Annotated in this window: 71 protein-coding genes; 29 read left to right on the forward strand and 42 right to left on the reverse strand. The window is 69.8% G+C overall.

Annotated elements, in window-relative coordinates; genetic code table 11:
- On the forward strand, window positions 1–747 hold a 747-nt coding region (locus AC0699_RS30075; protein ID WP_478666550.1), incomplete at its 5' end, for an IS110 family RNA-guided transposase.
- A gap of 819 nt (window positions 748–1,566) precedes the next feature.
- On the opposite strand, the gene AC0699_RS30080 is transcribed toward AC0699_RS30075, so the two are convergent.
- The 4 genes from AC0699_RS30080 to AC0699_RS30095 form a co-directional block, all read right to left on the reverse strand.
- Window positions 1,567–1,722 (reverse strand): hypothetical protein, encoded by a 156-nt coding sequence (locus AC0699_RS30080; RefSeq protein ID WP_478666553.1) that lies wholly within the window; start codon window positions 1,720–1,722, stop codon window positions 1,567–1,569.
- Entirely contained in the window at window positions 1,722–2,264 is a 543-nt protein-coding gene (locus tag AC0699_RS30085; RefSeq protein ID WP_478666556.1) for a hypothetical protein, read from the reverse strand. The genes AC0699_RS30080 and AC0699_RS30085 overlap by 1 nt, the downstream gene beginning before the upstream one ends.
- A gap of 258 nt (window positions 2,265–2,522) precedes the next feature.
- The gene (locus tag AC0699_RS30090) at window positions 2,523–2,663 is read right to left on the reverse strand and encodes a hypothetical protein (protein WP_478666559.1); all 141 of its coding nucleotides are present in this window, start codon (window positions 2,661–2,663) and stop codon (window positions 2,523–2,525) included.
- Between the two features lie 238 nt (window positions 2,664–2,901).
- Window positions 2,902–4,674, reverse strand: coding sequence for a serine/threonine-protein kinase (locus AC0699_RS30095; protein ID WP_478666563.1), 1,773 nt, complete (start codon window positions 4,672–4,674; stop codon window positions 2,902–2,904).
- Window positions 4,675–5,062: 388 nt separating this feature from the next.
- On the opposite strand from AC0699_RS30095, the gene AC0699_RS30100 reads away from it, so the two are divergent.
- On the forward strand, window positions 5,063–6,712 hold the full coding sequence (locus AC0699_RS30100; RefSeq protein ID WP_478666567.1) for a protein kinase domain-containing protein: 1,650 nt from the start codon (window positions 5,063–5,065) through the stop codon (window positions 6,710–6,712).
- Between the two features lie 63 nt (window positions 6,713–6,775).
- On the opposite strand, the gene AC0699_RS30105 is transcribed toward AC0699_RS30100, so the two are convergent.
- Window positions 6,776–7,537: an SDR family NAD(P)-dependent oxidoreductase gene (locus AC0699_RS30105; RefSeq protein WP_478666569.1), complete on the reverse strand. Its 762-nt coding sequence runs from the start codon at window positions 7,535–7,537 to the stop codon at window positions 6,776–6,778.
- 127 nt (window positions 7,538–7,664) lie between these two features.
- Here AC0699_RS30105 and AC0699_RS30110 point away from each other — a divergent pair, with 127 nt between their 5' ends.
- Window positions 7,665–8,273, forward strand: a complete 609-nt coding sequence (locus AC0699_RS30110; RefSeq protein WP_478666572.1) for a TetR/AcrR family transcriptional regulator — start codon at window positions 7,665–7,667, stop codon at window positions 8,271–8,273.
- 327 nt (window positions 8,274–8,600) lie between these two features.
- On the opposite strand, the gene AC0699_RS30115 is transcribed toward AC0699_RS30110, so the two are convergent.
- Window positions 8,601–9,176 (reverse strand): hypothetical protein, encoded by a 576-nt coding sequence (locus tag AC0699_RS30115; RefSeq protein ID WP_478666574.1) that lies wholly within the window; start codon window positions 9,174–9,176, stop codon window positions 8,601–8,603.
- Between the two features lie 504 nt (window positions 9,177–9,680).
- Between AC0699_RS30115 and AC0699_RS30120 the strand changes: the two genes are divergently transcribed.
- A complete protein-coding gene (locus AC0699_RS30120) occupies window positions 9,681–10,295 on the forward strand; it encodes a hypothetical protein (RefSeq protein ID WP_478666577.1) in 615 nt (204 codons plus the stop codon).
- A gap of 312 nt (window positions 10,296–10,607) precedes the next feature.
- Window positions 10,608–11,303 carry a L,D-transpeptidase gene (locus AC0699_RS30125; protein WP_478666580.1) on the forward strand — a complete coding sequence of 232 codons (696 nt, stop codon included), beginning with the start codon at window positions 10,608–10,610 and terminating at the stop codon, window positions 11,301–11,303.
- Window positions 11,304–11,375: 72 nt separating this feature from the next.
- Here AC0699_RS30125 and AC0699_RS30130 read toward each other — a convergent pair whose 3' ends face one another.
- The 15 genes from AC0699_RS30130 to lxmK all read right to left on the reverse strand — a co-directional run bounded on the left by AC0699_RS30130 (window position 11,376) and on the right by lxmK (window position 24,849).
- A complete protein-coding gene (locus AC0699_RS30130) occupies window positions 11,376–13,304 on the reverse strand; it encodes an ABC transporter ATP-binding protein (protein WP_478666581.1) in 1,929 nt (642 codons plus the stop codon).
- An 84-nt stretch (window positions 13,305–13,388) separates the two neighbouring features.
- The gene (locus tag AC0699_RS30135) at window positions 13,389–13,586 is read right to left on the reverse strand and encodes an LxmA leader domain family RiPP (protein WP_478666584.1); all 198 of its coding nucleotides are present in this window, start codon (window positions 13,584–13,586) and stop codon (window positions 13,389–13,391) included.
- A 260-nt stretch (window positions 13,587–13,846) separates the two neighbouring features.
- Window positions 13,847–15,241 (reverse strand): M16 family metallopeptidase, encoded by a 1,395-nt coding sequence (locus tag AC0699_RS30140; protein WP_478666588.1) that lies wholly within the window; start codon window positions 15,239–15,241, stop codon window positions 13,847–13,849.
- Window positions 15,238–16,509, reverse strand: coding sequence for a M16 family metallopeptidase (locus AC0699_RS30145; RefSeq protein ID WP_478666592.1), 1,272 nt, complete (start codon window positions 16,507–16,509; stop codon window positions 15,238–15,240). Before AC0699_RS30145 ends, AC0699_RS30140 begins: the two co-directional genes overlap by 4 nt.
- Before the next feature lie 104 nt (window positions 16,510–16,613).
- The gene (locus AC0699_RS30150) at window positions 16,614–16,811 is read right to left on the reverse strand and encodes an LxmA leader domain family RiPP (RefSeq protein ID WP_478666597.1); all 198 of its coding nucleotides are present in this window, start codon (window positions 16,809–16,811) and stop codon (window positions 16,614–16,616) included.
- A gap of 212 nt (window positions 16,812–17,023) precedes the next feature.
- Window positions 17,024–17,287 carry a hypothetical protein gene (locus AC0699_RS30155; RefSeq protein WP_478666599.1) on the reverse strand — a complete coding sequence of 88 codons (264 nt, stop codon included), beginning with the start codon at window positions 17,285–17,287 and terminating at the stop codon, window positions 17,024–17,026.
- A gap of 42 nt (window positions 17,288–17,329) precedes the next feature.
- Window positions 17,330–18,073 (reverse strand): class I SAM-dependent methyltransferase, encoded by a 744-nt coding sequence (locus tag AC0699_RS30160; protein WP_478666602.1) that lies wholly within the window; start codon window positions 18,071–18,073, stop codon window positions 17,330–17,332.
- On the reverse strand, window positions 18,070–19,062 hold the full coding sequence (locus AC0699_RS30165) for a hypothetical protein (RefSeq protein WP_478666604.1): 993 nt from the start codon (window positions 19,060–19,062) through the stop codon (window positions 18,070–18,072). Before AC0699_RS30165 ends, AC0699_RS30160 begins: the two co-directional genes overlap by 4 nt.
- Window positions 19,059–19,673: a flavoprotein gene (locus AC0699_RS30170; RefSeq protein ID WP_478666607.1), complete on the reverse strand. Its 615-nt coding sequence runs from the start codon at window positions 19,671–19,673 to the stop codon at window positions 19,059–19,061. The genes AC0699_RS30165 and AC0699_RS30170 overlap by 4 nt, the downstream gene beginning before the upstream one ends.
- Window positions 19,666–20,649, reverse strand: coding sequence for an LLM class flavin-dependent oxidoreductase (locus tag AC0699_RS30175; RefSeq protein WP_478666609.1), 984 nt, complete (start codon window positions 20,647–20,649; stop codon window positions 19,666–19,668). The genes AC0699_RS30170 and AC0699_RS30175 overlap by 8 nt, the downstream gene beginning before the upstream one ends.
- Window positions 20,646–21,473, reverse strand: a complete 828-nt coding sequence (locus AC0699_RS30180) for an ABC transporter permease (protein WP_478666612.1) — start codon at window positions 21,471–21,473, stop codon at window positions 20,646–20,648. Before AC0699_RS30180 ends, AC0699_RS30175 begins: the two co-directional genes overlap by 4 nt.
- Before the next feature lie 2 nt (window positions 21,474–21,475).
- Window positions 21,476–22,285 carry an ABC transporter ATP-binding protein gene (locus tag AC0699_RS30185; RefSeq protein WP_478666751.1) on the reverse strand — a complete coding sequence of 270 codons (810 nt, stop codon included), beginning with the start codon at window positions 22,283–22,285 and terminating at the stop codon, window positions 21,476–21,478.
- A gap of 177 nt (window positions 22,286–22,462) precedes the next feature.
- Entirely contained in the window at window positions 22,463–22,786 is a 324-nt protein-coding gene (locus AC0699_RS30190) for a transposase (RefSeq protein ID WP_478666616.1), read from the reverse strand.
- Window positions 22,787–22,789: 3 nt separating this feature from the next.
- The gene (locus AC0699_RS30195) at window positions 22,790–23,785 is read right to left on the reverse strand and encodes a T3SS effector HopA1 family protein (RefSeq protein WP_478666620.1); all 996 of its coding nucleotides are present in this window, start codon (window positions 23,783–23,785) and stop codon (window positions 22,790–22,792) included.
- The gene (lxmK, locus tag AC0699_RS30200) at window positions 23,782–24,849 is read right to left on the reverse strand and encodes a class V lanthionine synthetase subunit LxmK (protein WP_478666624.1); all 1,068 of its coding nucleotides are present in this window, start codon (window positions 24,847–24,849) and stop codon (window positions 23,782–23,784) included. The genes AC0699_RS30195 and lxmK overlap by 4 nt, the downstream gene beginning before the upstream one ends.
- A gap of 415 nt (window positions 24,850–25,264) precedes the next feature.
- On the opposite strand from lxmK, the gene AC0699_RS30205 reads away from it, so the two are divergent.
- A complete protein-coding gene (locus AC0699_RS30205; RefSeq protein ID WP_478666627.1) occupies window positions 25,265–25,930 on the forward strand; it encodes a response regulator transcription factor in 666 nt (221 codons plus the stop codon).
- Window positions 25,931–26,004: 74 nt separating this feature from the next.
- On the opposite strand, the gene AC0699_RS30210 is transcribed toward AC0699_RS30205, so the two are convergent.
- Window positions 26,005–26,856, reverse strand: coding sequence for an adhesin (locus tag AC0699_RS30210; protein WP_478666631.1), 852 nt, complete (start codon window positions 26,854–26,856; stop codon window positions 26,005–26,007).
- Window positions 26,857–26,952: 96 nt separating this feature from the next.
- Entirely contained in the window at window positions 26,953–27,879 is a 927-nt protein-coding gene (locus AC0699_RS30215; protein ID WP_478666634.1) for an adhesin, read from the reverse strand.
- A 122-nt stretch (window positions 27,880–28,001) separates the two neighbouring features.
- On the opposite strand from AC0699_RS30215, the gene AC0699_RS30220 reads away from it, so the two are divergent.
- A complete protein-coding gene (locus AC0699_RS30220; protein WP_478666637.1) occupies window positions 28,002–28,889 on the forward strand; it encodes a MerR family transcriptional regulator in 888 nt (295 codons plus the stop codon).
- A gap of 332 nt (window positions 28,890–29,221) precedes the next feature.
- Here the strand turns inward: AC0699_RS30220 and AC0699_RS30225 are convergent, their stop codons facing one another.
- Window positions 29,222–31,171: an MFS transporter gene (locus AC0699_RS30225; protein ID WP_478666639.1), complete on the reverse strand. Its 1,950-nt coding sequence runs from the start codon at window positions 31,169–31,171 to the stop codon at window positions 29,222–29,224.
- A gap of 147 nt (window positions 31,172–31,318) precedes the next feature.
- Window positions 31,319–33,814, reverse strand: coding sequence for a hypothetical protein (locus AC0699_RS30230; protein WP_478666643.1), 2,496 nt, complete (start codon window positions 33,812–33,814; stop codon window positions 31,319–31,321).
- Between the two features lie 354 nt (window positions 33,815–34,168).
- Between AC0699_RS30230 and AC0699_RS30235 the strand changes: the two genes are divergently transcribed.
- From AC0699_RS30235 to AC0699_RS30245, 3 genes are all read left to right on the forward strand, one after another.
- Entirely contained in the window at window positions 34,169–34,888 is a 720-nt protein-coding gene (locus AC0699_RS30235; RefSeq protein ID WP_469767120.1) for a GOLPH3/VPS74 family protein, read from the forward strand.
- A 245-nt stretch (window positions 34,889–35,133) separates the two neighbouring features.
- Window positions 35,134–35,991 carry a helix-turn-helix domain-containing protein gene (locus AC0699_RS30240; protein ID WP_453668696.1) on the forward strand — a complete coding sequence of 286 codons (858 nt, stop codon included), beginning with the start codon at window positions 35,134–35,136 and terminating at the stop codon, window positions 35,989–35,991.
- A gap of 214 nt (window positions 35,992–36,205) precedes the next feature.
- A complete protein-coding gene (locus AC0699_RS30245) occupies window positions 36,206–36,406 on the forward strand; it encodes a DUF397 domain-containing protein (protein WP_453668697.1) in 201 nt (66 codons plus the stop codon).
- Window positions 36,407–36,631: 225 nt separating this feature from the next.
- Here AC0699_RS30245 and AC0699_RS30250 read toward each other — a convergent pair whose 3' ends face one another.
- A complete protein-coding gene (locus AC0699_RS30250) occupies window positions 36,632–37,459 on the reverse strand; it encodes a hypothetical protein (RefSeq protein WP_478666652.1) in 828 nt (275 codons plus the stop codon).
- An 81-nt stretch (window positions 37,460–37,540) separates the two neighbouring features.
- Between AC0699_RS30250 and AC0699_RS30255 the strand changes: the two genes are divergently transcribed.
- Entirely contained in the window at window positions 37,541–38,323 is a 783-nt protein-coding gene (locus AC0699_RS30255; protein ID WP_478666655.1) for an SDR family oxidoreductase, read from the forward strand.
- A 213-nt stretch (window positions 38,324–38,536) separates the two neighbouring features.
- On the forward strand, window positions 38,537–40,111 hold the full coding sequence (locus AC0699_RS30260) for a sodium:solute symporter family protein (protein WP_478666656.1): 1,575 nt from the start codon (window positions 38,537–38,539) through the stop codon (window positions 40,109–40,111).
- Between the two features lie 119 nt (window positions 40,112–40,230).
- Here AC0699_RS30260 and AC0699_RS30265 read toward each other — a convergent pair whose 3' ends face one another.
- Complete coding sequence (locus tag AC0699_RS30265; RefSeq protein ID WP_478666659.1) at window positions 40,231–41,346, reverse strand: ADP-ribosylglycohydrolase family protein; 1,116 nt, start codon at window positions 41,344–41,346, stop codon at window positions 40,231–40,233.
- A 317-nt stretch (window positions 41,347–41,663) separates the two neighbouring features.
- Here AC0699_RS30265 and AC0699_RS30270 point away from each other — a divergent pair, with 317 nt between their 5' ends.
- Window positions 41,664–43,265: a glycosyltransferase family 39 protein gene (locus tag AC0699_RS30270; protein ID WP_478666663.1), complete on the forward strand. Its 1,602-nt coding sequence runs from the start codon at window positions 41,664–41,666 to the stop codon at window positions 43,263–43,265.
- A gap of 239 nt (window positions 43,266–43,504) precedes the next feature.
- On the opposite strand, the gene AC0699_RS30275 is transcribed toward AC0699_RS30270, so the two are convergent.
- Window positions 43,505–46,063: a bifunctional FO biosynthesis protein CofGH gene (locus AC0699_RS30275; RefSeq protein ID WP_478666755.1), complete on the reverse strand. Its 2,559-nt coding sequence runs from the start codon at window positions 46,061–46,063 to the stop codon at window positions 43,505–43,507.
- 395 nt (window positions 46,064–46,458) lie between these two features.
- Here AC0699_RS30275 and AC0699_RS30280 point away from each other — a divergent pair, with 395 nt between their 5' ends.
- From AC0699_RS30280 to AC0699_RS30315, 8 genes are all read left to right on the forward strand, one after another.
- Complete coding sequence (locus AC0699_RS30280; protein WP_478666666.1) at window positions 46,459–46,995, forward strand: SseB family protein; 537 nt, start codon at window positions 46,459–46,461, stop codon at window positions 46,993–46,995.
- The gene (locus AC0699_RS30285) at window positions 46,992–47,642 is read left to right on the forward strand and encodes a hypothetical protein (RefSeq protein WP_478666670.1); all 651 of its coding nucleotides are present in this window, start codon (window positions 46,992–46,994) and stop codon (window positions 47,640–47,642) included. The genes AC0699_RS30280 and AC0699_RS30285 overlap by 4 nt, the downstream gene beginning before the upstream one ends.
- Window positions 47,642–52,357, forward strand: coding sequence for a putative T7SS-secreted protein (locus AC0699_RS30290; RefSeq protein WP_478666672.1), 4,716 nt, complete (start codon window positions 47,642–47,644; stop codon window positions 52,355–52,357). The genes AC0699_RS30285 and AC0699_RS30290 overlap by 1 nt, the downstream gene beginning before the upstream one ends.
- 3 nt (window positions 52,358–52,360) lie before the next feature.
- Window positions 52,361–52,798, forward strand: coding sequence for a hypothetical protein (locus tag AC0699_RS30295; protein ID WP_478666674.1), 438 nt, complete (start codon window positions 52,361–52,363; stop codon window positions 52,796–52,798).
- A gap of 228 nt (window positions 52,799–53,026) precedes the next feature.
- Complete coding sequence (locus AC0699_RS30300; protein WP_478666678.1) at window positions 53,027–53,275, forward strand: DUF397 domain-containing protein; 249 nt, start codon at window positions 53,027–53,029, stop codon at window positions 53,273–53,275.
- A 122-nt stretch (window positions 53,276–53,397) separates the two neighbouring features.
- Window positions 53,398–53,607, forward strand: coding sequence for a hypothetical protein (locus AC0699_RS30305; RefSeq protein ID WP_478666681.1), 210 nt, complete (start codon window positions 53,398–53,400; stop codon window positions 53,605–53,607).
- 16 nt (window positions 53,608–53,623) lie between these two features.
- Window positions 53,624–54,373 carry a nucleotidyltransferase domain-containing protein gene (locus AC0699_RS30310; protein ID WP_478666684.1) on the forward strand — a complete coding sequence of 250 codons (750 nt, stop codon included), beginning with the start codon at window positions 53,624–53,626 and terminating at the stop codon, window positions 54,371–54,373.
- Window positions 54,374–54,807: 434 nt separating this feature from the next.
- Window positions 54,808–55,620, forward strand: a complete 813-nt coding sequence (locus tag AC0699_RS30315) for a helix-turn-helix domain-containing protein (protein WP_478666687.1) — start codon at window positions 54,808–54,810, stop codon at window positions 55,618–55,620.
- Between the two features lie 87 nt (window positions 55,621–55,707).
- Here the strand turns inward: AC0699_RS30315 and AC0699_RS30320 are convergent, their stop codons facing one another.
- Window positions 55,708–56,265 carry a hypothetical protein gene (locus AC0699_RS30320; protein ID WP_478666691.1) on the reverse strand — a complete coding sequence of 186 codons (558 nt, stop codon included), beginning with the start codon at window positions 56,263–56,265 and terminating at the stop codon, window positions 55,708–55,710.
- Window positions 56,266–56,475: 210 nt separating this feature from the next.
- Entirely contained in the window at window positions 56,476–57,303 is an 828-nt protein-coding gene (locus AC0699_RS30325; RefSeq protein ID WP_478666695.1) for an LLM class F420-dependent oxidoreductase, read from the reverse strand.
- A 193-nt stretch (window positions 57,304–57,496) separates the two neighbouring features.
- Between AC0699_RS30325 and AC0699_RS30330 the strand changes: the two genes are divergently transcribed.
- Complete coding sequence (locus AC0699_RS30330) at window positions 57,497–58,999, forward strand: CehA/McbA family metallohydrolase (protein WP_478666697.1); 1,503 nt, start codon at window positions 57,497–57,499, stop codon at window positions 58,997–58,999.
- 180 nt (window positions 59,000–59,179) lie between these two features.
- Complete coding sequence (locus tag AC0699_RS30335) at window positions 59,180–59,674, forward strand: hypothetical protein (protein ID WP_478666701.1); 495 nt, start codon at window positions 59,180–59,182, stop codon at window positions 59,672–59,674.
- A 172-nt stretch (window positions 59,675–59,846) separates the two neighbouring features.
- Here AC0699_RS30335 and AC0699_RS30340 read toward each other — a convergent pair whose 3' ends face one another.
- Window positions 59,847–60,941 (reverse strand): GlxA family transcriptional regulator, encoded by a 1,095-nt coding sequence (locus AC0699_RS30340; RefSeq protein ID WP_478666705.1) that lies wholly within the window; start codon window positions 60,939–60,941, stop codon window positions 59,847–59,849.
- 94 nt (window positions 60,942–61,035) lie between these two features.
- Here AC0699_RS30340 and AC0699_RS30345 point away from each other — a divergent pair, with 94 nt between their 5' ends.
- From AC0699_RS30345 to AC0699_RS30355, 3 genes are all read left to right on the forward strand, one after another.
- Complete coding sequence (locus AC0699_RS30345) at window positions 61,036–61,983, forward strand: NADP-dependent oxidoreductase (protein ID WP_478666708.1); 948 nt, start codon at window positions 61,036–61,038, stop codon at window positions 61,981–61,983.
- Between the two features lie 65 nt (window positions 61,984–62,048).
- Complete coding sequence (locus AC0699_RS30350; RefSeq protein WP_478666709.1) at window positions 62,049–63,383, forward strand: hypothetical protein; 1,335 nt, start codon at window positions 62,049–62,051, stop codon at window positions 63,381–63,383.
- Window positions 63,384–63,501: 118 nt separating this feature from the next.
- Window positions 63,502–64,074, forward strand: a complete 573-nt coding sequence (locus tag AC0699_RS30355; protein ID WP_478666759.1) for a Uma2 family endonuclease — start codon at window positions 63,502–63,504, stop codon at window positions 64,072–64,074.
- 108 nt (window positions 64,075–64,182) lie between these two features.
- On the opposite strand, the gene AC0699_RS30360 is transcribed toward AC0699_RS30355, so the two are convergent.
- The 7 genes from AC0699_RS30360 to AC0699_RS30390 form a co-directional block, all read right to left on the reverse strand.
- A complete protein-coding gene (locus tag AC0699_RS30360) occupies window positions 64,183–65,778 on the reverse strand; it encodes an APC family permease (protein WP_478666711.1) in 1,596 nt (531 codons plus the stop codon).
- A gap of 248 nt (window positions 65,779–66,026) precedes the next feature.
- Complete coding sequence (locus tag AC0699_RS30365; RefSeq protein ID WP_478666713.1) at window positions 66,027–67,517, reverse strand: aldehyde dehydrogenase family protein; 1,491 nt, start codon at window positions 67,515–67,517, stop codon at window positions 66,027–66,029.
- Window positions 67,514–69,253 (reverse strand): N-acyl-D-amino-acid deacylase family protein, encoded by a 1,740-nt coding sequence (locus AC0699_RS30370; RefSeq protein WP_478666716.1) that lies wholly within the window; start codon window positions 69,251–69,253, stop codon window positions 67,514–67,516. Before AC0699_RS30370 ends, AC0699_RS30365 begins: the two co-directional genes overlap by 4 nt.
- Window positions 69,254–69,503: 250 nt before the next feature.
- Entirely contained in the window at window positions 69,504–70,622 is a 1,119-nt protein-coding gene (locus AC0699_RS30375; protein ID WP_478666718.1) for an LLM class flavin-dependent oxidoreductase, read from the reverse strand.
- A 126-nt stretch (window positions 70,623–70,748) separates the two neighbouring features.
- Complete coding sequence (locus tag AC0699_RS30380) at window positions 70,749–71,510, reverse strand: SDR family NAD(P)-dependent oxidoreductase (protein WP_478666719.1); 762 nt, start codon at window positions 71,508–71,510, stop codon at window positions 70,749–70,751.
- Window positions 71,511–71,520: 10 nt separating this feature from the next.
- Window positions 71,521–72,441, reverse strand: coding sequence for an LLM class F420-dependent oxidoreductase (locus AC0699_RS30385; RefSeq protein WP_478666723.1), 921 nt, complete (start codon window positions 72,439–72,441; stop codon window positions 71,521–71,523).
- Between the two features lie 389 nt (window positions 72,442–72,830).
- The gene (locus AC0699_RS30390; RefSeq protein ID WP_478666726.1) at window positions 72,831–73,106 is read right to left on the reverse strand and encodes a hypothetical protein; all 276 of its coding nucleotides are present in this window, start codon (window positions 73,104–73,106) and stop codon (window positions 72,831–72,833) included.
- 360 nt (window positions 73,107–73,466) lie between these two features.
- Between AC0699_RS30390 and AC0699_RS30395 the strand changes: the two genes are divergently transcribed.
- Window positions 73,467–74,672 carry a cytochrome P450 gene (locus tag AC0699_RS30395; RefSeq protein WP_478666728.1) on the forward strand — a complete coding sequence of 402 codons (1,206 nt, stop codon included), beginning with the start codon at window positions 73,467–73,469 and terminating at the stop codon, window positions 74,670–74,672.
- 165 nt (window positions 74,673–74,837) lie between these two features.
- Here AC0699_RS30395 and AC0699_RS30400 read toward each other — a convergent pair whose 3' ends face one another.
- From AC0699_RS30400 to AC0699_RS30415, 4 genes are all read right to left on the reverse strand, one after another.
- Window positions 74,838–75,251, reverse strand: a complete 414-nt coding sequence (locus tag AC0699_RS30400) for a PaaI family thioesterase (RefSeq protein WP_478666730.1) — start codon at window positions 75,249–75,251, stop codon at window positions 74,838–74,840.
- Between the two features lie 225 nt (window positions 75,252–75,476).
- On the reverse strand, window positions 75,477–75,776 hold the full coding sequence (locus tag AC0699_RS30405; protein WP_478666731.1) for a hypothetical protein: 300 nt from the start codon (window positions 75,774–75,776) through the stop codon (window positions 75,477–75,479).
- Window positions 75,773–76,078 (reverse strand): DUF6247 family protein, encoded by a 306-nt coding sequence (locus tag AC0699_RS30410; RefSeq protein WP_478666734.1) that lies wholly within the window; start codon window positions 76,076–76,078, stop codon window positions 75,773–75,775. Before AC0699_RS30410 ends, AC0699_RS30405 begins: the two co-directional genes overlap by 4 nt.
- A 247-nt stretch (window positions 76,079–76,325) precedes the next feature.
- Window positions 76,326–77,546 (reverse strand): amidohydrolase family protein, encoded by a 1,221-nt coding sequence (locus AC0699_RS30415; protein ID WP_478666738.1) that lies wholly within the window; start codon window positions 77,544–77,546, stop codon window positions 76,326–76,328.
- A 202-nt stretch (window positions 77,547–77,748) separates the two neighbouring features.
- Between AC0699_RS30415 and afsR the strand changes: the two genes are divergently transcribed.
- Together afsR and afsS are read left to right on the forward strand one after the other, a co-directional pair.
- On the forward strand, window positions 77,749–80,712 hold the full coding sequence (afsR, locus tag AC0699_RS30420; protein WP_478666742.1) for an SARP-family global regulator AfsR: 2,964 nt from the start codon (window positions 77,749–77,751) through the stop codon (window positions 80,710–80,712).
- Between the two features lie 206 nt (window positions 80,713–80,918).
- Entirely contained in the window at window positions 80,919–81,200 is a 282-nt protein-coding gene (gene afsS, locus AC0699_RS30425; RefSeq protein ID WP_478666747.1) for a regulatory protein AfsS, read from the forward strand.
- The last annotated feature ends 114 nt before the right edge of the window (window positions 81,201–81,314 follow it).

Genomic DNA, 81,314 nt, shown 5'->3' on the forward strand with positions numbered 1-81,314 from the left:
GACTCTGAAGGGCCAGAATCCTTCATCTCTCGCACAGCATCATTTCCAGAAGCTGTCCTACTACCAACTCCTATCCATGTTCAGGACACACCCGGTTACCAGACGCCGGCCGCGATCCGCCGCCGCGGCCGGGCCCGACTGACGGCCTGGCTGGCCAACCGCAATGTCCGAAGCGCCGACGCGGTCGCCGCGACCGCGCTGGAGGCTGCGCAGGCTCAGCAGACCGCGCTGCCTGGGGAGGACGTCGCCGCGCAGATCGTCGCCGACCTCGCGGCGCAGATCCTGGCCCTGGACGACCGGTTGAAACGGATCGACAAGCAGATCCGCGAGACATTCCGCAGCCACCCGCAGGCGGAGATCATCGAGTCCCTGCCCGGCATGGGCCCGATACTCGGGGCCGAATTCGTCGTCGCGGCAGGCGACCTGTCGGCCTACGCCGACGCCGGTCACCTGGCTTCGGCGGCCGGGCTGGTGCCGGTCCCGCGCGACTCCGGCCGCCGCACCGGCAACCTCCACCGCCCCAAGCGCTACAGCCGACGCCTCCGCCGCGTCTTCTATATGTCCGCCCAGACCAGCATCATCCGCGAAGGACCGAACCGGGACTTCTACCTCAAGAAGCGCGGCGAGGGCTGCAAGCACGTCCAGGCCGTCATCGCTCTGGCCCGCCGACGGGCGAGCGTGTTGTGGGCGCTGCTGCGTGACGGACGGGTCTTCACCGCCGCCCCACCGGTCACGCAAGCGGCTTGACTTCGTCATTGAGACTCCTGCCCAAAGCCGCTCCGCCGACCTTGATTCGCCTACACCGCCCTCAAGAGGGCGGCACCGCTGACTGAAGACGCCCCGGGGCGCTTTCCCTGTGGAGCGCAGCGCATGCTCGCGCTAGGGTTGTTACTAGATCATGCCGTGGGGTCCGAACGCCTCTCATCAGCAACCACAAGGGCGCCTGCACGGAAACGGAGAGATCCGGCATGGGTCAGCCGCACAAGAATGAAGAGCGCTTTTATCTCTATCCAGTTCAGCGTGTAGTGGCAGTCTTCCAGAGCGACGAACAGGCAGAGCGGGCCTGCCGAGACCTGGAGGCCGCGGGCGTCGATCTGTCCTGGGTGCACCTTCTGTGCGGGCCGGAGGGAGCACGCCTGTTGGATTCCCAAGGTTCTCGCCATGGGCTAGTTGCGCGACTTACACGTTTTTTGCAGCGTGGCGCCTACGAGGGAAAAGCGCTGAGCGTCCACCATGCTGCATTGCAGCGCGGGGGGTGTGTGTTGTACGTTCCAGCGCGCAACAGAAAGCGGGTACGCAAAGTGGTGGACGTCCTGCGTAAACACGGAGGGCGCGGGATTCTCCACTTCCGCAGGTGGGCTATCGAGGAGTTTCCCAACACTGCCGACGCCCCGTAGGCCATTTCGTAGCAGGCCAAGTCGTAGGCACCAAGACAGCCGTGGTCCTCGCAAGTACACAGTTGCAGCCTGCGAGACGGCCGTCACCAGCTTCCGATTGAACTTACAAGGCAGGTGTCAGCGACGGCCTACGTGCCAGATCCGTGCCAGAACGAGCGCTCAGTCACGGTCAGTCGGGGCCGGGGAGCGCGCAAACACCAGCTGGCAGGTGCAGCACCGCCACAGGATTGCTGACCTGGAACGACCAGTCGAAGGTCAGCGCCAGGCTTACCAAGCAGATGGCCTCGTTTCGAAACCGGCCGCTTTCGAGGGCGGGCAGCGCCACTACGCGATGCCGTCCTGCCAGGCGCGGGGCCAGTTCCCGGATGGCGGCGGCGGGCCCGGAATGCTCAGGTCGCGTCGTGCACAGGCATAGAACTCATCACGGGCTTGGCTCATCTGGCTCTCGGCATGGGTCCAGCCTTCTGAGCCTGTCCGCTGACCTCGCGCGTACAGCTCGTAGTTCCAGACCGTTTCGTGCCACGCGCGTGCAGCCTTCACCGTGTCGGCGTCGCCAATCAGCAGTACTGATTCCCACTCGGCTGCCCGTTTCGACTCGGCGTCTGCGAGCAACCGCATGCCGTCATCCAGATCGATCGGATCCAGAACAGTGCGGAAGCCGCGTGCCGCTCCCAGGCGTTGTGCGATGCGTATTTGAGTTTTGAGCGTGTTGGCGTAACCCGTGTATATCTGGAACCGCTTCTCGTCCCAGCGTTCCGCTCTGGCGCGACGCCACCGGTTGCGCTCGAGCAGGGCCGCCCCCGCGTACGAGCCTACGGAGCCCACCATCACACCGATCAGCACCGGCATCTGATCCAGAAAAGCCATCGGTCCCCCCGACCGCCGCCAACAACAATGCCCGCTCGACTCGCGAAGCATGCACATAGAGGTTGCCAGACGGCCGCGCGTCAGCTGCCGAGGGGGCAGGAGCGACAGTGCCGACCGGGCCGGGTGTCACTCCGGGCCGGCCGTGGCCTGAGACGACACCGCGTATCGCAGCAGCACCACAGCAGCCCAACGAGCACCCGTTTACCAATTGCATGATCATCCAGGGGGTGCCCCCCTCGCTGATGACGTCGTAGACCGTCACGATGTTGGAGTGATCACGAAACCGATGCGCGTGCCGTCGCGGCACAGCCTTGCCACCACGATCCAGTCACGGATCGCGGCTCCCACGCCCAGCGCCCCCGCAAACCCACAGACCAACACGCCCGTGTTCATCTCCACGCTTCCTCCGGAGGCTCACGCGACCTGCGGCGGCCGCCTCGGCACACCTTCCCTCCTCACACGACGCACGCGGCGGCCATTCGGTTCATGCCCCGCACTGCACCCCCCGACCCAGGACGTCCATGACCGCCGCCGGAATGTTCTTGCAGTCGAGGGCGTACGCCAACCCGCCCGGCGTACACCGACCTCTACGCCGAAGAACTCGGCCTCTCCGCGTGAGCAGCGTCGCGCAGCGCACCTAGCAGCGGGACAGGGTGCCGCTCTCCTTGGTGAGTTTGGTGCTGGAGGCCCAGCCTTCGGTGTTCGTCCCTTCGATACGGGCGTAGATCCACTTGTTGCCGTAGGCGTTGGTGATGTAGCAGTGGTAGTAGAGCTTCACCCCGGTCTTGACCACGGTCACGTACTGGCATTCCGCGTACGGCCCGGTGTAGAGGTGGGACGTCTCGGCCAGGTAGCCGTAGCCGTCGCTGCGGTTCTCGTGGGCCCAGCCGGTGCAGGCCGTCGACACCGGGGTGGGCTCCTTCACCGTCGGGCTGGGCTTGGTCTCTGGGGAGGCCGACGGGCTCTCGGCCGGCTTGTCGCCTTCCGCGCCGGGCTTCTTCGTGGGGCCCGGCTCCTCGTCCTCGTGACCGTCCGGCTCCTCCGAGGTCGACGCCTTCGAGGACGCGGTGAGAGAACCGGCGGGCGACGGGGTGCTGTTCCCGGTCGGCGAGGAACTGTCTGCGGGGGAGACGACGCCGGGCGGCGTCGCCTGTGCGCCGTCCGTGGTCCTGCCGCCCTGTTGGGACGTCAGGGCGTAGGTGATGCCGGCGCCTGCGGCGAGGAGCACGACGGCGGCCGCTGCCCCGACGACGGTGCGGTTGCCGCGGCGCCGTGCGCGACGGGCGGCCGTCCGGCTCGTCTCGGGAGCGGGGACTCCGGCGTGGCCCGCGACCGGCGCGCCGTTCTGCGGCAGCGTCGGCGGCAGGTCGGGCTGCGCGTAGCCGGCGTGCGGAGGCTGAGGCTGCGGGGCGGGCTGGGGGAACAGCGGGGGACCGAACCCGGGGGCCGGTGCGGCGGCGGCCGCAGCTTCGGGACCCACCGCGGGAGCGGGAGCGGGAGCGGGTGTCGGCGTCGGCGTCGGCGTCGGAGCGGCGGATGCGAGGTTCACCGTCCCGCCCGAGGCGACGCGCTCCAGCATGCCGCGCGCCTGTTCCGCGGTGGGCCGGTTCTCCGGCTCCTTCGCCATCAGCGCCTGGAGCACCGGCGCGAGCGGTCCCGCCCGGCGGGGCTCCGGCAGGGGCTCGGTGACGATCGCCGCCAACGTGGACCACGCGGACGTCCGGCGGAACGGTGAAGTGCCCTCCACGGCCGCGTACAGCGTCATGCCGAGCGACCAGATGTCCGACGCGGGACCAGGTTCCCTGCCCTGCGCGCGCTCCGGCGGCAAATAGTCGAGAGAGCCGACGAGTTGACCGCTCTGGGTCAGCTTGGCCATGGCGTCGTCGCCGGAAGCCTCCATGCTGGCGATGCCGAAATCGGTGAGCACGACCCGCCCACCGTGCTCCAGCAGCACGTTTCCGGGCTTGACGTCCCGGTGGAGTACACCGGCCCGGTGCGCGGCGTCGAGTGCGTCCATCAGCTTGGCGCCGATCCCCGCGGCCTCGTGCGGCTCCAGTGCGCCGCGCTCCATCAGCACGTCGTCGAGCGAGGGCCCGTCGACGAGTTCCATGACGATGACCGGGAGGCCCTGCTCCTCGGTCACGTCGTGCACGGTGACCACGCCGCTGTGCCGGATACGGGCGGCGGCCTGCGCCTCCCGCTGCATCCGGGTCCGTAGGTCGGCCAGTTCGGTTGCGGAGGCGTCGGTGAAGGCCCGCAGGACCTTGACGGCGACCTCTCGGTTCAGGAGTTCGTCCACCGCCCGGGCGACCACTCCCATGCCGCCGCGCCCGATCATGGAGGTCACCCGGTAACGCCCGCCGAGTACCTTGCCCGTCAGCTCTCCGCCATGCGCTTCCCCCGCGGTCAACGCACGCTCCGTTCCGCCGTTGTTCGTGAACCATCAACCCGAGTCCTCAAGGGTAGAGGCACGGGTGTGAGGGGAATGCGGCGGTCGTGCGCAGGTATGTGACTGCCCATCAGGGTTGTCACCCATGGCGGGCACGGCAGTCCCGGGCCGTGCGTCTCGGCCGCCGTCGGATGTCGGAGCCGGAACCCGAACCCAGCAGTGGAGACCGGCAATCGGTGGGGAGCCGAACCGCTCCTGGATTCGGCGGGTGCTGTCGCTGAGCCGGCCCCTATGTACAACCCCGGGCGCGCTGGTGGTGCATTGAGGCAGAATCTCGGGAGATCGAAGGCCTGACGGCAGGTAACAGTCCCGGCATGGCCACGGAGCACAGCAGGCGTGGGGACGGGGAATGGCCGAACCTGAAGTTCGGGGCTTGGCCGCGGGCCGCTATCAGCTGAACGAGCTGATCGGACGCGGAGCCATGGGGGCGGTATGGGCGGCCCAGGACGTGAAGCTGGGGCGTGCGGTCGCGGTCAAGGAGATCCGGGCACGCGTCGATCTCGACCCCGAAGAGTGGCGTCGACGGGCGGAGCGGGCGTTGCGGGAGGCCAGGGCCGCGGCACTGGTCCAGCACCGGAACGTGGTCGAGATTCACGACGTCGTCATGGACGACGACCGGCCGTGGATCATCATGGAACTCGTGACGGGACGTTCCCTCGCGGAGGAACTGACAATCGGTCGCGTGACGGTCGGCGATGCCGCTCGCATCGCCCGCGAGGCACTGGACGGGCTGATCGCGGCCCACGCGACCGGTGTGGTGCACCGCGATGTGAAACCGTCCAACCTTCTGCTGACCCGGCCTGACGGCCGTACCGTTCTGACCGACTTCGGCATCGCCGCGGTGGCCGGCGCAGACACCCTGACCGTGCCCGGCGCGATGATCGGCACACTCGACTACCTGTCGCCCGAGCGCGTACAGGGTCTGAGAGCCGTCCCCGCATGTGATCTGTGGTCCCTGGGAGCAACCCTCTACGAGATGGTCGAGGGACGCTCTCCGTTCCGCCGCAACAGCGAGTTCGCCACACTCCAGGCCGTGCTCGACGGCACGTACGACCCGCCCCGGAACGCCGGCCGCCTCAGCGAGGTCATCGAGGGCCTGCTCGTCAAGGACCCGGCGCAGCGGATCACGGCATCAATGGCCCGGTCCCTGCTGATTGCCGCCGAGCGCCCCGACGCGCCGTCGCCAGACGGACTCACACTCCGCGCAAAGGCGCCGGCCCATACCGCCACATCCGCTCGTGCCCACGGCGACCGGCGGCGATCCGAGCTCGGGACCGGCATGGCCTCCGAGGAACGCCGGCCCACCGCTCCTCCGGCCGACCGGCGCAGACCCGTCCGGCCCGAAGACACAGACCCGGCACAGGTTCCCGGTCGCGCCTCCCGCCGCTGGATCGCCCGTGCACTCATCGGCTCGACGGTCATCGCTCTCGCCGCCGCGGGTGTCTATGCCGTGCCTCCCCTGCTGGCCGAACGGTCCGCGACTCCCCCCAGCGGCAAAGCCGCACCGCCGGTTTCACCGACAGCCGCCCGCCCCGGGTTCCGCGCGATCAGCGATCCGGCCGGATTCACCGTGGAGATCGGCAAAGACTGGACCGGACCGTATGAGGACAAGCGCCGCATCTTCTACTACTCGGCAGACAAGGCCTATGGGCTCGGCGTCCATCTGAATCCGCCTGACGGCAAGGGGGACCCGTATGCCGAACTCTCGGCACAGGACAACGACGGCACCGGCACCTCGGCGGCCGGCGACTACCCGAAATACCGGCGAGTCCGCCTGGAGCGGCTCAGGCACAACGGCGCACCTGCCGCTGTCTGGGAGTTCACCTGGTACGACGCCACCTCAGGCGTTCGCCGTCGCTCGATCGATCTGCGATACACCAAGAACGGGCGTACTTACGACTTCTGGGTCGCCGGACCCGACAGCGCAGCCCCCAACATCCGAAGACACTTTGACGCGGCTCGGGAGAGTTTCTCCCCCACTCGGATAAAGCACGGATAGACGCGGGTGGTTCAACCGGAGCTGATGATCCCGGCCTGCCACGGAGTTGGACGGGCTTGGTGGTCAGACCTGCTCGGTGGGGCGTACGAGCAGTTCGGCGACGGCCACGTGCCGGGGGCGGGTGACGATGTAGCCGACGGTGTCGGCGATGTCCTGGCTCTGCAGCCGCTCGATGTCGCCGAGGGCGGCGACGATGTGCTGCTGGATGGCGGCCGGGTTGTGCGTGCGCAGTTCGGTGTCGACGCTGCCCGGCTCGATGACGGAGACGCGGACGTGCTGTCGTGCCAGTTCCTGACGCAGTGCCTCACTGAAGGCACCGACGCCGAACTTGGTGGCGCTGTACACGGCGGACATGGCGAAGGCGGTGCGGCCGGCGAGTGAGCCGATGTTGACGATGTCGGCGACCTGACGCGGCCCCTCGGCGGCGGCCTTGACCAGGTGAGGGACGGCCGCGTGGGCGGTGTACATCAGGCCCATGAGGTTGATGTCGATCATGCGCCGCCAGTCGTTCAGGTCCGCACCGGGGGCGGGCCCGAGCAGCATGAGGCCGGCGTTGTTGACCAGCGTGTCCAGGCGGCCCAGGTTCTCGACGGTCCGCTCGACCGCTTCCGCAGCGGCCTGGGATGTGGTGATGTCGGCGGGCACGACCAGGGCCTTGCCGCCGGCACCCGTGATCTCGGCGGCGAGGTCGGTGAGCCGGTCCTCGCGCCGGCCGGCCAGGGCCACGGAGGCGCCCTCGCGGGCCAGGTCCAGGGCGGTGGCGTGGCCGATACCGCTGGAGGCTCCGGTGACCAGGGCGACGGTTCCTTCAAGACGACGATTCATGGGTTCAAGCCTTTCGGTGAACGGCCACGCTGCTGCAGGCCGTACGGGACAGGGGAGGACGGCCCTATGGGTGGGGCCGTACGGGGGTGGAGGCCGCTCGAGGCAGTGCCGAGGGCACAATGGGGAAGTGAGCAGCACTGGGCAGAAGAGCACCGACGCCACGCGTCGAGAGACCAGGACCGAGGGAGAACTACCGCCCCGCGAACGCCTGGTCCGGGCCGCTTCGCGGCTGTTTTACTACGAGGGCGTCCGCGCGATCGGCGTGGAGCGGCTGATCGCCGAGGCCGGGGTGACGAAGGCGACCTTCTACCGGCACTTCGCCTCCAAGGACGACCTGGTCGTGGCCTACCTGCTGACCAAGGACGCCTACTACAAGCAGGTGGCCGAACCGCTGGCCGCCGCGCACCCGCCCGCGGAAGCGATCGACCTCATCTTCGAGGCGATCGCCGAGCACGCCCGCGAGCGCGGATTTCGTGGATCGCCGTTCATGAACGCGGCCGCCGAGTACCCGGACGCCGACCATCCTGTCCGTGGCCTGGTGGCGTCCCACCGGGACTGGATCCGCGCCCTTTTCCAGGATCTGCTCACCCGGCTCGGCCACGCCGACCCGGAGTCGGCCGCCGGTGCGCTGCTGATGCTGTACGACGGCGCGATGGCTGCCGGCTACCTGGACGACTCGACGGCCGCCCACAAGACCCTGCTGAACGCGGTCCGGCTCATCCGATCGGACGGCTGATCCCAGCAGGACCGGGCGAAACAGTGGCCCTCTGCGAGGCCCCGGCCAGGCCGGGGCGCGGGTTGCTTTCATAGAACTTATTGATCTCTCTTCGACGTGCGCCGGGGCCCACCAGCAGTTCTCTGCATGGAGGCGGTCCCGCCCGGAAGGCCGAGAGGCCATTCCACCAGAGGCAGGAAGACCGGTCGTTCTACCTAGCGACGGTAGCCTCGCCGGCGTTCGCGCGCCAGTGGTCGGCCCCGTTTGTGGCATCCCTCACCGGTCCGCAGCCGGCTCACGCCCGGCGGCCTCGTGCTCTCCGAGCGTGAGGAAGACGGCCGGCCCCGGTCACCCCGCGTGTCCTCCAGGGCGCGCCTCGCCGGTGTCCCGGGGCTCGCGGATCAACCGGTACGACTCGCCCGCCAGCCAGATCCGGTCCTCGTCGTCCACGTGGCAGCCGAGGCGTTCGGGCAGACCGCGCAGGTATGCGACGGCGGGACCGGTGAAACGGACCCTGCCGCCGCCGAGGTGGGTGATGCCTTCGGGCTCGTCGAGCGCGGTGAGCCAGGCGGCGTGGTCCCGGTGCAACACGGTGGTGTACGTGGCGTCGGAGCCGACTCCCCGTTCCAGGGCGTACAGGACGTCCCCGTAGCGGGCATGGCCGAGGACGGCGCGTACGGCCGCATCGATGCTCGCCAGGCCGGCGTCCACCTGGTCGCAGGCGAAGACGCGGCCGGGGCGGACCCGGGCGTACGCGAACCAGGCTCCCGCACGGGACGGCATGACGTAGCCGACCGGATAGCCGCCGGGGAGCCCGTCGTCCACGCATACGTACACGATCTCGGCGGCATCGCTCCGCTCCCGTGTGAGGAAGAGCATCCGCTGTTTCAGCAACGCCGTGAGAGACCGGTCGATGACAGTCACGTTCGTGCCCCTTCCTCGGGTCGGGGCGGCGGCCGTTCCCCCTTGGACGGCCGCCGCGTTTGCAAACCATTTCGGAAGGCGCTGCAATGCGGATGTAATTCTGATGATGCGCGGAGCGGGGCGGAGGCTCCGGGGTGGGCGCGGGATCTCGGCGAGGGCTACGGCTCGCGGTTCACAACACCAGTTGCTGTCCCCACTCACCGAACTCAGCTAAGACTGGCTGGAGATGGACATCCGGTTTCGCCTGGGCCGCGCCTACGTGGCGACAGCCGTGTCCGCGAGGCGCGCGAGCAGTTCCGGACCGTGCTCGACGTGCACGGCGCCCGTGCCCACCGCGCTGACGGGGCAACCCTCCCGGCGGCCGGTCAGGCCGCCGGGGTACGGCCCTCTTGCGAGGGCGTTGATCCTTTTCTGGCAGGATCGGCGGGAGATCGACGGTCCGGTCGTGCGGGCGAGCTGCCCCGGCCGGGCAACGGGACATTCAACGGGGAAAGTGAGAACGAGATGCGTACGTGGACTCGCGCCGTACCGGCGGCGGTGGGTGCTCTGGCCCTGACCCTGGCGCTGACCGGCTGCAACGACTCAGGTTCGGGGAAGAAGCGGGGCGGCTCCGGCTCCCAGGCGTCCGCGTCCGGTTCGGGCGCGTCCGACGAGAAGAAGACGTTCCGCCTGGGTGAGGCCAGCCCGGAGCAGGAAAGCGACATGAAGGCATCGTCGGGTGCCAAGTACACGGTCACGCCGACCAAGGTGCAGACCGGCACCAAGGCCGACATGGACAACTCCGGACTGAAGAAGGACAAGGAGGACGGCCCGCAGGTCCCCGTCTACGTCTGGTCGACGCTCACCCACAAGAGCGGCAAGGCCATGGAGATCGGCGACATGGACGGCGACCTGGCCGTCAGGACGAACACGGGCCAGCGCACCCGTGCCCTCATCGTCATCATGGGCGAGGCGAAGTGGCCCAACTGCCCGGCACCGGACTCGGGAAAGAAGCTGGCCGCGGGCCAGTCGGAGAAGATCTGCACCGCCTTCCTCATCCCGGAGGGCCAGAAGGCCGCCGCGGTGGAACTGACCCGGGGCTACTACAAGGAACCGCTGGAGTGGCCGGTCAAGAACTGACCGGCCTTCTCCGGACGCGAGCGAGGACGCGAGCGACAGCGGGGCCCGCCCAGAGAGGGCGGGCCCTGCCCCCGGGACCGCTGTTCGCGCGCGCCGACGGCGATGGCGCCGGCGCGGACGCGTTCGCCGCGGCCGTGACCGCTTCGGAGAAGTTCCGGTCGGGGTCGCTGTCGCTGAGGTGCACGGACAGGACCAGGAAGGTCCGCGCCGGCGCTGTTACAGAACCGTCTTCCTTCCACGTGCAACTCCTACGCCCCCTGCGCTGTCTACCAGGCGGAACTCGCACCACACGCGCATAAGGAGCCGACAGCCGTGGGGGACATTCGCCGACGAGGAGTCGTCGCACTCGGGATCACCGCGCTGGTGGCCCCGCTCACTCTGGCCATGGGGAGCACGACCGCTCAGGCGGCGTCGTGCACGACGCAGACCGGGCCGTACCAGAAGCAGGTCGAGAAGTTCCTCGGCCGCCCGGTGGACGGGAAGCAGTCGGCCGCCGACTGCAAGGCGATCCAGGCATTCCAGACGAAGCACTCGATCAGCCCGAACGCCGGGCTGGCGGGCCCCGTCACCTGGGGCGTCATGGATCTCATGAACAAACAGAAAGCAGTCGGGACGAACCCGAACAAGGCCGGCAAGTGCCCCACCAACAAGGGCCGCATCGCCTGCGTCGACCTGACGCTCCAGCTCAGCTGGATCCAGGACGGCACGAAGCTGGCGTACGGACCGGTCGCGGTACGTACCGGCCGTGACGGACACGAGACCCGCACCGGCCTGAAGAAGATCACTTGGCGCCACATCGACCACGTCTCCAGCCTGTACAACGTGCCGATGCCGTACAGCCAGTTCTTCGACGGCGGCCAGGCGTTCCACTCGGTCGGCATCAGTGTCTGGGCACCGCCCGGCTCGCACGGGTGCGTGAACATGACCAAGACCGACGCCGCCAAGTACTGGAGCCTGCTCCGCAACGGCGACGATGTCTTCGTCTACGGCCGCAAGCCCGGAACCTGAGACACCCCGCGGCCGGACAGGTCCCTTCCGGCGGGAAGGGACCGCGCGACACGGCTCACGCGGGACACGGCATCATGCGGCCGTCGCACGCGCCCACTTCTGGCTCTCGACCAGATCCCGGTAGTGGGCGCTGCTGTCCATCAGGTCGGTATGCGTGCCCATCCCCGCCACGGTCCCGTCCTTCAGCACGATGACGTGGTCCGCGTGCATCACCGTCGACAGACGGTGGGCCACGACGAGAACCGACCGGTCGCGGGCGAGGGTGTCGATCACCTCACGCAGCCGCAGCTCGTTGAGCGCGTCCAGCTGCGAGGTGGGTTCATCGAGCAGGATGACGTCGGCGGGGCTGAGCAGGGTCCGGGCCAGGGCGATGCGCTGCCGCTGACCGCCGGACACGTCGACATCGCGGCCGAGGACCGTGTCGAGCCCGTGCGGCAGTGCGCGCACCGCATCGGCCATGCCCACTCCGGTCAGCGCGGCCATCAGCGAGTCGTCGTCGCAATCCTCGTCCATGCGGCCCAGCAGGAGGTTCTCCCGGATCGTCCCCTCCAGCAGGGTGAAGGACTGGTCGACGTATCCGATCCGGGAGCGCAGTTCGTCGAGCGGCCAGTCGCGGACCTCTTGCCCGAGCACGGTGATGGAGCCGCTCGAAACGTCCACGAACCGTTCGACCAGGGTGAGGAGCGTGGACTTGCCCGCGCCCGAGTGACCCACCACGGCAGTCAGGCCCCGGCGCGGGACACGCAGGGACACCTCGTGCAGCACGGGCTCGGTGTCATGGCTGAAGGAGACCCGGTCGAACACCACGGCGTCGACGGCGGCGGAGGCGGAGGCGGCGTCGGAGGAAGCGGAGGCGGAGGAAGCGGAGGCGTCGGAGGCGGCGAAGGCCTCGGTCACGGCGGGCGCGGCGGTCACGGCGGGCGCGGCGGTCACGGCGGGCGCGGCGGTCACGGCGGGCGCGGCGGTCACGGCGGTCACGGCGGTCACGGCGGTCACGGCGGACGCGGCGGACGAGCCGCCGGCTTCGACAGGGGCGCTGAGCAGGTCCTCGAACCGGCCCTTCGCCGCGAGACCCGTCTGCAGGCGACCCAGCCCCATGACCGTGATCGTGATCGGTGTGACGAGCTGCAGCAGATAGAGCAAGAAGGCGATGAAGTCGGAGAGGCTGAGATCACCGCTCGCGATCCGCGCGCCGCCCGCGATCACGATTCCGGCGAGAGCGACCTCCTGCCCGAGCGACATGACGGGAACGACGGCCGACTGGAGACGCGCCGCGGAGACCATCTCGTCGGTGATGTGCTCGGCGTCGCGGGTCAGGGAGACGCTGGTGAACTTCTCGGCCCGGTGGGCCTTGATCGTCACCAGCGAGGAGAGCGCCATGGTGAAGCGCTGGGCGAGCGCGCCGGTGGCTATCTGGATCGACTCGTACCCCTTGCGGACCCGGCGCAGCAGCAGCCAGATGACGCTTCCCGCGAGAGCGAACACCGCAAGGGTCAACAGGACCAGCACCCAGTCCAGGAACGCCATGAGCGCGATCGTCGCGAGTGCCGTCACGACGGCCACCGGCACCTGCACCACACCTACGTCGATCACCGAACGCAGCAGCACCGCGTCGGAGGTGATCCGGGCCACCAGGTTTCCGGCGCCCGCCGTACGGACGGCCTTCAGGGGCATACGGAGGGTGTGTTCCATGACCCGGCCGCGCAGCCGCAGGATGAACCGCTCGCCCGAGCGCGCGAGAAGGTACCCGGAGGCCGCCGAGGCCAGCGCGCCGGCCAGCGCCAACGGCACCATCCAGGCGAGCCATTCGACGATGCCCTCTCGCCGGGTGAGGGCCTCGATGAGCTCCTTCACCAGCAGGGGCACCGCAAGTGTCGCTCCGGTCGCGGCCAGGCTCAGCACGGCCGCGAGGGAGATCTGCGCGATGTTGCCACGCAACAACTCGCGGATGAGGCTCAGTTGTCGAGGATGGCGCTGAGACGGCTTCCGCCCTGTCGGCACGGGAGACCCCTTCCGGTTCGAGTCGGTGCGGCGTGGCTCCGGTTCGGGGCGCCCCGGGGGAAGGCGCCCCGAACCGGACAGGGGTCAGCAGCCCTTGGCGAGCGTGTAGCCGGCGCTGAACGTGGCGGCGCCGCCGGCCGAAGCCAGGACGCTCTCGACCGACACGATCGTGACGGTGGTGGTCGGGCTGATGGCCGGGGCCTCGGCCGAGGCGGCCGCGCCGATCTCCGCGGAGTCGGTGTAGGCGGTGTAGCCGGAGATCAGCTGGTCGGCGGTGTTCATTATTCCTCCGTGAATATTCGGAACTGACGGGAACATTTCTCTCACGAAACAGGGCGGTCGCCCAGCCCGTTTCTTTGCCGTAAAACGCTCTGAACTGCGGCCGAGGAGCCCAAAAGAATTTTATTGGCTCAACCCTGGAGCGCTGATTCTTTGGCAACCGGAGCCACTCGCAGGCAAGGGCAAGGATCCGTATCCGGCCGCAATGCGAAGCAGCACGCTCTGCCGCTCACTCGGCCACCTATTCTGCACACGGATCGCGGTCATGCCCAGCTTTCCAGGAAATCGTCGCCGACCCCGTCCCCACCCACGATCACCCCGGAAAAGGCAGCCGGACGGTAGTGCCGATGGAGCACATCGGCCACCTGCGCCGGCGTCACGGTGCGAAGCCGTTCGGGGAAGTCCCGCAGCCATTCCGGGGCAAGCCCGTGTCCGAGTACACCGGCCAGGGTGGACGCCAGACCCGACTGGGAGGTCTGAGCTATGCACGTAATGCCGATCACGTATTCACACGCCGCACGGATCTCCTGGGCCGACGGCGGGTCCTCGCCCAGGCGAAGCAATTCGCCGCGTATTTCTCTCATCGTTCGTGATGCCGTCTCGGTGGCGGTGGCCGACTCGATGAAGACGACCTGGCGGCCCAGGAGGTCATCGATGGAGGACTCGATCTGGTACACGAGCCCCATGTCCTCCCGCAGACTGGTCACCAGCCGGGACGAGAAGAAGCCACCGAAGACACAATTGCCCAGGCTCAGAGCCGGAAAGCTGTCGTCGGTACGGGGCGGTGCCGGCGCGGCAAGAGTGATGTGGGCCTGTGTGCCCCGGTCCCGGTGTACGGCGCGCAGCCCCCTGCCCGTCATGGCCGGCGGAGGGCCGACGGAAAGAGGGGGTGCCGAGGCGCGCCAGGCGGCGAGTGTGCCGGCGGTGTCGACCGCGGCCGTCGGGTCGGCCGAGCCGACGATGACGAGAAACGCCTGCTCCGGCCTGACCACCGCGCTGTGCAGGGCGTGCACCTGCGTGGCGGTGACGGAGGCCACCGTGGCTTCGTCGGGCAGCAACGCCACTGCCCGGCCGGGGAAGGAGTGGGTCTGCAGGGCGTCGCGTGCGATGGCCGCGGGTTGTGTACGCATCACGCGGACCTGCTGGGCGACCCGGCGTACGGCGGCGTCGCAGACGGCGTCCGGGTAGGCGGGCATGGTCACCAGCTCGCCGAGCAGCGAGACAAGGCGTGCCAGGTGGCGTTCCGGGACGGAGCAGCTCACGGTGAGCCAGCTCCCCGTCCAGCCCGCTTCGACCGTGGCACCCCAGCGGCCCACGATGTCGTCCAGCCGCTCGGCGGTGTACCGGGCGGTGCTCCGGGCGAAGACGGCCGCCAGTACCGAGGCCGCGGCGGGGTCGGTCGCGTACGCGTGGAGGGGAATGAAGAGCCGGATCTCCGCCATCGGCACGGACGGCGCGTGCACGGTGACCACCCGCAGACCGTTGGCGAGCCGGGTGTCCACGAACGGCGGCAGCGGGAAGCGCTGGTCGCCGTCCAGATCGGGGAGAGTCCGGGCCGGGAGAGTCCGGGCCGGGAGAGTCCGGGCGTTCACCGTCCGGGTGTGGTGAATCGGCACCCTCTCGGTCCCGGCGTTCACCGTCCGGGCGTTGTTCGTCATGACGGGAGTCCGGAATCGGGAAGCAGGGCGAGCACCGCCCTGGAGTCGGAGGTCAGGGCCTTCGCGGCCCGGCTGACCTGATCCGGGTCCACCGCGCCCAGCAGTGCCGGTAGTTCGTCGACCAGTTCGGACCGTCCGTGGAGCAGCTCGAACGCGCCGAGGTGACGGGTCCTGACGAGGAGGTTGTCGTAGCTGCGGGCGACCGCGGTGAAGGAACGGGCCAGCGCGCGCTCCAGTTCGGCCTCGTCCGGCCCGTTCTCGGCAAGCCCGGTGAGTTCGAGCTCCACCTCACCGAGGATGTCGTCGAGGCCGGCTCCGGGCGCGTGGGTCACCACGAGCTGGAAGGTGTCGGGATCCTTGGCCTGGAGCGGCCCGAAGAATCCGCAGCCGGACCGGACCGACGAGGCCGGACCGGCGTCACGGACGAGCCTGCGCCGCAGTCGCGCGGTCTCGGTCCCCGTCAGTAGCACGGACAGCACCATGTGGGCCAGGTAGTCGGCGCGTTGGGACACCGGGTCTGGCATGCGGTACCCGATGGCGACGGCGGGCAGAGTGGCGTGTGCGTCACGGTGGGTGCCCCGGCGTTCCGTGACGGGCGGGGGCTCCCAGAGTTCCGGCGCGGAGGCCACGGGCCGAGCCGGCACCGTGCCGAAGTGACGCTGGATCATTTCCGTCGCCCGATGGGCGTCGAACGCTCCGGAAACGGTGAGAACGGCGTTCCCCGGCGCGTAGTGCCGGTGGTGGAAAGCGGCGCACTCGTCCAGTCCGGCTTTCTCCAGATCGCCGAAGTCGCCGTAGCCGTTGTGCGCGTTGGGAAAGGTCCGGTACAGGACGGAGGGGAGGACGGTCCAGGGGAACCCGCCGTACGGGCGGTTCGTCACATTGGCCCGCACCTCTTCCTTGACGACATTGAGTTGTGTGCGGAGGTGCTTCTCCGTGAGGGACAGAGCATGCATCCGGTCCGCTTCCAGGAACAGCACGCGCTCCAGCGACGCGGTGGGGCAGACCTGGTAGAAGTCGGTGTAGTCGTGATGCGTCGAGGCGCCGGACGTGCCGCCCGATGCCTGGACGTGGCGGAAGTGCTCGTTCGGGCCGACGTTCTCGCTGCCCTGGAACATCATGTGCTCGAAGAGGTGCGCGAAGCCGCTGCGGCCTTCGGGTTCGCTTCGGAACCCGACCCCGTAATGGACGGCCACGCCGACCGCGGGGGACATGGGGCGCGGATCGAGCACCACACGAAGGCCGTTGCCCAGAGTCAGTCTCCGCATGTTCCCCGTCCCCCTGAGAGTCTGCGCGTCGCGAAAGGTTGCCGAATGGGGTGCCGGTCCGACACCGACACGAGGTCGGCGTCGGACCGGAGCCGGGGACTGGTTCAGCAGCCCTTGCCGACCGTCACACCGACGCTCATGCTCACGCCGGCGCTGAGGGCGTAGGAGCCCTCGGTGATGGAGACGGCGATGGAGAGGGTGGCCGGGCTGATCTCCGGCGCCCCGTTCATCTGGCCCGCACCGATCTCCTCGGCGGTGGCGTAGGCGGTGTAACCAGCGATCAGGTGGTCCGCAGTGTTCACGAACAACTCCTTCAATGAGTGAGCAATTCGGCGGATCAACTCCGCCCATGAATATTTCTAACATGCACGGGAGAGCGCGAGCCAGAAATAAAGATTAGTGACTCAGAAATTCGATGGGCAAAGTTTGGATCGCGACGGCCGGCGTATGCCACGGCGCAAAAGAAAAGGGGTGAGGCCTTGGGCCTCACCCCTTCAGACAAACAGCCGCGGTCTCACAGCCCGTCGACGTACCGCTTCGCGATCAGCAGCGAGGTGAGCGGGTAGTCATCCCGGACCTGCTTTATCGCCGCGACGTCCCCGCGAGAACGCTGCACAGCACGGATCTTCTCCTCGTCGACCTGGCTGCAGAATCCCTCATAGGATCCGTACTGGTCCCAGAACGCCTGCTTCCGCTTACGCGTCGCCCGGTCGCCGGTGGCAATTCCGAGAGCGCCGGTAACTCCCGCCGCGATGGCTACGGAGATCCCCTCGATCACGTTGCTCCCTTTCTGTCGAAATAATGGCAGCTGGATGCGCCATCAATTTACCCGCTCATACACCGACACATGCCGAGGACTGATGGCCGTGTACGGCTGCTGGTGCCATCCGCTCCAGCGCTCCACCAGACGCAGGCCGGCCAGCTCGGCGAGAAGGTCGATCTCGAACGGGAAGGCGTACCGCAGCACATGGTGAGTGGTCTGCGGCGGACCGCCGTCAACGATGGTGTGCGTCGCCACCATGAGCTGTTGCGAACGGTCGACCGTCAGCGTATCGAGCATCACCGCGTGCTCGTTGAGGTACCGCATGGAGAAGTCGGGCTTCTGCATGACGTGGTACGGCGACGGATCAAAGGCTTCCAGGACGAACCGCCCGCCGGGCGCCAGCCGTTCGCACGCATTGCGCAGGCATGTGATCTGGCCCTCACGCGAGACGGCGACGAAGAACGTGTTCAGGACCAGGGTGACCAGATCGAACTGCTCGTCCATGCCGGCGATCGGCTGCGTGAAGTCCCCCAGTACGGCGTTGACCGCACCCTTGGGATCGCTCTCCTTGAGCCGCGCGAGCATCGCCTCGGAGCCGTCCACGCCGTGGACCTCATAGCCCCGTTCGGCCAGCGGCAGCGCGATCCGGCCGGTGCCGATGCCCAGTTCCAGCACCTTGGCACCGGGCTTCAGCATCCCGTCGAAGAAGTCCACGGCCGCCGTGGTGTCGAAGTCGATCGGGTACATCTGCTCGTAGACACTGGCCAGTTTCTCGTTGTAGTGGGCGTTCTGCGCGATCATGCTCTCTCCAGCTCGGTCAGCTCGTACACCTCGTCCGCGGCGACCCCCATGGCGGCATCGGGGGTGTCGATCAATTCGGCGAGGAGATCCAGGTATTGGGTCAGTTGCTCGGTCCAGCCGACGTATGCCGCGTAGTCGTGTGCGTGGGTGAACACGCGCAGCACCGCCGCGCGCGCCACGGCGTCCGCGTCCGGAAGGCCCGGACCGTACCCGCGCAGCAACGCGCGGGCAGCCGACGCACAGTGCGCCGCGGGCTCCGTGTGTTCGGGGCCGGCGAAGTGCAGCAGCCGGAACTCGGCCAGCTCCCCGAGCGGCCACCCCAGGTCGTAGGCGACGGGCCCGCGCGCCAGTTCCTCGCCCGCCATCAGGACGGCGCCGTGCGGCGAGCGCGCCGGTACCACCGCGCCCAGGCCGACCCCGCCGAGCAGGAGGACGTCGTCCGGCCGGCCCTGCTCCAGCTCGGCGCACCACTCCCGGACGCGGGCCGTCCGAACCCCGCCCAGCCGGCCGTCGGCCCGCTCGAACAGGATGTCCGCGCCTCCCGGGCCGCCGTGCCGGTCCAGCCAGCGTCCCAGGCGCCGTCCGCCACCCGCCCGCCCGGCCACCGGACCGGCCGGAACGCCCTCGTGCACCGGACGGAGCGCGGAACCGACCCCGTGCAGCAGGCGGGGCAAGGCAGCCCAGTGCTCCGGTGCGCTCGCCCGGGCGCCGAGCACATGGCCGAGGGAGAAGGCCGTGTCCACCGGATACCGGCGCTCCTCGCACCCGCCGCTGCCCAGCTCCACCGTCACTTCGGTGGCGGGCAGCGCGGCGACGGCCGCACGGACCGGTTCCGGTACCGCGGTGAAGGGCTCGCCGCGGTCCGGGCCGGGGCTGCGCGTCCACACGTAACTCTGCCCGCGCCGAAGGATCCTGGTGATCAGGAAGCCGGTACCGAAGTCTGCGACGACCGTGCCCTCCGCATCGGAGGTCCCTGCGGCCGGGGTCATGTGCCGGCCCGCGAGTGCTGCCGCAGCCGCTCCACCGCGGCCATCACGTCCGTGAGCGGAGCGTTCAGCGCGGCGTCGTGCCTGCCCGTGGTGGTGCTCACCCCCATGACGGGCGGAACCACCACCACATTGCGGCGCTCCCCGAGTGCCTCACGGTGCTTGGCGTACGCCACCGAGTCCAGCGCCCCGGGCGGCAGTGACGGCACCACGGCGACCGGCGCACGCGTGCACTGGAGAGCCAGCAGGACGGGGGTGTCCGCCAGGCCGGTGGCGAACCGCGAGACGAAGCTCATGGTGGCCGGGTTCACCACGACCGTGTCCGCCCACTCCGCGAGCTCCACGTGCCGGGCGGTGACGGTCGCCTCCGGCGGCCACTCGTCGACCAGCACCTCTCCGCGGCTGATGGGGGCCAGCGCCTGCTGTGTGACGAACCGTCGGGCGCTCCGGGTGAGGACCACCCGGACCTCCAGGTCCGGGTAGCTCAGGCCCAGCCAGTTCACCCAGAACGGTGTGTGTGCCGCACTGAGCGCACCCGTCACGACGTACAGGAGCCGTCGGCCGTAAAACGGCGGCAGGCCCTTGCCCTCGGGCGCGGCACCGGCGTCAGTCATCCTCCGCGACCGCCTCGAGGATCTCCCGCAGGTCCCGCATGCCGGCCTGCGTCCCCTCCGTCAGATACACGCCGCAGACGTTGATGATCACCTCGTCGACACCGCTCTCCCGGTGTGCGCGGATCACCTTCGCGATGTCCTCCACCGTCCCGGAGGCGAAAACCTGCGTGCGCAGAAGCTCTTCGGCGCCCTTGAGCGGGTCCCGGGGATCGGCCTGCACCCCGGCGCGCCGCAGCATGTCGGTGTAGTGCTCGGATCCGAGATGCGGTCCGGCCGCCGCGAACACGACGCGGCGCAGATTGCGTCCGGGCCGGGCGACCGCGCAGTGCACGACGCTCGCCACGCGCGGTGTGACGGTGCGCTCGGCCCGCCGTACGCCTTCCTCGATAGCCGGGATCAACTGCTCGGCGATGTACCAGTGGGGCGTCAGCCAGGTGATGGCGACATCGGCGACCTCACCCACGGTCCGGGCCATGCCGGGGCGCAGCACGCCCAGACCCACCTCGGCGGCGGGGGCCGGCACATGCAGCAGCCCCGTGGTGGCCGTGAAGTACTCGCCCCGGTGGGAGAGCACCTCGCTGTCGAGCAGTTTGCGCACCAGGGTGGCGTACTCGGCGATCATTCCCAGGGGGCGCTTGTACGGCTCCCCCATGAGGCTGGCCTGGAAGTTCCGTGCGCCCGGCCCGAAGCCGGCGACGTACGGGGCGCCCGACAGCGCACTGATCGAACGGGCCTCGACCGCGGCCTGGTACGGGTGCCGCAGCATCGTGAGTGCGACGCTGGTGCCCAGGGACACGCCGGGCACCCGGGCGGCGAAGGCGGCCAGTGCCTGGTGCGTCTCGATGCGCATGGACTGGCCCAGCCAGATCCGGCGCACTCCCAGGTCGCGCGCGAACGTGCCGAACTCCACCATCGGATCGAGAGTGTCGGGCTGGATCGGGAAGATCGTGGAAATGTGCTTCAGGGCGCTGCTCACTGTGCGGTCTCGCTCTTCTTCAGTCGGCTGCCGGATTCCCGACGGGTCATCCGGTGCAGGATCCGGGGCGCGATCAGGAATCCCATGACCGCCCACACGCCGACGATGAGATACACCTTGGACAGTTCCCAGCTGTTCCCCGGTTCGGCGGCCAGGGCCGAGTCCGGCATGAGCGCGGCCCGTACGCCCTGGGCGATCCACTTCAGCGGGAATCCCTGCACGACGTTCTGGGCGACTTCGGGAAGCACCGTGACCGGAAAGTAGATTCCCGAGAAGATCAGCAGGCCGAGCAGCGGGAGCATCACCATGCCGAGCGCTTCACGCGAGTTCGGCAGGAGGGCGCCGATCACCGCGCCTATGGGTGCGAGGGCCACCAGTCCGAGCGCCAGGACCGACACCAGGGTCAGCCAGTGCGCCGGGTCGCGCGGCAGTGAGGAGCCGAGCACCAGCACCCCGGCGAGCAGCATCAGGGCCGCGCCGCCCAGCGCGGTCACCACCATGACGAAGGTCTTCGCGACCAGGTAGGCGGGGATGCCTCCGGGCAGCGTCTTCATCCGCAGGAGCGTGCCGTCCTCGCGCTCCACGGCCAGGGTCTGTGTCAGGGTCAGCAGCCCGGCCTGCACGACCATCGTCGTGACACCGCCGGCGACCATCAACTCGGCCATCGGAACGGTGCTTCCGGGGATGTCGCCGTCCATGACCGAACCCAGGACGAGGAACATGAGGGGGGTGCTGAGCTGGGTGAACACCTCACGTGGGGTTCGCAGCAGCTGCATGAGCTCCAGGGAGCCCCGGCGCAGGCCGACGGTGAAACCGTGAGACATGATCACTTCACCTCCGCGATCATGCGCAGATAGATGTCCTCGAGAGTGGGCCGGTGCACCTCCAGGTCCGGGACCGGGGCCCCGAACGTGTTGTGCAACTCCCAAGCGAGCCGCGACGGGTCGTCGGTCTGCTGCTCCTGCCGGACGCCGTCCGCCGACCAGACCACCCGGGCCTGGGCGCGCGCCTGCTCGCCGAGCTCCTCCGCCGTGCCGAAGGCGGAGATCCGGCCGTCGATCAGGATGGCGATGCGATCGGCGAGCCGCTCCGCCTCGTGCAGGTCGTGCGTCGTGAGCACCATCGTCATGCCGTCCGTCTTCAACCGCTCCACCAGGTCGTGGAATTCACGCCGCACGACCGGGTCGAAACCCGTCGTCGGCTCGTCGAGGAACAGCAGCTCCGGGTCGCCGATGATCCCCAGGGCGACGTCCAGCCGTCGCCGCTGGCCGCCCGACAGGTTCGAGCACAGTTGGCCGGCCTGCTCGTCGAGCCGCAGGACCTCCAGCACCTCGGTCACATCACGGGGGCGCTCGTAGTACGAGGCGAAGTGGTGCAGGAGCTCACCGACCCGCCAGCGGGCGTGGTCACGCCAGGTCTGCAGGACGATGCCCAGCCGTCCGCGCCACTGTTCGTCCACGTCGTCCGGGTCTCTGCCGAGGACGGCGACCGAGCCGCTGGTGCGCCGCCGGAACCCTTCCAGGACCTCCACTGTGGTCGTCTTGCCGGCACCGTTGGGGCCCAGCAGGGCGAGTACCTCACCATGGTTCACCGTGAGGTCCACACCACGCAGGATCTCCTTCTTCCCGTACCGCATGGTGAGGCCGTCGACGGATATGGCGGGTGCACCCACCTCAGGCGGATTCCGAATCGGTCTCTCCCTTCTGTGCGTTGTCCTGTGCTCTGTGCTTCTGGAGTCTTCGGGTGTATGTACGGCGGGGAATGCCCAAGATGCGGCAGAACCTCGAGATGCTGACTCCTGTTTCGCTCCGAACTACCTCGAGGTCCGGGAAGGGACCCGCCGGTAGTCCCCCGTTCTTCGCCACGTCATCAGTTCCACATACGCTTCGCCCAGCGCTTGCTTGAGCTTTCGCACTTCCTCGCGGAGGAGTTCCTCACGGTGGGAAGCGGTGTGGCCGATCGCCTTGCCGGCCATCGCCGAACTGCCGCCTTCGAGGAACTGCCGGCGCCAGTTCGCGATGGACTGCTCGGAGACCTGGGCCTCTCGGGCCGCTTCGGCGACGGTCCGGTCCTTGGACAGGACGGAGATGACGATCCTTGCCTTCTCCTCGGAAGGGAGCGCGGGGGGACGGGCCATGACTCACACCCCTTCGAAGGCCGGGAACGCGGGAGAGCCGATGTTGCGGGCCGGCTGTCGTGGATCGGCGCCGGATTCCGTCATCGCCGCGGCGACGGCCTCGGCTGCGGAGCGGTGAGCGGGTGCGAGGACATGCCCGAGCAGTCCCTCGGCGACGGCGGCCGCACGGTGCTCACCGAAGCTCATGGCGGACTGACCGGGGCGGGTGCCCGCGGGCTCCCAGGCTGCGCTGAGACCGGGAGCCAGTTCGTACGTGAACGGGGAGGTGTCGCCGCCGAGGCCGTCGGCGGAGCTCACCGCCGCGCGGACCGCGTCGACGGCGTGCAGGGCCTCGGTGCCCAGGTAGACGACCAAGGCGTCCCGCCGGGGATACAGCAAGGGCGAGGAGCTGACCTTCGCCCGGTAGGCGACGCCGGTTCCTTCCAGCGCGGTCAGCACGGTGTTCCATACATCGGGGGCGTACGCGACATCCGTGATGTGGACGTACAGCCGCAGGAGGTTCTTGCCGGCCGGCCGCCCGGACGAGCCGTCGGCGAGGAAGAACCCGGGCGACAGCGCCGGCCGAGCGGCCGGGATCGTCACATCGACGACGGTCGCGTCATGCGGCTCGACGGCCGTGCACGCCTCTTCCGGAAGCCGTACCCGTACGCCCTCGAGCTCCACGACCGGCCCGCCGCCCTCGTGTCCGAGCAGACGGGCCCGGTAGGTCGTCGTCGTGTGCGGAGTGGCCGCCGTCAACCGCTGGTCGAGGTCCGCGTCGCGCAGCGTGCGGGGCATTCCGCCCTCGATCTCGGGGCGTCCGGCGTGCAGGCATTCGTAGATCAGTACCGCGAGCCGTTCCCGCAGGGCCGGCGCGGTCTCGGCCTCGACGCTTCGCGCCCCGATACGGGCGGAGAGACCGTCCGGCGCGATGTGGATGCCTTCGAGCGCGTGCGCCAGTCGGGCGTCGAGGACGTCCACGGTCGCGGCGCCCGGGTTCGTGTCGGCGGCGATGCTCATGCCTTCTCCTCCAGACCCAGCGTCGAGACGTACCGCTCCGGGGCCATCAGTGCGTTGCGGCCGATCCCCATGGCCGCGCGGGAGACGGCGGGCAGCCTGCTGCCCCGCATGGCCGTGGCCATGGCCCGGTCGATCATGTGCCAGCCGGCGTAGGCGGTGGCGCGTACCGCGAGCTCCGGATCGCCGCCCGGGCGGTTGGCGCGGTAGCCGGCCCAGAAGTCGGCGATGAGGGGGCGTATCCGGTCGATCTCGCGTACGCCACGGGAGACGATCTCCGCATGGCTCGGCTCGGCGCCCAGCGCGCTGCCGCCATCCTCCATGCTGCGGCCGGTCATGCCGGTGACGGCGCGGTACAGCCACTCGCCGGCGATCGCCCCCACGTCCCGGGCTCCGTCGGCGAGCCGGAACTCCTCACCGTCGGTGAGGTACAACCCGTCGTCGGCGAGGAGGAACTGATCGAGCCTCAGGTCGCAGTGGGCGGGCACCTTCGGTGCGTCCCGCTCGGTCCGCCGCAGAGCGGCCAGAGCCTCACCGAGAGGCGCGTCCCCCTGCAGGATGTTCCAGAGCGTCACCTCCGCGAACGTCAGGCCCATGAACCCCTGCAAAGGCAGGGCGCGGATCAGTTCGAGGTTCGGGAACGGAAAAGCGGAGTCGTCCGGCGGCGGTGTCGCGCCCTCGGTGGTGAGGCTGTGCAGGGCGCCGGTGGCACGTCCGGCCCGGCCGGCCAGCTCACCGTCGAGTTCGTCGCCTGCGGCCAGCTCGGACAGGGTCCGGCCTTCCTCGACCAGGGCGTGCACCAGAACCCGCGCGTCCTCGTCGTATCCGATGAGCTCCGGAGTCATCAGATCCGCGTGTCCGGCCTGCCCGATCAGCGAGGCGAACGTCCGGGAGCGACGGATACGGTTCAGCGCGTCCTCGGTCCCGCCGTCCGCCGCGACGTGCTTCACGAACACGCCGACTCCGGCCGAAGTCGTGCCCGCCCAGTTCTCGTTGCGCCCGAAGAGCGACTCCACATCCCCGGACCGGAGCTCGCCCAGCCCGAGGCCGGCGAGCAGCCGATTCACCTCCGGGACTGTTCCGAGCTCGACTGGCGCGAAGGCACTGCGTCCCAAGCGCACGGATCCCCCCACTTCATCACGGTCTTCACCGACGTGTTCCGATGCCTTGATCATGAACGATGCCGACGTCCTGACGCATCGGCCGATCGTCGGTTCAAGACCCCCCCAGTCGGCGGGGGTTCACCCCGATCCGGCCACCGGCAGCGATCACAAGCGGCCTTCCCGGTCGAGCCGCACGCCGGCTCGCGACACGGCCTCACCCGACCGAAGCGGAACGCCGGCGCCGGGGGCCCGGACGGAACGTGAGAAGACTCATGACCAGCTCAAATTTCTTGTGCAAAGTTGATCGGGGTCTCGATGAGAGGCAAGCTACGGCGTGAGACCACGCTGACCTCGTGCGTCTCGCTAGCAGGGGGAAAGCATGATCGACGTAGTGATCGCGCACGACCAAGTGCTCTTTCAAGCCGGGCTGCGCAGCGTTTTCGAGCACGAAGACGACATCGAGGTGGTGGGCGCCTGCCAGAGATCCACCGTGACCGAGACAGCTGCGCGGCTTCGCCCGCGGGTGGTCGTACTGGGAGATCATCCCTCCCGGACACGGACCCTGTCCTCGATCGAAGCTCTGCGCAGTCTCAACGACCCACCCGAAGTCGTCCTCCTGGCCGAGCGGCTGGACGACTCCCTCACCGCGGACGCACTCCTGAAGGGCGCCGCGGGAGTCCTGGAGCAGGACATCAGTCCGCAGATGCTCGTGAGCGCCGTACGCGTGGTGGCCACCGGCGGCCGGGTCCTGGCAGCACCGGCGTCCCGGACGGTGGTCGGTCTGCTCAGCCGTGGGGGAATCCCCCCGGCGGTCCGCGAGCGGGCTCGGACACTCACTCCACGCGAGGCCGAGGTCTGCACCCTGCTGGCGGCGGGGCTGTCCAACACCGAGATCGGCCGCCGCCTGCATCTGAGCCCGGCGACGGTGAAGGACCACACCAGTGCCATATATACGAAACTTGGCACGACCAACCGGGTACGCGCGGCGGTCCTGGCCCATCGCCTGGGAATGAGGACTCCGCTCGAGACCGCCGTGGCGAGCTGACGCTCCCGCCGTCGGGGGCACACCACAGCGAAGACCTCCAGCCGGTCACAGCCGGAGGTCTGACACACCGGCCGTCAGGGGCGGCAGTTCAGCCTCATCTGGGCCGCCGCATGGTGTGCTCCCACTCGCGCGGCGGCGCCCCAGTCACGGCCGCGGTCGAGGAGCTGGACCGCGAAGACCTTGTCGCCCTTGACGGGGTAGCTGCCGACCTGGACCAGGCTGCCTCGGTGGGCCGTCTGGACGACGCCGAAACCGGTGTAGCCGGAGGTCACGTCGGCCGGGTCGGCGAGGACGCGGTAGAGCGTCGGGTCGCCGGCCACATCGGTGGCGTGGTCGGTGCTGGGCACGAACACGGCGAGTGAGCACTGCCGGTAGCTCCGGTCGAGGTCCCAGCTCCAGATCGCCGTACCCCCGTGATCCTTGGTGGCGCTGCCCGACATGGGGACCGCGGTGAAGCTGCCGTCGCACGAGGAGTCGCGCTGCCCGCCGGAGCGGACGGTGTACCAGGCCGCGACGCCGTTCTCGAAGCGGCCCACTTCGCGGTAGCGGCCCGTCGTGCAGCCCGGGCCGGCCCACTGCTCGAATCCAGGAGCGGGCGACGTCGGGGACCCGGCCGGTGGCGATGTCGCGGACTCGTCCTCGTCCGGGAGCGACGTCGGGCCGACCCGCGTCGGCACACCCCCGCCCCCGATGGAATCCGCGCCGTCCGCCGAAGAGCGGCCGTCGTCGGCGTCGGAGCCGGTGAGCATCGCGGCCGCCGCGACGAAACAGCCCAGGACGACCACCGCTCCGGCAGCGAGCAGCCCCTTGCGGAACCGGGAGAGCAGGGAGATCCGGCCGACGACCGTCTCACGGGCGACCCACGACGGACCCGCACCCTTACTGCTACTGCCCTGCACCACGAATCCGCAGTCGGGACACCTCATGCCCGGCAGTGGGCTGTGCCTTTCACTGCCGCAACGATCGCACGCCATACCAGCTCACTATGCAGGAACCTCACACGTCACGGGGCGAGAACGCGTTCATGCCGTACAGTCCGCCCGGATCTGGGCGGCGGCGTGATGCGCGCCGTCGAGGTCCCCGGACCCCCAGTCCTGCCCGCGGTCCACGAGCTGGATAGTGAACTCCCCTTCCCGGAGCGGGAGATCGTTCACGATCACGACCCCGCCGCGCATCGACCGCTGGTCGATCTCGAAGGCCGCGAGGATGCTCCCCGAAGCTCCGGGGTCCGCCAGTACGTGGTAGCGCGTCGGATCACCCGCGACGTCCTCGTCGCGGGGGCTCCAGGGAATGTGCACCGCCGCGGAGCACCGCGTGTAGCCGGTGCCCGGGCGCCAGTTCCAGGTGACCGTGTTGCCGCGGTCCCGGTCGCGGTCGCCGGACATGGGGACGGCGATGAAGCGGCCGTCGCACGAATTCCCCTCGTGGCCCCCGGAGTCGACCTCGTACCAGCCGTAGCCGCCGTCCGAGAAGCGACCGTACGTGCGCACGCCGTTCGCGCAGCCGGGTCCTGCCCACTCGCTGAACCAGCGTCTTTCGGGCGACGGCCTGGGCGTACCGGACCGGGAAGGCTTCGGCTTCGGCTTCGGCTTCGGCTTCTGCTCGGACGTGGGCCTCGCCCTGGACGGTGTCGCGCTCGGCGACGGTGAGTCCTGCGGTACGAAGGTGGGGCCGACCCGGTCCGGCAGTCCGCCCAGCGCGACGCCGTCCACGGCCGGGTTCACGTCGTCGTCGACGCGGTCGTCGTCACCGTCCGCGGTCGCGAGGAGTGTGGCGCTCAGCATCAGTACGCAGAGGGAGAGCACAACTCCCGCGCCCATGAGCATCGTTCGTTCGAAGAGCGGTTCCTTGGCCGCCCGGCCGGGTGGCGCGGCATCGACGGTGCAGGTGTCCGACACCATTCCCGGCAGCGCGCCCCTGTGCGTGCCACCGCATTTGTCGCAGACCATGCGGGCCACTATGCAACGAGGTTCATACCGATCGGTAGGCATCAGCCGGTATCAACGCGGTATCAATGCGTGATCGTTCCGCCGAACGCCGTGCGGTTGACCTTGCCCCTGGGGCAGGGCACATGGTCCTCGGTGCCGGACGGAACTGCCGTCCGGTGACGGAGGATGGGCCCGTGCACGACGACTCCCTGCTCACCATCGGGGCCTTCGCCTCACGGGCGCGGCTCTCGCCGAAGGCCCTGCGCCTGTACGACCGGCTCGGTCTGCTCGCCCCCGCGTACGTCGACGAGGCGACGGGCTACCGCTGGTACCGCGAGGACCAGGTGGAGCGCGCCCGGCTCGTCGCGCTGCTGCGGCAGATCGACATGCCGCTGGCGCGCATCGCCGAGGTGGTGGAGCTGCCGGGCGCGGAGGGCGCGACGGCGCTGGCCGCGTACTGGGCCGAGGTGGAGGAGCGCCGGGCCGTACAGGGCGCCCTTGTGGCTCATCTCCGTGAACGGCTTTCGGGCAGGAGACCGATGATGTACGAGATCAAGACGATGGACGTACCCGAGCAGGCGGTGCTCGCGGAGCACAAGCACGTGCGGGAGGACGAGCTGCCGAGCTGGATTCCGGCGGCGCTCGGCCGCCTGGAGAAGGCAGCCGAGGAGTGCGGGGGCATCGCGGGGGCGCCGTACGTGGCGTACCACGCCGACGTGTCCCCGGACAGCGACGGCCCGGCAGAGGCCTGCGTCCCCGTCACCGACGCCCGCGCCGCGGAGGCCTGGGCGTCGGCGAACGGCCTCGGCGCCGTGCTGCGCGTCGAGCCCGCGGGCCGGCTCGCGTACACCCGCATCACCAAGGCGCAGGTGGCGTACCCGCAGATCATCTCGGCGTACGACGCGGTCGAGGCGTGGATCACCCGCGAGGGCCTGACGATCACGGGCCCCTGCCGCGAGGTGTACTTCGCGGACTGGGAGTCGGCGACCGCGACGGACGAGGTCTGCGACATCGCCTTCCCCATCGCCTGAACCCCCCCAACGGCCGGGGGTCCGGGCGCAACCGGCCCCCGGCCACGTGGCGGAGTGCCAACCCGGTCCCCGGGCGCGCCGTCAGCAACGTGCCCCCCCCCGGACAAGCGAGAAGCGGAAGGCCGGGCGCGACAGCGGCGACCAGCGGGACGTCGATCACCGTCTGGAAGGCCACTCCGGGCGGTGGCACCTCTTCTGCCGCCCCGAGGACTGCGATGTCGAGTTCGCCGGCCAGGGCGCACCCGGCTCCTCGGTGGCCGTGTCCCTGCTGTCCACCGGTCTGCTCGCCGGAGCCTTCGGCTACGGCGCCGCGCGGGGGCTGCCCAGCCGCCTCACTCCTCCGCGTCGCGCAGCTCCTCCGGGCACGGTGTCCCGCGCGGGAGCTGATACGGCGCTGCCAGGCGGTAGACGCCCGGGCGCGGGGCGAGGAGTTCCGTCCATTCGTCGCCCGCCGCGTCCTCTTCCGCCTTCATGAGGCAGCCGGACACGTTCACGAACGTCTTCGGCGCGTCGTCCTCCCGCAGCTTCGACGCCTCCGTCTCCTCCGGCTGCTCCACGCTCCGCCCCTCCCCGTCGACGAGGCCGAGCCACGGCGAGTACGGGATGCGGATCAGCACCCGGCCCGCCGTCTTCACATGGATCGTGAGCTCACCGGCGCCGGCCCGGTCCACCGTCGCCGGCGGATCGGCCAGCGGCATCGGGTTCCGGACGGCGAACAGCTGCCAGTTCGCGTCGGACCAGACCCGCTTCAGATACGGCTGGCCCTGTTCGATCAGCTCCGCCTCCTGCCCGCCGCCCGAGTCCGGTTTGCCCGTCGGCAGCACCACGTAGTGCACGGCCCAGCGGTCCAGCCATTCGCGGTAGTTGGCCGCGCTGAGGGTGTCGTCGTAGAAGAGCGGGTTGCGCTCCATGTCCGCCTGCCGGTTCCAGCCGCGGGCGAGATTGACGTACGGCGCGAGCGCCGACGCCTCCCGGTGGCTGCTGGCCGGGACGACCTCGACGCGGCCCTTCTCCGCGCCGACCTCCTGGAGCTCGTTCACCAGCGGCGCGAGTTCACGCGTCCAGGACGCGGCCGGGGCCGTACGGACGATGTCGTCGACGCTCTTGAAACCGATCCAGAAGTTGAGCCCGGCGAAGGTGAGGACCAGCGCGTACCACCTGCGGGAGCGCGGCACGGCGTACGGCAGCGCGGCCAGCAGCACCACGCCGGCGAACAGCATCGCGAGCCGCGAGACGTTCGACCCGATCTGTGAGTCGACGAGGAAGGTGAGGAGGGTACCGAGGGCGTACACCGCCGCGGCGGTGCGGACCGTCCGCCAGTCCTTCGGTACGAGGACGAGCACGAAGACCCCGAAGAGGAACGGCAGCGACGTCGACGCGAACGACATCGGCTGCGTACCCGAGAACGGGAACAGCCACGCCGACAGCGCCACGACCACCACCGGGGCGAGCCCGAGCGCGTACGCACCCGGCCGGCGCCGGTTCAGGAACAGCGCCGCCGCGACAACTCCGAGGAACAGCCCGGCAACCGGACTCGACGCGGTCGCGAGACCCGCGAGCGGCGCGGCGACGGCGGCCTTCGCCCACCGTTTGTAGCGCCACCGGTGCGGCCAGCAGAACACCGCCGCGACCGCCCCCAGCGCGAACATCATCCCCAGACCGAACGTGACCCGCCCGGACAGCGCATTGCACAGGAACGCGAACACCCCGGCCAGCGCGCAGGCCAGCGGGTTACGGACGGCACGGACGCGGGTGAGGATCAGCGCGGTCAGGGCGGCGGAGAGCGTGCCGACGACCATCATCGTCGTCCGCACGCCGAGGAGGGACATCAGATACGGGGACACCACGCTGTACGAGACGGGGTGCATGCCTCCGTACCAGGCGAGGTTGTACGCGGAGTCGGGGTGCCGGCCGACGAACTCGGCCCAGGCGTCCTGCGCGGCGATGTCACCGCCACTGTTGGCGAAGAAGAAGAACCAGAGGAGATGGAGGAACCCGGCGAGGACCGTCGCGACGAGGACAGGATGGCGGCTGAGGCGCGCCCAGAGAGCGGACGGAGCACGCTTGGGCTCCGTCGAGGAGTTCTCGGAGGCCGAGGAGGTCTCAGAGGCCGAGGAGGTCCCGGAAGTCGTGGATGTCTCGGAAGCCGCGGAACTCGTAGAAGTCTCGGAAGCCGAGGAGGCCTCGGAGCGGAATGCGGGCAGCCCTATTCGCGGCCTCGCTGTTCGCGGCCCCCTCGCGGCGATGCTCTCGTCCGCACGTGTCGGCTCGGCGGTGGTCACTGCGGCTCCCGTGGTTCGCTTCCCGTGCTCGAGGACGCCGTCCCGGCTTCCGCAAGTTGCCCCGGGGTCCGGATCCGGGGACGCTAGCACGGTGCCGATGCGGCGGACGGGGGCGCGAAAGATCGTGCCCCCGTCCGGCCGCCGATGTCAGCCCAGGCGGGTCAGCTTGGCGCCGAACCCGGGTTCCACGAGCTCGTCCTGCAGCGCCACCGGCACCGTCACCTGGCTTGCGCCCTGGCCCACGGTCAGCGAACCGACGACCGTGCCGGCCGCTGCGGCGTGCGGCAGCGCCTTGCCGCCGTTCGTCAGCTTCAGCTTCACCGTCAGGCCCGACCAGCCCACCGCCGCCACGTCCTTCGTGGCGACGACCGGCACCGAACCGCCCAGGCCGTCGTCGACCGTGCCGACGACCTGGCCCTTCTTGACGATCGTCGCGGACTTCAGCGCGTCCTGAGTGGCGAGCATGAGGTCCTTGCTCGCCTTGATCGCGGTGCCGAGGATCGGGACGTCGTGCTGAGCGAGCACGGCACCGACGATCAGCTGGTCCGTGTCGCCGACCATCTTGTGGGCGGCGAAGAGGAGGTTGCCGCCCGCCTTGGTGGTGCTGCCGGTCTTGATGCCCAGCGCGCCGTCGAACGGCGGCAGCTCGTTGTAGTTCCGCCATTCCGTGCCGGACGGGTCCGTCCACTTGGGCAGCTTGGTGATGTCCATCAGGGCCGGGATCTCGACCAGCTTCAGGCCGAGCTTGACCTGGTCCTCGGCGGTGCTGACCGTCGTCGCGTTCAGACCGGACGGGTCCGTGTACGTCGTGTTGGTCATGCCGAGCTCCTTGGCGGCGTCGTTCATCTTCTTGACGAACGCCTCCTCGGAGCCCGCGTCCCAGCGGGCCAGCTGGCGCGCGATGTTGTTGGCGGACGGGATCATGATGGCCGACAGTGCGGCCTTCAGGCTGATCTTGTCGCCCTTCTTGACGGTGTTGAGCGTCGACTCGTTGTCCGTCTTGTCGAGCTGTCCCTCGGACTCGCCCTTGGCGTCGATCTCGATCATCGGACCCTCTTCGCCCCGCTTCAGCGGGTGGTTCTTGAGGATCACGTACGCCGTCATCGACTTGGTCACGCTCGCGATGGGCACCGGCGTCTGCTCACCGGAGCTGCCCAGCGCACCGAGCCCGGACGCGGCCACGTAGGCCTGCCCCTTGGCGGGCCAGGGCAGCGTCGGGGCCGCGCCGTCGAAGGTGTACGTCGGCTTCGCCGTCAGCGACAGAGCGGGGGCCGGCAGCGGGCGTACGGCCTGCACGACCGCAAAGACGATCAGGAGCAGCACGACCAGCGGCGTCCAGATCTTGACCCGGCGGACCGCGGTACGGACCGGGGTCTGAGGCGGCGGCGGGGTGTTCGTCAGCTCGGCGAGCAGATCGAGCGGCGGCCTGGGCGGCAGCGGCTGCTGCTTGGTCCGCTCGGCCTCGGTGAGCGACGCGGGGGCGGCGGTCTCGGGGGACGCGGCGGCGGGGGACGCGGCGACGGGCCGTGCGTCGTCCCGGCGGAGCGGCACGAACTGGCTGGTCCGCTCGGCCTCGGGCTCGGGCGTGGACTTGGGCGCGGAGTTGGGCGACTTGGGCTCGGACTCGCGCTCCGGTGCCGGCTTCGGATTCGGCTTCGCGGGCGGCGGGGTGACCCTCAGCGCGGTGGTCTGCTCGGGCGCGGCGTCCGGCTTCGGCGTCGACTTCGCGGGCGGCGGGGTGACCTTCAGGGCGGTGGTCGGCTGATCCACGGCAGGCCGCGGCAGCGCCTTGAACACGGCGGTCGGCTGGTCGACGGGCCGGTCGACCGACTCATCTCCCCCATCGCCCTCGGCCGCCTCCTCAGCGGCCTTCTGCGACGCCTTCAGGGCAGGCTTGTCGTCCTGCTTGTCGTCCTGCTTGGCACCGGCCCAGCTGGGCACCCTGGCGTTGCCCTCGTCGGCGTCGTCGGCTTCGTCGGCGCCGTCATGGGGCTCGTCGGCGTCGTCGACCGCCTTGCGGGACGCGGGAGCCGCGGTCTCCTCCTCGGGACCGTCCGAGTCCGCGGCGTCGTCCTCGGGCTCGGCCGAGTCGTCTTCGGCAGCCTCTTCGGCCGGAGCCGAATCGTCTTCTTCAGCCTCAGCTTCAGCCTCGGGCTCAGGCTCGGCTTCGGCTTCGGCTTCGGCTTCGGCTTCGGCTTCGGCGGGAGCGTCATCGGCCTCGGCCGTCGCACCTTCCGCCTCGTCGGCGGCAGCGTTCGCCTCCGGCCCCTCCGGGCCGTCCGCGTCACCGGTGACAGCGTCGTCGCCGGAAGCGCCCTCACGGGGCGTCGCGTCCTCGGTGGACTCGGCCTTGCCCTCCGCCGTCTCCGCCGTCTCCGCCGCCTTCGTAGCCTCCGTGGAGACCCACGCCGCCACCGCCGCACGGAGCCGGGCATCGCCGGCCGGCGTGTCCTCCGCCGCGTCGCGCTCAGCCGCCGAAGCGGATTCGGAACCGGATTCGGAGCCAGTACCGGATTCGGAACCGGAACCAGTACCGGATTCGGAGCCGGAACCGGATTCGGGCTCCGGGGCGTCCCCGTCGCTGTCCGAAGACGACGGCTCCGCGGCCGACGTCTCCGAAACCGACGGCGGCGTCCTGAACACGGCCGTAGGCTGGTCTACCCGTCCCTCGGTGGGCGCCCCCGCCGAACGGGCCACGGCAAGCCGCGGATCACGTTCGCTCGGAGTCGTCTCCCCCGACGACTTCTGCTGCTCCGACTTGTCGGGGGACTCGCCCGCCACCGTGCCTCCTCCATGCGCCATGCTCGTGCACCGCCGAAGCGATGTCACCGCCGTCATCGCTGTCCGAACCATCTACCAGTGTCCTGTGTGAGCACTTGGCCCCCGTGCTAGACGAGAACGACATACCTGCCGGTTCCCGTACGAAGCACCCAGGCGCTCTCGACAGACCAATGTGAGAGGGGTCACCCTGTCATTCATCCACGCGGGGAGGCATGGATGGGCAGGAGCCGCAGAACTATTCCGGAGGAGCTTCTGCTGCTCGCTCTGGACCCGGCCACGGGTACCACAGCGCAGCCGCAGTCGCTCGACCTCGGCCTGGCCGGAGCACAGCTAGTGGAGCTGGCTCTGGCAGGACGGATAGCCCCAGACGGGGATCGTATCGCCGTGGTGATGCCACGGCCGACAGGAGATCCGACACTGGACTCCGCACTGGAGCTGTTGCGCAGACGCGGCAGCCCGGTTCGGGCCGTCCACTGGATCGGCGGGCCCCGGCTGGGGCTGCGCCAGACCTACCTTTCGCATCTGGAAAGGTGCGGCATGGTGCATGCCGTTGCCGGACAGATGTGCGGGGTGCTGCCGACGACTCGCTATCAGGCGACGGACACGGCGATCAGCCGGGAAATCAGGGCCCGGCTGGACAGTGCGATCCGCACCGGCGTACCGCCGGACCCGCGGACCGCGGCGCTCGCCGCGCTGGCCCACGCGGTCGGTCTCGGCAAGCACCTCTACCCCGGCAACGAGGGGCGGTCCTCCCGCTCCCGGCTCCGGGATCTGATCAGGCACGACCCCATGGGCGGTCTCGTGGCGCACGCCGTGATGGACGTCCAGAACGGTGCGGCCGCACAGCCCCGCCGTAACCCCGCAGCGGGCGGCCGCCAGTCGGCCGTACCGATGCAGCCGCGCCACGGGACCATGGCCCGCGTCGCCGCGCACTGAACAGCACCAAGCACCAAGCAGCACTGAGCAACACGAAGCAACCACACCGCCGCACCGCCGTCGTCCCCAGACCCGGTTCGGGAGCCGCACGAGTGCGCGGGGCAGTCGACACGACTGCCCCGCGCACTCACTTTGTCCCCCGCATTGTGCGCGCGTGTCGTCATTTCCCAGCGCGGCCAGCACCTTTGGTGGCAGTCTGCTGAGACGTAGATACGCACAGCAACAAAGCCGGAGGTGCAGTTCCCGTGGCGTCCAACGTCAACCCCACCGTCAGGCGCCGCCGTTTGGGTCAGGAGCTGCGCCGGCTCCGCGAACTCAAGGGCATGACCGCGGAGGAGGTGGCGGAGCGCCTGCTCGTCTCCCAGTCGAAGATCAGCCGACTGGAGAACGGCCGGCGGTCGATCAGCCAGCGCGATGTGCGCGACCTCTGCGGGGTGTACGAGGTCGAGGACCACCGGGTCGTCGACTCGCTCATGCAGATGGCCAAGGACTCCCGCCAGCAGGGCTGGTGGCATGCCTTCGGCGACATCCCGTACAGCGTCTACATCGGCCTGGAGACGGACGCGGCCAGTCTCCGCGTCTACGAGCCCCAGATCGTGCCCGGACTGCTCCAGACCCGGGAGTACGCGGAGGCGCTCATCACCGGCGCGCTGCCGGAGACCCCGGTCAGCGATGTGGAGAAGCGCGTCCAGGTCAGGATGCGCCGGCAGGAGCGGGTCGCCGCGCCCGAGAGTCCGCTGCGGCTGTGGGCCGTGGTCGACGAGGCCGCGCTGCGCCGGGTGGTGGGCAACAAGGAGCTGATGCGCGAACAGCTCGAGTACCTGGTGGAGCAGTCGCAGCTGCCCCATGTCACGGTCCAGGTGCTGCCGTTCAGCATGGGCGCCCATCCGGGCATCACCGGTCATTACGCCATCCTGGAGTTCCCCGACACCTCGGATTCGAGCGTCGTCTACATCGAGGGCGTCACCAGTGATCTTTACCTGGAGAAGGCGAATGACGTCCACAAATACACCGTGATGTACGAGCATTTGCGGGCCCAGGCACTGAATGTGGACCACACCCGGGAGTTCATCGAGGACATCGCCAAGACGTACGCGAAGTAACGTACGAACGCCCCTCGCGGGCCGTACAAACTCCACATGGGAGGCGCGAGGGCGCACAGTACACCTTCGCGACCTTTTCCCGGAAGAGCACATTGGAATATGCCATCCGGTCGAGTGAACGGACGTTCTCATCCGTCGAGCGTGCCAAGTAGCGTCGTGATCACGCCGTCAAGAACGTCGGCCGCACCGTCGAAACACGGAACCGGAGAAAGACATGGCTATTCACCAGGGCGCCACGGACACTTGGATCAAATCCTCCTATTCCGGCGGAAATGGCGCATGCGTCGAAGTCAAGTCCCCTGTCGTGCAGGCGATCGCCGTACGGGACTCCAAGGCTCCCGAGGGCCCGTCCATCACCTTCGTTCCCGGCTCGTGGACCGCGTTCGTGCACGGAGTGACCAAGGGTTCGCTCTAGAGGTTCCACCGGCAGGACGGATCTCGGTACCCACAGGCCCCCGGTACAGACCGGACCACGGTACTCACGGGATCCCAGGACAGACCGGATCCGGCGAGCAGCCGGATTCAACGAACAGAGCCCTCTCGACTGGTCCGCCGTCCCGGCCGAGGGGGCTCGGCCCTGTTCGGCCCTACTCCACCCACTCCGCCCCCTTCGGCCCCGCTCAGCCCCACGCGGCGCCGCTCAGCGCAGCTCGTCCACATAGCGGTCCGTGCCCGGCACGGTCGGAATGAACGGCGCCACCAGTTCGACCCTCCCGAGCTCCCCCGCGTCGAGATCCGCGAAGTGCTCGTCCCAGCACTCACGCGGATCCCGCTCCAGGAACCAGAGCAGCGTCAGCCGCGTGTCGACGCCCTCCACCTGCTTCACGTACGTCATCCGGTCCAGCGGCAGCGGTGTCGGCCGGAAGACCGTCACCATCGCCGCCGGGGAACCGGCGAGCCGCCTGGGCAACTCCCTCGACCGCAGCCGTACCAGCAGCTCGGCCCGCTGCTCCGGCCCCTCCGCGTCGATCACCTCGACGACCAGCCCCGCGTACGGATGGTCGAGTGCGTGATAGTCGCGAGGCCCCGCCGCCCCGTCCCGGTACACGGTCGCCGCATGGTCCTGGAAAGCGGTGAACACATGCGTACGGGCCTGATGGACGCGGCCGTCGCGGTTCAACCGCTTGTTGATGCCGACGGTCCACTTCATGTGGTCGTCGTAGCGGCCGTCGGTGATCCAGTAGGTGGAGATGTAGCAGCCGGCCGTCACCGGCTGGGCGACCGCCGACTTCTCGGGGTAGCGCAGGAGCTGCAGCTCACGGGTCGCCACCCAGCGCCGGCCGGCGTACATCCACGGCATGGCCATCGCGCCCGCGTAGTAGTGGTCGTCCTCGTACCAGCGGTTGTACGCGTACTCATGGCCGGGATGCGGTTCGACCATGGTGATCAGGGCATGGCCCGGGTGGACTCCATAGGGCCCGACGGCGGCCAGTTCCGCATACACCTCGGACCGGGTGTCCTCACTCACGACGCTCCCCTTCCCTCATCCGGCGGACAGACCTACTCTGACGCACCGTCAGATGAAGAACCAGAGCCGGGAGGCGCCGAGATGCTGCTGCAGGGGAAGACCGTCATCGTGTCCGGCGTCGGCGCCGGGCTCGGACACCAGATCGCCGCAACCGTCGTACGGGACGGGGGAAACGCCGTTCTCGGCGCCCGTACGGAGGCGAACCTCGCCAAGACCGCCGCCGAGATCGACCCCGAGGGCGCCCACACCGCCCACCGACCCACCGACATCACCGACGAGGCACAGTGCGAGGCCCTGGCGGCGCTCGCGGTGGAGAGGTTCGGGGGCATCGACGCGGTGGTCCATGTCGCAGCCTGGGACAGCTACTTCGGCGGCCTCGAAGACGCCGACTTCGCGACCTGGCAGGAGGTCGTCGACGTCAATCTGCTGGGGACACTGCGCATGACCCGCGCCTGCCTGCCCGCACTCAAGGAGCGGGGCGGCTCGGTCGTCATCATCGGCACACAGTCGGCGGTGGCCGCGCCGTCCCAGGTGCGGCAGGCGGCGTACGCGGCATCGAAGGGTGCGCTCACCTCCGCGATGTACTCGCTCGCACGCGAGCTGGGACCGCACCGGATCAGGGTCAACACCGTCCTGCCCGGCTGGATGTGGGGGCCGCCGGTCCAGGCGTACGTACAGTTCACCGCGCACACCGAGGGGGTCCCGGAGTCCGAGGTGCTCGGCCGGCTGACCGAGCGGATGGCGCTGCCGGAGCTGGCGACGGACGGGGACGTCGCGGAGGCCGTGACGTTCCTCGCCTCCGACCGGGCCAGGGCGATCACGGGCCAGTCGCTGCTGGTCAACGCGGGAGAACTGATGCGATAACTGATGCGATAGCGCACAGCGCTCGCCACCCGGGCCGCACCGGCGAACATCGCCGCGTGCGGCCCTTTTTCACTTTCCCGTTGATCACGAGTGTGAACCGAGGTCAATAATCCGAACAGTTTTACTTGCTCTTGACTCTTCGACGCGTTGTCGCAGCCGCTCAAATGGCCACACCATGAACGGCGTTCACAAGGCGGACCCCTGGAGGGGGACATGAACAGTCTCGACTGGACCGTGCTCATCGGCTACTTCGGCGTGATGGTCGCCATCGGTATCTGGTCCCACAAGCGTGTGGACGACGTCAGCGACTTCTTCACGGCCGGCGGCAAGATGCCGTGGTGGCTGTCGGGCATCTCGCACCACATGTCCGGCTACAGCGCTGTCATGTTCACGGGTTACGCAGCCATCGCCTATACGTACGGCGTGACGTCGTACGTCACCTGGTCCTTCCCCATCGCCGTCGGTATCGCCATCGGCTCCCGGCTCTTCGCCCCACGCCTCAACCGGGTCCGTTCACGCCTGCACGTCGCCTCACCGCTCGAATACCTCAAGAGCCGCTACAACCTGCCCACCCAGCAGGCCCTCGCCTGGTCCGGCGTGCTCCTGAAGATCGTCGACGTCGGCGCCAAGTGGGCGGCCATCGCCACCCTGCTCTCCGTCTTCACCGGCGTCTCGCTCAACATGGGCATCCTGATCACCGGTGCGGTCACCGCCGTCTACTGCACAGTCGGCGGCCTGTGGGCGGACGCACTCACCGAACTGGGTCAGTTCATCATCCAGTTCGTGGCCGGCATCGCGATGCTGATCGCCGTCATGGCCGAGCTCGGCGGCTTCAGCAGCCTCTGGAACGTCTGGGACGAGCCGGTGATGTCCGGCCACACCGAGCCGCTGGCGGGCCCGTACATGATGGTCTTCCTGATCGCGTACCTCTTCATCAAGACCTTCGAGTACAACGGCGGGATGTGGAACCAGGCCCAGCGCTACATGGCCACCGATTCGGCCAGGTCCGCCGAGCGCTCCGGACGGCTGTCCGCCCTGCTCTGGCTGATCTGGCCGCTGGTGCTGTTCTTCCCGATGTGGGTGGCGCCGGTGATCCTGGCGGACGAGAAGAACGTCGTCCCGGCCGACTCGTACGCCATCATGGCCGAACAGCTGCTGCCGCACGGCCTGCTGGGCCTGGTCGTCGTGGGCTTTTTCTCCCACACGATGGCAATGTGCTCCTCCGACGCCAACGCGATCGCGGCGGTCGTCACCCGCGACATCATGCCCGCCGTCTCCCGCAAGGTCCGGGAGTGGGACACGCGCGCCGGACTGCTCGCGGCCCGCTGGTCGACGCTCCTCTTCCTCGGCCTGTCGATGGCCATCGCGACCCAGGTCAACTCGGACTTCTTCGGTGACATCATCACCGTCGTCATCAAGTGGGTCGCGGGTCTGATGGGCCCGATCGCGATCCCGCTGATGCTCGGCATGCTCCCGTGGTTCCGCAGGAGCGGCCCGACGGCGGCGCTGCTGAGCTGGGGCCTGGGCCTGGTGACGTTCTGGCTGGTGAACTACCCGATCAGCTGGAACGTCGAGGGCGGCGTCCCGCTGCAGTACCAGGTCTCGATCCCGCTCGCGGTCTCGCTGCTGCTCTTCGTCCTGATCGGCTACGTGAAGCCGGAGGACACCCCGGAGCGGGACGGAATCCTCGCGCAGCTCAACCCGGGCGGGGACGGGGAGGGCGCGGCAGCCGTCCCGCAGCCGGCCACGGCCGGCGACACGGTGACGCAGCCGGCCGCGAAGGAGTAGCCGGCTCGGTGATCAGGGGTGGGCGGGGCCGGTACGGGCCCGCCCACCCTCTCTGTCTTGGTGGCGTTTCTGTCTTTGGTGGCGTTGGTGACGTTCCGTCTTCGGTGACGTTCCGCGGTTCAGCCGCGCGGGTAGCGCTGCAGCCAGCCCTGGGCCGAGACCGCCGGGCCGTGGAGGGCGGGGCCCTGGGTCATCTCCATCGCGAAGTCGTCGGCGAGTTCGAGGATGGTGGGGCGGCCCTCCAGCTCCGCGAGCCAGGCGGGCGGCAGGGCCGTTTCACCGTGGAGGGCTCCCAGGAGGGCGCCGCAGACGGTGCCGGTGGTCTGCGAAGGGCCGTCGTGGTTGACGGCGAGGCGCAGGCCGTGGCGGATGTCCTCGCTGACGAGGGTGGCGTAGACGGCGACGGCGAGGGCGTCCTCGGCGTTGTTCGGGTCGCCGAGGGCGGCGATACGGGCGGGGCTCGGGATGCCCTGGCGTACGGCGCCTAGGGCCTGCTTCAGGGCGTCGGTGACGGGCTGGTGGCCGGGGCGGGGCGTGAGCAGGGCGAGGGCGCGCTGGACCGAGCCGTCGACGGTCTCGCCGCGGGCCAGGCCGTGCACGATGACGGCGAGGGCGCCGGCCGAGAGATACGCGGTGGGGTGGCCGTGGGTCTGCGTCGCGCACTCGACGGCGAGCTGGCAGACCAGCTGCGGCTCCCAGCCCACGAGCAGTCCGAACGGCGCGGAACGGACGAGGGCCCCGGCGTCGCGCGCGGTGGGGTTCTTGGGCTTGTCGAGGGTGCCGAGCGTCTCGTCGCCGAGTCCGGTGAGACAGGCGGGGGCCGGGTCGCGGCGGGCGTACAGCCATTCCTCGCGGGCCAGCCAGCCGTTGTCCTTGCGGCGCTCGTCGGGCCCCCAGTCGCGCTGGGTGGCCGCCCAGCGCAGATGGGCGCGGTGCACATCGGTCGGGGGATGCCAGGCGCCGGTGTCGCGGCGCACCTGGGCGCGTATCAGCCCGTCGACGGTGAAGAGGGTCAGCTGGGTGGCGGCGGTGACGGCGCCGCGGCGGCCGTACGCGGGGACGAAGTCGGTGACACCCTCGGGGCCGTGACCGGTGCGTATCTCCTCGACCGTGAGCTCCGCGATTCCGGCGCCGAGCGCGTCGCCGATGGCCGCACCGAGCAGACAGCCGCGCACCCGGGCGCGGAAGTCCTGCTGTTCGGCACGGCCCCAGACGGCTGTGGCTGCTGTCGTCACGCGGTGTCCCCTCCCCTCTCGTGCGCAGCACTTTAATCGACCGCATGAGATCGGTTCATGGGCGGAATCAAGCCGGAACGGCTTGTGAAACGGTATGTGACCCGTCGCCCTTCAGGCCGGTTTTGATCACTGTTCATGATGGATCTCCCGGTGCGACGTGCGGGCCCGCAGGAACCGCCGGATGAAGACGGGCCGGCCGTGAGCGGTACCCGGGCGGCCATCGGTGCGGCCGTCGGTAGGGGCCGAACGGGGGAAAACGGCCGGGCGAGCAGGTCCTGCGAGGCGCCGGACGAGAAGGGTCCACTAAGGGTTTCGGCATGTCTGTTCTCCCTTCCTCCGCGGCCCAGGGCCTGAAGCCGCGCACCGACCAGGACCCCGACGACGTCGACGGCACACGCGGCACGGAGGTCGCCGACGGCACGGGCGGCACCGGCAGCACCGGCGCGGACCAGGACCGTGCGCCGGAGGCCGCGCAACGCCCGGAGAAGCCGGCCCCGGCCCCGGCGTCGCCCGGCGTATGGATGTGGCCGGCGCTGGCCACCCTCGCCGCGGCGATGTACGGAATCGGCCGGCCGCAGATGTGGGGCGACGAGCTGACCAGCTGGGACGTGGCCTCCCGCAGCACCGGTCAACTTCTGGCGACAGTCCAGCATGTGGACGCGGTGCTCGGTGCGTACTACCTCCTCCTGCACGGGTGGATGGGTGTCTTCGGGGACTCCGCCGCGGCCGTGCGCCTGCCCTCGGCCCTGGCCATGGCCGGTGCCGCCGCCTGCGTGGCACTGATCGGGCAGCGGCTGTTCGGCCGCCTCGCCGGGCTGGCGGGCGGCCTGCTGTTCGCCCTGATCCCCGCGGTCAGCCGGTACGGGCAGGAGGCCCGCCCGTACGCCCTGGTGGTCTGCGCCGTCGCACTGGCCACCCTGCTGCTGCTGCGTGCCCTGGACCGCCCGGCGAACCGGTGGCGCTGGGCGGGCTACGCCCTGTCCCTGGCGGTCGTCGGGCTGCTGCACCTGCTGGCACTGACCGTGGTGGCCGGGCACCTGGCCGCGGTGGCCTGGCGGGCCCGTTCCGAGCGCCGGGTGCTGTTCGGCTTCTCCGCCGCGGCACTGGCCGGGGTGGCCTGTGCGGCACCCGTGCTGCTGCTGGGCAGAGCGCAGGCCGGACGGCAGATCTCGTGGATCCCCGAACCCGACGCCTGGGGTCTGCTCACGGTGTGGCCTCAGCTGTACGTGTCCGGCCTGCTGGCCGGGGCGATGATGATCCCTGCCGTGATCGCGTGGCGGGAGGACCGTGCCGCCGCCCTGTTCGGCACCGCGGTGGCGGTGCTGCCCCCGCTGGTGCTCTGGGCCGTCTCGCACGGGGACGTCTCGTACTTCTACCCCCGGTACCTGCTGTTCGTCCTCCCGGCCTGGGCCGTGCTGGCCGGGGCGGGACTCGCCGCGGCACGATCCCGGAAGCTGATCGCGGCGGCCCTGGTGGTACTCGCGCTGCTCACGCTTCCCGATCAGAAGCCGCTCCGGGAGGCGAACGGGCACTCCTGGCAGGGCCTGGACTACGAGGGAGCGGCACGGACCATCGAGAAGTTCCACGTCGCAGGTGACGCGGTGGTCTACGACCGGGCGGAGGAGCGCATGCTCGGCGTCGGCATCGGCTTCTACCTGTCCCGCGAGCTGAAGATGCGCGATGTCTTCCTCGCCGAATCGGCCGCCGACCGCCATGACCTGTCGTCGGCCGACTGCCCGGTTCCGGCCCGGTGCGTGGGGAACGAACGCCGCGTCTGGGTGGTGGCGCTCGGGACCGCCTGGGATCCGCTGCAGGCGCTGCCCGACGCCCAGGCGCAGGCCCTGCGGGCGCACTACAAGGTGAGCGGAACCGAGCGGCTGAAGGGGCTGACCGTGGCACTTCTGAGGCGCACGGGCTGAGCGAAGGGACCGGTGCGCGTCCCTCGGCGCAGCCCGCGGACCGGTCGGGGTCTTGGGCGAGCGCAGCGACTGACCGGCGTCTCGGCCGAGCGCGCGGACCGGCTCGGCAGACCGGTCCGCGCACCAGCTCGGCCCGCGGGCCGGTCCGGCTCCCGCTCAGCCCGTGGACCGGCTGCGCACCCGCTCAGTACGCGGAAGGCCGCGCACCTGCTCAATACACAGACCGGCCGCGCACCCGCTCAGTCCGTCAGCACCGGCAGCAGTTCCGGCAGGTGTCCGTCGGAAGCGGCCGCGGCCGCCACGCGCTCCTCCGGCACCTCCCCGTACAGCGTCGTACGCGGCTTCGCCGGCCGCCCCGCCGCCTCCGCGATCGCAACCAGGTCCTGGATCGAGCGGTACGAGCCGTAACTGGACCCCGCCATCCGGGAGATGGTCTCCTCCATCAGCGTGCCGCCCAGATCGTTCGCACCGGAGCGCAGCATCTCCGCCGCACCGTCCGCCCCCAGTTTCACCCAGCTGGTCTGGATGTTGGGAATGTGCGGATGCAACAGGAGCCGGGCCATCGCCGTCACCGCACGGTTGTCGCGGGTGGTCGGCCCGGGCCGGGCGATCCCGGCCAGGTAGACCGGTGCGTTGGTGTGGATGAAGGGCAGGGTCACGAACTCGGTGAAGCCCTGCCGCCCGGCCTCCAGCGCGGCCTGCTGAATCCTGGCGAGCGTACGGAAGTGGCCGAGCCAGTGCCGGGGCTGGTCCACATGCCCGTACATCATCGTCGACGAGGAGCGGATGCCCAGCTCGTGCGCGGTGGTGATGACCTCGATCCAGGTAGCGGTGGGCAGCTTGCCCTTCGTCAGGACCCAGCGCACCTCGTCGTCGAGGATCTCCGCGGCCGTCCCGGGGATGGAGTCGAGCCCCGCCTCCTTCGCGGCCGTCAGCCACTCGCGGATCGACATCCCCGTCCGCGTCGCGCCGTTGACGACCTCCATCGGCGAGAACGCGTGCACGTGCATGCCCGGGACCCGCTCCTTCACGGCCCGTGCGATATCGAAGTAGGCCGTGCCGGGCAGGTCCGGGTGGATGCCTCCCTGCATGCACACCTCGACCGCGCCGACGTCCCACGCCTGCTGCGCCCGGTCGGCGACCTGGTCCAGGGAGAGGGTGTACGCGTCGGCGTCCGTGCGCCGTTGGGCGAAGGCGCAGAAGCGGCAGCCGGTGTAGCAGACGTTCGTGAAGTTGATGTTCCGGGTGACGATGTACGTGACGTCGTCGCCGACGGCCGACCGGCGTACGTCGTCGGCGATCCGGGTGAGCGCGTCCAGCGCCGGTCCTTCGGCGTGCAGGAGCGCCAGCGCCTCGTCGTCGGTGAGCCGGGTGGGATCGTCGGCGGCGGTCGCCAGGGCCTGTCGTACGTCCGTGTCGATCCGCTGGGGCACCATGCCGGGCGCGGCGGCCTCGCGCAGGGCCTCCCAGTCGCCGTACACCTCGTCGAAGTCGTCCCTGCGGTCGCTCGTACGCCCGTCGGTGTCGATGGTGCGGTGCAGATCGGTGCGTCCGGCGGCCGTGAACGCCTCCTCCGGCTCCTGCCAGGGCCGCCCCTGCACGGGCGCGTCCTCGTCCGCCAGGCCGGTCTCCGGGTCGGCGAGCGCCCGTACGTGCGGGAGCAGCCGCGGGTCCAGCCATGGCTCGCCGCGCTGCACGAACTCCGGGTACACACACAGTCGTTCACGCAGCTCGAAACCCGCCGCCGCGGACTTCTCGGCGAGAGCGTCGATCTGTGGCCACGGCCGCTCGGGGTTGACGTGGTCGATCGTGAGCGGCGACACCCCGCCCCAGTCGTCGATCCCGGCCGCGATGAGCCGCCCGTACTCGTCGTCGACGAGATTCGGCGGCGCCTGCAGACAGCCCGACGGCCCCATGATGTGCCGGGCGACGGCCACGGTGGCGACCAGGTCGTCCAGCTCGGCGTCCGGCATGCCGCGCATCGCCGTGTCCGGCTTGGCGCGGAAGTTCTGGATGATCAGCTCCTGGATGCCGTGGTACGCCCGGGAGATCCGGCGCAGCGCGAACAGCGACTCCGCCCGCTCCTCGTACGTCTCCCCGATCCCGATCAGCAGCCCGCTGGTGAACGGCACGGAACTGCGCCCGGCGTCCTCCAGCACCCGCAGCCGCACGGCCGGCTCCTTGTCCGGCGACCCGTGGTGCGGCCCGCCGGGCTCGGACCAGAGGCGGGTGGCCGTGGTCTCCAGCATCATGCCCATCGACGGGGCGACCGGCTTGAGCCGCTGGAAGTCGGTCCAGGTCATGACCCCGGGGTTGAGGTGCGGCAGCAGCCCGGTCTCCTCCAGGATGCGGATCGCCATGGCCCGTACGTACGCGATCGTGTCGTCGTACCCCTCGGCCTCCAGCCACTCCCGCGCCTCCGGCCAGCGGTCCTCGGGCTTGTCGCCGAGCGTGATCAGCGCTTCCTTGCAGCCCAGTTCGGCCCCGCGCCGCGCGATGTCCAGTACCTCGTCCGGCGACATGAACATCCCGTGCCCGGCACGCCGCAGCTTCCCGGGCACGGTGGCGAAGGTGCAGTAGTGGCACTTGTCCCGGCACAGCCGGGTGAGCGGAATGAACACGCTCTTCGAGTACGTGATGACCCCGGGCCGGCCCGCCGCCGCCAGCCCGGCGTCCCGCACCCGGGCCGCCGACGCGCACAGGTCCTCCAGGTCGCCCCCGCGCGCCTGCAGCAGCACGGCGGTTTCACCGACATCGAGCGCGACCCCGTCGCGGGCCCGCTTGAGGGCGCGGCGCATGGCGTTCTCGGTGGGTCGTGCCGGCCGTCCGTCCGGTCGTCCGGGTGAGCCTGCGGGCTGGTGAGCGGCGTGGTGATCCGTCATGCAGTGAGCATACGAGCGCGCGCCGACAGGCAAGGGCACAGCCCGGACGTACGCCTCGAACCACTCGTCCGCCACTGCCCGGCGCAGAGCCCGGGCTGCGTGAACCTCGGCCACGCGCGCCCACAGGGCTCCTCGGCCAGGGCGCACGTCGGTCAGGGCGCACGCGGTCAGGACGTACGCGGTCAGGGCGCTCGCGCAGGACGTACGCCCTGCGCGAGCGCCGAAAGCCTCGTCACACGAGCCCAAATTGGTCACATATGGTCAGAATTGCTCGTTGCTTTCGAAAAGGACCCCATGGCAGCATCCAGAGCGTGACTGACAACGGGGATGCCGCGTCGAGGCCTGACCAGCCTTCCAGACTCGCCGAGTTGGCCGATTGGACCGTACCTGAGGCGACACCTGCCTCAGCGGCAGCTCCTGCATCGAACGCCCACGCCCCAACGGCGCCGCGCGCCGAGCCGGACGACGCACTGACAGCCGCACGGCGCGAGTTTGCACGGTTGCTCGGCGAATTCCGGCGTACCGCCGTCCTGGTGCCGTTCGATGCGCACGGGAGTCTCTGGACCGCCGACCAGAACGGTGTCCGGTGGATCTGCGCATTCTCGAACGAGGAGTCATTGGCGCGATTCGCCCGGGCCCAGGGAGACACTCGGCGCGAGTGGAAGTACCGGACGATCCTGGGCGCGCGCCTGCTGGACGTGATGGTGCCCATGCTGCCGGGACCGGGCGGCGTGGCGCTGGACGCCGGCAGCGAGGACGGGATGCTGTTCCCGCCGGTCAAGGGCATCGTGCCCGACGCGGTGGCAGTTGACCTCGGAGAACGCGAAGAAGCGGGGGGAACCGAATGAGCGGGAAGGATCCTGACCTTCAGGCGCCGCCGGAGGCGCTCGCCCACATCGTGAAGGGCATCAATCTGGCCCATTCCGAGCTCAAGGACCTCGGCATGATCGGCGAAGCGACCGCGGGCCGAGGGTTCGCGGAGCTGGCTCTGTCCGGACTGGAGCTCGGGCACGGCGGACTGGCGGACCAGTTCCAGACGTTCTGCGACCGCTGGGAGTGGGGCGTCCGGGCGCTGACGCTGAAGGGGAACGGATTCGCGCAGGCCGTGGGCCTCTCGGCCGGATCGTTCGCCGAACAGGAGCAGTACGTCAAGGACTCCATCAAGATCGGCGTCAACTCGCTCAACGGCAACCCGCACTTGAGCGAGGACGAGGTCAAGGCCAAGAGCTGGGACGAGATCAGCACCCAGTCCTGGTTCGACAACGCGGACTGGAGCGCCGAGTCGATGTCCGAGGCACACGGAGAGGTCAAACAGACCTGGAAGAACACCAGCTACGACGTCATGGACAGTCAGCTGGACGACCTGGAGCGCAAGGGCCTCATCGACTCGGAGGTACGTGAGGCCACGGACGCGAAGATGCGCGAGGTGCTGGATCCGTCGCAGGAGACGATCGCGCAGGCCGAAGAGCCTCGGTGGGGGGAGGAGCGCGACTGATGGCGTCTCTGGACGATCTCGGCAAGGCGCTCGACAAGGGCATCGACATTGTCGACCAGGGAATCGACAAGGCCAAGGAGAAAGCCGGGGAGGGAATCGACTGGGCAACCGACAAGGTCGGCGACGGGCTGGACAAGGTCGGTGCCCACGACTGGGCGGACAGCGTCGAGGACTGGGGTGACGAGACCGCGTCCTCGCTCGGCGCCGACGTCGGCGAACAGCAGCTCGGCCAGACCGAGGAAGCAAACGAGCTGATACACGGCAACCCGGGGAAGATCGCCTCGTCGGTGAAGAACCTGCGGGACTTCCAGAAGGCGTTCGATCTCGTCGGTGCCGGGATGAAGAAGCTCGACTCCGGTCACTGGAAGGGCGAGGCGGCCGACGCGTTCCGGAAGAAAGCCTCGACGCTGCCCACCGACTGGCTGCACGCCGCCGACGCGTTCGAGGACGCGGCGAAGGCCCTGGAGACGTACTCCACGGCAGTCGTCAGCGCTCAGGGCAAGGCGAGGGAAGCGATCGCCCTCTACAAGGAGGGCAACAAGGACTCCCAGACGGCCGCCGACGCCTACAACAAGAAGGTCGACGCCTACAACGCCGCCCGCAACAGCGACAACCCGCCGCCCAGGCCGGGTCCCTTCACCGATCCCGGCAAGGCCAAGCGCGAACGGGCGCAGGAGATCCTCAAGGAGGCCCGCCGGCATCGCAACGAGGCCGCCGACACCGCGAAGACCGCCATCAACGCGGCCCTGGCCCATGCCCCCGAGGAACCCACCGGCCGGGAGAAGGCCAAGCTCGAACTACTGGACTTCGGCCTGGCCCAGGGCGTCGAGATGACCCACCTGACCGGTGGCGTCGTGAAGGGCGCGGCGGGCCTGGTCAACTTCGTCCGCTCGATCGCCCCGGTCGACCCCTACAACCTGGCCCACCCGGCCGAGTACTACAAGGGGGTCAACACGACCCTGGCCGGGCTGGCGTCCACTGTCGCGAATCCGGACCGTGCGCTGAAGAACGCGTGGGAGGCCGCGAAGGGCGACCCGTCCGAGTTCATCGGGCGGCTCATACCGGAGATCTTTGGCACGAAGGGCACCGGGCTCGCCAGGGGTGGCCTACGCGCCGGTATGAAGGGCCTCCCCGACAAGCCGCCGACCAAGGCTCGCGAGGGACAGACCAAGGACCCTGACGGCAAGGGCAAGCAGGAGTGTGAGACGAAGTGTGACGGAGACCCCGTCGACATCGCGACCGGACGAATGCTCCTGCCACAGACGGACATCGCTCTGCCCGGTTCTCTGCCTCTGGTGTTCCGGCGCACCTTCGATTCCTCGTACCGCGCGGGTGGCTGGTTCGGCCCGACCTGGTCCAGCACCGTGGATCAGCGCCTGGAGATCGACGCGGAAGGCGTCGTCCTCAGCTGCGACGAGGGCAGCCTGATGGCCTATCCGCATCCCGCCCCCGGCGTGCCCGTCATGCCCACGCACGGGCGGCGCTGGCCCCTGGACCGGGTGGACGGCGGCTACACGGTCACCGACCCGGAGACCGGCCGGGTCTGGCACTTCGCCGACCACACGGACGAGCTGGCCCTCCTGGCTCAGATCGACGACCGCAATGGCCGCTGGATCACCTTCGAACACGACGACGCCGGCGCCCCGACGTCGATCGTCCACCACGGCGGCTACCACCTGAAGCTCACGACTCACGAGGGCAGGGTCACCGCCCTGCATCTCGCGGGCGCGGCGGCGGACGGCTCGGACCAGGAGATCACGCGATACGGCTACACCGACGGCCATCTCTCCGAAGTCACCAACTCGTCAGGCCGTCCATTGCGCTTCGGCTGCGACGAGCACGGTCGCATCACGTCCTGGACCGACACCAACGGCAGTCACTACGACTACGTCTACGACGATCTCGACCGCTGCGTGTACCAGTCCGGTACGAACGGCCACATCGAATCCCGGTTCACGTGGGACGACACCGACCCGGACACCGGCCTGCGGATGACCTCCATGACCGACGGCCTCGGCCACACCAAGCGCTTCGTGGTCAACGAGCGCTCGCAGGTCGTGGCGGAGATCGACGCGAACGGCGAAGTCACTCGGTTCGAGTACGACCGCTACAACCGGTTGCTGGCCGTCGCCGACCCGCTCGGCCACGTCACCAGCACCACGTACGACGAGCAGGGGCACCCGACCGCGGTGGTCCGTCCGGACGGCCGGGAAGTGTCGGCGGAGTACGACGGCCTCGGGCTCCCGGTGCGCATCCGGGGCGCGGACGGCCAAATGACGCGCCAGACGTTCGACGACCGCGGCAACCGCACGTCGGTCACCGACGCGTCGGGTGCGACGACGCGGTTCTCGTACGACGAAGCGGGTCATCTGACGACGGTGACGGACGCGTTGGGCCACGCCAATGCCGTGCGCTGCGACAGAGCCGGCCTTCCCGTCGAGATCAGCGATCCGCTCGGTGCGACGACCAGGTACCAGCGGGACGCGTTCGGCCGCCCCATCGCCATCACGGACCCCCTCGGCGCGGTCACCCGCCTCGAATGGACCACCGAGGGCAAGCTCGCACGACGTGTCGAGCCGGACGGCAGTGCGCAGTCGTGGACGTACGACGGCGAGGGCAACTGCACCAGCCACACCGACGCCATGGGCGGTGTCTCCACGTACGAGTACACCGACTTCGACCTGCTCGTGGCCCGGACCGGGCCGGACGGCGTGCGGTACGAGTTCGCCCACGACACGAACCTGCGTCTGACCCGGGTCACAAATCCGCAGGAACTGACCTGGGACTACGAGTACGACGCGGCGGGTCGGCTCATATCGGAGACCGACTTCGACGGCCGGACCCTGACGTACGCGTACGACGCGGCCGGGCGGCTGGCTTCCCGGACGAACGGTCTCGGCCAGAGGGTGCGGTTCGAGCACAACGCGCTGGGCCAGATCACCCGCAAGGACGCCGAGGGCTCCGTCATCACGTACGAGTACGACATCTTCGACGAACTCGCGCTCGCGGCGAACCCGGACGCGACGCTGACCCGGCTCCGCGACCGCTACGGGCGGCTCAGGTCCGAGACGGTGAACGGCCGGAAGCTTGCCTTCGAGTACGACGGCCTGGGCCGACGGACGGGCAGGACGACACCGGGCGGGGCCGTCAGCACCTGGTCGTACGACGCGGCGGGCCGCCGCACGGAGCTGACGACGTCGGGCCGTACGCTCACTTTCGAGCGCGACGCCGCAGGCCAGGAGCTCGCACGTCACATCGGCGAGACGGTCACGCTCACGCACGCCTTCGACGCGATGGGCCGCCTCACCGACCAGCACGTCACTGGTGCGGACCGCAGCCTTCAGCGCCGTGGTTACACCTACCGCGCGGACGGCAACCTCGTCGGCGTCGACGACCAGCTCTCGGGCGCCCGCCGCTTCGACCTGGACGCGGCGGGGCGCGTCACTGCGGTCCACGCGGCGAACTGGACTGAGCGATACGCGTACGACGAGGCAGGCAACCAAACCGAGGCGTCCTGGCCTACGTCCCACCCGGGCCAGGAGGCCACCGGAAGTCGCGCCTACACCGGCACGCTCATCACCCGCGCTGGCAACGTCCGCTACGAACACGACGCCCAGGGCCGCGTCGTGTTGCGGCAGAAGACGCGTCTGTCGCGCAAGCCGGACACCTGGCGGTACGAGTGGGACGCAGAGGACCGGCTCAAGTCGGTGACCACCCCGGACGGCACGGTGTGGCGCTACCAGTACGACGCGCTGGGCCGCCGAATCGCGAAACAACGCCTCGCCGACGACGGCCACGCGGTCGTCGAACAGGTCACCTTCGCATGGGACGGCGCGACCCTGTGCGAGCAAACCACCGAGTCCGTCGACCTGCCCAACCCCGTCTCCCTGGCGTGGGACTACGACGGCCTCCATCCCCTGGCCCAGACGGAACGCATCCTTTCGGCGGACGCCCCGCAGGAGGCGATCGACGAACGCTTCTTCGCCATCGTCACGGATTTGGTGGGCAGCCCGAACGAACTCATCGACGAGTCGGGCGGCCTGGCGTGGCGCACGCGGAGCACGCTGTGGGGTACGACGACGTGGGCGACGTCGAGCACGGCGTACACGCCGCTGCGGTTCCCGGGGCAGTACTTCGACCCGGAGACGGGTCTGCACTACAACTTCTACCGGCACTACGACCCCGAGACGGCGCGCTACCTCAGTTCCGATCCCCTTGGGCTCGGCGCGGGCCCCAACCCCTCAAGCTACGTTCACAATCCCTTCGCCTGGGCAGACCCGCTCGGCCTGACGCCATGTCCTCCCAAGGGAGAGCGTTCCAACCCCTTCAAAAACCGGCAGGATGCCGAGCGCGCGGCATTTGAAGCTGCCGGAGTACCCTACGGAACTACCCCCGACTCGCAATGGGTGGTCACCGGCGATAAGCGAATGAAGCATATGCCAGGATATGTCTACGCAAAGGATGAAACCCACTGGGGTAACTTCCGCCAGTTCGAGACCGAAAATGGATCTCGCGTAGTCGTCGAGCACACTCACGATCCGGCAGGTCGGCACTTCCACGCCGGGGGACCGAAGGGAAAGACCCTAGAGGAACAGACTCGCTCCTTCGTGAATTTCGGCTGGGATAATTCCGTGGAAGGCTATCCAAAAATGGAGCGCTATCGGGCGATCGACAAACCCGGCGGCGATCACCACTTCTTCTACGAGGGAGAATGAGCAATGCCTCAAGAGCAGGCACTATTGGAGAAAGTCCAGAACAGTCGCCTCAACTCTTTCGGACTCGCGAAATGCGTCGGCGGAATTACGGTCGACAGAGCCTGGCGCATGGTCGCCAACTTCGAAGTGGAGCCGTCCGCAACCGCCCCTTTGAAGGGCGAACGAACAGCAGAAGAAGTCAACCTACTCTGGAGGCAATTGGCGCAGGAGTCAGGAATCTTTACCGATAATGGCAAATTTCTCGTCACGGCCGTCACGACCGGAAGCAGCGAACTAGGCTGGGTGGAGGTCCAGTTGACGCCCGAGACAGACATCTCCCGCCTCAGGGATGACCAAGGCAGAATCGAATTCATTGCACGGTCCCACAGCGGACACCACATTTGCGGGGTAACCGCAGAAGAGTACGACTATTGGATCGTGTCGCTACCGGTATACGACTGAGCCCCTCGGAACTGATTCCCTTTCCGAATCGCTATACTGTAGACCGGATATGGTACATAATCCAAGGGCAGTAGAGCCTTCCTTAGTGACACATGGCACCGAAAGCCCGGAAGCAGAGTTCCAGCGACTTCGCCGACACACTGAGGCCCCGCAGTACGCGAAACACCTGAGCTCGGTGATTTCTTCCGCCGTTCACCTGGGCACGACTGTTGATTTGGTGGGAGAACGATGACCGCGACTGAGCTCGACTGGTTCAAGAGTAGCTACAGCGACGGCGAAGGCGGCGACTGTGTCGAAGTCGCCTATGACTGGCGCAAGTCCAGCTACAGCAGCGGCGAGGGCGGCGCCTGCATCGAGGTCGCCGCCTGCCCCACCACCATCCACGTCCGCGACTCCAAGAACCTCACCGGCCCGCAGCTCACGTTCTCTCCCGCCAACTGGGCCGCCTTCGTCTCGTACGCGCAGCGCGGCGCATGAGGTCAGCAGTAACCCAGCATCCCCGGCGAGTCGCTGTCCACGGTGACGATGCCCGGCGGATACTGCCGCGGGCTGCGAGGGTTGTAGGGGCAGCACAGCAACGGTGAAAATCGAAGTAGGGGATGAGCAGCGTGGCCGTACTCGTCTTGTCCGGACTCCTCGCGCTCGCCGTGGGAGGCTGCGTCTGTGTCGTATGGGCGGCGCGGGGCGGCCCGCGCTGGGTGCGTGGGGTGGCCGCCGTAACCCTGGCGGCGGGTGGGCTGATGCGCCGGTCGGGCAGTACGGGTGGCGGGAGTCGAAGCTTGGGCCAACGCGGCGACTCGGACGGTTAGGGAGACTGTGGCACAAGTGGGGGACAACGACATTGAAGCGCTGCTGAACCACTTTCTCACCGGCCTGCGCGAGACGCTGCCACTGGTTGCCCTGTGGGCGCACGGCTCGCTGGCGCTGGGAGACTTCCAGCCCGGCCGCAGCGATCTCGACATCGTGGCGGTCATCGAGTCCGGCGTGACCGACGCCCAGCGGCATCGGCTCAAGCGGCTCCATCGGGCCCTGGCTGAGGAATTCCCGGCGGCCGCCAAGCTGCACTGCTCTTACGTGGTGCGCGAGCAGCTGCCGGATCCGGGCGTCCGCCATCTCACGTGGGCTCATCAAGAGCTGCTGACCCGGCCGGTCACTCCGGTCAGTCGCCGTGAACTCCACACGGGGGACCCTGTCCTCTTCGGCTCTTCACCCACCGAGCTTCTCCCCCAGGCCAGTGACGAGGAGCTCTCCGCCTTCATCCGGGCCGACCTGGAAGGCTTCTGGCTGCCCGCCACGTCGAAACCGACCCTCTGGCTCCGGGACATCTGGGTCGACCTCGGCCTGCTGACCGTGGCCCGGGCGACCGTCACCCTGGACGACGGGCGCCTCATCACCAAGGGCGAAGCCCTCGATGTCCTCCGAGCCATGGGCGCTCCACCCTCCGTCGTCGCCGACATCCACGCACGACGCTACGGCTCCACCGCCTCGCACCCTCTCCACCGCCGCCTTCTTCGCGCGCACCGGGCCCGCACCTTCACCCGCATGACCATCAAGCGCACCTTGGCGCCGCGTTGACGTAGGAACGATCAGCCCCTACTCGCGTGGGGAGGCGTCGGTGACTGACGGCCGCACCTACGGTGATCGCCGACTTGGTAGGTCCTCGGCCATGGATCCGAACGCCTACCACTTACGTCATGGAGCACCCACCTCAGATTTACCCCATCCGCCCGGTTTTGGCCCCATCGACTTTTCCGCGACCCGGTACACCAGAACCCGGTGCGCCACGGCGCCAAGTAGTCAAAGAACCCAGGGAAAGAACCTTCCCAACCCCTCCCCCAGCCCCCTCACCCGCCAAGCTCACTCACACGGGTGATCTGTTCCAACCCAGCTGGCGTATGCCATTTCGCGGTGCAGGCTCGGCTTCGACAACCGCACACATGCAACGGCCCCCGGCCGGGACTGGCATCCCGATCGAGGGCCTGACCACCGAGGAAGAAACAGGCTTCCCGATGACTGATCCGCAGCTTAACGCGCCTCGGTGCGCACCGCCGCCCGTTCACCGGCCCGGCATCCAGCACTTCAACGTCCGTCACGCAGAACGCTTCGTCGTGGTCGGAAACCACCTCGCCCAGCACACCGAGCTGTCGCTCACCGCGATCGGGCTGGCGGTCCACATCCAGTCGCTGCCTGCCGGTGCGAGGATCTCGATCAAGCGCCTCGCTGAGCGCTTTCCCGAGGGCGAGATCAGGATCGGCGCCGCTCTGCGGGAGCTGGAGGAACACGGTTACCTCGCGCGCATCCAGGTGCGACTGCCTTCCGGCACGGTGATCACGTTGACGCTCTCGTACAACAATCCGTCGGCGATGCGAGCCGAGCCCGAGCCACAGACAGAGCGCGCCCCGGAGCCGGAACCGACCCCAGCGCCGCCGCCACCCGAGCCGGAGGCCGCGCCCTCCACGCCCGCCGCCTCGCTCCTCGCCGGGCTGCGGCGCGACGACACCCGCCTGATCCTCGCCGAGCGGGACGTACTCCGACTCGCCCCGGCCGTCGACGCCTGGCTTGAACGCGGCATCGTCCCCGACGCGGTACGCCGTACCCTCACCGCCGACCTTCCCGCGGGCTGGATCCCCCATCCGGCCGGGCTCCTCGCCTACCGGCTCTCCGCGTTCCTGCCGCCACCGCTCCCCGCAGAGCCCGCACCGCCACCGCGCTCCGACCCGCTCCAGAACTGCGACGGCTGCGACCGGGCTTTCCGCGCGCCGGAGCCGGGCCTCTGCCGCGGCTGCGACATCTTGGCGGTCTCGTCAGACCTCGCCGCGTGACGCGAGGTCGCGAGGCCGCGAGGTCGTCGGTTCAGGGCTGCCGGGCAGCTCTCAGCGGGCGCGGCTGGTGAGCGCCTCATACCCGACCTAGGACAGTGGCTCACCGCCAAGGCCCGTCCGGCCGATGCCGCGAGGCGAGAACGTTATCGGTCCCATCCAGCCCTGGCGGATGAGGGCGATCTGGGACGGCAGCGGTGACACCGGATCGAGGGCCCTCCCACGTGACCAGTTCTCGAAGAGTCCCTCGGTCGTCTCGACAGCGGACACCACCATGGTCACCTTCAGCCCCCCGTCGCTCCAGGTGTTCCACAGGGCCCAGCCCTCAGACCTGGGCTCGACGCCGATCCGCGCGCACACCTCCTCGTACCCTTCCTCCACCCCGGCCGGCATGACCCCGGGCTTCAGCACTGAGGCTCCGACGAGTCGGACCAGTGGCCGGTCCTCCTCCAGACAGCCATCGCCCTCGAAGTGGTAATGACGCAGAGCCCGAGCAAGCGCGTTCACGCTGCGCTGCAACGGTGTCGAATCTTCCGGGTCTGCCTGGAACGAGAGCCATCCTTCGTTGGATGCCTCCACTCTGACGCGGCCGGCGAGGCGCTCAATCTCCTGGAGGTAGTCCAGTTCGCTGAGTTGGGGTGAGACCATGGCCCGAAGTTTCGCACTTTGTCGCCTGGCGCCGACACAGATTATCGAGGCGGCATACTGTGGGCGGATCTGTGCGCGCGGGCGCGGGAACTAGGGCGCGCCATTGTGTCCTGACCGCGAACCGCGCCCGGGCAGGTCCGGGTGGCGGCCGCGGTCAGGCGCCGCGTCAGCGCCTGACTGAAGCACACTGCCACCGGGCCCGGTAGCGCGTCACACGTACCGCCCGTACTCGTCCAGCACCCCCAGCACCTCCTCCCCCGCCGGCGGAAGCTGCAGCACCACCTCCTCCACCCCCAGCTCCGCGTAGTGCGCCAGCTTCCCCGGCGTCGGCAGGACCGCGTACGGCACGATCTGCAGCGCACCCGGGTCCCTGCCCGCTGCCGACCAGGCCTCCCGCAGCACCGGCAGGGACTCCGTCAGGCCGCGCCCGCCGATCGGCATCCAGCCGTCCGCGTACTCGGCGATGTGGGCGAAGAGCTTCGGGCCCGCCGCGCCGCCGACCAGAGTGCGCGGGGCGCCGCCCGTCACCGGCTTCGGGTACGCGTACGACGCGCGCACCGACCCGAAGTCGCCTTTGTAGGCGGTGGGTTCGGGGGCCCAGAGCGCGCGCATCAGGCGCATCCGGTCGCGGGTCAGCTCGCGGCGCGTGGACCATTCCACGCCGTGGTCCTCGGCCTCCTCCTTGTTCCAGCCGAAGCCGACGCCGAGGGTGAAGCGGCCGCCGCTCACGAAGTCCAGGGTCGCGATCTGCTTGGCGAGGGCGATCGGGTCGTGCTCGGCGAGGAGAGTGACGCCCGTGCCGAGGCCGAGCCGCGTCGTGACGGCCGCCGCCTGGCCCAGGGCGACGAAGGGGTCAAGGGTGCGGCCGTACTCGGGCGGGAGGTCGCCGCCGGCGGGGTACGGGGTCGCGCGCTCGACCGGGATGTGGGTGTGCTCGGGGAGATACAGCCCGGCGAAGCCGCGTTCCTCCATCTCACGGGCCAGCCGTACCGGCGTGATCGTCTCGTCCGTGAGGAAGATCGTGGTCGAGATCCGCATGCGCGTCTCCCTGCGTCGTCAGCATTGGTGGCGGGGCCAAGGTAAGCCGAACGGTCGCGGATTCCGAGAGCCCGGTAACGCAACGCCCCCGACATTTGCCAATTCCCTGCTCTTGCAACGTGGTTCACCGCCGAGTACCAGGTTGGTCAGGCACCACTCCTGTCCCTCTCACCACCCCTGGGGAGCCGACGGCATGTGCAACGACCACGACTCGACCATCAGCAGACGCGCACTGTTCGTGACGGGAGCCGCCGCCGCGCTTACGTTGAGCAGCGTGAGCTTCGCCGAGGCAGCAGAGCATGGGAGCACCACCACCAAGGTCGTGAGCGGCACCCTGCCGCCCGGCTCACCCGACTTCGTGTACCTGCCGGTCGAGATCCCCCGCGGCGTCTCGGAGATCAGGGTGGCGTACGCGTACGAGAAGCCGCCTGTCCCCGCCGGTACCCAGGGCAACGCCCTCGACATCGGGATCTTCGACGAGCGCGGCACGGCGCTCGGCGGCGAAGGCTTCCGCGGCTGGTCGGGCGGGGCGCGCAGCGAGTTCTTCATCCGGGGCGACGAGGCGACGCCCGGGTACATTCCCGGGCCGATCCGCGCGGGCACCTGGTACATCGCACTCGGCCCTTACACGGTCGCGCCGCAGGGACTCCCGTACACGGTCACGATCACGCTCACGTACGGGACGTCCACGAAGACCCCCAGTCCCGTGTACCCGCCCGAGCGGGCCAAGGGGCGTGGCCGGGCCTGGTACCGGGGTGACTGCCATCTGCACTCCTGGTACTCCGACGGCCGCCGCACCCCTGGCGAGATCGCCGCCCTCGCCCGTGCCGCGGGGCTCGACTTCATCAACAGCAGCGAGCACAACACGCATGCGGCGCACGGCGCGTGGGCGAGTGCGGCCGGGGACGACCTGCTGGTGCTCCTCGGCGAGGAGGTCACGACGCGCAACGGGCACGTCGTCGCGATCGGCACCGATCCCGGCACGTTCGTGGACTGGCGCTACCGGGCCCGCGACAACCGCTTCGGCCACTACGTCCGCGAGATCCGGCGGGCCGGCGGCCTGGTCGTTCCGGCGCACCCGCACGCGACCTGTATCGGCTGCAACTGGAAGTTCGGTTTCGGCGAGGCGGACGCGATCGAGGTGTGGAACGGGCCCTACACCCCCGACGACGAGGTGTCGCTCATGGACTGGGACAGCACGCTGGTGGCCTCGGAACGCTCCGGCCGCCGCTGGACCCCCGCCATGGGCAGCAGCGACGCGCACCGCGATCCGGACGCGGTCGGCACCCCGCAGACCGTCGTCCTCGCCGACGACCTGACCCGCGAGGCGATCCTCGACGGCATCCGCGCCGGGCGCAGTTACGTCACGGAGTCCCGTGACGTGTCGGTGTCGTTCGGCGCGACGGGCGGACGCGGCCACCACGCGGACATCGGCCAACGGCTCCGCACCGGTGCCGACGAACCGGTCACGGTGCGCCTCGAGGTCCGCGCCGCCCCGGGCTGCACGGCCCGCTTCGTCACCGACCAGGGCGTGCTCCACACCGCCGCGCTCCCGCAGTCGGGCACGGGCACGGTGGAGTGGCGTACGACGGCGGCGCACGCGGCGTACGTACGCGCGGAAGTACGGCACCCGGCCGTCGTGCCCCAATTCCCCGGCCCGCTCGCCGCGTTCACGAACCCGATTTTCCTGGGGTAAGCGTTTTCTCCCGCAGGCCTTTCGGAACATGAATCCTGGATATCCCCGGATTCAACCTCTGGCCGATAATGGCGGACGGGACGCCACTCAAGGAAACCGATCGTTGACAGCCGAGCCGGGCGGGGTGAAATGCTGGCGCCGGCTCCACCACCGTCATTCGATCTATTTCACGGAGGTATTGTGCCCATACGCCCGCGGTTAGCCGTCCTGGCCGTCATGCTCGCCACCGTCGTGGCCCTCACCGGGTCCGCGACTGCATCCGCTGTCGCCACCCCCTCCTCAGCCGAGTCGACCACCGCACAGCCCCCGAGGGTCAGGCCCGACCTGAACGGCCTGCGCATCAAGGACGTCAGCGGCCCGGCGATCTACCTCATCCTGGACGGAAAGCGCAGGCACATCCCGAACCCGGAAACGTACAACAACCTGTTCCGCGACTGGAACGGAATTCAGCACGTCGTCGACGCCGCCGCAATCGACAACAGCGGCCCGCTCTCCGACGGCGCATTCCTGGGCAAGGCCCCGAACTCCCCCGAGGTCTATCTCGTGAGCAATGGCGTCAAGCGCTGGATCACCAGCCCGGCGGCCATGGACAAGTACCACTTCGCGTGGAACAGGATCGTCAGCATCTCCCCGGTGGCCCTGCACGCGATTCCCACGGGCGCCTCGATCTCCTGATCAACTCTCGAGTCTCCCCTGTCTCATCAGCCTCATCTGTCTCCCCTGGAAACGCGGCCCGTCGCCCTTCACCCCCCGGCGGGCCGCGCCGGCGGATTCCGGCACACGAGCGGCGCCCGGGGCCACACGGTTTCCGGTGCAGGGTCGGCGTCCGCGGAACGGGGCTTGCCGGTCAGGCCTGGGCGCCGGACCGGAAGGTGCGCCGGTAGGCGGCCGGTGAGGTGCCGAGCAGCGACCGCATGTGCTGGCGCAGGGAGTTTCCCGTGCCGAATCCGGCCCGGTGGGCGACCAAGTCGATGGACAGATCGCTGGACTCCAGCAGATGACGGGCGAGTTCGAGGCGCTGGGCAGTGAGCCAGCGGCCCGGCGTCATCCCCACCTCGTCGCGGAAGCGGCGCGTGAACGTGCGCAGGCTCATCCGGGCGTGGGTGGCCAACTCCCCGAGCGTCAGCGGCTCCTGGAGGCGCTCCAGCGCCCACTCCCGGGTGGCGGCCGTGGTCGTCGAGGCAGGTTCTGGCACGGGCCGCTCGATGAACTGGGCCTGGCCACCGTCCCGCCACGGCGGTACGACGCAACGCCGGGCGACGTGGTTGGCCACCGTCGCGCCGTGGTCGCGGCGTACGAGATGCAGGCACAGATCGACGCCCGCGGCGATGCCCGCCGAGGTCAGCACGTCGCCGTCGTCCACGAAGAGCACGTCCTCGTCGACCTTGATCCGGGGGAACGCGCGCTGGAACTCGCGCGCCGTCTGCCAGTGCGTCGTCGCGGGCCGGCCGTCGAGCAGCCCGGCGGCGGCGAGGACGTAGGAGCCCGTGCAGATGGACACCATCCGGGCCCCGGGGCGGATCCTGTCGAGTGCGGCGGCCAGGGCTCCGGGAAGCGGCCCGCCCTCCGCGAGGTAGCCGATGGCGTAGGAGGGCGCGACGATCACCGTGTCCGCGGTTTCGAGCGCCTCCGGTCCGTGGCTGACGGCGACGGCGAACCCCGCGTCGCTGTCCACCGGCTGCCCGTCGATCGTGCAGACGACGACCTCGTAGAGCGGCCGCCCCTCGTCGTCGAGGGCGCTCCCGAAGACCCGGGACGGGATGCCCAGCTCGAACGGGGGCACGCCGTCGAGCGCGAGCACTGCCACTCGGTGCACGGCGGGCGCGGCGCCTTCCGGCGCCTTGGAGGGTGCCGGTGCCGGTGCCTGTGTCGGTGCCTTCGCCGATGTCTTCGCCTGCGCCTTCGTCGGCGCGGGCACCGGTGACGCGAAGGAAGTGGCCATGGCCAGATTCTGTCACATGATGGCCAAACTGCCAGCACTGCGATCGTCCGTTCCGGCGCACTCTGGTGGCTGCTCACCAGAGAGGACATGATCAATGAGCAACACGATGCGTGCCGTCAGCCCCCGTGAATGGGGCTCCCCCGACGTCCTGGTCCCGGTCGAGATCGACCGCCCCGAGCCGGGTCTGAACGAGATCCTGGTCCGGGTGCACGCCGCGGGCGTCAACCCCGCCGACTGGAAGACCCGTGCCACGGGTGCCCTCATCACGTGGGGCGACATCCCGATCCTGGGCTGGGACGTGTCCGGCGTCGTCGAGGCGGTCGGCCCCGGGGTGACGCTGTACCGGCCCGGCGACGAGGTGTTCGGCATGCCGCGATTCCCGCACCAGGCGGGTGCGTACGCCGAGTACGTGACCGCCCCCGCCCGGCAGTTCGTCCGCAAGCCGGCCGGCATCGACCATGCACAGGCCGCCGCGCTGCCGCTGGCCGCGCTCACCGCCTGGCAGTCCCTGGTCGAGACGGCGGGGCTGCGCGCCGGGCAGCGCGTGCTGATCCACGCGGCGGCCGGCGGCGTGGGCCACCTGGCCGTCCAGATCGCCAAGGCGCACGGGGCCTACGTCATCGGGACGGCGAGCGCAGGGAAGCACGACTTCCTGAAGGAGCTCGGCGCGGACGAGCTGATCGACTACCGGACGGCCGACTTCACGGAGCAGGTGCGGGACGTGGACATCGTCCTCGACACCATGGGCGGGGAGTACGGAGCACGGTCCCTGGAGGTCCTGCGGCGCGGCGGCCACCTGGTCACGCTGACGTCGCCGGACGACCTGCCGCCCGCCGACCGGGCCGAGGCGCTCGGCGTGCGCACCGGGTGGACCCTCGTCGAGCCGGACCGTGCGGGCCTGCAGGCGATCGTCCGCCTCGTCGAGGAGGGGAAGCTCCGGGCCCACGTCGACACGGTCCTGCCGCTGGAGGAGGCGGCGAAGGCGCACGCGTACGGCGAGCAGGGCCGCACGCAGGGCAAGATCGTCCTCCGGGTCGAGTAGCCGTGTGACAGGATCATGCGCATGACGAACGTATTCGCGTGGAAGGGCGGCCACCGCCCCGTCCGATGAAGTGGCTGGACGAGGCGGTCGCCGACGGCACGACGTCGACGGGCGGCCACCCGTCCCGTACAGCGGTGCTCGAGGCGGTGCGCGAGGACCGCACCGGGCCCGTCGCACGTCGGCTGCTCCAGCTCACCGGCGCGGAACCCGCGTCCGTACGCCGTGAGGCACTCGATGTGCTGCGCAGCCTCATACATGGAGCTGATGCCTGGGAGGCGGCGGCGCAGGCGGCGCACGCCCGGCTGGCGGACGAGGACGAGGGGGTACGGCGGCGGGCCGCCGATGTGCTCGTGTGGTCGGGGCGGGCCGATCTCGCGCTCGTTGCGCTGCGGGAGCTGACGGACCCGGTGGTGCGAACTGCTCTCGCCGGCCGGGTGCTCCCCGAGGCCGCCGAGCAGCTGCGCGACGACCCCCTTGCCGGGGTCCGCTTCCTGGCCCACCTCTCGCTGCTGGGAGATGCGCGGTCCGCGCAGTGGCCGGCGCTCGACGCGGCGCTGCTGGCCGATGCCGAGGAGGCCGCCCCGTACGTACCGTGCATCGGCGAGCGCTGGGCGGGCGCGCTGTACCGGCTCGACCGCGAGGCGCAGACGTACGCGCTGGCCCGGCATCTTCTCGGCAGGGGCCGGCCGATCGCCCTCCAGCAGGTGGGTGTCCAACTGGCGCGGCGGGCCTGCCAGGACTGGCGTGCCGCGCCCGTCGAGCTGTTGCCGCATCTCGTGCCGCACATCGCCCTGCCCGGCGGGGGCGACGCGGTGCGCACCGCGTTGATCTCGCAGGCGGCGGTACGTGAGCACGCGGCCCTGATCGCCGGGGCCGAGGTCACCCCGCCCCCGAGGCGTCACCGGTGGACTCGCGGCAGCTCCCGGAGCTACGACAGCCGCGCTGCCGCCGAGCACCTCGCCACCCGGCCCATCGGCGCCGCCCGCCTGAGCAGAGCACCCGAGATCTTCGGCCCGCTGTTGGACGCGGGCCCCCTGACGTTCCGTCAGGCAGCTCAGTTGTACAACCTCACCTTCTCCTGGCCCAATGCGATGCAGGCGTCGTGCGCGCCTTTGTGGTTCCGGCACGCGGGAGCGTCGTCGCTTCCCCGGCTGCTGGGCCTGCTGGTGCGGCAGCTGGACGACCAGGCTCACGGCGAGGCCTTCATGGAGGGTCTCGCGGAGCTGGGCCGCCATGCCCTGCCTGTCGTACCGGATCTGGACCGCATCATCGACCGTCGCAAGCGGATCCCCGTCAACGAGCCCTCCCGGGACGCGGAGATGGCCACGGACGAACTCCTCCTGGCCGCGGCCGTACGCGCGCGCCGCCGCATCCTGGAGGACGCGTCATCGGCAGACTGACGGCGGCAGTCCGCCGGGCCCGACCGCGAGTGGCAGCGTGCGCGGAGAACCGACGGAGGTCCGCGAAGAGACGAGGCTACGCTGACCGGGGCACCCCTTGGAGGACACCGTGAGCAGCATGACCCCGGACGAGATCGCGCGGATGCAGGAAGTCGTCGCGCACCTCGCTGAATATGCCGAGCACCTGGAAAAGGGCTGGAAGGTGGAGACCACGGACGGGCAGGTGAGCTTCGTCATGATGAGTCCCAACCTCCCCCATGGCACCAACGTCCGTGCCTTCCGTGAGCAGATCGAGGGGCAGACGCCTGCCATCGACACCCTCAGTGACACGGACGTGTACGACCCCGACACCGGTCTGAAGAAAGTGCCCGACCTGGTGGCCTACGTCCCCGAGGACATCGACCCGCAAGCCGAAGCAATCGACCCCCGCGCCGTGCTCCTCGTCGTCGAGATCGTCTCCAAGAGCAACCCGAAGAACGACCTCGTCGACAAGCTGGAGGACTACCCGCGGATGGGTATTCCCCTCTACGTCGTGGTGGACCCCCGCAACGGCACCATCGCCGTCCACTCCGCGCCCAAGGACGGCCCCGACGGCCTCAAGTACCGCTCGTCCATCCCGTATGCATTCGGCGACACCGTCCCCGCCGGGCAGTGGGCGTTCGACACCAGGGGGCTCGTCCGTTACCGCTGAACCCCGGTGAAGTCCGCTGAACCCCGGTGAAGTCCGGAAAGGCCCGGGCCCGGCCCCCGGGGGGTGGGGGCCGGGCCCGGACGTTTCAGCCGGAGACGGAGGGCGCGGTCAGTCCTCGACGACCAGGGACGGGGTCTCCTTCGTCAGGACCTCGCCCCGGAAGAACGCCGGGCTGCGGCGCCGCATGACCAGCATGATCACGACGCCCAGGAGCAGCAGGCCGACGCCGATCACGAAGACCGAGCCGACGCCGAAGACCGCGGAGCCGGAGCCGTAGGCCGGGTCCCACATGTCGTACAGCGTCTTGCCGAAGACCGCGGTGAGCATGAGGCCCCCGAGCGCCGGCAGGACGCCCTTGAAGAGCGCGTCCCTGGCGGAGTTCGTCAGCTCGCCCCGGAAGTACCAGACGCAGGCGAAGGCGGTCAGCGCGTAGTAGAAGCAGATCATGAGGCCGAGCGCGTAGATCGTGTCGACCAGGACGTTCTCGCTGACCAGGGTCATGACCGTGTAGAACGCGCCGGTGGCGACGCCCGCGACGACCGTGGCCTTGCCGGGGACCTTGAAGCGGGAGTGGACCTTCGCGAAGGACGCGGGGAGGGCCTCGTACGCGGACATCGCGAGCACCGTGCGGGCGACCGGGATGAACGTCGTCTGGAGGCTGGCGGCGGCCGAGGCCAGGACGGCGACGAAGAGCGCGATGCCGAGGACCGGTCCCATCACGGGGCCGGCCAGCGCGGCGAAGACGTTGTCGGAGGTCTCCGGGTTGGCGAGGCCGAGACCCTTGTCTCCCGAGCCCACGGCCATCTGCGCGGCGACACCGGTGGCGAGGTACGAACCGACCAGGACGACCATCGCGACGAGCGCGGCACGGCCGGGGGTCCTGGCGGAGCCGGTGGTCTCCTCGTTCGTGGACAGACAGGCGTCCCAGCCCCAGTACATGAAGATCGACAGGGAGAGACCGGCGGTGAAGGCCACGAAGGACTGGACCGCGAAGGGGTTCATCCAGGACCAGGAGAAGCTGACGCCGGTGTCGAGGGCACCGCTGCCGGCCTTCTGGAGGGCCATCGCCACGAACACCGCGAGGACGACGAGCTGGAGGCCGACGAGGGCGTACTGCACGCCCTTCGTGGCGGTCATGCCGCGGTAGCTGATCGCGGTGGCGACGGCGATCAGGGTGAGGCAGGTGAGGATGTGGACGGCCTTGTTGTCGTCCAGGGCGGCGATCGACCCGCTGCCCGAGATCTCACCGGCCAGCAGCCAGAAGTAGGAGGTCGCGACACCCGCGAGGTTGGACAGCACGATGATCGTCGCGATGACCAGGCCCCAGCCGCACATCCAGCCGATCCGCGGGCCGAAGGCCTTCACGGTCCAGGTGAAGGAGGTGCCGCAGTCCGGCATGACCTTGTTGAGCTCGCGGTACGCGAAGGCGACCAGGAGCATCGGCAGGAAGCCGGCCAGGAAGACGGCGGGCATCTGCAGCCCGACCTCGCCGGCCGTCGAGCCGAGTGTGGAAGTCAGGCAGTACACGGGGGCGACCGTCGAGATACCGATGACGGCACTGCCCATGAGGCCGACGGAATTGCCGCCGAGTCCCTTGGTGCGAACGCCCCCTTCGGTGCGAACGTCTCCTTCGGTGCGAACGCCCCCTTCAGAGCGCCCCCGTACCGTGTCTCCGACCTGGGGCCGCGTCTCCAGCTGAGTCATGGAGAGGACGTTAAGTGCTGCGGTTCCCGTATCCGGAGGCTTGAAGTCCGACGACCTCCCCTTGGATGCATCCCATCGAGATCCCATTCGATCGCCGAATGAAAGGCCAATCGGGATCAGACCGATGCATTTATAGGTGCAAGGGGAAACCTTCCGGATTGCGAAAACCGCAGCTGTGCCCGTTATGCCCTTTTGGAAATTTTCCAGTGGTTCATGTCTCAGTCACCAAGAGCTCGGTCACCAGGGGCTCAGCCGCCCGGCCACACGATCGCCTGCGTCTCGCTGTACGCGTGCAGGGCGTACGAACCCACGTCCCGCCCCACCCCGCTCTTCTTGAACCCCCCGAACGGCGCCTCCATGTTCCGGCCGATCGTGTTGATCCCGACCCCGCCGGCCTGCAGCCGCCGCGCCACCCGGAAGGCCCGCGCGGCGTCCCCGGACCAGACGTAGTCGATCAGTCCGTAGTCGCTGTCGTTGGCGAGCGCGACGCCCTCCTCCTCGTCCTCGAAGGGGACCACGACCACCACCGGGCCGAAGATCTCCTCCCGCACGACACGCATCTCGTTGGTGCAGTCCGCGAAGAGCGTCGGAGCGACGTAGAAGCCGCGCGCGAAGTCCGGGCCGGAGGGGCGCTCGCCGCCCGCCACCAGCCGCGCGCCCTCCTTCTTCCCCAGCTCGATGTAGGACTCGATCCGGTCGCGGTGGGCCGCCGAGATCACGGGGCCGACGACCGTGCCCCGCGCCGCCGGGTCGCCGACCTTCATGAAGCCGAGGTAGGCCGTCAGCTTCTCGATCAGCCGGTCGTACACCGCACGCTGGGCGAGGACGCGGGTCGGCGCGGTGCAGATCTGGCCGCTGTAGAAAGCGAACGTCGTGCCGATACCCATCACCGCGGAGTCGAGGTCGGCGTCGTCGAAGACGAGCGCCGCGCCCTTCCCGCCCAGCTCCATCAGCTGCCGCTTCATGCCGCGGCCGCACACCTCGCCGATGCGCTGACCGACGGCCGTGGAGCCGGTGAAGCTGACCATGTCGACGTCCGGCGAGTCGACGGCCGCCTCCCCCACCTCCGTACGGGTTCCGGAGACGACGTTCACCACACCCGGCGGCGCGCCCGCCTCCGCGAGCGCCTCCGCCATCCGGTAGACGGAGAGCGGATCCTGCGGCGCGGGCTTCACCACGACCGTGTTGCCCATGGCGAGGGCGGGCGCGACCTTGCCCGCCGGGTTCGCCCACGGGTTGTTGTACGAGGTGATGCAGGTGACCACGCCGACCGGGCGGCGGGCGGCGAGCGCACCGAAGATCCCCGCCTTCCCCATCGGGCCCGCCTCGTTGATCTGCGGGGGCAGGCCCTGTTCGACGGGCTCCAGCGCGCCCTTCGCGTACCGGCGGAACCGCGACACCCCGACCGCGACCTGCATGCCGCGGGCCGTGCCCGTCGTCGCCCCCGTCTCGGCGCGGGCGAGATCCGCGTACGTCTCGAACTCGCGCTGGATCACATCCGCCGCCCGGTCCAGGATCGCCGCCCGCTCCTCGGGGGCCGTCCCGGACCAGGACTCGAAGGCGTCCCGGGCGGCGGCCGCGGCCTCGTACGCCTGGTCCCGGCTCGCCTCGGGCGCCAGACCGACGGGCTCCTCCGTCGCCGGGTCGATCACCTCGTAGTGGCCGAGGCCGGGCTCGACCCACTCCCCTCCTATGTACAGCCGCTGCGGCTTGCTCACCCCGTACTCGCTGTCGCTCACCTCGTGCTCACCGTCCTGGTGTCACGGCCCGACCGCAGCACCCGGCCCGGGACCGCCCCCGTCACCTCGTCGTCGCGGATGGTCTCCACGCCGTTGACGCGCACGGACACGATGCCGACCGCCCGCGAGTCCAGCCGCGGGCTGTCCCCCGGCAGGTCGTGGACGAGGGTCGCCGGGCCCGCGTCGATCCGCTCCGGGTCGAAGAGGACCAGGTCGGCGTGGAAGCCCTCCACGATCCGGCCGCGTTCGCGCAGACCGAAGAGCTGCGCCGGGTCGTCGGTGAGCATCTTCACCGCCTCCTCCAGCGAGGCCAGCTTCCGCCCGCGCAGACAGTCGCCGATGAAGCGGGTGGTGTACGGCGCCCCGCACATCCGGTCCAGGTGCGCGCCCGCGTCGGAGCCGCCGAGCATGACGTCCTCGTGCCGCCAGGTCTCGGCGCGCAGCGCCCAGCTCGCGGGGTCGTTGTCGGTGGGCATGGGCCACAGGACCGTACGCAAGTCGTCGTTGGCGCAGATCTCGACGAGGCACTGGAAGGCGTCCTGGCCGCGTTCGGCGGCGATGTCGTTCACGACCCGGCCGCTCAGGCCCTCGTTCTCCTTGCTGTACGTGTCGCCGATGACGTACCGGCCGAAGTTGGCGAGGCGGCGGAAGACTCCGGCCTCCTTGGAGTCGGCGCGGCGCAGCATCCCGGCCCGGACGTCGGGGTCGCGGAGCTTCTCGATCCGCTCCGGGAAGGGGAGGGAGAGGATCTCGCCCCAGCCGGGGATGAGGTTGAGCGCGCAGAAGGTGCCCAGCGACATGTTCATGGGGGTGAGGATCGGCATGGTCAGCGCGACGATCCGGCCGCCGGCCTTACGGGCGCGTTCGCTCGGGACGAGCTGGCGGGGGACGCGCTCGGGTACGGCGGCGTCGATCGTGAGGACGTTCCAGTTGAGGGGCCGTCCCGCGACGGCGCTCATCTCCACGAAGAGGTCGATCTCGTCGTCGCTGAACTGGTCGAGGCAGCCCGCGACGATGGCTTCGAGCTGGGTTCCCTCGTGCTCCGCGACGGCGCGGGAGAGGGCGAGCAGTTCGGCGGGATCGGCGTGCCGGGAGGCGACGGGCTTCCCGTCACCGTCGGAATGGGTGGACGACTGGGTGGTGGACAGACCCCAGGCGCCGGCGTCCACGGCGTCGTGGAACAGCCGCAGCATGTCGTCGAGTTGGGCGGCGGTGGGTTTGCCGCCGACCGCGTCCGGGCCCATGACGTGCCGGCGGAGCGCGCAGTGGCCCACCATGAAGCCCGCGTTCACGGCGATACGGCCGTCGAGGGCGTCGAGGTACTCGCCGAAGGTGTGCCAGTTCCAGGGCGCGCCCTCTTCGAGCGCGACCAGGGACATGCCCTCGACCTTGGACATCATGCGGCGCGTGTAGTCGGCGTCCTCGGGACGGTCGGGGTTGAGCGGGGCGAGGGTGAATCCGCAGTTGCCGCCCGCGACGGTCGTCACTCCGTGGTTCAAGGAGGGGGTGGCGTACGGGTCCCAGAAGAGCTGCGCGTCGTAGTGGGTGTGCGGGTCGACGAACCCGGGCGCGAGGACGAGGCCGTGCGCGTCCTCGCTGGTCCGGGCCCCTTCGGTGATGGTGCCCGGCTCGGCGATGACAGCGATGCGGCCGTCGCGGAGGCCGACGTCGGCGGGGTAGGCGGGGGCGCCGGTGCCGTCGACGACGGTCGCGCGCGTGATGAGGTGGTCGAGCATGGTGGGCGTCCCTTTCGCGTGCGGCGGGTATGTCTGCGCCCCGGCCAGGGGCCGTCGTGGCCGGCCGCAGCCACGGCGATGCCTCCGACCGGGGCCGGCGCGGGTGGCGGTCCGGGAAGACGCCGCCCGCGGTCTGTGTGTATCCCCCCGTACGGCCTTCGGCCGTGTCCTCAGTCGCCGGACGGGCTGGATTTCGGGGGTCGGCCCGGAAAAGCAGCCCCGGCGGGGGTCGGGGGGCGTGGGCCCCCGGTCATGCCGCGTCGCGGAAGCGGGTCGTCCGGTGGACCGGGTCCGTGTCGATCTTGGGGATCACGTGCTCGCCGATGAGCTTGACCGTCTGGAGCGTGTCCTCCTTCGAGATGCCGATCGGCAGTCCGAACGACAGCTGGTCCGCTCCCGCCTGCTCCCACCGCTTGCACTGCGCGAGCACCTCGTCCGGATCGCCGCAGATCAGCAGTTCCTCGGCGATGAGGAGTTCGATGAGCTCCTCGTTGAACTCCGGCAGCGTCTCCGGCCAGACCGGGAAGCCCTCGGGCCGCGGGAAGGTGTCGTGGTAGCGGAAGACCAGCGACTGGAGGTAGTGCAGGCCGCCGCCCGCCGCGATCCGCACGGCCTCCTCGTGCGTGGGCGCGCAGATCGCCGTCGAGGTGACCATGACGTTGTCGTTCACGTAGTCACCGATCGGCTCGGCGTCGCCGATCGCCCCCTTGTACTGGTCCAGCACCCACTCCATGTCGGAGACCTTCTGGACGCTGAAGCCCAGCACCCCGAGCCCCTTCCTGGCGGCCATGGCGTACGAGGGCGGGGAGCCCGCCGCGTACCACATCGCCGGGTGGGACTTCCCGTACGGCTTCGGCAGCACCTTCCGCGGCGGCAGCGACCAGTGCTTCCCCTGGAAGCCGACGTACTCCTCCTGGAGCCACATCTTGGGGAACTCGGCGATGGTCTCTTCCCAGATCTCCTTGGTGTAGTTCATGTCGGTGACGCCGGGGATGAACCCCAGGATCTCGTGCGAGCCGGCTCCGCGCCCCGAACCGAACTCATGGCGTCCTTCGCTCAGATGGTCGAGCATGGCCACCTTCTCGGCGACCTTCACGGGGTGGTTGACCTGCGCCAGCGGGTTGAAGATCCCCGAACCCAGGTGGATCCGCTCGGTGGCGTGTGCGAGATAGCCGAGGAAGACGTCGTTCGCCGAGAGGTGCGAGTACTCCTCCAGGAAGTGGTGCTCGGAGGCCCAGGCGTACTTGAAGCCGGACTTGTCCGCCTGGATGACGTACTCGGTCTCCTCCATCAGTGCCTTGTGCTCGGCGAGCGGGTCGGTCTCGGCGCGCTTGCCGACGTAACCCTGTACGAAGAGCCCGAATTCCATGGGGGTCCCACCACCGTCCCTACGTTTCTGACGTATCGTCAGATCTGAATGCGTCGACTGTTCCACCGTGCGTCCGGGGCGTCAATAGAGCCGCCCGAGCTGATCTGACGATGCGTCAGAGGGTCGTCAGAGAACGCTGACCCCGGCCAGCCAGCCTCCGTCGATGACGAACGGCTGGCCCGTGATGTACGAGGAGTCCTCGCAGGACAGGAAGAGCGCCAGCCGTGCCACCTCCTCCGGCTGCCCGACCCGCCCGAGGGGCACCAGCTTCTGGTACAGCTCGTCGAGTGCCTCCGGGTCCGCGCCCCCGGGGTTGCTCATCGGGGTGTCCACGGCTCCCGGGCAGACGGCGTTGACCCGGATCTTCTTCCCGGCGAGCTCCATCGCGGCCACCCGGGTCAGGCCGAGGATGGCGTGCTTGGTCGCCGCGTAGGCGCCGACGTAGGACATGCCGGTGAGCGCCGTGTACGAGGCCGTGTTGACGATCGTGCCGCCGCCGGCCGCCTCGATCTCGGGCGCGACGGTCTTGATGCCCAGGAACGCACCGACCTGGTTGACCTGGATGATCTGCTGGAACTCCTCCAGGGGCGTGCTCACCAGCTCGTTGAAGCGGAGGATGCCCGCGTTGTTGACCAGGCCGTCGATGCGGCCGAAGGCGTTCCTGGCGGCGGCGACGGCGGCGGCCCAGTCCGCCTCCTGGCCGACGTCCAGGTGTACGTACGCGGCCGCGCCCTCGCCGAGTTCCTTGGCGAGCGCCTCGCCCTGGTCGTCCAGGACGTCCGCGAGGACGACCTTCGCGCCTTCCGCGGCGAAGAGCCGGGCCTCCTGCTCGCCCTGGCCGCGCGCGGCGCCCGTGATGAGGACGACCCGTCCGTCCAGCTTCCCCATGCCACTCTCCTCAGTTCAGGTGTGGTGCGACGTCGGCGGCGAAGGCCGCCATCTGGTCGGTGAGTTCACTGCGGCTCCGGCTGCGGAACCGCACCTGGATCTGGTCCACGCCCATCGCGCCGTACGCGCGCAGCGACTCGGCGAGCGCGTCCGGTTTGCCGGTGAGGGTCCGCCGGCCGACCTCCCAGGCGGCGTCGCCGACGTACAGCGGCTCGGTGATCGCGCCGATCTCGATGGGGTCCGTGATCCCCGCCTCCGCGCGAAGTTCCCTGAGCTTCGCGATCTGCGCGGGGAGACGGTCACGCGGATCGCCCTGCGGCAGCCAGCCGTCGCCCTTGAGGGCGGCGCGGCGCACGGCGGCGGGAGAGGAGCCGCCGATCCAGACCGGCACCGGGGCCTGGGCGGGCCGGGGCCGCTGCCCGAGCCCTTCGAAGGCGAACCGCTCCCCGGCGAACCGCGGGAACTCCTCGGGCCCGAGCGCCGCCCTGAGCGCGTCGATCGTCTCGTCGAGCACGGCCCCGCGCCGCTCGAAGTCCACCCCGAGCACCTCGAACTCCTCCTGTACGTGCCCGGCGCCGACGCCGAGGACCAGACGGCCGGCGGAGAGATGGTCGAGCGTCGCGTACTGCTTTGCGGTGAGGAGGGGATGGCGAAGTCCGACGACGGCGACATGGCTGAGGAGGCGTACGCGCTCGGTGACGGCGGCGAGGAACGAGAGCGTGGCGACGGGGTCGTACCAGACGGTCGACATGGCGGCGGCGAGCCGGCGCGGGATCGCGACGTGGTCGCAGCTCGCGATGTAGGCGAAGCCGGTGCGGTCGGCGGTGCGGGCGATCTCGGCGAGGTCGAGGGGACCTGCGGAGGTTTCCCAGGACTCGGCGTACATGGTGCTCTGCGACTGGACCGGGAGCTGCATCCCGTACACCACCATGATCGATCCCCTTGATCTGACGATCCGTCATATCCGATGGGCCACCATGGTCTTGGCTGACGCTCCATCAGACAAGGGGTGTGCGGGCGTCCGGCCCCGCAATCACGAGCGCAGTACCGGCCACTGCCGGCTACCGGGACGGCAACGGTCCGTTCGGGGCATGGGCCGTGAAGGCGAAGATCGCGCCCAACTCCTGGGTGGACAGCGGTGATCTGAAGGGCTCCGACTATGCGGCACTGGTGCTGGACCCGCACCCGACGCACGGCAACCTGCAGGACAGGGTGGGCGCCTTCGGCTATGTCTTTGCCTCGAACGTCACCGACTACGGAGAACGGGGCCCTGGTTCCGGGCCCCGTTCCTCTCAGGCGTGGTCCCGCCAGGCCGGCGGATCAGCTCGGCTCCGCGTACTTCGCCCGCTCCGACGTCCAGGCGTCCATGATCTCCTGGGTCGTCATCCGGTCCGCTCCGGCGGGGAGCTTCCGGCCGGACTTCGCGAGTTCGGCCTCCCACAGGCGCAGGTAGTCGGCACGGCTCTTCTTCGGCTCGGAACGCACGGAAACCCCGGTGTCCGGTGTCGCGAGGTACTGGACGGCTACGGCGGCGCCGCCGGCGAGTGCAGTACCGGCGAGGAACGCCACGACGGCCACGGTGCGGCGAGTGGGCATGGGAGGGGGTCCTTGTCTGTCGTGCGAGCGGCGGAGCAGGTGATGCCAACGGGCCCCGGGGGGTACGGAACCAGTTTCCCGTGCTTTCACGCTATCGCGGCAGTGTCATGCACACGTCCACTGCGCCCCCACTTCTGGGTGACTGCGGGGGCTGCCCCCTGCTCCGGAGTCCCGGCGGTTTTCAAGCCCCCACCGGGACATCCGCCGGCCGGTCGGATGGTCCATCCGGGCGTGCGGAGGTGTCCGGCACTGATGCAGTGCACACATATGGCATACGCGGGAAACGCCGGGACGGCTGTCTCCCACCCGTCCCACATGCGCGTCAGCAGCGACCGTCGTCCTGGAGCTGGAGTAGCAGCGATGCCCGAAACCGGCGAAGTAACCACCTGCCCGTTCGACTTCAGCGATGGCCTGGAGTTCGACCCCTCGCTCGCGGAGCTGATGGCCCGCGAGAACATCACCCGGATCAGGCTGCCGTACGGCGACGCCCACGCCTGGCTGGTCACCGGGTTCGACGGGGTACGGAAGGTGACCACCGATCACCGGTTCAGCCGGGCGGAGATCATGGGGCACGACTATCCGCGGCTGACGCCGGAGCCGATCGTTTCCCCGGAGTCGATCAACGTGATGGACCCGCCGCGCAGCAGCCGACTGCGGCAGCTGGCCTCGCAGGCCTTCACCCCACGGCACGTGGAACCGATGCGGATGGCGATCGTACGGCTCGTGGACACGCTGCTCGACGAGATGGCCGCGGCGGGGCCGCCAGCGGATCTGGTGCGCCATCTCTCGGACCAGCTGCCCCAGCACACCATCTGCGAGCTGCTCGGGATCCCCCTGGCCGACCGGCCCCGGATGCAGGAGTACGCCCATCAGCTGCTTTCCACCGGCCCGGACAGCCGGCAGACCGCGGCGACCGCCAAGGCGGAGCTGCGGGCGTACTTCGGCCGGCTGGTCGACGAGCGGCGGCGCGCCCCCGGGGATGACCTGATCAGCGCGCTGGCCGCGGCCAAGGACGGCGACGACGCGCTCGACGACCAGGAACTGGCGGTCATGGCGCTGACGCTGATGCTCAGCGGGCACGACACCGCCACCTGCCAGATCAGCAACATCTCCTACCTCCTCCTGACCCGCCCCGAGCTGATGCAGCGGCTCAGGAACCGGCCGGAGACCCTGTCCGCCGTCCTGGACGAGCTGCTCCGCTTCATCCCCTTCCGCAAGGGGGTCGGCATTCCCCGGGTGGCTCTGGAGGACGTGGAGATCGACGGGGTACGGATCCGGACGGGCGACTTCGTCCATGTGTCGTATCTGACGGCGAACCGCGATCCGAAGCGCTTCCCGGACCCCGACGCCATCGACCCGGACCGGCCCGGCCTGCCGCACATGACCTTCGGCTGGGGCGGACACCGGTGCATCGCCGCGCCGCTGGCGATCGCGGAACTGGAGGTGGCGATCGGACGGCTGGTGGAGCGGTTCCCGGGACTGCGGCTGGCCGTGCCCGCGGAGGAAGTGCGCTGGGACACCGAGACCATCCGGCGCTTCCCGATCGAGCTGCCCGTGGCCTGGTAGTCCGCCTGCGACGGACGGCCCGGCGGGACCGGCCGACGGGATCCGCCGGGCACCCCCTGGGGGGCCTGTCCTGGAGGCCTGTCCTGGAGGCCTGTCCTGGGATCTTGCCGGGCTCGATCCGGGCTGATCCCGGAGACAGGCCTGTCCCGGCAGCGCGTGCGCCGTCTACCCCAGCAGCGCGTACACCGTGGAGGCGCGGGCCGCGGGCTCGGTCGCGCCCTCTGCCGTCATCGTGATGTCCGCGAACGCCATCCGCCTGCCCAGCTTCGAGATCCGCGCGTCGATGAGTACGTCCGCGCCGGTCACCGCGCGCTGGAAGGTGGTCGACTGCTGGACCGTCGTCATCGGGACGAAGGCGCCGCGGGCCGAGGACACGGCGATCACGGTCGCGGTGTCGGCCGCGGCCATCAGCGCCTGGCCGGACAGGGCGCCGCCCTCGCGGGCGAGCCGGTCCGACCAGGGGAGGCGCAGGACGGTGTGGAGGTCGCCCGTTTCCACGACGGAGAGGCCCAGCTCCAGCACCCAGGGGGCGAAGTTGTCGGCGAGGATCTTGTCGGCGTCGGCCGGCGTAAGCGTCATGTGCCGATGGTGGGGGCGCCCGTGCCTCGATGTCCACGACATGTGCGCATTGGCCGCGGCCTGTGTTCGGTGCCGGCCCGGCGCCGCCGCGGTACGGAGCCTTCGCCACGAGGTACGGGGCCGGGCCCGTGGCCTCCTCACCCGGTTACGCCCCCTGAGAACCGCTTCGGCACGTCCGCGGCAGAGCGCCTCGCGGTACCACCGCGCATGGCGATTGCCTTGCCGTCAGTCGTCGCCGCGCGGCGCCTCGTCCGGGACGACAGAGACGATGGCGATCGTCTGCGGTGGCGGCTGAGGAGTGTAGACATACGCGACAGCAAGGCCAGGCATTCCCTCGCGGCCTTCGACTCGCGTCTTGTAGACCTCTGCGTTTCCCTGCATCCGGACAAGGACGCCGATGCGCGGGGCGCGCTCCAGCTCACGCCGGAGAGCTTCGACCGCGTCCTCGGCGGCCGTCCCGTACGTCTTTACTCGCTGCTGCGCGCGATTCGTGACCACGGCGATGATGTCCGTGGTGCCGCTCACCGAGACGTCTCCTCATCGCCTGCCTTGAGCCGCCGCGTAAGGTCGACACCTTCTGCCAGAGCCGCCTCGAAATCGGGATCGGAGTGCAGCAGGACGCGGCCGCGATAGTCGCGGATCACTTCCGCGACCGCCCGCAGGTCCGTCTCGGTGGAGATGTTGAGGGCGTGGTCGAGGTCCTTCTCGAAATTCTCCCGGTCGCCGGGAAAGCCACGCCCCTGGCGCAGGGCAGCCCTCACGTCGCCGATGGTGTGCAGTGAGGGGAGTGCGCCCGGCGGGGCGTGCCGGTCGGGCTGAGTACTCATCGTGGCGCGTCCTTTCTGCTGGGACCGACGCTACTCGTCTCATGGGGGGCCTGCGCATGCTTGTGGAGCAGTGCCCCCGAGAAGTGCGAACCGCTCACGTCTCGCTCGGCCACGCCACGCTCTCCACCCACGAGACGCAGTGGCAGCTCCTCGCACGGGTGAGTGCCAGCCGTCGACTGGCTAGATCGCCGCGCGTCAAGGCCGTCGCACGCCGCGGCCCCTCACCGGGGGCCGCGGCTCGGTCGCGTCACGCCCCCGCCCACAGCCCCTCGGACGTCAGCCCCAGCAGCTCGATCGCGTTCCCGCGCACGATCCGGTCCACCACATCCGGCGCCAGATGCCCCATCTGGGCCTCGCCGACCTCCCGCGACTTGGGCCAGGTGGAGTCCGAGTGCGGATAGTCCGTCTCGTACAGGACGTTGCCGACACCGATCGCGTCCAGGTTCCTCAGCCCGAAGGCGTCGTCGAAGAAGCAGCCGTAGACATGCTCGGCGAACAGCTCGGAGGGGGGTCGCAGGACCTTGTCCGCGACGCCGCCCCAGCCGCGGTTCTCCTCCCACACCACGTCCGCGCGCTCCAGGATGTACGGGATCCAGCCGATCTGGCCCTCCGCGTACATGATCCTCAGGTTGGGGAAGCGCTCGAACTTGCCGCTCATCAGCCAGTCGACCATCGAGAAGCAGCAGTTGGCGAAGGTGATGGTCGAGCCGACGGCCGGCGGGGCGTCCGCGGAGGTCGAGGGCATCCTGGACGAGGATCCGATGTGCATGGCGACGACCGTGCCGGTCTCGTCGCACGCCGCGAGGAACGGGTCCCATGCGTCGGTGTGGATGGACGGGAGTCCCAGATGCGGGGGTATCTCGGAGAACGCCACCGCCCGCACCCCGCGCGCCGCGTTGCGCCGTACCTCCGCGGCGGCCAGTTCGGCGTCCCACAGGGGTATCAGCGTGAGCGGGATCAGCCGGCCCTGCGCGTCCGGCCCGCACCACTCCTCCACCATCCAGTCGTTGTACGCGCGGACCCCGAGCAGCCCGAGCTCACGGTCCTTCGCCTCGGTGAAGGTCTGCCCGCAGAAGCGCGGGAAGGTGGGGAAGCAGAGCGCCGACTGGACGTGGTTGACGTCCATGTCGGCGAGCCGGTCCAAAACGCTGTAGGAACCCGGCCGCATCTGCTCGTACGTGATGACTTCCAGCCTGATCTCGTCGCGGTCGTAGCCGACGGCGGTGTCGAGCCGGGTGAGCGGACGGTGCAGATCCTCGTACACCCACCAGTCCCCGATCGGCCCGTCGTCCCCGGGGGCGCCCATGACCGGGGCGAACTTGCCGCCCAGGAAGGTCATTTCCTTCAGCGGTGCCCGGACGATGCGCGGGCCGTGGTCCTGGTACTTCGACGGGAGCCGGTCCCGCCAGACGTTGGGGGGCTCCACCGTGTGGTCGTCCACCGAGATGATCTTCGGGAAGGTCTCCATGCGTTCCACGGTAGCGCTGATCTGACGGCCCGTCAGCTACCTGGTCCCGGCCGGTCGACGGGATGTCGGCGGTATCCGGCAGATCCTGTGCAGAGAGTCACCCACTGCTGACGAGTCAGGCCCGTACAAGGCAGACTGTCGAGGGCGATACCGGTGCGACACCGGCGATACCAGCGCTACGGGCAGCATGCAGGGGGAAGCTATGGACCGTGAGGACGGGCCCTCCGCTCAGGCACGCGTTCCGGAGCAACGCACTCCGCAACGGCCGGGCAGCGGCACCGACCTGCGCTTCAGCGTGCTCGGACCCGTGCGCGCCTGGCGGGACGGCGAAGCCCTGCCGTCCGGTTCACCGCAGCAGCGCGCCCTGCTGGCCGCCCTGCTGCTGCGCGATGGCCGTACCGCCACGGCCGCCGAGCTGATCGACGCGATCTGGGGCGAGGAGCCGCCTTCCCAGGCCCTCGCGGCGGTACGGACGTACGCATCGCGGCTGCGCAAGGTGCTGGACCCGGGCGTCCTCGTCAGCGAATCCGGCGGATATGCGATCCGTACCCCCTCCGACGCACTCGATCTGCATGTCGCGCAGGAGCTCGTCGCCGAGGCGGAGAAGGCGCGTGCGGGCGGCGACCGCTGCCAGGCGCGCGTACTGATCAACAAGTCGCTCGGACTGTGGGACGGCGAGCCACTCGCGTCCGTCCCCGGCCTGTACGCCGAGACCCAGCGCGCCCGCTTGGAGGAGTGGCGGCTCCAGCTCCTGGAGACCCGCCTGGAGATGGACCTCGACGTCGGCTGCCACGCCGAGGCGGTCTCCGAGCTCACGGCGCTCACCGCCGCGCACCCGCTGCGGGAGCGGCTGCGCGAACTGCTGATGCTCGCCCTCTACCGCAGCGGGCGCCAGGCGGAGGCGCTCGCCGTCTACGCCGACACGCGCCGGCTGCTCGCCGACGAGCTCGGCGTCGACCCGCGCCCCGAACTGTCCCGGCTCCAGCAGCGCATCCTCCAGGCCGACGCGGAACTGGCCCGCCCGGTCGAGGAGCCGGCGCGGAGCGCGCCGCAGACCGCCCGGCCCGCCCAGCTCCCGGCCACGGTCCCCGACTTCACCGGACGCGCCGCGTTCGTACGGGAACTCGGCGCGCGGCTGGCCGCCGCCGAAGGGTCCGTCATGGCCGTCTCCGCGCTCGCCGGCATCGGCGGCGTCGGCAAGACGACCCTCGCCGTGCATGTCGCCCACGAGGCCAGGCCGCACTTCCCGGACGGGCAGCTCTACGTCGACCTGCAGGGCGCGGGCGCGCGGGCCGCCGAACCGGAGACGGTACTGGGCGCGTTCCTGCGGGCCCTGGGCACCGCGGACTCCGCGATTCCGGACTCGCTCGACGAGCGGGCGGCGCTGTTCCGCTCGCTGCTCGACGGCCGGCGCGTGCTCGTCCTGCTGGACAACGCCCGCGACGCCGCGCAGATCAGGCCCCTACTGCCCGGCACGGCCGGCTGCGCCGCCCTGATCACCAGCCGCGTGCGCATGGTCGACCTGGCCGGTGCGCACCTCGTGGACCTCGACGTCATGTCCCCGGAGGAGGCGCTCCAGCTCTTCACCCGGATCGTGGGCGCGGAGCGCGTCTCGGCCGAGCGCGAGGCAGCCCTGGACGTCGTCGCAGCCTGCGGCTTCCTCCCGCTCGCCATCCGTATCGCGGCCTCCCGGCTCGCGGCCCGCCGCACCTGGACCGTCTCCGTACTGGCGGCGAAGCTCGCCGACGAACGCCGCAGACTCGACGAGCTCCAGGCCGGCGACCTCGCCGTCAAGGCCACCTTCGAACTCGGCTACGGCCAGCTGGAACCCGCCCAGGCGCGCGCCTTCCGCCTCCTCGGCCTCGCCGACGGCCCGGACATCTCCCTGGCCGCGGCCGCCGCGGTCCTCGGCCGCTCGCCCCAGGACACCGAGGACCTGCTGGAGGCCCTCGTCGACACGTCCCTCCTGGAGTCGGCGGCGCCGGGGCGGTACCGGTACCACGACCTGGTGCGGCTCTACGCGCGTGCGTGCGCGGAGAGGGACGAACAGCCGCCGACGGAGCGGGAGGCGGCGCTGTCGCGGCTGCTGGACTTCTATCTGGCGACGGCGGCGGGGGTGTACGCGCTGGAGCGGCCGGGAGACCGGCTGGTGGACCACCTGGCGGCGACGACCTACGAAGGCCTGGCCTTCACGGACCGGCACGAGGCGCTGGACTGGCTGTACCGGGAGGCGCACTCCCTCCTGGCCTGCGCCGGCCAGTCCTTTGCCGGCGCCAGGCTGCGCCGGGCCGTCGACCTGCTGTGGGCCACGAAGGATCTGGCGGAGTCGGGCGCCAACTCGAAGCAGTACGAATCGGCGGCCGTGGCCGCACGGGAGGCCGCTCGGGCGGCGGGCGACGTCCGAGCGGAGGGCCGCGCACGGACGACGCTGGCCAATGTGCACCTGGTTGGCGGACGCTACGACGAGGCCGACGACGAGGCGCGCAATGCCCGTCTGCTGGCGGTCGAGGTGGAGGACACCGCACCGGTGTTCTGGTCGGACAACGACCGCGGGATCATCGCCATCGTCCAGGAGCGGTACGAGGAGGCTGAGCGGCATCTGCTCGAGGCGGTGGAAGGCTTCCGCGCCGACGAGAATCTCGTGGGGGCGGCGAGCGCGCTGTGCAACCTGTCCCGCGTCCACCTTCTCCTCGGGCGCATCGCGAGCGCCATAGACCTCGCACAGCAGGGCATCGGCATCTACGACGGCATGGGGCTCACGGTCCGTCTCGCCAACGGCCGTTATGCCCTGGGCGTTGCCCTGACGCACGCGGGACGTCACTCCGAGGCCCTGGAGCAGTTCTCCGAAGCCCTCCGCATGTTCGCCGAGGACCGCCAGCGCCTGTGGGAGGGGACGACCCACTTCCGTATCGCGGAGGCCCAACTCAAGGCCCGGAAGCCGGCAGTGGCCGCACAGCATGCCGAACAGGCCCTGGCCAACGGCTGCATCGGTGGCGACCGGATGCGGGGCAATGTTCTGACGATTCTGGGCCGGGCCCTCGACGCCCTCGGCCAGACCGACCGTGCACGTGCCTGCTGGCGTGAGGCGCTCGCCGTCTACGAGCAACTGGGAGTGGGCGACGCGGACCAGGTGAGGGCACTGCTGACGCCGCTCGCCGCGGCCTGAGGGGCCTCCCCACCCGCTCGTTCAGCGTTTGTTTATGCCCGCCAGGCACTCTCGTACTCATCGGTCCGTCGCGTCGGGGGGCAGACGGGGCGCCAGGGGGCTCATCGTTAAGGTGAGCGGTCCCGATACGCCCGCTCGGCGGCCCACGGGGGAGTCGCCGAGCGGGCGTTACCGACCGGCCCGAACGACACTGGGGAGTGACGACGATGAGCGAAGCGAAGAAGAACGAAGCGAAGAAGAACGAAGAGATCACGACGATGGACAACCACGTCCCGGCTCCGCCGAAGGACGGTGGCATCACGACGATGGACAACCACGTCCCCGCCCCGCCCAAGGACGGCGGCATCACGACGATGGACAACCACGTCCCCGCCCCGCCCAAGGACGGCGGCATCACCACCATGGACAACCACGTCCCCGCCCCGCCCAAGGACGGCGGCATCACCACCATGGACAACCACGTCCCCGCCCCGCCCAAGGGCCTCTGAGACTCAATTCGACGGGGTGGGGGGGGGGGGGGGGGGGGGGGGGGGGGGGGGGGGGGGGGGGGGGGGGGGGGGGGGGGGGGGGGGGGGGGGGGGGGGGGGGGGGGGGGGGGGGGG

The organism is Streptomyces sp. NPDC043870, assembly GCF_056435785.1.

Coding starts and splice junctions, on each gene's coding strand:
- AC0699_RS30315 (WP_478666687.1), top strand. CDS start 54,808: ATGACTGATCCGCAGCTTAACGCGCCTCGGTGCGCACCGCCGCCCGTT.
- AC0699_RS30290 (WP_478666672.1), top strand. CDS start 47,642: ATGGCGTCTCTGGACGATCTCGGCAAGGCGCTCGACAAGGGCATCGAC.
- AC0699_RS30105 (WP_478666569.1), bottom strand. CDS start 7,537: ATGAATCGTCGTCTTGAAGGAACCGTCGCCCTGGTCACCGGAGCCTCC.
- AC0699_RS30400 (WP_478666730.1), bottom strand. CDS start 75,251: ATGACGCTTACGCCGGCCGACGCCGACAAGATCCTCGCCGACAACTTC.
- AC0699_RS30100 (WP_478666567.1), top strand. CDS start 5,063: ATGGCCGAACCTGAAGTTCGGGGCTTGGCCGCGGGCCGCTATCAGCTG.
- AC0699_RS30210 (WP_478666631.1), bottom strand. CDS start 26,856: ATGAGGTGTCCCGACTGCGGATTCGTGGTGCAGGGCAGTAGCAGTAAG.
- AC0699_RS30370 (WP_478666716.1), bottom strand. CDS start 69,253: ATGCTCGACCACCTCATCACGCGCGCGACCGTCGTCGACGGCACCGGC.
- AC0699_RS30205 (WP_478666627.1), top strand. CDS start 25,265: ATGATCGACGTAGTGATCGCGCACGACCAAGTGCTCTTTCAAGCCGGG.
- AC0699_RS30120 (WP_478666577.1), top strand. CDS start 9,681: ATGCGTACGTGGACTCGCGCCGTACCGGCGGCGGTGGGTGCTCTGGCC.
- AC0699_RS30235 (WP_469767120.1), top strand. CDS start 34,169: ATGGGCAGGAGCCGCAGAACTATTCCGGAGGAGCTTCTGCTGCTCGCT.
- AC0699_RS30220 (WP_478666637.1), top strand. CDS start 28,002: ATGGTCCTCGGTGCCGGACGGAACTGCCGTCCGGTGACGGAGGATGGG.
- AC0699_RS30185 (WP_478666751.1), bottom strand. CDS start 22,285: ATGCGGTACGGGAAGAAGGAGATCCTGCGTGGTGTGGACCTCACGGTG.
- AC0699_RS30140 (WP_478666588.1), bottom strand. CDS start 15,241: ATGACGAACAACGCCCGGACGGTGAACGCCGGGACCGAGAGGGTGCCG.
- afsR (WP_478666742.1), top strand. CDS start 77,749: ATGGACCGTGAGGACGGGCCCTCCGCTCAGGCACGCGTTCCGGAGCAA.
- AC0699_RS30345 (WP_478666708.1), top strand. CDS start 61,036: ATGAGCAACACGATGCGTGCCGTCAGCCCCCGTGAATGGGGCTCCCCC.
- AC0699_RS30285 (WP_478666670.1), top strand. CDS start 46,992: ATGAGCGGGAAGGATCCTGACCTTCAGGCGCCGCCGGAGGCGCTCGCC.
- AC0699_RS30215 (WP_478666634.1), bottom strand. CDS start 27,879: ATGGTCTGCGACAAATGCGGTGGCACGCACAGGGGCGCGCTGCCGGGA.
- AC0699_RS30135 (WP_478666584.1), bottom strand. CDS start 13,586: ATGAACACCGCCGACCAGCTGATCTCCGGCTACACCGCCTACACCGAC.
- AC0699_RS30305 (WP_478666681.1), top strand. CDS start 53,398: ATGAGCAGCGTGGCCGTACTCGTCTTGTCCGGACTCCTCGCGCTCGCC.
- AC0699_RS30085 (WP_478666556.1), bottom strand. CDS start 2,264: ATGGCTTTTCTGGATCAGATGCCGGTGCTGATCGGTGTGATGGTGGGC.
- AC0699_RS30160 (WP_478666602.1), bottom strand. CDS start 18,073: ATGATCGCGCAGAACGCCCACTACAACGAGAAACTGGCCAGTGTCTAC.
- AC0699_RS30180 (WP_478666612.1), bottom strand. CDS start 21,473: ATGTCTCACGGTTTCACCGTCGGCCTGCGCCGGGGCTCCCTGGAGCTC.
- AC0699_RS30360 (WP_478666711.1), bottom strand. CDS start 65,778: ATGACTCAGCTGGAGACGCGGCCCCAGGTCGGAGACACGGTACGGGGG.
- AC0699_RS30295 (WP_478666674.1), top strand. CDS start 52,361: ATGCCTCAAGAGCAGGCACTATTGGAGAAAGTCCAGAACAGTCGCCTC.
- AC0699_RS30380 (WP_478666719.1), bottom strand. CDS start 71,510: ATGGGGAAGCTGGACGGACGGGTCGTCCTCATCACGGGCGCCGCGCGC.
- afsS (WP_478666747.1), top strand. CDS start 80,919: ATGAGCGAAGCGAAGAAGAACGAAGCGAAGAAGAACGAAGAGATCACG.
- AC0699_RS30275 (WP_478666755.1), bottom strand. CDS start 46,063: ATGCGCCGCGCCCTCAAGCGGGCCCGCGACGGGGTCGCGCTCGATGTC.
- AC0699_RS30145 (WP_478666592.1), bottom strand. CDS start 16,509: ATGCGGAGACTGACTCTGGGCAACGGCCTTCGTGTGGTGCTCGATCCG.
- AC0699_RS30245 (WP_453668697.1), top strand. CDS start 36,206: ATGGCTATTCACCAGGGCGCCACGGACACTTGGATCAAATCCTCCTAT.
- AC0699_RS30320 (WP_478666691.1), bottom strand. CDS start 56,265: ATGGTCTCACCCCAACTCAGCGAACTGGACTACCTCCAGGAGATTGAG.
- AC0699_RS30255 (WP_478666655.1), top strand. CDS start 37,541: ATGCTGCTGCAGGGGAAGACCGTCATCGTGTCCGGCGTCGGCGCCGGG.
- AC0699_RS30190 (WP_478666616.1), bottom strand. CDS start 22,786: ATGGCCCGTCCCCCCGCGCTCCCTTCCGAGGAGAAGGCAAGGATCGTC.
- AC0699_RS30375 (WP_478666718.1), bottom strand. CDS start 70,622: ATGGAATTCGGGCTCTTCGTACAGGGTTACGTCGGCAAGCGCGCCGAG.
- AC0699_RS30270 (WP_478666663.1), top strand. CDS start 41,664: ATGTCTGTTCTCCCTTCCTCCGCGGCCCAGGGCCTGAAGCCGCGCACC.
- AC0699_RS30330 (WP_478666697.1), top strand. CDS start 57,497: ATGTGCAACGACCACGACTCGACCATCAGCAGACGCGCACTGTTCGTG.
- AC0699_RS30300 (WP_478666678.1), top strand. CDS start 53,027: ATGACCGCGACTGAGCTCGACTGGTTCAAGAGTAGCTACAGCGACGGC.
- AC0699_RS30385 (WP_478666723.1), bottom strand. CDS start 72,441: ATGGTGGTGTACGGGATGCAGCTCCCGGTCCAGTCGCAGAGCACCATG.
- AC0699_RS30350 (WP_478666709.1), top strand. CDS start 62,049: ATGAAGTGGCTGGACGAGGCGGTCGCCGACGGCACGACGTCGACGGGC.
- AC0699_RS30410 (WP_478666734.1), bottom strand. CDS start 76,078: ATGAGTACTCAGCCCGACCGGCACGCCCCGCCGGGCGCACTCCCCTCA.
- AC0699_RS30395 (WP_478666728.1), top strand. CDS start 73,467: ATGCCCGAAACCGGCGAAGTAACCACCTGCCCGTTCGACTTCAGCGAT.
- AC0699_RS30165 (WP_478666604.1), bottom strand. CDS start 19,062: ATGACCCCGGCCGCAGGGACCTCCGATGCGGAGGGCACGGTCGTCGCA.
- AC0699_RS30415 (WP_478666738.1), bottom strand. CDS start 77,546: ATGGAGACCTTCCCGAAGATCATCTCGGTGGACGACCACACGGTGGAG.
- AC0699_RS30340 (WP_478666705.1), bottom strand. CDS start 60,941: ATGGCCACTTCCTTCGCGTCACCGGTGCCCGCGCCGACGAAGGCGCAG.
- AC0699_RS30195 (WP_478666620.1), bottom strand. CDS start 23,785: ATGAGCATCGCCGCCGACACGAACCCGGGCGCCGCGACCGTGGACGTC.
- AC0699_RS30325 (WP_478666695.1), bottom strand. CDS start 57,303: ATGCGGATCTCGACCACGATCTTCCTCACGGACGAGACGATCACGCCG.
- AC0699_RS30260 (WP_478666656.1), top strand. CDS start 38,537: ATGAACAGTCTCGACTGGACCGTGCTCATCGGCTACTTCGGCGTGATG.
- AC0699_RS30355 (WP_478666759.1), top strand. CDS start 63,502: ATGACCCCGGACGAGATCGCGCGGATGCAGGAAGTCGTCGCGCACCTC.
- AC0699_RS30390 (WP_478666726.1), bottom strand. CDS start 73,106: ATGCCCACTCGCCGCACCGTGGCCGTCGTGGCGTTCCTCGCCGGTACT.
- AC0699_RS30170 (WP_478666607.1), bottom strand. CDS start 19,673: ATGACTGACGCCGGTGCCGCGCCCGAGGGCAAGGGCCTGCCGCCGTTT.